Genomic DNA, 113,531 nt, shown 5'->3' with positions numbered 1-113,531 from the left:
TATAAAGCCAAGTTCAAGTTTCCCTTCATCATGGCGGTAAAAGGCAGCAACCGGCATCAGATACTGGCCGCGTTCGAAGAGCGCATCCACAACCCGGTGGACACCGAGTTCCAGTGTGCGCTGGCCGAGATCAACAAGATCGCCCTGTTCCGCCTACTGACCCTTTAGCGAGCCGCGCCTGAACCCGGCAAGCCTCCCCAACCACTCATTAAAAGGCAGACAAAAAGTATGAAAGCCTACGCCGCACCTTTCGAGAAGTTCGTCAATCTGGCCGACGCCCGCCTGGGCACCAAGATCCTCTCGGTCACCGATGACTGGTTCGCCGACGCCAACCGCCTGTTCCAGCCGACTCCGGCCGTATGGAAGGAAGGCGTGTTCGACGACAATGGCAAGTGGATGGACGGCTGGGAGTCGCGCCGCAAGCGTTTCGAAGGCTACGACAGCGCGGTGATCCGCCTCGGCGTGGCTGGCTCGATCAAGGGCGTGGACATCGATACCTCGTTCTTCACCGGCAACTATCCACCATCGGCCTCGCTGGAAGCCTGTTTCCTGAGCCAGGGCGAGCCGGACGAAAACACCCAGTGGATCGAAGTGCTGTCCGCCGTCGAGCTGCAAGGCAACAGCCATCACTACCACGAGATCAGCAACGACCAGGCCTTCAGTCACCTGCGTTTCAACATCTATCCAGACGGTGGCGTGGCACGCCTGCGGGTCTACGGCATTCCGTTCCGTGACTGGTCGGCGGTGGGCGACAACGAACAGGTCGACCTGGCTTCCGCGCTTAACGGTGGTCGTGCCCTGGCCTGCTCCGACGAGCACTTCGGGCGCATGAGCAACATCCTCAACCCGGGCCGTGGCGTCAATATGGGCGACGGTTGGGAAACCGCGCGCCGGCGTACCCCGGGCAATGACTGGGTGATCGTGGCCCTGGGTCATCCGGGCGAGATCGAGCAGATCATCGTCGACACCCTGCACTTCAAGGGCAACTACCCGGACAGTTGCTCGATCCAGGGCGCCTTCGTCAAGGGCGGCACCGACAGCCAGATCGAGACCCAGAGTCTGTTCTGGCGTGAACTGCTGCCCAGCCAGAAGCTGGAAATGCACCAGGAACATAGCTTCGCCGAACAGATCAAGGCGCTGGGGCCCATCACCCATATCCGCCTGAACGTATTCCCGGACGGCGGTGTCAGCCGGCTGCGGGTGTTGGGCAAGGTTGCAAAATAAAGGTAATGCACACCCTGCGGGAACAGATTTTGTGTGGAACTGAAACTGTGGCAGCGGAGCTTGCCTGCGAAGCTCTTGGCGATCTTGAGGGCCTCTTCGCGGGCAAGCTCCGCTCCCACCCAAGCACCGCTCGCACAAATCCGCGTCCACGGGATAGCGGCGTAGCCATTCATGAATTAGAGAATAGAAGAACCGCATGCGCACACTGACAATTGAACCGCTGAGCAAAGAAGCCTTCGCCCCTTTCGGTGACGTGATCGAAACCGACGGCAGCGACCACTTCATGATCAACAACGGTTCGACCCAGCGCTTCCATCGCCTGGCGACGGTGCAAACCGCCACGCCGGACGACCAGGCGATCATCAGCATCTTCCGCGCCGACGCGCTGGAGATGCCCTTGACCGTGCGCATGCTCGAGCGCCATCCGCTGGGCAGCCAGGCTTTTATCCCGCTGCTCGGCAACCCCTTTCTGATCGTGGTCGCGCCCCTTGGCGATGCACCGGTATCAGGCTTGGTCCGCGCCTTTGTCAGCAATGGCAGGCAGGGCATCAATTACCATCGCGGCGTCTGGCACCACCCGGTGCTGACGATCGAAAAGCGGGATGACTTCCTGGTGGTTGATCGCAGTGGTTCCGGCAACAACTGCGATGAGCATTTCTTCAAAGAGGATGAGTACCTGATCCTCGCCCCCCACCAATAAGAGAAGGTCTGATCACTCCCGAAAAAGAGTGACAGGCGAGAGGTAAAGACTGTGCAAGCACATCTGATGGAATGGCTGAACCTGAGCGTGCGCTGGATTCACATGATCACGGGCGTGGCCTGGATCGGTGCATCGTTCTACTTCGTCTGGCTGGAGAACAACCTCAACCGGGTCAACCCCAAGGACGGCCTGGCCGGCGACCTGTGGGCGATCCACGGCGGCGGTATCTACCACCTGGAAAAATACAAACTGGCCCCACCGACCATGCCGGATAACCTGCACTGGTTCAAATGGGAAGCCTATTTCACCTGGCTGTCGGGGATCGCACTGCTCTGCGTGGTGTTCTACTCCAACCCGCTGCTCTACCTCGTTGCCCCCGGCAGCGGCCTGAGCGGCCCCGAGGGCGTGGCCATCGGCATCGGCGCGCTGATCGCCGGCTGGTTCGTCTACGACTTTCTCTGTGACTCGGCCCTGGGCAAGCGCCCGGTCCTGCTCGGTTTCATTTTGTTCGTGCTGCTGATTGCCGCTGCCTACGGTTTCAGCAAGGTATTCAGCGGTCGCGGTGCGTACCTGCATGTCGGTGCGATCATCGGCACTATCATGGTCGGCAACGTGTTCCGCATCATCATGCCGGCCCAGCGCGCGCTGGTGGCGGCGATCGCCGAGAACCGCACGCCGGACCCGGCCCTGCCGGCCAAGGGCCTGCTGCGTTCGCGGCACAACAACTACTTCACCCTGCCGGTGCTGTTCATCATGATCAGCAACCACTTCCCGAGCACTTACGGCAGCCCGTACAACTGGCTGATCCTGGCCGGGATCGCGGTGCTGGCGGTATTGGTGCGGCACTACTTCAACACCCGCCACAACAGCCACAAGTTTGCCTGGACCTTGCCGGTCGCGGCTTTGGGGATGATCTGCCTGGCCTATGTCACCGGCCCGGCCCCGACCCCGAGCGCACCGCAGTTGGCCAAGGCCCCGGCGAAGATCGAATACCAGCCGCTGCCGGAAACCGCACTGGGCGGTAAGCCAGCCGAGGTGGCGCCAGCGGCGTCCGTAGCACCGGCGACGCCCGCTGTTGCCCCCGTAACGGCCGCTCCAGCGCCAGCTCCAAGCGCAACAGCGCCGACAGCCAATGTCGCCGACGTCAGCTTCGACAAGGTTCACAGCGTGATCCAGGAACGCTGCGCGGTGTGCCATTCGGCCCAGCCCAGCAGCCCGCTGTTCAGTTCGGCGCCGGCCGGGGTGATCTTCGATACCGCGCAACAGATCCAGCAACTGGCCCCGCGCATACAGGCCCAGGCCGTCACCACCCAGATCATGCCATTGGGCAACATTACCCAGATGACCCAGCAGGAACGTGACCTGATCGCGGCCTGGATCAACCAGGGGGCACGCACCAACTAAACATCGATGGCGAGTGGGCTTGCCCACGCTGGGGCGCGAAGCGCGCCCCACGTTATTCCAGTCAGAACGCAATGACCGTCACGGTGGGAGCGGTGCTTGTCGGATCGCCGCACCGCCGCGAACCTTTTAGCGGCCTCAAGGGCCTCTTCGCGAGCAAGCTCTGCTCCCACAGGGACCGTGTTCGGCCTTAACTGAACGGTATTAGGGCTTGCCCACTCGCCGCAAGAGGTCCGTTCGCCACATCGCTGCAACCGTTTCAAAAAACGCTGTCCGCAACCACACAGCGCTAAAACCACAAGAATAAAAAAGATCCGAGGTGTTGCATGTCCGAGTCATCCGAACCGCGCATCCCCGCCGCACCCGCTATCCAGCGTCTGCCCCTGTTGCAGTTGATCCTGGTGGGTCTGCAACACGTTCTGCTGATGTATGGCGGCGCCGTCGCCGTACCGCTGATCATCGGACAGGCCGCCGGCCTGGGTCGTGAGGAAATCGCCTTTCTGATCAACGCCGACCTGTTGGTGGCCGGTATCGCCACCGTGGTGCAATCCCTTGGCATCGGCCCCATGGGCATCCGCATGCCGGTAATGATGGGGGCCAGCTTCGCCGCCGTCGGCAGCATGGTGGCCATGGCCGGCATGCCCGGCATCGGCATGACCGGGATCTTCGGCGCCACCATCGCCGCCGGGTTCTTCGGCCTGCTGATCGCCCCGTTCATGTCCAGGATCGTGCGTTTCTTTCCGCCCCTGGTCACCGGCACCGTGATTACCGCCATCGGCCTCTCGCTGTTTCCGGTGGCGGTGAACTGGGCCGGCGGCGGCAGTGCCGCGCCACAATTCGGCGCGCCGATCTACCTCACGGTGGCCGCGTTGGTACTGGCCACCATTCTGCTGATCAACCGCTTCATGCGCGGTTTCTGGGTGAATATCTCGGTGCTGATCGGCATGCTCCTGGGTTATGTCCTGTCGGGTGTCATCGGCATGGTCGACCTCGGCGGCCTGGCCCAGGCGCCCTGGCTGAAAGTCGTCACGCCACTGCATTTCGGCCTGCCGCAGTTTCACCTGGCGCCGATCCTGTCCATGTGCCTGGTGGTGGTGATCATCTTCGTCGAGTCCACCGGGATGTTCCTCGCCCTGGGCAAGATCACCGGCCAGGACGTCACCCCTCGCATGCTCCGGCGCGGCTTGCTGTGCGACGCCGGCGCTTCGTTCCTCGCCGGTTTCTTCAACACCTTCACCCACTCCTCCTTCGCCCAGAACATCGGCCTGGTACAGATGACCGGCGTGCGCTGCCGCTCGGTGACCATCGTCGCCGGGATCTTCCTGATCATCCTCAGCCTGCTGCCCAAGGCCGCGTTCCTGGTGGCGTCGATTCCACCGGCGGTACTGGGCGGCGCGGCCATTGCCATGTTCGGCATGGTCGCGGCCACCGGGATCAAGATCCTCCAGGAGGCCGATATCTCCGACCGGCGCAACCAGTTGCTGGTGGCGGTGAGCATCGGCATGGGCCTGATCCCCGTGGTGCGGCCGGAGTTCTTCGCCCACCTGCCACTGTGGATGGGTCCGATCACCCACAGCGGTATCGCCATGGCGACCTTGAGCGCCGTGTCCCTGAACCTGCTGTTCAACGTGCTGGGGGGCGCCGAACGGGCGGCACTCAGCGGGCATGTGCAGCCGCACTGATGCCCTTGCCGACGGATCCGAGGGCTCTGGCACGGGGTGCTTGAGCCCTTGGGCGCGAGTCAGTATGCTGCGCGCCCGCTCGAATCCGCTAGAACAAGCCATCGCCACCGACACCTGACCCAAGCGCCAGCCTATCCCGGCGCGAGACAACCTCAAGGCCTATCGAAGCCCTCCTGATCGACTGTCTCGCGGACAGCCGGACGAGGCGTCTTTGACCTTTTTTTGCCTTGATCCAGCCCTTGCCAGGAGCAGGCAGGCTGGCGAGCCGGTGCTGGCACACAGAAAAAAAAGGCGCCAGACCCAGAGCGCCGAACGACGGATTCGTCGAACCACTGACCTTAGGGAGCACACCCATGAAGCGCACGTGTACGAGCCTGATATTGTCCACCGCCCTGCTGGCCGCGGGACCTTCCTGCGCGGGCGACCTGCTGCAATGGCAGAACAACAGCCTGACCTATCTGTACGGCAAGAATTTCACCGTCAACCCGCAGATTCAGCAGACCCTCACCTTCGAGCACGCCGACGCCTGGAAGTACGGCGACAACTTTTTCTTCCTCGACCGGATCTTCTACAACGGCAAGGCCGATACCAGGCTCGGCCCAAACACCTACTACGGCGAGTTCAGCCCACGGCTGTCCATGGGCAAGATCTTCGACCGCTCGTTCGCCTTCGGCCCGGTCAAGGACGTGCTGCTGGCCATGACCTACGAGTTCGGCGAAGGCGACACCAACGCCTACCTGTTCGGCCCCGGCTTCGACCTGGACGTACCGGGGTTCGACTACTTCCAGCTGAACTTCTACCAGCGCCATACCGACAGCAATCGTCCGGGCAGCAATATCTGGCAGATCACCCCGGTCTGGTCCTATACCTTGCCGCTAGGGAACTCCAACGTGCTGATCGACGGCTATATGGACTGGGTGGTGGACAACGACCGCAATGCCCAAGGGACCTACCACGCCAACCTGCACTTCAACCCGCAGATCAAGTACGACCTGGGCAAGGCCTTGCATTGGGGCGAGAAGCAGTTGTACGTGGGGGTCGAGTACGACTACTGGAAGAACAAGTATGGCCTCGAGAGCAGCGGGGAGTTCAAGACCAACCAGGACACCGCGAGCCTGTTGATCAAGTACCACTTCTGATGGCGTCGTAAGTCCTGCGGCGCCTGGTCGACCGCCATCGCCAGCAAGCTGGCTCCTACCGTTATGCGTATCACCACGAGCTATCGTCGTGCCCCAAAACCTGTAGGAGCCAGCTTGCTGGCGATAGCCGCCGATTAGACGGCGCAGGACTCAAGGACCTCACCGACCGCTTCCATACACCCGTGTGGAAGGGGCATTCTTGAGCCTTGCGCAAACCCGGTGCTACCATGCCCAACCGCCCGGGCCGGCAAGGAAAAACCTGGTTTATGAGCACCATCCGCGAACGCAACCGTGAACTGATCCTGCGCGCCGCCAGCGAAGAGTTCGCCGACAAGGGCTTCGCCGCCACCAAGACCAGCGATATCGCGGCCAAGGCCGGTCTGCCCAAGCCCAACGTCTACTACTACTTCAAGTCCAAGGACAACCTCTACCGCGAGGTACTGGAAAGCATCATCGAGCCGATCCTCCGGGCCTCGACGCCGTTCAACCCCGCGGGCGTGCCCGCCGAGGTGCTGGCCGGTTATATCCGTTCGAAGATCCGTATCTCCCGCGACCTGCCGTTTGCCTCCAAGGTCTTCGCCAGTGAAATCATGCACGGCGCGCCGCACCTGAGCCCCGAGCAGGTGGAACAGCTCAACGCCCAGGCCCGGCACAATATCGCCTGCATCCAGACCTGGATCGACCGCGGTCTGATCGCCCCGCTCGACCCCCATCACCTGATGTTCAGCATCTGGGCCGCAACCCAGACCTATGCCGATTTCGACTGGCAGATCTCCTCAATCACCGGCAAGGCCAAGCTGGAAGACGTCGACTATGAAGCGGCGGCGCAGACCATCGTGCGGCTGGTGCTCAAGGGTTGTGAGCCGGACCGATAGACCGCGGTGCGCCACTCGCGGCGGTGCGGCGACCCGACAAGCTCCGCTCCCACAATGTCCGTGCCCGCTCATACATCTTCGCTGTGACATAGAACTTGTGGGAGCGGAGCTTGCCCGCGAAGGCGTCCGCTCAGGCAGCAAAAATCAAACTGACACCCCGGCATCCGCCACCAACCCCAACGCCTCGACCGCACTGATCGCACACTGCTCATCGATATCCGAAGTATCCCCGGTAATCCCGATAGCCCCGATCACCTTCCCCTCCTGATCACGAATCAGCACCCCACCCGGAGCCGGCACCACACTGCCCTGCCCCAGGCTATTCAACGCCGCCACAAACGCCGGCCGCTGTTGCGCATCCAGCGCCAGCAAGCGCGAGCCCTTGCCCAGGGCGATCGCGCCCCAGGCCTTGCCGATGGCGATCTGCGGGCGCAACAGGCTCGCCCCGTCCTCGCGTTGCAGTGTCACCAGGTGCCCACCGCCATCCAGCACCGCAATGGTCAGCGGCGCCGCCGAAATGGCCCGGCCAGCGGAAATCGCCTGGCTGGCCAGGTTGACTGCGACGTTCAAGGTTAAAGCGCTCATGGTGCCGTCCTCATCGAGTGGGGGGAGAAGCGTTGACGCTCCGTGTCAGGAGCCGTTCGACAGAACAAATAGAACACAATAATAAATATTTTTGTATACAAAAATATGCTAACAATCACTCAACCAAGCTATAAACGGCCTCGGAACGAATCTACCAATCATTTTAGAAAAGGCATTGACCAGCGCCGTCCAGCGTGAATACACTCGCCACACAGCAACTTGTATACAATTACAAAACGCAAGAGGCACAAAACAATGAGCAAAATGAGAGCAATCGAAGCCGCCGTCCTGGTGATGCGTCGCGAAGGCGTGGACACCGCCTTCGGCATTCCCGGGGCCGCGATCAACCCGCTGTACAGCGCGTTGCAAAAGCTCGGCGGTATCGATCACGTCCTTGCTCGCCACGTCGAAGGCGCCTCGCACATGGCCGAGGGTTACACCCGCACCAAGGCCGGCAATATCGGCGTGTGCATCGGCACTTCGGGCCCGGCCGGTACCGATATGGTCACCGGTCTGTACAGCGCCAGCGCCGATTCGATCCCGATCCTCTGTATCACCGGCCAGGCGCCACGGGCACGACTGCACAAGGAAGACTTCCAGGCCGTGGACATCACCAGCATCGTCAAGCCGGTGACCAAGTGGGCGACCACCGTGCTCGAACCCGGCCAAGTGCCCTACTCCTTCCAGAAAGCCTTTTATGAAATGCGCTCCGGTCGTCCCGGTCCGGTGCTGATCGACCTGCCGTTCGATGTGCAGATGGCCCAGATCGAATTCGATATCGACGCCTACCAGCCGCTGCCACTGGCCAAACCAAGCGCCACCCGCATCCAGGTCGAGAAGGCCTTGGCCCTGCTCGATCAGGCCGAGCGCCCGTTGCTGGTGGCCGGCGGCGGCATCATCAATGCCGATGCCAGCGAATTGCTGGTGGAGTTCGCCGAACTGACCGGTATTCCGGTGATCCCGACCCTGATGGGCTGGGGCACGATTCCCGACGACCACCCGCTGATGGTCGGCATGGTCGGGTTGCAAACCTCACACCGCTACGGCAACGCCACGCTGCTCAAGTCCGATCTGGTACTGGGTATCGGCAACCGCTGGGCCAACCGCCATACCGGCTCCGTGGAGGTCTACACCGAAGGCCGCCAGTTTATTCACGTGGACATCGAGCCGACCCAGATCGGCCGCGTCTTCACCCCGGACCTGGGCATCGTTTCCGACGCCGCCGCGGCCCTGAGCGTTTTTATCGAAGTGGCCCGTGAATGGCAGGCCGCCGGCAAGCTGAAGGATCGCAGTGCCTGGCTCGGCGATTGCCAGCAGCGCAAGGCCAGCCTGCAACGCAAGACCCATTTCGACAACGTGCCGGTCAAACCCCAGCGCGTCTATGAAGAGATGAACCAGGTGTTCGGCAAGGACACCTGTTACGTCAGCACCATCGGCCTGTCGCAGATTGCCGGCGCGCAATTTCTCCACGTCTACAAACCACGGCACTGGATCAACTGCGGCCAGGCCGGCCCCCTGGGCTGGACCATTCCGGCGGCGCTGGGGGTGGTCAAGGCCGATCCGAACCGCAAGGTGGTGGCACTGTCCGGCGACTATGACTTCCAGTTCATGATCGAGGAACTGGCGGTGGGTGCGCAGTTCAAGCTGCCGTATATCCACGTGGTGGTGAACAACTCCTACCTGGGGCTGATCCGCCAGGCCCAACGCGGCTTCGACATGGACTACTGCGTGCAGCTGTCCTTCGACAACCTCAACGCACCGGAGCTCAACGGTTATGGCGTGGACCATGTGGCCGTCGCCGAGGGCCTGGGTTGCAAGGCCCTGCGGGTGTTCGAGCCGGATCAGATCCAGGGCGCGCTGCGTCAGGCCCAGGCGATGATCGAGGCGTTCAGGGTGCCGGTGATTGTCGAGATCATTCTCGAACGGGTAACCAATATTTCCATGGGCACCGAGATCAACGCCATCAACGAGTTCGAAGACCTCGCGCTGGTCGGCAACGATGCACCGACGGCGATTGCGCTGCTCGACTGATCCACCCGGGCACAAACACGACCCGCAGGCGCCGGCGATCTCAGATTCGCTCCCGCTATCGCCGCGCCTGCGGCCTGTTCAAACGCTTTGTATCGATTCGCCAGGAGACACCCATGCCACGCTTTGCCGCCAACCTGTCCATGCTGTTCACCGAACAGGACTTCCTGGCCCGTTTCAAGGCCGCCGCCGCTGCCGGCTTCAGCGGTGTGGAATACCTCTTCCCCTACGACTTCAGCTCGGCCGAGATCAAGGCACAACTCGACAGTCATGGCCTGACCCAGGTGCTGTTCAACCTGCCGGCCGGCGACTGGGCCAAGGGCGAACGCGGGATTGCCTGCCACCCGGACCGGGTCGAGGAGTTCCGTGCCGGGGTCGACCTGGCCATCGCCTATGCCCAGGTGCTGGGCAATACCCAGATCAACTGCCTGGCCGGCATCCGCCCCCTGGGCATCGACGAGGCCGTGCTGGAAAAGACCTTCGTCGACAACCTCAAGTACGCCGCCGGCAAGCTTGAAGCCGTCGGCATCCGCCTGGTGATGGAAGCGATCAACACCCGTGATATCCCCGGCTTCTACCTGAACACCACGGCCCAGGCCCTGTCGATCCGCCAGCAGGTGGGCAGCGCCAACCTGTTCCTGCAATACGACATCTATCACATGCAGATCATGGAAGGTGATCTGGCGCGGACCCTGTCCGAGCACCTGGCCGAGATCAACCATGTGCAACTGGCCGACAACCCAGGACGGCATGAGCCGGGAACCGGAGAGATCAACTACCGGTTCCTGTTCGAGCACCTGGAGCGCATCGGTTACCAGGGCTGGGTCGGCTGCGAGTACAAGCCGCTGACCAGCACCGAAGCCGGGCTGGGCTGGCTGAAAACCCATAACGCGATATAAGAAAAAGAGGACGTTGTCATGGCTAAAATCGGTTTTATCGGCACCGGCATCATGGGCCATCCCATGGCTATCAATCTGCAAAAGGCAGGTCACAGCCTGTTCCTGTCCAACCACCACGATGCCGCCCCGGTCGACCTGGTCAGTGCTGGCGCGGTGGCCCTGGCGACCCCGAAGGAAGTCGCCCAGGAAGCCGAGTTCATCATCGTCATGGTGCCGGACACACCGCAGGTCGAGGATGTGCTGTTTCGTGCCGACGGCATTGCCGCCGGCGTCGGCCCGGGCAAGATCGTTATCGACATGAGTTCGATCTCGCCCACTGCCACCAAGGCGTTCGCGGCCAGGATCAACGAAAAAGGCGCGCAGTACCTCGACGCCCCGGTGTCCGGCGGTGAAGTCGGCGCCAAGGCCGCGACCCTGAGCATCATGGTCGGCGGCGACGCCCAGGCCTTTGCCCGCGCCCTGCCGCTGTTCCAGCACATGGGCAAGAACATCACCCTGGTGGGTGGCAACGGTGACGGCCAGACCGCCAAGGTGGCGAACCAGATCATCGTCGCCCTGAATATCCAGGCGGTGGCCGAGGCGTTGTTGTTCGCCGCGAAAAACGGCGCCGACCCGGCCAAGGTCCGTGACGCGTTGATGGGCGGCTTTGCCTCGTCGAAAATCCTCGAAGTGCATGGCGAACGCATGATCAAGGGCACCTTCGACCCGGGCTTCCGCATCAGCCTGCACCAGAAGGACCTGAACCTGGCCCTGGCCGGTGCCCGCGAACTGAACATCAACCTGCCCAACACCGCCAATGCCCAACAGCTGTTCAACACCTGCGCGGCCATCGGCGGCAGCCAGTGGGACCATTCGGCGCTGATCAAGGGCCTGGAGCATATGGCGAATTTTTCGATTCGCGAGCGCTAGCCCTCCCTCCCGGCTGAACGCGATCAACTGTAGGAGCCGGCTTGCCGGCGATGAGGCCTGTGAGCCTTGCATCGTCTGATCGGCCGCCATCGCCAGCAAGCTGGCTCCTACAATGTGGCGTCAAGCACAGATCCTGTAGGAGCAGAGCTTGCTCGCGAAAGCGGTCTCGCGCCCCCAAAGAATCCCCCTGACACAGCACCATGCCGAAGACTCCCAACACGCCCCACTGCCCCGACTGGGCGACCGCCCTGCTCAACGGCTTCAGCCAGATCGTCCTCCAGCGCCATCCGCTCTGCGGCCTGTGCTGCCTGCTGGCGATACTCCTGAGCGCACCGGGCCTGCTCGGCGGCGCGTTACTCGGCGGTCTTGCCGGCCTGCTCACCGCTCAGCGACGCGGCTACCCCAAGGCCGAGCGCCAGGCCGGTCTCTACAGCTACAACGGCGTGCTGCTGGGGCTGCTGATCAGCCTGCAGTTTCCCTGGTCGATACTGATCCCACCGCTGATCATCGCCGCCTCTGGCCTGAGCGCGATCCTGGTCCGGCAATGGCTCAAATACGCCAGCGACGCCCAGAACCTGCCCGCCTACACCGCGCCCTTTGTCGGACTGAGCTGGCTCTTGCTGGCTTTCACACCCTCCGCCCAGAGCAGCGTGACACTGCCCCTTGACGACGCCCTCGCCTACGCCAGCACCGCCTTCATGGGCCTGAGCCAGATCATGTTTCTCGACCAGCCCGTGGCGGCCTTGTCGATCTTCATCGGGCTGCTGCTCGCCAATCGCCGCGCAGCCTTCTGGGCGGTCCTCGGCAGCACTGCCGGGCTGGCCTTCACCCTCCTGCACGATCCTTTGTCACCCAGTCAGCTCGGACTGGCCGGCTACAACCCGGCGCTGGTCGCGCTCGCCCTGAGCCAACGGCAGCGAAGCCCCTGGCCCGCGCTGATCGGCATCGCCCTGGCGAGCGTACTGACACCCGGCTTCTCCGCCCTCGGCCTGGCGCCGCTGACCGCGCCCTTTATCCTCGCCTGCTGGCTGGTCCGGGCCGGGGCCCGGGTATTGCACCAGACAAGCAACAGTAGACAGCAAGCCCAATGCTGGCCGGCAAAGGAAACGGGATCCTGAAAGCGCCGCAAAGCCCTGTGGGCCGGCTTGCCGGCGATGAGGCCCTCAAAGTCATGCATCGCCCCTGAGGACGCCATCGCCGGCAATCCGACTTCCTACAAGGGAGCGCACCCAATGCTCCCCCAAAGCCCGCCGGCTTGCGCATTGATCGGCAATCCCCCACGCTTCCCGCATCCATAAGCTTGGGCAACACCTCATGAACAGCAACAACGACTGGCGCCAGCGGCTCTACGTCATGGTTTTCCAATCCGACACCGTCGCCGGCAGGCGCTTCGACAAGACCCTGCTGCTGATCATCCTCGCCAGCCTGGTGATCGTGATCCTCGACAGCATCGAGAGTTTTCACCAGACCTTCGCCGACGCCCTGGCCTATATCGAATGGGGCTTCACGGTCATTTTCGCCATCGAGTACCTGCTGCGCCTGTACTGCTCGCCACGGCCGCTGCGCTACGCCTTCAGCTTCTACGGGCTGGTGGACCTGCTGGCCATCGTGCCGGGGATCCTCGCGCTCTACTACAGCGACGCCCAGTACCTGCTGATCATCCGCATCATCCGCATGCTGCGGATCTTCCGGGTACTCAAGCTCGGCCCGTACCTGAAACAGGCGCACTACCTGCTCGACGCCCTGCGCGGCAGCAAGCAGAAGATCCTGGTGTTCCTGCTCAGCGTCTGCACCCTGGTGATCGTGTTCGGCACCCTGATGTACGTGGTCGAAGGCCCGGAACACGGCTTTACCAGCATTCCCAAGGGGGTCTACTGGGCTATCGTGACCCTCACCACCGTGGGTTATGGCGACATCGTGCCCAAGACCGTGCTGGGCCAGGTGATTTCGTCCCTGGTGATGATCACCGGTTACTCGATCATCGCCGTGCCCACCGGGATCTTCACCGCCGAGCTGGCCAGCGCCATGCGTGGCGATTCGCATAAGCACGACTGCCCGACCTGCGGGAAAAACAGCCACGAGCCGGAAGCCTCTTTCTGCTCTCGCTGTGGGAATGCGCTATACAAGAAAATAGAATAAGCAAAGCATTTTTTAATCTTTAAGTGACTATGCCAGCGCCGTTATAGTTGCTGGCAAATTGCCCCTCTCTCAGCTGAAACAAGGACTGCGCAGTGAAAAAACTCTTTGGCGCCTCACTTATCGCCGCTGGCCTGGCCTTTGCCAGTCTGGCCCAGGCCGCACCGACCTTGCTGAACGTTTCCTACGACGTGATGCGTGACTTCTACAAAGACTACAACGCAGCATTTCAGAAACACTGGCAGGCCGAGCACAATGAGAACATCACTCTGCAGATGTCCTTCGGCGGCTCCAGCAAACAGGCGCGTTCGGTTATCGACGGCCTGCCAGCGGACGTGATCACCATGAACATGGCCACCGACATCAACGCCCTGGTGGACAACGGCAAGCTGGTGCCGGACAACTGGGTCACCCGGCTGCCGAACAACAGCGCGCCGTTCACCTCCGCCACCGTGTTTATTGTGCGCAAGGGCAACCCCAAGGCCCTGAAGGACTGGCCAGACCTGCTCAAGGACGGTGTCCAGGTGATCGTGCCGAACCCCAAGACCTCGGGTAACGGTCGCTACACCTACCTGTCGGCCTGGGGTTATGTGCTGAAGAACGGCGGCGACGAGAACAAGGCCAAGGAGTTTGTCGGCAAGTTGTTCAAGCAGGCGCCGGTGCTTGATACCGGCGGGCGGGCGGCCACCACCACCTTTATGACCAACCAGATCGGCGACGTGCTGGTGACCTTCGAGAACGAAGCGGAAATGATTGCCCGCGAATTTGGTCGCGATCAGTTCGAAGTGGTCTACCCGAGCGTGTCCGCCGAGGCCGAGCCGCCGGTGAGCGTGGTGGACAAGGTGGTCGACAAGAAAGGCAGCCGTGCGGTGGCCGAGGAATACCTGAAGTACCTGTGGTCGCCGGAAGGCCAGGAAATCGCCGCCAACAACTACCTGCGCCCGCGTGATCCGCAGGTGCTGGCCAAGTTCACCGACCGTTTCCCGAAAGTCGACTTCCTCTCGGTGGAGAAAACTTTTGGCGACTGGCGCACCGTGCAGAAGACCCACTTCAATGATGGTGGCGTGTTCGACCAGATCTACAACGGCAAGTAACTGATAGCACGCGTCATTGAAAACACCGAAAACCCTGTAGGAGCCAGCTTGCTGGCGATCAGCCGACAGGCTGAAGTTCTGGCGGTGCCCCCGCAGATCGCCATCGCCGGCAAGCCGGCTCCTACGAGGTCGATGGTGTTTTCGAGGTAATGGAACGGCCGCTACATCGGCGGCTTGACCCCATCCTTGCCCGCCGAAATCCCCGCCGCGGTCAGCTTGCCATCCGCGCCTTGCTGGGCAAACAACACCACCTTCACCCCCGGTTTGAGCAGGCTGCGATCACCTGGCACCAGGTTGACGACCGGCACGCCATCCGGCACCACGATCGTCTTCTCCCCGCCTTTGTAGCTCAGGGTCAAGGTCCGCCCATTGGCGACCTTCAACTCACCCACCCGGCCATTGGTCATGGTGCTGCCCTGGGCCAGATCGAAAGGACGGTGACCGTCCCCGGTACCGGCCATCTCCGGCGGGAACACATGCACTTCCATCGCCGTCAGCGTACCGTCCGGGCCCGGCATCGCCGCCGTGCCGATGTAACTGCCGGGCTTGATATCCGAGAGCTTCGCGAGGGTCACACCGCGGACCTGGGTGTCCTTGGTCAGGCCGACAGTGACATCTTCATTAGCGATGGTATGGACCTTGAGCGCATCACCCTCGAACGCCGTGATTTCACCGCGCACCGCCACCCGCTGGGCCGGGGCATCGGCGGCCTGGGCAACGCCAACAGACATCAATACCGCCAGACTCATCGCCGAGGCCAACGCGCTGCGGCGGGCCAACTTACCGAAAATCGAATTCATGGGACGTCAGGTTCCTTGGGTGGGAGATAAACGGTTCTCAATTCAACACGACTGTTATAGCGCTGATAAGAGGATTCGTGGATGAAAATATCGCCTTCCCGGTTTGAGTCTCCCAACGAAGGGCAAGTTTCCAGGCATTGCATTGTGCAAGGCATTTCGTTTATTGCGATTTTCGTTTATTTCGAATAAATTCTCATCATCGATTCTACATACCCCTGGAGCCAGCCATGACTCAATCTGCCCTCACCATCAACTTGCCCCTCGAACGCGAGGTCCAGGTCGCCATCGAAGGTCAACGCGTCCTGGCGGCCTTTCTGGCCACAAGGTTCGACACGCAGCACATTCAGATCTTCGACGAACGCAACGAGGCCCATAGCGTTGAACTACCGACCACGGCGCTGAGGTTGCTGGTGGAGATATTGGCCGAGCTTGCCGCCGGGAACGCTGTCCAGGTGGTCCCTGTCCACGCCGAACTGACCACGCAAGAAGCCGCCGACATGCTCAATGTCTCTCGTCCGCATCTGATCAAGCTTCTGGAGTCGGGTGAATTGCCGTTTCACAAAACCGGCAAGCACCGCCGCGTACGCTTTGCCGACCTCATGACCTATAAAACTCAACGCTCACTGGATAGCGAACAGGCCATGGCCGAACTCGCCGAGCAAGCGCAGCAACAGAGGATGGGCTACGAATGAGATATTCGCCCTTTACTGCTGTGTACGACGCCTGTGTGCTGTACCCCGCCCCTCTTCGTGATTTTTTGATGTGGCTGGCACTGTCTGGCAGATTTCGAGCGAGGTGGACTGCCGATATCCACAGGGAGTGGAAAAGAAACCTGCTGAAAAACCGCCCGGACCTGACGCTTGAACAACTGGATCGCACCTCCCTCCTGATGGATCGCGCAATCCCCGATGGCGAGGTCACCGGGTATGAAGTCGCTTCCAAAAAAAACGGCGACCTCTAAAGATCACCGTTTTCACTCACTGCCCGAACTGCTTGCCCAACCCCGGCGGCACGCCATGGATATCGGTGTCTTCCCAGGGTCCGTTGGGGCTGATGGCGCGGCTCCAACCGTTGTTCCAGCGGTAGTAGGTGCGCTGGCGATAGAAGGTGTTGGTCTGGTTGTCGAGGACATAGACGCCCATCTGCCCGTCCCAGTGGCTGTTACCACCCGGTGGCGGGGCAAACGTCGGCGAGAAGCTCGGACGTGGTTTGCTCGGTGGGATCGGTTTACCCGGCGTATACGGTGGATACGGCTGGGTCGTCGGACCGGAAGGCGGGATCGTCGGTCCCTCCGGCGGCGGGCGATGCACCGCACAAGCGCTCACCCCCAGGACCAGCGTTAACAGGGTGAGGCGAGCGATGGTGGTCATGGCGAATTCTCTATTTATCCGGGCTGTCGATGGTCAGGTTCTGTTGCGCGGCGGTGCTGCTGGCCATCGGCCGGCTGCGCCCGATCCACTCGCCCGCCGTCGGTTGGCCGGCGCGGGATACCCGTGCAACCAGTTGGACTTCAGGAAAGTTAGACAGTTTCAATTGCGGCATCATTGCGTCCGCGTCACCCAATTCAACGGTGGCCGGCAGGTCAGCGACCGTCAGGCGCTTGGCCGCCAACGGCGCAGGTGGACCCTGGGTGGCCCGGGCGAAGATAAAGACGCTGTCGCCCGGCTGGACCTTGGCCCTCAGGTCCGCGGCCAGATCAACCCGCACTTTCAACAGCGCGCCCTTGACCACAGGCACCTCGGCGACCTTGCCGCCATTCGCCAGCAGCTTCTCACTGGCGCGGTCGATACCGCCCTGCAACGCCGCACGGGAATTGTCGTCCGGCGGCAATTGCACCAACAGGCGTTTCCAGTAGTCGATGGCCTCCTGGTAACGCTGCCCTTCAAACGCCGCGATCCCCAACAGCCCCAGGCTGGTGACTTCTTTCGGATCGATCTTGAGGGCTTCGTCGGTCAGCGCCTGGACCTGCGGTGACCAACGCTTGCTGTCGGCAAAGTACTGCGCCTGGGCCCACTGCCCGAGCAACTCAGGCTGGCGCCCGGCCACCTTGACCGCCCGCTCGAAGGCCTTCGCCGCATCGGCCGCACGGTCCTGGGCCATATAAGCACGCCCAAGGAAATACAGGCCCTCGGCGGAATCCGGCTGGGCCGCCACCGCCCGTTCCAGACGCCGGGTCATCTCTTCCACGGACTGTGGCGCCTGGGCGAACTCACGGGTCAGCTCGACCTTGTCGCTGGCGCCAAAATGCAAATACAGCGCCAAGCCCAGCACCGGTACCAGCAACGCGGCCAGCAAGGGCAACGGCTTGCCCAAGCGCGAGACGCGAGTCGGTGCCACACCCTCGGTATCGGCCAGCAACTCACGGGCCGCTTCCGCCCGACCGCTGTCCATCTGCTCGGCGCTGAGCACGCCTTCGACCTGCTGCGCCTGCAACTCGGCGACACGCTCCTGGTAGAGGGCGACGTTCAGCGCGGTGCGATCTTCTTCGCGCTGCACGCGGCGTTCACGCAAAATCGGAATCAACAGGAAACTCAGGGCAATCAGTAACAACAGACCTGTAGCAAGCCAGAAATCAATCATTCGGTTTTCTTATCCAGCAGGTGGTCGAGGCGCTGGCGCTCCTCGGCGGAAAGCCCATCCGGGGCAGCGGCGCCCTCGGCACGACGACGGCGGACGATCACCGCGATCACGACAAGGCCGCCCAGCAGCAGGCCGGCCGGGCCGAACCAGAGCAAGGCGGTCTTGCCGCTCAGGGCCGGCTTGTAGCGCACGAAATCGCCATAGCGGTCGACCATGAAGTCGATGATCTGCTGATTGTCCTTGCCCTCGCCGAGCATGCGGAAAATCTCCCGGCGCAGGTCGGCGGCAATCGGCGCATTGGAATCGGCGATGTCCTGGTTCTGGCACTTGGGGCAGCGCAGTTCCTTGGTCAGGTCGCGAAAGCGGTCACGCTCGGCGTCGTTGGCGAACTCATAGGTGTCGATGGCGGCATGGGCTACGCCGACCAGGCTCAGGCCCAGGGCGACCGCGGCTAACCAGCGCTTCATGGGTGGGCCTCGTCAACCAGCGACTGATACACCGTCGCCAGTTGTTCACGCCAGACCGTCTCGTCGATCACGCCGACGTGCTTGTAGCGAATCACGCCCTTGGCGTCGATGAGGAAGGTCTCCGGCGCGCCATAGACCCCCAGGTCCAGGCCCAGGGTGCCCTGCTCGTCGCGGATATTCAGCTGGTAGGGGTTGTGGAAATCCTTCAACCACTTCAATGCCTCGGCATTGTCATCCTTGTAGTTGACGCCATAGATCAGCACGCCCTGCTGGGCCAGCTTGTTCAGCACCGGGTGCTCGACCCGGCAGGAAATGCACCAGGTGCCCCAGACATTCACCAGCGCCGGCTTGCCTTGCAGGTCGGCCACGCTCAGTTGCTTGTCGCCCTGCACGTTGGGCAACGCGAACGCCGGAAACGGCTTGCCGATCATCGCCGACGGTAGCTCGGACGGATCGAGGTACAAACCGCGATAGAGGAACACCGCCATCACCAGGAACGCCACCAGCGGCAATACCATCAACCAACGCTTCATGCCGTCGCTCCACTCAGTCCCAGTGCTTCACGCACGCGGCTTTTCACCTTGATTCGATAACGCCGGTCCAGCGCCGCCAGTGCGCCACCCAAGCCGGTCAGCAAACCACCGAACCAGATCCAGCGGACGAACGGTTTGACGTGCACCCGCACCGCCCAGGCGCCGTTTTCCAGTGGTTCGCCAAGGGCAACGTAGAGATCACGGGTGAAACCAGCGTCGATCCCGGCTTCGGTCATCATCGATTGCTGCACGGTGTACAAGCGTTTCTCCGGGTGCAGCAGCGCCACTTCCTTGCCGTTTTCAATCACCCGGATCGTGCCTCTGTCCGAGGTGAAATTCGGCCCTTCGACATGCTTGGCGCCTTCGAAGATAAAGTGGTAACCGCCCAGTTCCATGGACTCGCCCGGCGCCATGCGCAGGTCACGCTCGGCGCTTTCCTGGCTCGACAGCACCACGCCCAGGGCGCAGACCGCGATACCCAGGTGCGCCAGCTGCATGCCCCAATAGCTGCGGGTCAGGCTTGGCAGGCCCTTGATCAGGCCCTTGTTGCGGGTCTTGTCGAGGATGTCACGGACGCCGGCCAGCAGCACCCAGGCCGCCAGCAGGAAGGTCGCCAGCACCGCCCAGTTGAAATCGCCGTAAACCAGCCCGGCCACCACCGCCAGGGCGACGCTGCCCAGCAGCACCGGGGTCAGCATGCCCAGCAGCCATTTCACCGGGGTGTCTTTCCAGCGCACCAGCACGCCAACCGCCATCACCACCATCAGCAGCGCCATCAGCGGAATGAACAAGGCATTGAAGTACGGCGGCCCGACCGACAGCTTGGCGCCACTGAGGGCATCGAGCACCAGCGGATACAACGTGCCCAGCAGGATCATCGAGGCCGCCACCACCAGCACCAGGTTGTTGCCCAGCAGCAGGGTTTCCCGCGACCACAGGTTGAAGCCGACATGGCTTTTCACCACCGGCGCGCGCAGAGCGAACAGGGTCAGCGAACCACCGACCACGAACAGCAGGAAGATCAGGATGAACACCCCACGCGCCGGGTCGGAGGCAAAGGCATGCACCGAGGTCAACACGCCGGAACGCACCAGGAAGGTCCCCAGCAGGCTCAGGGAAAACGCCGCGATCGCCAGGAGCACGGTCCAGCTCTTGAACACCCCGCGTTTTTCCGTGACCGCCAGCGAGTGAATCAGCGCCGTACCCACCAACCAGGGCATGAACGAGGCGTTTTCCACCGGGTCCCAGAACCACCAGCCGCCCCAACCGAGCTCGTAGTAGGCCCACCAGGAGCCGAGGGTGATCCCAACACCCAGGAACGCCCAGGCGACGATGGTCCAGGGCCGCGACCAGCGCGCCCAGGCCGCGTCAAGACGGCCACCGAGCAAGGCGGCGATGGCGAAGGCAAAGGCCACCGAGAAACCGACATAGCCCATATAGAGCATCGGCGGGTGGACGATCAGGCCGACATCCTGCAACAACGGGTTGAGGTCACGACCGTCCGCCGGAATCTGCGGCAGGATCCGCGAGAACGGGTTGGAAGTCAGGATCAGGAACAACAAAAAGCCGGTGCTGATCATGCCCATCACCGCCAGCACCCGGGCCAGCATCACCTGTGGCAATTGCCGGGAAAAGACCGACACGGCAAAGGTCCAGCCGCCGAGGATCAGGGCCCAGAGCAGCAACGAACCTTCGTGGGCGCCCCATACGGCACTGAACTTGAAGTACCAGGGCAAGGCGCTGTTGGAGTTGTTGGCGACATAGCTGACGGAAAAATCGTCGGTCATGAAGGCGTAGGTCAGCACCCCGAAGGCGAACACCAGGAAAGAGAACTGCCCCCAGGCCGCCGGCCGCGCCAGACTCATCCACAGGCGGTCGCCGCGCCAGGCGCCGAACAGCGGGACGGTGGCCTGCACCAGGGCGAAACACAGTGCGAGGATCATGGCCAGATGGCCCAACTCAGGAATCATCAATCAACCCTCCTTGGCTTGCGTCGGGGCGGATTGACCGCTGTCTTTCAACGCCTTGGTGACTTCCGGCGGCATGTACTTCTCATCATGCTTGGCCAGCACTTCATCGGCCACCACCACGCCATCGGCGTTGAGCTTGCCCAGGGCAACGATGCCCTGCCCTTCGCGGAACAGGTCCGGGAGGATGCCGCGATAGGTAATGGTGACGGACTTGTTGAAATCGGTGACCACGAACTTCACGTCCAGCGAGTCGCCGGAACGTTGCAGCGAGCCCTTCTCCACCATACCGCCGGCGCGAATCCGCGTGCCATGGGGCGCGTCGCCGTTGGCGATCTGGGTCGGCGTGTAGAACAGGTTGATATTTTCCTGCAACGCACTCAAGGCCAGGCCTACGGCAGCGCCGACGCCGACCAGAATGGCGAGGATGATGATCAGGCGCTTTTTGCGTAGCGGGTTCACTTGGCATTCTCCCGGCGCAGACGACGCGCCTCTTGTTGCAGGTAACGCCGCCGGGCCAGGATCGGCGCCGCGACGTTCAAAGCCAGCACGGCCAGGCAGATGCCATAGGCCGACCAGACATACAGGCCGTGATGACCCATGGCGAGAAAATCGCCGAAGGTGGCAAAACTCATCGAGCCACCCCCAGTTCGTTCAGTACTTCGGCCTTGACCCAACTGGCCCGGGCCTCGCGTTTGAGCACTTCGAGGCGCATGCGCAGCAGCACCACGGCACCGAAGAAACAGTAGAAACCCAGGACCGTCAGCAACAGCGGCAGCCACATCTCAGCGGGCATGGCGGGTTTCTCGGTCAGGCTGAAGGTCGAGCCCTGGTGCAGAGTGCTCCACCACTCCACCGAGTATTTGATGATCGGGATATTGATCACCCCGACAATCGCCAGCACCGCGCAGGCCTTGGCGGCGCTGTCGCGATTGGTGATGGCATTGCCCAGGGCGATCAGGCCGAAATAGAGGAACAGCAGGATCAGCATCGAGGTCAGGCGCGCATCCCAGACCCACCACGCGCCCCAGGTCGGCTTGCCCCAGATGGCCCCGGTGATCAGCGCCACGGCAGTCATCCAGGCACCGATGGGCGCGGCGCATTGCAGCGCGACATCGGCCAGTTTCATCTTCCAGACCAGTCCCACCACACCGCAGACCGCCAGCATCACATAGCAGGACTGGGCCAGCATGGCCGCCGGCACGTGGATGTAGATGATGCGAAAGCTGTTGCCCTGCTGGTAGTCCGGCGGCGCGAAGGCCAGGCCCCAGACCACGCCGACGCCGATCAGCAGCACGGCGGCCACGCTCAGCCAGGGCAGCAGGCGTCCGCTGATGCCATAGAACCATTTGGGCGAGCCCAGCTTATGAAACCAAGTCCAGTTCATCACGGTACATCCAAGGGTCTTCGCTGGTCATCAACCGACCAGACCTCATTATTCGCCGACGCTGATCTTCAGGCCAGCCGCTATTGCAAAAGGTGTCAGGGTTACCGCCAGGGCGGCCAGGCTGCCCAGCCAGAGCAGGTAACCGCTGGCCGGCATGCCCTGCAACGCGGCCTGCAGGGCCCCGCTGCCGAGAATCAGTACCGGGATGTACAGCGGCAGGATCAGCAGCGCCAGTAACAGGCCACCACGCTTCAATCCCACCGTCAGGGCCGCCCCTACCGCCCCGAGCAGACTCAGTACCGGCGTACCCAAGAGTAGCGATAACAACAGCACCGGCAAGCAGGCACTCGGTAATCCGAGCATCAGCGCCAGCAAAGGCGCGAGCAGGACCAGGGCCAGGCCGGAAAAAACCCAGTGTGCCAGTACCTTGGCCAAAACCAGAAGAGCCAGGGGATGCGACGAAAGGACCCACTGTTCCAGGGATCCGTCCTCGAAATCACTGCGAAAAAGCCCGTCCAGCGAGAGCAGGACCGACAACAGGGCCGCCACCCAGACCAAGCCCGGAGACAAGGTTTGCAACATATTTGTCTCGGGACCGACCGCTAACGGGAACAACGCAATCACAATGGCGAAGAACACCAGCGGATTGGCCAGCTCCGCCGGACGACGAAACAGCAGGCGCGCTTCACGGGCGAACAACAGACCGAAAACATTCATGCGGCCCACCGCCCCAGGTCAAGATCACGGTAACCGGCGGGCATGCGGGCCAATGTGTGGTGGGTGGTCAGCACGACCATGCCACCGCGCTCGCAATGACCGGCCAGGTGTTCTTCGAGTTGGGCGACGCCCTGCTTGTCCAGAGCGGTGAAAGGTTCATCGAGAATCCACAGTGGCGGGCTGTCCAGATACAACCGGGCCAGGGCCACGCGGCGCTGCTGGCCGGCGGACAGGGTATGGCAGGAGACATCCTCGAAACCGCGTAGCCCGACCGCCGCCAGAGCCCGCCAGATCGCCTCGCGCCCGGCCGGCTGATGCAGGGCACACAACCAACTGAGGTTCTCTTCGGCGGTCAGCAGGTCCTTGATCCCGGCGGCATGACCGATCCACAACAGCGTGCGTGCCAGCTCGCTGCGCTGGGCATTCAGCGGCAGCCCGTTAAGCTGTACTTCCCCGGCGGTTGGCTGCATCAGCCCGGCCAGCAGGCGCAACAGGCTGGTCTTGCCGCTGCCATTGGGACCGCTGATCTGCAACAGGTCACCGGGACGCAGTTGCAATTCGAGGTGCTCGAAGAGCATCCGCCCGTCCCGTTCACAGGCGAGCGCCAAGGCTTCTAGAAGAGGGTTGGTCAAATAATCGAGGCCTTTTTACAGTTCAAGTCGGCACGGGCGCAGCCGTTAAAGTGAGGCAGAATAAATGCTTTTGCAGCTCGACCTACAGAGCTGCGTCAATTTTTGCGCTATTTTGGACACACTTTCGGAGATGGCGTTGCATTATACATGTGATGCCTTACTCCAAAGAGGGCTATTTCGACAGGCTGCGACCCGATGACAGGCGAACTCAACATCCTCCCCCTGCCCCAGTTGATCCCGGCCAACAGCCGTCCGATGTTGCTGGCCAGCGAACTGTTGCAACTGACACCGCCGCTGGAAGGCCTGATCGCCCCCGGACAGAGTGCCGAGGCCGAAGTTCTCTCCCTCAAGCAAACCGACCAGACTTTCCAGATGCTGCTCAAGGTCACCACCGACAGCGGTCGCCAGACCACCGTGCAGGTCAGCAGCAACCTGCCGCTGCCGCAAGGCACCAGTGTCGCCGTGACCCAACCGTCGGCCGGCAACCTGGCGATCACCGTGCAACAGGCACTGAGTGCCAGCGTCGCCGCGCTGACCCGCCTGGACACCGCGCAACTGCCGGTCGGCAGCCTGCTGCAAGGCAAGGTCATGACCGCCCAGCTCTTGCCCCAAGCCCCTGGGCAGCCGGCGGTCTATCGCTCGCTGGTGACCCTGCTCAACACGGCCCTGAGCGGCACCACCCTGACCCTCGACAGCCCGCAACCGCTGCGCATCGGCAGCCTGCTGAGCGCCCTGGTACAGGGTACGCAGAGCTTGAGCCTGGTGCCGCTGGCCGCACGCCAGGACCAATTGGCGGTGGCCCGACAACTGGTCACCCAACAAGGTCGGCAAGGCTCGCTCGACAACCTGGTCAGCACCCTGCAGAACCTGTCCCGGAACACCGACCTGCCCGACGACCTGCGGGCGGTCATCAACACCTTGCTGGCGGACCTGCCCGACATCAATCAGCTGAGCAACCCCAAAGGTCTGGCCCAGGCCCTGCAAAACAGCGGACTGTTCCTGGAGGCCAATCTGTTGCAAGGGCAGAACCCAGCCCTGACACCGGACCTCAAGAGCAACCTGCTGCGCCTGATCGCGCAGATCATGCCGCAGTTGCCCGGCAGCCCGAGCTTCGACCCCGGAGCCGCCGCCGCGCTGCTCGCCCGCACGCTCCCGGGCTTTGTCCGCAGCGCCCTGGGGACCCTCGGCCAGGTCGGCGAACCGACCCAGCCGATCAGCTTTCCCCTGCCCTCGCGACTGCTGCAAAGCCTCACCGACGATGGCGATCTGGAAGGCCTCCTGCGCCTGGCCGCGGCGGCCGTTTCGCGCCTGCAAAGCCATCAGCTTTCCAGCCTGGAACAGACCGGACGCACACCCGAGGGCAATCTGCAGACCACCTGGCAACTGGAAATTCCCATGCGCAACCTGCACGACATCGTGCCCTTGCAGATCAAGATCCAGCATGAGGAAAAGGAGCAGCCACCCGAGCAGGAAAAACGCGACAAACGTGAACAGAAGGAACAACTGTGGCGGGTGGAGCTGGCCTTCGATCTCGAACCGCTGGGCCCGCTGCAAGTCCAGGCACAGCTGATGCGCGGCAGCCTGTCCAGCCAGTTGTGGGCCGAACGCCCCTATACCGCCAGCCTGATCGCCAGTCAATTGGGCGACCTGCGCGAGCGCCTGCGGGCCTCGGGCCTGAATGTCAGCGACCTCGATTGCCACCAGGGCACCCCACCCCAGGGCAAGCAAACCCGACTGGACCAACGCTGGGTCGACGAAACCGCATGAAGAACCCCAACACCCCACGCCAGGCCATCGCCCTCAAGTACGATGGCCAACAAGCCCCGACCCTCACCGCCAAGGGCGACGAGGAGCTGGCCGAAGCCATCCTGAAGCTGGCCCGCGACTATGAAGTACCGATCTACGAGAATGCCGAACTGGTGAAACTGCTGGCCCGGATGGAGTTGGGCGACAGTATTCCGGAGGAGTTGTACCGGACCATCGCCGAGATCATCGCCTTTGCCTGGAACCTCAAGGGAAAATTTCCGCTTGGCCAGGATCCCAATGCGCGCCCTGTGGAGAAGGATATTACCGAGCGAGGGGAGGATTACTGATTCAGAATTGGATTGGGTAAAGGCGACAACCTGTTTTTTGTCGTTCACTGACAAACGGTTTGACTTATAAGAATATGGACACCCCCATCCTGCCAATGAGAAACACAAGTAAAATCAAAAAGAATATCCGAATAAAGCCACTTCCATAACGCAGCGCTAAAAAAACCCCAGTGATAGAGCCTGCAATATTGCAGGCGGCAACGACTCCACCCAGGGCCCATAAAACGTTACCAGATGGGATAAAAAATATTAGCGCCGCGCTAAATGTCCCTAAATTAACCAGCTTTGCTGAAGCGGATGCATTTAGAAAATCGAACCCAAAACACCTTACAAAAACAAAAAGCAGAAGGCTGCCGCTACCGGGTCCGAACACGCCGTCATAAAACCCGATTAACCCACCCCAAAAAACCCCTAGCAAAGCTTCTTTCTTTCCGATTTTAATATTGGAACTGACCCGACCCAAGTCCTTTTTTACAAAGGTATAAGTAGCCATCACGATCAAAACAAAGAAAGCAACATACTCCATAAGCCTTTTGGGAACGAGCGAAACAGAGAGGGCGCCAAAGAAGGAAAATATAAAAGCTGAAATCATAATTGGAAGCATAAGCTTCCATATGATTTTTATTTTTTTGAGATAGGTGAATATGGAAGAAAAATTACCCGCTAAAACCGCCAGCTTGTTGGTTCCAAAAACCGTAGCCAAACTGTATTGAGGTAAAGCGTGTAAAAGTGCGGGTAGCTGTACAAGTCCGCCTCCGCCAACGGCCGCATCAATCAAGCCACCGCAGAAAGCAAAAAAACCTAACGCAATTAAGGCGTGTTCAAAATCCATATAAAGTATCCTGCCAGGATTTGCGTTCTTAAACCAGGCATTATTAAATTCGACCCAGCGGATATTCAGAGGCTCCGACCAACCTACTAGTACGATCATAGAAGATCAATCGGAGTATATTATAACAACTAACATATAGCATGCTTAAAGCTGCCTGAGAAGGCCCTGGAGGCTTGGACATACGAGAATCCAAGATGAGTATCACTGACTTGTCGAGATCAAAGCCGCATGCAAAAAATTGAATGCTTTTCCGACACGCTGATTGTAATCGAGCATTATTTTTTTTAGGCGATCAACCTCAAATTTCAGGTCTACCGTTCGACCATAAGTTTGTGCTGCTGCCAAAGCATGTAGGCCGTGCTTGCTTTCTACTTCTCCAGCATGACCCAATACATATCCTTTTGCATTTCGCAGGCTTTGAACGTCGCGACTCAACAAGGGATTGAAAGAAATAAGTTTTTTCTCAATGTATTGAGCGATGAAATTATATTCTCGTCCGTTCCAAAGCTCTGAAGCGATGGAAACCATCATAGCATCCATGATGGATTGTTTATGCTCAATAGAATTCAGGGGGGATTTATGTTCCGCTACGCCAGTAGCGTAGAGGAATGCAGAGAACTCTTCACACTCATCAACTTTATACTGACTTTCTACCCAGCCAGGAGCTCCAAAGGCCTCCGTCATATAACCGTACATGCCATCATGCCCTTTGTGCCCAAGGCCGAAATCATCTTTCGCAACCTCATGCATGTGTGCCATAACGTTATGGTATCCAGCTCGATTTTCGGCAGATACGGATAGAGCATCCGCAGATAAACGCATGATAATTTTGGCAGAAACTAAGCTCGTTGTTTTGTGGGTTTCATTCCATCCATTGAAAAACTTCAAAACACCAGTGTCTGCCTTGTCTTTTCTGAGAAAGGCTTTAAATGTATTTTCGGCGTCGGTCTGAGCTTCTTGAGTCGTCGGATGGCAAAGTACTTCGTGCATTGCATTCTGAATCTCAGCTATTTGATCGACCTGCGCGAACAGGGGCTCCCTCCGAAAATTGTCGAATATAGCCCTACCTGGTATTTTTAAATTTCCGAGATGACGGGTTAACGCTTCAATAAAAATCTCACCAAACTGCTGCATCGACTTGTCTTGTTCAAATATCTCGAAGCGACTTTGCAATGATGTTGATCTCATGATTTCGCCTTTATTTTTGAGGTCTTAATCGGTAATCGGTCTGTTCCGAATAAAACGCCTCTATAATGCTTGTTATATCCGAGCGTGCACCGAACAATTTAAATCTAAATAGACACCCTCAATCATGTCAACACTTCGATATGAGGCAAGTGCGCCCCCAAGGAATTTAACCAACCTTGAAAATGCCGACACGTAAGACATTTCATACAACACGCGCAGCGCGCAGTTTAAAGCAACCGTTCTATATTGCGCCTTCCCTGTAGGACCGACTGTCATCCAGACCTATTTACTCCGAAACCAATTGAAACAATTGAATGGTCGTTTTTCCTCCCACCCAAAAATCACCCCATGTATCAAAACGGCAATAGATATGTTGAGCGGAAACCTGTTTTCACCTTTGCAGACCCGCCTTCCCGCAAAAACTTTTCCCTTATCCCTACATCCCCCTACAGCCCTTCAATACAAGAGCTTGTAGCCTGATTCTGATTTTGCTTTACAGCATTCAACACCACCACCGACGGGTCCACACTTCGTGCTTTCCCCTTGCAGGAGGCACAACGGATGTTCACCTCGGCACCTCGCTTTACCTTCACTCTTCCAGATTTCGAACAGGGATTGGAAGTCCTGGCGTTCAAGGGCACGGAAGCTATCAACCAACCCTATCGCTTCGAACTGGAGCTGGTCAGCCGGCAGCCGGACCTCAACCTCGACGAGCTGCTGCATCGGCAGGGTTTTCTCGCCTTCAACAACGACGGCGCGGGCATTCACGGCCAGATCTACGGCATCGGCCAGGGCGATACCGGCCAGCGCTGGACCCACTATCAGCTCACGCTGGTGCCGCAACTGGCCTATCTGGCCCATCGTTTCAACCAGCGAATTTTCCAGAACCGGAGCGTGCCGCAGATCATCGCCCAAGTGCTCAAGGACCATGGCATCCTCAGCAATGCCTTCAGCTTCAACCTCGCCCACCCCTTCCCCGCTCGCGAATACTGCGTGCAATACAACGAGTCCGACCTGGACTTCATCCAGCGGCTGTGTGAAGAGGACGGCCTGCACTATCACTTCCAGCACAGTGCACACGGCCATCACCTGGCCTTTGGCGACGACCAGACCTATTTCCGTCAACTGCCCGACAGCGTGCCATACCGACCGGACAGCGGGATGGTCGCGCAACGGCCCTGCATCCAGTCCTTCGACCTGCACCTGGAAACCCGCAGCACCCGGGCAACCTTGCGCGACTACAACTTCAAACAACCCGGTGCCCGGCTGGAAAACAGCGCCTGCGTGCTCCACTCCCTGCCGCAGCCGGACCTTGAAGATTACCGTTATCCCGGTCGCTACCACCGCGACGAACACGGCCGGCAGCTCAATCGTCGCCAGTTGGAAAGCCATCGAAGCGACAGCCGACGGGCGTCGGGCAAGAGCAATGAACCCCAACTGGCCAGTGGGCACTTCCTGCTCCTGGCCGAACATCCACAGCCGGACTGGAACACCCTCTGGCTGCTGACCCACCTGACCCACGAAGGTAAACAGCCGCAGGTGCTGGAGGAGTCAGCCGCAAATCCGAGCGGTGCCGAGAATGATTTCCGCCAGGGCTACCGCAACAGCTTTCTCGCCACCCCCTGGGAGCTGTTCTTCCGTTCGCCGCGGCAAGCGCACCAATCCCGGCGCCTCAATACCCAGACCGCCATCGTCACCGGCCCCCCCGGCGAAGAAATCCACTGCGACGAATATGGCCGGGTGAAGGTGAAGTTTCACTGGGACCGCTCGGCCGAAACCGGCGCCCAAAGCAGTTGCTGGTTACGAGTAGCATCCAGTTGGGCCGGTCCCGGCCATGGCGCGGTGACCTTGCCCCGCGTCGGCATGGAAGTGCTGGTGACTTTTCTCGAAGGTAATCCCGACCAGCCGCTGATTACCGGTTGCCTGCTCAATCAGCGCCATCCGCCGACCTATCCGTTGCCAGCACACAAGACCCGCAGCGTGTTCAAGAGCCGCAGTAGCCCGGGCGGTGGAGGCAGCAATGAACTGCGTATCGAAGACCGCAAGGGCGAAGAGCAGATCTACCTGCATGCCCAGCGTGATTGGCAACAGCACATCGGGCGCAACCTCTCGGTCACCGTCGGCCATGAACGCCATGAGTGCGTGGAAGCCAACAGCTATTGCGAGCTCAAGGCGCAGGAACACCACACCGTTCACCAGGACCGTCGCGTCGAGGTGAAAGGCGATGACAGCCTGCTGGTCGGCGAGAGCCAGCAGGTGAAGACCGGGTTGGGTTACTTCATCGAGGCCGGGCGGGAGATCCACCTGCGGGCCGGGGCCAAGGTGGTGATAGAGGCGGGAGAGCAACTCACCCTCAAGGTCGGCGAGCACTTTATCAAACTCGATGCCAACGGCATTACCTTGAACGGGCCCGAGGCGGACGAAGACGCGGGTGTAGGCTCGGGGCCGCGGATCAGGGGACCGCTGCTGCCGGGAGCAGTGGAGCAGGCACTGCCGCCATTGCGCCTTGAAACCGCTGTCACCGATGGGGTGCCGGAACAACGCCAGAAAGAACTGGCGCTCGATACGGGCTTTTCCGACTGAGCCACCTCAACCTGGACAGCAATTCGCTGACGAGTGTGCTGCGATGACCGAAATGTTCACGACTGAAAACTGGTCATTTCCCTTAAAGGGCGACCATCAAACCCTTCATGATCCCCACCGTGACTTGAAGGTCTTGGCAAAAGCCGAAGGCGGTTACTACCCATTGGGACGTCGAGGGCTTTGGCACGGTGGCATTCATTTTGATGAAGCCACGGGCCTGATCTCGGACAAACGCGAGGTCTTTTGTTTGGCCGATGGCGAGGTGATCGCCTATCGTATTGACGAACGCTATCCAACCTCAAGTTTCGAAGGGCGCTCGGCGGTGTTTTCCAGCGGTTTTGTGCTGGTCAGACATCGGTTGCAACCGCCGCCCCTGACGAACATCTCGTATGCACCTCCCGCACCGACATTGACTGTTTACAGCCTATACATGCACCTGCTGGATTGGGCGGGCTACCAGGCCAGCCCGGGATTGCGCCGTCCCACTTTCTGGGGTGGCGGTGTTTATCGGATCAAGGAGAGTGCGCAGGACAAGACACTCGGATTGAGAGTCCGGGCCGCCCCAAAAAATCATCCAGACCATGGAGTGATACTCGCGGTCCTACCGCGAGGCACTACCGTCATGACCAAGTCTGCGCCCGCGACAGACAAATGGTTGGAGATTGTCAGCGTCAACCCTGCAATAGAGGGACTCGCGCCGTCCACTGGCTGGGTGTTCAAGCCGGAAATGACGGCATTGGGTCCTGACCGCTACTTGATTGGCAATGCAGCCAAGGATGCACCTGCCGAGCAACTGACCGGTTTGAACGTTCGGGCAATGGCCAATGCCAACGGTAATCCCCTGGGGCTATTGCCTATTGGCACCTCACTCACGATCAGCAACGTGGGTGCAGTGGGTAAATTCCGCAAGCTGGTGAAGATCCTCAGCGGCGAGTGTGTACCGCCTCTGGCGGTCGATGAGAACGGACATCTACCGGGTTTTGTCTGGCTGGATGCACTGGAGGCCAACAGAGACCCCGAGGCAAAGAATCGTGTTGTCGTGCTGGATGAACCGATCAGGATCAAGACGGGAGAACTGATCGGCCATGTTGGCAAATATCAGGCGCTCAGCGAGGACACCGCCAGGAACCTGCTGCACCTGGAAGTTTTCAGCTGCGAGGACGTGCCCGGCTTTATCGCTCGAAGTCGTGAGTACGCCGCTTATCTTCCCGCAGACCAGCGCACCTTGTTGAAACTCTACAAAGGCAGCAGCCGGGTGGTCCCCCACCGTGAAGATATCAACGCCCATAACCCACCAAGTATCAACGATGCCGGAGCGTTGATCGGTGCACAAATGATCCTGCCGGTCGGGATGCTGGAGTCTTTGCCGCCCGAGTCTAAATTGAGCGTCACCGAATCAATCCCCGGAACCACCATCGCCTACACCCGTCGCTGGTGGCGCCTGGAGGATCCGTTGCCGAACGAGTCCGGCGAGACGGTCAGCGGTTGGGTACTGGAGCAAGACCTGCTGACAACTCGTCATAGTCCGTGGGAATGGGAAGGCTATGAGTGCATCACCGAGACCAGTCGAAATGCCGACAATCTGGCGCACCATCTTTCATGGCAGGCAGACCTGACCACTGAGCAGCGTCGTCACTACCAGACGTTGGCAAACACCGCAGGCAAAGGGCCGATCAGGTCACGGCTACACACGCTCCTGAATATTGGCGAAAACGAGCATGTGGGGCACGAAGCGATCCGTGTCGCACGGGGCAAACCTTGGCATGCGCAGGCGATAGGCAGGCTAATTACCCACTATGAAAGCGAGTGGTTCTGGAACGCAGGGAAGTGGGATGAGCTGGATGTGCTCTGGGCCCACACGGGACGTGTTGGACCTGAGCAATGGCAGATTTCAAAAGCACGGATAAAGAAACTGTCGTGGTGGGCGGAATTGACGGGGCGCCATGGGATCAGTTTGGAGGGTAAGGCGTGGCACTTTCAGCCAGCTGAACTTATCAGTGAACGCATAAACCCGTTCAACTTTAAAATAACACTGGAGATGCTGAAAAAGGTATTCACCAGCGCTGGCACAGAAAAACTTATACGTTTGGCAAACGAACTCAACAAAAACCTAAAAGAATACAAACTGGACACCCCGCTGAGACTCAGTCATTTTTTTGCGCAGGTCAGGGTTGAAACGGGAGACAGCTGTTCACTGGTAGAGTCACTTCGCTACAGACCCGAAAAGCTAATGGATTTTAGCTATTACTACCAACATCCCACCGAGGCACAACTTCATGGGTACATTCCCGAAATCCAGCAACAGGCCAACCAACCGGCCATTGCAAATAGAATTTATAATGGAGTTACGGGGGTAACAAGCCTGGGTAACGGAAATATTTCAAGCGGCGATGGTTGGAAATTTAGAGGTAGAGGTCTGAAACAGCTGACCGGCCGATACAACTATACAAAATTCAACCAATACCATTCTCAGATGTGGCCCTCAGACAACCTGAATTTCATCGAAAACCCTGAGTTTCTGGAACAAACAAAATACGCCGTCAGGTCCGCCGTATTTTTCTGGCTCAGACATAAGTTATACGATATAGCCGACAATGGCGACGACCCTTTATACGTCAACCTGATCACAGAAAAAATAAATTTCAACACCAATAGCAAAGAAAAAAGAGTCAATCAATTCACAAGGATATGGACCGATGAAAAAATATTTAAATAGCCTAATACTCGCCCCCCTCGCATTTTTTTTCGCACCTACTCAAGCCAATGGGCAAATATCTATTTTGGCAGATATTACAGGAGACAAAAAAATCGAACATATTGAAATAAAAAAATTTGACGCCTACTTTCATGAACTTATAATTTCCGCCCATGGAAAAACAATTTTAAAAAACTCCAAACTAATACCGACACACCAAAATATGACGGGCAGAGAGATCTTCCAAGGGATAGCCGTTTCAAACGGCAACCTAGTCATTTACTATCATTTTTGCGAACCTCCAAAGCTTGTGTGCACAGACAAAAAAATCATAACCAGATTTATAGATGGCCGATTCGAATACACCTTAGAGGATACCTTTGTATTCGACGGTGACAATGCAGTGAGAGCTCTCTTCTTCAACACGCCCTCACTACCACTATCGAAACTCACTTATCAACATATACTTCAAGATAACGGCAGATCCAAGCGTAAATTTTTCAGTAAATATCCAGATGAAGACTAGAAGCAGCTTTCCCCAGCCAAAAACCAATAATCGCGCCCCCAACAATGACCAGTATTGAAGAAATCTTGATTTTTCTATTCGCTACCACCCTTGGGCCGTTTGCAGGTAACGCCTACGCACTTGACTGCGAAAACATCACAGCCAGTGCACAGATTGATGTTTGTGCAAAAGCCGAGAAAGAAAGTGCAGACAAAAAACTTAACGAAAGCTACAAAAAGCTGATCACTCGAATCAAAGAGCAATACACCCCCGATCCTGAAATGGGAAAGCGTTATCTTTCAAAACTCAAAAACGCTCAACGCGCCTGGATAGCATTACGTGATACGAACTGTGAGCTTGAATCCTTTTTAGCCGACCCGTCTTATCCTGCCCATGAAACGCTCGCCAACAACTGCATCACAAAAATGAGTCAGGAGCGATCAGCCTACCTGGACAAAACACAACCTTGACCCCGGCGGAATCTGGCAAGAAGAAGCTTCTGCCATCCCCGATTGTGGCAATGCGCGGCTAACGCAAGCTCGCTCGCGATCCGCGCACCGCCCTTCATCTAGGTCGCCGGCCGAATCTCGCCGATCAAGGTCTGCAACGAATACCCCAGGCGCGGCGCCAGTTCATCGGCCCGCCCCTGCAACGCGCGCAGGTCCAGTACCTGATCGAGGTCCGACGGCACGATCAGGATGACATTGCCTTCCTTCACCGGCAGCTCCCAGTAGTGCCGGTGATAAAGCCCGCGCAACAACGCCGCACCCAGTGGTTTACCGTCATCGGTGGCCCATTGGTTGATCACCAGCCAGCCACCGGGATTGAGCTTCTTCTGGCAGTTCTCCAGGAAGCTCCAGGCCAGATGACCGACACCGGGGCCGACATCGGTATACAGGTCGACGAAGATCAGGTCCGCTGACTCCGCGCTCTCCAGCAATTCCAACGCATCGCCGACGCGGATGTACAGACGCGGATCGTCATCCAGCCCCAGGTACTCGATGGCCAGGCGCGGCACATCTGGACGCAGCTCGATGGCCTCGACATCCTCCAGCGGCAGGAACCGCAGGCAGGCCTGGGTCAGGGTACCGGCTCCCAGCCCCAGGAACAGCGCGCTCTCCGGCTCCTCGTGGCACAAGGCGCCGATCAGCATCGCCCGGGTGTAATCGTATTCCAACCAACTCGGATCGGCGGTGAACACGCAACTCTGCTCAATAGCATCGCCAAATTCGAGAAAACGGTAATCGTCCACTTCAAGGACTCGAATCATGCCGAAGGCATCGTGCACTTCGGCGAGCAGACGCTCCACGCGCTCCTCAGCCATTTCATATCCTTGCAAGCGGGAAAACGGCAATTGTCAGCCAAGCCGACAGAGCAGGTCACGCACTAATTGCTGCTAACATGAGCCTCCCCCCGTCAATCCTCGAGTTCATGATGAGCCAACCCTGGAGCCCCGACAGCTGGCGCGCCTTGCCGATCCAGCAACAACCCCAGTACCCGGACGCCGCGCACCTGCTGCGCGTCGAGCAAAGCCTGGCCAGTTATCCGCCGCTGGTGTTTGCCGGAGAAGCCCGTGAACTGCGTCGTCAGTTCGCCGAAGTCACCCAGGGCCGTGCCTTCCTGCTCCAGGGTGGCGATTGCGCCGAGAGTTTCGCCGAGTTCTCGGCAGCAAAGATTCGCGACACCTTCAAGGTGCTGCTGCAAATGGCCATTGTCATGACCTTCGCCGCCGGCTGCCCGGTGGTCAAGATCGGACGCATGGCCGGGCAGTTCGCCAAACCGCGTTCGGCCAACGACGAAACCATCAACGGTGTGACCCTGCCGGCCTACCGTGGCGATATCGTCAATGGTATCGGCTTCGATGAAAAAAGCCGCGTGCCTGACCCGGACCGCCTGTTGCAGTCCTACCATCAGGCCACGGCGACCCTGAACCTGCTGCGCGCCTTCGCCCAGGGCGGCTTTGCCGACCTGCACCAGGTGCACAAGTGGAACCTGGATTTCATCGCCAACTCGGCCCTGGCCGAGAAATACAGCCAACTGGCCGACCGCATCGATGAAACCCTGGCCTTTATGCGCGCCTGCGGCATGGACAGCTCGCCGCAATTGCGCGAAACCAGCTTCTTCACCGCCCACGAGGCGCTGCTGCTGAACTACGAAGAAGCCTTCGTGCGCCGCGACAGCCTGACCAACGACTATTACGATTGCTCGGCGCATATGCTCTGGATCGGCGACCGCACCCGTCAGCTCGATGGGGCCCACGTCGAATTCCTGCGCGGGGTGAACAACCCGATCGGGGTCAAGGTCGGCCCGAGCATGAACACCGACGATCTGATCCGCCTGATCGACATCCTCAACCCGGACAACGACCCCGGCCGCCTGAACCTGATCGTGCGCATGGGCGCGAACAAGGTCGGCGATCACCTGCCGCAACTGATCCGCGCCGTGGAGAGTGAAGGCAAGCAGGTGCTGTGGAGCTCCGACCCGATGCACGGCAACACCATCAAGGCCAGCAGCGGCTACAAGACCCGGGATTTCGCGCAGATCCTCAGCGAGGTGAAGCAGTTCTTCCAGGTGCATCAGGCCGAAGGCAGTTACGCCGGCGGGATTCATATCGAGATGACCGGGCAGAACGTCACCGAATGCATTGGCGGTGCGCGGCCGATTACCGAGGATGGCTTGTCGGATCGCTATCACACCCATTGCGACCCGCGGATGAACGCCGATCAGTCGCTGGAGCTGGCGTTTTTGATTGCTGAGACGTTGAAGCAGGTGCGGCGTTGACTCAGTAGGCTTTGTTGTTGTCTGGAAGGGTCTCTTCGCGGCGGTGCGGCGTCCCGACAAGCTCCGCTCCCACAGGTTTTGTGGCTGCCCACAAAACTCCGGAACGGCTCCAATACTGTGGGAGCGGAGCTTGCCCGCGAAGAGGCCCTTCCAGACACCGCCATACCAACGTTTACAGCAAACCCCGCAACCGCTGCGCACTGACCCGCTGGCAATTGAGCTGAATATCCGCCAACCCCAGCCAATCGGCCAACTGCCGCAAATTGACCGCCAACGCCGCCATCCCCGCCTCATCCAGCCCCTGCTCTTCCTCATGCAGCGCATGCACGGCCAAGCGCCCGAGGGCCCGCTCCGCGCGCAGGTCGACCCGTGCGGCAATCCGTTCGTTGTGCAAAAACGGCAACACGTAATAGCCATACACCCGCTTGTGCTGCGGCGTGTAAATCTCCAGCCGATAACGGAAATCGAACAGCCGCTCGGTGCGGCTGCGCTCCCAGATCAACGAATCGAACGGCGACAACAACGCACTGGCCTCGACCCGACGCGGTACCTTGATGTCCGGCAGGCAGTACACCGGTTGGCGCCAGCCCTGCACCTCGCCCAGCTGCAACTCACCCGCCTCGAGCAATTCCGCCAGGCGCGCACGACTGTCGCCAGGGTCCAGACGAAAGTAGTCGCGCAGGTCTTTCTCCGTCGCCACCCCCAGGGCCGCTGCGGCCTGGCGCAACAAGCCACGCTGGGCCTCGGCCTCGTCGACCAGCGGCTGTCCGAGCACCGCCGAAGGAATCACCCGCTCCGGCAGATCGTAGAGCCGCTCGAAGCCCCGGCGCCCGGCCACCGTCACCTCACCGGCGGCGAACAGCCACTCCAGCGCGTGCTTTTCAGCGCTCCAATCCCACCAGGGCCCGGCCTTTTCCTCACGACTCGACAGACTGCCCGCCCCCAACGCGCCCCGTTCCTCGACCAACGCCAGCACCCGGCGAATGGTCGCCTGTTGCTCGCGGCCGAAACGCGCCATCTGCTGGTAGATCCCTTCGCCACGGGAGGCCCGCGCCATGCGCCAGCGCATCAGCGGGTACAACGACATCGGCAGCAGCGACGCTTCATGCCCCCAGTATTCGAACAGGGTCCGCCGTCGCCCCTGGCTCCAGGCCGCCTGGTCGAGCAAGTCGGAGGCATAGTCGCCCAATCGCGAAAACAGCGGCAGGTAGTGCGAGCGCACCAGCGCGTTGACCGAATCGATCTGTACCACACCCAGGCGTTCGATCAGCCGATTGACCTGTGTCGGCTTGATCGACGCCGAGGCTCTGCGCCCCTGGAATCCCTGGGCCGCGAGCGCCAGGCGCCGGGCTTGCTTCAATGAAAACGACAGGTCTGCGGGCATGCACGCCTCCTTGTGAACCCGCAAACTACCGCAGTCGCCCCCTGCTTGTGTAGCACCATCAACGACCCTTGCTCATCGGATCGTTCCAGAAATGCCGATGGGTTTCCTGCTCGATATCGGCGCGACTGAGCCCCATATCCTTGAGCGCATCGTCATTCAATGTTGCCAGCACCTGGCGCTCGCGTGACACCTCATACCAACGGGCAATCCGCTGCCACAAAGCCCGCAGCGAAAACACCGAGTGCGCGGCACCACCGATCAGCACATAACCTTTTTGACCTTTCATCATCCTGCCCTCCTGTTGGGGATGACTAAAGTCTGTGCCTGGCGCTAAGATCAATCCAACGAATGTTTCTTATGCAATACATCTCAGAGATTGATGAATTGACCAACTACCCGAGCATCGACACCGACGTTCTGCGCACCTTTGTCGCGATCGCCGATCAAGGCGGCTTTACCAAGGCCGGTGAATTGGTCAATCGCACCCAATCGGCTGTCAGCATGCAGATGAAACGCCTGGAAGAAGACGTGCTCAAGCGCCAACTGTTCGAACGCGACGGACGCCAGGTCAGGTTGACGGTCGAGGGACAGGTCCTGCTCGGCTATGCCCGGCGAATTCTCAAGTTACACAGTGAAGTGTTCAACACCCTGCGCGATCCGCATATGGTCGGCATGGTCCGTATCGGGGTGCCGGACGACTACGTGATGCGTTTTTTGCCGGGCATCCTCTCGCATTTTGCGCAGTTCTACCCATTGATTCAGATCGAAGTGAATTGCGAGTCCTCCGCGCAATTGCTGCAACGCCAGGACCTGGACCTGACCATCGTCACCCGCAAGCCAGGCAACGAACTCGGCCAAATGCTGCGCCAGGAGCGTCTGGTCTGGGCCGAAGCCCGGTGTTTCAGCACCCATGAACAAGCAGTGATTCCCCTGGCCATGCCTGGCAACGACTGTTTCTGCACCGAGTGGGTCTGCAACGCGCTGGACGCCCGAGGCCGGGATTATCGCCTGGCCTACAACTGCTCCAGCCTGGCGGCGATCATGGCGGTGGTCAGCGCCGGGCTGGCGGTCACCGCGCAATTGGAAAGCCTGATCACTCAGGACTTGCGCATTCTCGGCGAGGCCGAAGGACTGCCCCAGTTACCGCTGGCCAATATCATGCTGGTGCGCAACCTGAACAAACCCTCGCCGATCACCGAATGCCTGGCCGAGCACATCGTCGACGGTTTCAAACTTTAAAGCTGAGCAGTAGCGCGCCGAGCACCAGATAAGCGCAAAACAGGCCGCGCAATACTTTCTCGGGCAAGGCGTAGGCCACTTTCACCCCCCAACTGATGCTCATCAAACCGCCAATGGCCATGGGGATGCCCATGCGCCAGTCCACCTCCTGATGCACCGCATAAGTCACCAGCGTAACGCTGGTGCTGGGCAACGCCAAGGCCAGCGACAGGCCCTGGGCCACCACCTGCGAAGTGCCGAAGACGCTGGTCAGAAACGGCGTGGCCACCACCGCCCCACCGACGCCGAACAAGCCGCCCATGGTGCCCGAGGCCGCGCCCAGCACGCCCAGCCAGGGCCAGGGGTGACGCATCTGCGCCGACACCGGGGACGGTGCCATGAACAGGCGTACCAGATAGAACAGCGCCAGCGCCAGGAGAAAACCGACAAAGCCCAGGCGCATGCTGCGCGGATCCAGTCCCACCGCCCACAGGGCGCCGAACCAGGCAAAGCAGAAACTCATCAGTACCAGCGGCAGCGCGTGACGCAGCTCGATGCGATTGCGCTGGTTATAACGATGCAGAGCCAGCACCACATTGGGTACCACCATCACCAGTGCCGTGCCCTGGGCCAACTGCTGGTCGAGGCCGAACAGGATGCCCAGCACCGGAATCGCGATCATCCCGCCGCCAATGCCGAATATCCCACCCACCCCGCCCATCACGACGCCCAGTACCAGGTACTCAATCAATTCGATCACAGCCGTCTCCCCACTCAATGGCCTTCATGCTACGCAGTCCGCGCTAGCGCGGAAACGCACAGCAACGCACAATGGCTATGCCAATCTCGCACAAGCGATTCTGTATGAATCCTACAACCCTGACCGATCAACTCGGCCTGTTTCTCGATGTACTGGAAACCGGCAGTTTTTCCGCCGCCTCCCGCCTGCATCCGCTGACCCCGTCCGCCGTGGCACGCCGGATCGACAGCCTGGAAAGCTCGCTCGGTAGCCGCCTGTTCATTCGCAGCACCCATGCGGTCCGGGCCACGCCCGCCGGTCTGGCGTTCGCCGAACGGGCCCGGCGGATCGTCGCCGAACTGCGTCTGGCCCGGGCCGAGGCCGTGTCCCTGAGCAACGCCCCCGAGGGGTTGATCCGGGTCGACGCGCCGGCGGCTTTCGGGCGCCGCCACCTGGCCCCGGCCATCGCCGACTTCCTCACCGACTACCCGGGCCTGGATGTGCAACTGCACCTGATCGACAGCTTCGTCGACATGCACGGTTCCAACCTGGGCAAGGTCGACCTGGTGCTGCGCGCCGGACAAATGGCCGATACCCGCCTGGTGGCCACACCCTTGGCGAGCATCGTACGGATCGCCTGTGCCAGTCCCACCTACCTGAACAATCGCGGTACGCCGACTGATCCGAGCGAGTTGAGCACACATGACGGCCTGGACTGGGACGCGCTGGCGCCGTTCATGGCCTGGCGCTTCATACAGAACGGACAGATGCAATTGCACCGCCCCGCGCGCATCCGCATGACCTCGAACAACGCCGAGGCCCTGCTGTCCGGGGCCCTGGCCGGCTTGGGCATCGCCCATCTGCCGACGTGGCTGGCCAGCGAATACCTGCTGCGCGGTGAATTACTGCCGCTATTCTGCGAAAACGGCCTGCCGGCGCCGGAAAGCTCCGGGGTCTATGCACTGCGCCTGGAACAACCGGCCAACTCCCGCAGCCGCTTGCTGCTGGAGTTCCTCAAGGGGCGTTTCAGCCCCGTACCGCCTTGGGACCTGGCCCTGCAAAGCGGCCTGGGATGACACTAGGCCGGGAAAATTCTCTGGCACATTAAAGATTCGACCGCTAGATTCATCGAACGTAACGCACAAGGCTTTAGTGATGACCAGCAACCGCGACAACTGTGATGACCTGCTCCTGGACAACCAGGTGTGCTTTGCCCTGCACTCCACCTCGTTGTTGATGACCAAGGTCTACAAACCCCTGCTCCAGGCCCTCAACCTCACCTACCCGCAATACCTGGCGATGATGGTGCTCTGGGAAAAGGACGGCCTGACCGTGGGCGAGATCAGCACGCGCCTGCTGACCGACCCGGGTTCCCTGACCCCCCTGCTCAAGCGCCTCGAAAGCGAGGGGCTGCTGAGTCGGACCCGGAGCAAGGAGGACGAGCGCGTGGTCATCGTCGAGTTGACCGAACAGGGCCGGGCCTTGCGCGAGCAGGCGCGGGGTATCCCGCAATGCATTCTCGCCGCCAGCGGCGACTCCCTGGAACGCCTGCGCACCCTCCAGGCCGACCTGGTGGCCCTGCGCGGGCATCTGCAAGACAGCCTCTGACCCTTCCCCGTTCAGCGCTTCGTGCTGATCACCCGTAATCGAGCGTCGAGCGGTCGTTCCTACAGAGGCCAGGCACGACCATTTCCTCGCGGTGAAACATCTTTCTGTGGGAGCCGGCTTGCCGGCGATGACCTCCGAATAGGCGACGCAGGCCTCATCGCTGGCAAGCCAGCGCCTACAGAAAAGCCGGACGGCTCCTAGCTGCAAGGGCGATCCGGCTCGCGGTAACCCCTTCGCGGTTACCGTTAATCTCCCTCCTCGATCCAGCGCAAAAAACCGAACCCTGTCTTTTTTGAAAATTTATCTTGCGCGCAAAATACTTGCGAGGTACATTTGCCTCGTACTTAGTTAACGCGCAAACAATTAGCGCAACACACACCAACTTGAAACGACGAGGCTCATCATGCAAACGCTCTATACCGCAATCGCAACCTCCACCGGTGGCCGTGACGGCCGTGCTGTTTCCAGCGACCAAATCCTCGACGTCAAGCTCGCCACCCCGAAAGAACTCGGCGGTGCCGGCGGCGCGGCGACCAACCCGGAACAACTGTTCGCCGCCGGTTACTCGGCCTGCTTCATCGGCGCGTTGAAATTTGTTGCCAGCCAGACCAAGCGCCAGATCCCGGCCGACGCCGCGATCACCGCCCATGTCGGCATCGGCCAGATCCCTGGTGGTTTCGGCCTGGATATCGACCTGCACATCAGCCTGCCGGGCCTGGAACAAGCCGACGCGCAGAGTCTGGTCGACGCGGCCCACCTGGTCTGCCCGTACTCCAACGCCACCCGTGGCAACGTCGACGTCCGCCTGCACGTCACCGTCTAACCCTTTCGCCACTTAAGGATCCGCACATGAACACTTTCAGCAAAGTCCTGACCGGTACCCTGCTCGCGCTGTCCGTCCAGGGCGCCTTCGCCGGTGATGTCGAACACAACACCCAGGCGTTTCTCAATGCCTTGAACAGCGGCGGCGGCAAGCCGATGGAACAGATGACGCCGACAGAAGCACGGGCCGTGCTGTCCGGTGCGCAGTCGGGGGTCAAGCTGAACCTGCCGCGCGCCGACGTCAGCCAGAAGACCATCCAGGTCGACGGCAAGCCGCTGGAGCTGACCATCGTCCGGCCGGCCGGGGTCAAGGGCACGCTGCCCGTGTTCATGTTCTTCCACGGTGGCGGCTGGGTCCTGGGGGACTTCCCCACCCACGAACGGCTGGTGCGTGATCTGGTGGTCGGGTCGGGGGCGGCTGCGGTGTTCGTCAACTACACGCCGTCCCCGGAAGCCCACTACCCGGTGGCGATCAACCAGGCCTACGCCGCGACGAAATGGGTCGCGGAACACGGCAAGGAGATCAATGTCGACGGCAAGCGCCTGGCCGTGGCCGGTAACAGCGTCGGCGGTAACATGGCCGCGGTGGTCAGCCTGATGGCCAAGGACAAGGGCACGCCGGCGATCAAGTTCCAGCTGCTGCTGTGGCCGGTGACCGATGCCAGCTTCGAGACCGCCTCCTACAACCAGTACGCCGAGGGGCACTTCCTCAGCAAGAACATGATGAAATGGTTCTGGGACAACTACACCACCGACGCCAAGCAACGCAGCGAGATCTATGCCTCGCCGCTACGCGCGACGACGGATCAGCTCAAGGGCCTGCCGCCGGCGCTGATCCAGACCGCCGGGTCCGATGTGCTGCGTGACGAGGGCGAGGCCTACGGGCGCAAGCTGGATGAAGCCGGCGTGCCGGTGACCAGCGTGCGCTACAACGGCATGATCCACGACTTCGGCTTGCTCAATGTGGTCAGCCAGGTACCGGAAGTGCGTTCGGCCATGCTGCAGGCGTCACAGGAACTGAAAGAACACCTGTAGGAGCGAGCTTGCTCGCGATGGGCGCCAACGATAACGAGGGCATCCTGATACCCCGCGGTGTTTGCAGCACAATCGCGAGCAAGCTCGCCCCTACAAGGGACCGTGGCACCATCTAGAAACAAGCAGATACAAAAAAGCCCGGAGCATATCCGGGCTTTTTTGTTCGTGCGGCGAAAAGCAGTGCTTATTTAGCACGGCCTTTGTAGGAACCGCCTTCACGGGTATCGATCTCGATCATGTCGCCGATTTCGATGAAGTCAGCAACCGACAGTTCGGTACCGTTCTTCAGTTTGGCAGGCTTCATCACCTTGCCGGAAGTGTCACCGCGAGCGGAACCTTCGGTGTAGTCAATCTGACGCACGATGGTGGTCGGCAGTTCTACCGAAACCAGGCGATCTTCGAAGAACACGGCTTCGCAGACGTCGGTCATGCCTTCTTCCACGAATGGCAGAACAGCCTCGATGTCTTCGGCGTTCAGCTCGTACATGGTGTAGTCGGAGGTGTCCATGAACGTGTAGGAGTCGCCGCTGATGAAGGACAGGGTCGCTTCTTTGCGGTCGAGGATTACGTCGTCCAGTTTGTCATCGGCGCTGTAGACGATCTCGGTCTTGTAACCGGTCAACAGGTTCTTCAGCTTGGTCTTCATGATTGCGCTGTTACGACCGGACTTGGTGAATTCAGCTTTCTGAACCAGCCAAGGATCGTTTTCGAGACGGATCACGGTCCCGGGTTTCAGTTCTTTACCAGTTTTCATTGCGAATATCCGAATTTGGATGGGATGTACATAAATCTAGGCCGCATATCATATCCAATTTAGGTAAAGCTTCACCAGCGCCGTGGCAAGATCAGTCCGCGAAGCCTGTTCCAGACACCAGCGTTCGGCATGTTCGGCCAGTTCCTGCTCGTTTTCCAGCAGTGCATTCCAGCTCGCGGCCATGTCCCCAGCGCTATTCCAGGCCCGCCACCAGTCTTCGAACGCCGCCAAGGCCGGCGCCGACAGGCCTTGGGTGTACAACCCGAGAAAGGCCTCCAGCTTGTCCAGGTGGACGTCGTCCTCCTGCCGATAGATGTGCCAGAGCAAGGGCCGCCCCGCCCATTGCGCGCGGACGAACGAGTCTTCGCCGCGCACCGCGTTGAAGTCGCAGCTCCACAGCAGACGGTCGTAATCCTCCTGGGCGACGAACGGCAACACCTGCACCGTCAGGCGGCCACGGACCTCACGGGCACCTGCCACCAGGCCTTCGATCCCCAGCCAGCGCTGGACATCGCCCAGGATCCGGCCCACGGGCACCAGCAACTGCGTTGGCCGGCTATCGGCCGCCAGGACATCGAGCCAACTGGCCAGCCCCGCATTCTCATAGGCGAACAACGAGATAAGCCGTGCACCGTCTGTCGGCTCGACGCCGAGTTCACGCAGGAAATCGCCACGCGCCCGCGGATCCTGGACAAAGGTCCGGCGCTGCTCCAGCAGCCCGGCTTCACGCAGCAGGCCGCCGGTCCCGGCTTGGAAACCGGGGAAAAAGAAGAATTTCTGCACCTGCTTGAACTTGACCGACGGCAACCCGTGGCAGCCGACGATCCAGTCCTCGGCGCTCAGGTAGTCGAGATTGAGCCATAACGGCGCCTTGTCCCGTGCCGCCATGGCCTCCATGTACTCATGGGGCAACGCGCAGGCAAAGGCGCCGATCACCACATCGGCCGCCGGCACGGGCGACCAGGGCGCCGACCAACGGCAGACCTCGACGCCACGCTGTAACTGCCGGTCGAGCCCGATATCGATCGCCGGGCACAGATGCTCGAAGGCCCGCAGATCATCGACCCACAGACGCACGGCACAGTCATGTTCGGCGGCCAGTTGCCGGGCCAGGCGCCAGGTCACGCCGATATCGCCGAAGTTATCCACAACCGTACAGAAAATATCCCAGGTGGCCTTCATTCCGGGCTCCGTTTGGCAAAAGCGCCGATTGTCCGCATAAATCCGTGCGCGCAGAAGAGCCGATGTCGATTAATCTTCATGCAACAATGCGGCTTTGCTCCGAATCGCCCTGCCAGGAGGTCACCATGCCTTACCGCCGACAAGTGCGTCGCGCCCTTTATATCACCCTCAATCCACTGCAATTGACCGCCAGTATTGCCCTCGGTATCTGGCTGGGGGTCATGGCCCTGGCCCTGACCGCCTGGGTGCTGGCACGAATCTTTGTCCCGCAGCCCCTGGCGCCGCTGGCCGAGGCCGCCCGCCAACTGAGCAACCCGGTCCCCGCCGTCAGCACACCGGCGCCGCAAAGCGGCGGCGATTCGACGCAGATGTTCGAGCAGTACAAGCAGAACCTCTCCAGGAACGAAGAACAGCAGCGTCTGGAACAGGCTCGCAGCAGCTATCGCAACCTGTCCAACCCCAAGTGCCAGTTCTGGCTGCAACAGGACCAGACCGCGCCCACTGACAAGAGCCGCGCCAACGTGCTGCAGTTCTGCAATTGAGCGACCTCAGCGTGATGGACAAGCACGCCGTGCATCAACGGCTTCTCGAACAGCTGGAGGTCGATCTCGGCGTCTTGCAGCGCGCGGCACAAACCGCCTACGAAACCGCGACCCACGAGGAAAACGTCGCCGAGAACAAGTACGACACCCTGGGCCTGGAGGCCTCGTACCTGGCCACCGGCCAAGCCCGGCGCATGGAGGAAATCCGCCAGGCCCTCAAGCGCTGCCGGGAGCTGCTCCTGCGTCCTTATGACGAACAGAGCGGTATCCAGTTGGGGGCCCTGCTGGCACTCGAAGCCGAGAACGGCAGCGAACAATGGCTATTCCTGGCGCCCGATGCCGCCGGGCTCAAGATCGAGGACGCGGGCCGGCTGATCACCGTCATCAGTCCGCGCTCGCCCCTGGGCGGTGCCCTGCTGGGCAAGCAGGATGGCGACGAGGTGGCGATCAAGGTCAGCGGTGTGGCCCAGCGCTATAACATCATCCGGGTGGAGTGAACCCCGCGCTTACTTGGCCGCCATCAGGCGATTGACCTCACTGCGCACCATGCTGGTATATTCCGGCGGCGACAGGGTGTCGAGCTCCGCGCGCACCCACTCGGCCCACTTGCCCTTGCGCTTGGCGCGCTCGCCGAACAGGCGCGCGGCCTCGCCCTTGGCCTTGCCCAGGTTGCTCTGCCAGAGGTCGAACAGCCGGGACTTCTCGTCCTCGAGGGCGGCACGCTCAGCCAGGGACTTGTTAGCCAGATTGAAACTCATTGGAAAATCCTGCGGTGTAAATAGAGGCATATCTTACACCGCCGATGGAAATATCCTGCCGAGGATTTTGGCTCGCCCCAGGGCCATGGCGGAAAAGTTTGCAACTTTCAACGACCCAGCCGACTCAGATTGTTCATCCCCTCATTCACTTGAAAGGAAGATCACCATGGCCCGTAAATCCGCCGTACAAGCCGCCGAAGACCAGATCAAGGACCAGGCCTTCAGCGAGCTGCAAGCGCTGATCCAGGACTCGGAAAAGCTGCTGAAGGAAAGCGCCTCGCAGGTGGGCGAGGCCGGCGAGAGCCTGCGCAGCCAGGTCAGCCAGAAGCTCAAGCAGGCGCGGGACTGCGTCACCCACGTGCGTGAAAGCACCCAGCCGATGGTCGAGGCGAGCGAAACCTATATCGGCGGGCATCCTTGGCAGACCGTGGCGATTTCCGCCGGTTTCGGCCTGGTGGTCGGCCTGCTGCTGGGCCGTCGCCACTGATCCAGCGCGATGCCAATAGTCCCTTGTCGCCCGGCAAGGGACACGATCTTGCGAAGGACTATCTACCACCCCACTGCCCCGCCACTCGATAGCGTTTTTGCCATCCCCCGCGAAGCCTGGCCTGCCAGCGCCCCGCGGTTCGTCAGTACGCACGAAGGCAAAAGCCATGACCCTCGATACCTATCCTTACGAGTTCTCCGAAGCCCTGGAACAGCGCGACGCCCCCAACGACCGGGAAAAAGCGCTGAAGATCACCCAGGCTGATCGCATCTGGTTGAGAAACGTCCAGCTCCCCAACCAGGACGCCCGCCAGGCGCTCAAGGATCCGATGCTTGTCGAAAAAATCATCATCAACGCAGATGGTCTGCCGCCCGTGGATCTGGCGGGTGCCTTCCTGATGAGTCCGAGTACCGGGGACTGTTCGTATCTCTACACACCGGCCTTGGGCCTTGAACACTTCGAAACACGAACACAGGCCACCGACACCGTACTCGAGCGCCTGCGCAGCGAGAGCCAGCGCGATGAATTGCTGCGCTTCGTCGCGCTCGATATCAAGAGCAGGATCAACCTCGACGTACACCTCACACTCAAGACAGAACCTATCGAGGGCGCGGTTTTCCTGGACCGGCGTCGCTCCATCGATCGCCATGAGCGATATAACCTGCAAGCCTTGAACGCGGAGTTGCTCAAGCTGCCCACGCTGGCAGCGCTGCTCAACAAGATGCTCGTCGACGAACTGGGCCGACGCTTTGCCAACGTCAACCTGGCGACCGTCAACATGCTCAGTTACGAGCGCGCCCCGCGAAACGGCAGTGATGGCGCTACCGACCTGAAACCTCGGCAAGTCGCGGCTCAGTCATTGGCCGAAGCGTTGCTCGGACACTATCGCGAAGGGGTCTGGTCCACCCACCAAACCCGCGAATTCGTGGCCCCCGGATACAACCCGGCGCCCGCCGATGTCGAGCAGTGGCAAGCCGCCCTGACGACGATCTCCAGCAGCCTGAAGACACGCTTGCAAAGCGAGCTGGAAAGCTACTGGAACGGCCAGATGGATAACGGCTACTCACGCCGTGTGTTTTTTACCGAGGTCATGGGCACCTGCTGGCGAACCGAACTGCTCAAGCAAATGCAATGGGACAGCATCGGCGCCAGGACACACTACTGGCTGTCCGCTCTCTACCCCCATAGACCCGAGCGACTGCCCGACACCCGGATCAAGAGCCTCGGCTACACCACCACAAAACCCTCCACGACCGCACTCGCCAATGCTTTCCTGGTGAGCGACGAGTCCGTCAGGCCGGGCTCGCTGTTTGTCTACACCTATGAGCGGCTGGTGGAGCTCAACGGCCAGGATGCCCTGAACAACTTTCTCCGGCAGGAACTGCATGATGTCGGACGCGGCGGGGAACTGCCGGAAACCCTGTCGCTGAGCGAACTCACCGAGCTGCGGCGGTTCCCCGCGCTGGCCATGCAACTGGACAGCCTCGCCCAGCCCGTGTTCAAGAACCGGCTGGAAGCGATCATCGCCAAGCAACTGGAAAACGTCGAATACATACTGGCCCGCTACAGCCGGAGCAATGGTCAGTTGGATCTCGCGGCCGCCCTGGAGGTTGCCCTCGACATCCGCACGATGATCAACGGCAAACTGCAGTCGATCGGTCCCCGGGAACGCTGGAGCCTCCGTCTCGACCTGTCGACGGACGAGCCGAGCCGGCCGGCAGCCAAGCCTCCCGAGCCGGTCGAAGCGCTGCAGACCCGTGCCAAAGAGCAGTGGCGCACGCTCGCGGCCCTGCAAGTGCGGCTCGGCAGCGAACTGGTCAAGCGCCCTGACCTCATGACCTTCGCGCACAACAGCCTGCGCAATGAATTGATCAATATGAAGCGGGCCGACCTGGACCCGACGACCGTTTACATCAACCAGTACGAAAGCGACTGGACCGAGCAGGAGGCCCCCCAGCCGATCAGGTCGCTGACCCTGGTCGAGCACCTTCTGGAACGCTTGGTCGGTCTGCTCCCGCCGCTGGCGAAACAGCCGGACAACGGTCTGTTCAGTCACGCCCGGGACGGCAGTTGGTCAAGGATCAGCCACCTGGACATGGCCACCGCCAATCAACTCGTCGACGCCGCGCTGGTGGATTTCCTGCCACGCTTTTTGCGTGAACAGCGCTCGATCTACTCGCCGCTCACCCCTCTGATCAGCGACGCCCTGAGCAAGGGATTGCGCTACGAAGCACAACAACGAGTACACGCCGGTACCCTGGAGGATTATGCCCGGGAGCTGCTCGAAAGCGTCCTCGACAATCCGGACAGTCCTCAGCGCAAAGGCTTGCGCGGTTTCATTCCGGACGCCTTCGGCCTCACGCTGATGACCGCTGAGCAATCGCTGCCGCGCCAGTTGTTCAATTGCTTCCTGATCACCGAACGGGGCGGGCTGGCCCCGCTCAATTCGGGGCGCGCGCTGCTGTGGACACCGGCCGTTGGCATCGAGGCATTCGCCTCACTGCACAGCGCCGAAAGCGAACTCAATCGACGTCTGCACAGCCCGAACCAGAGCCCCTTGCTCCTGGAAAACCTGCTCGAGAAGCAGCGTCCCGCAGCGTTCTCCACGGGCATCCCGTACAACGGCATGCGCATCGGCTTCGAGCGCATCCCGAACAATTTCCTGAGCGACCGCGTCTACTCCGTGGTCGAAAAGGCACTGGGCGACATTGCCCTGGCCACCACGACACAACTGCCGGCCGTTGGCCTGCAACGTCACCTCGAATCCTGCCTGCTCCAGCACGCCTCGCTGGCCCCCCTGGAAAAGGCCATCGAAGCCGCCCAGAACACTTGCTTCAGCGCAGCCTTGCCGGCCTGGCTGGCGAATGCCGACGCCGACGAACAACTGGCCCTGGCCGCCCTGCTGGACCGGCATCGGCAACAGGTCGACGACCCCATGGACTACCATCACGGTATCCCCGCCATCGGACACTTCGCCTGGAGCAAAATCCGCGGCCTGCTGGCCCGGGACTTTCCCACGCTGCACCTGGGTCGGGACACCTTGCAGCTGTCGCTGCTGAACCCGGATGCCGTGAGCGCCAGGCGGCTGTCACTGAGCGATTACGCGCTGTTGCATCGCGACCAGATCGACAACGCCGCGATAACACTCTCGGCGGCCAGCGCCCTCCCGGAAGGTTTGACGGTCACGCACCTGAACACCCTGATCAAGGAAGCGGACATCGGCACCCATTACGCGGCGCTGCTGGACTCGCATCTGTCCCACGCTGAAAAGCGGGTCCCCGAGCGTCAATCGCTGTTCAACCCACAGCTGATCTGGCAGAGCCTCGAACACGCGCTACGCCAGTACCTGTGCAAATCGCTGTCCGCCCAGGCCCACGCTTTTATCAAGCATGTATTGGGCATGCCCGACGGCCTTGCCCGGACCCTGCTCGGCGACAGCAAGATTATCGTGCGCCCGCTGGAGCTGCTGCGCCGGGCCCAGAAAGCCGCGGACACGGCCCTGGGCCTGTACCTGATCGGACGCCCCGACACGCGCGGTCCGCTGGTGCTCTACAGCCCCTACGACGAGCACAGCGCCTTGCGCGAATACCCGAACGAAGCGACCTTCATGGCCGAACTCGGCCAACCCGGGGCCTTGCAGCAGCTGGTCCTTGGCAGAATTTCCAGCGGCGTGCGCCCGTACTACAGCGCACAGCTGTTCAGTCTCCAGGCCGTCAACCTCACCTGGAACATCATCAAGGGCAACTTCCTGCACCGACTCTACAACGACATGACCCACCTGCTGAAAACACAGCTGGGCTTGCAGAACGTCAAAGGGCAACACCCGGCCTGGGACACCGTGGTGACCCTGCTTGGCGAGCAACTGCACCAGGGCGCCCGCTTCATGCTCGGTCGACTCCGCATGGCCAGGGTGATCTGGCAAACCCTGCCGCAGTTCAAAGACGCCGCGGACAATGCCTGGAAAGGTCACTGGAGCCTGGCGCTGAAGACGTTCACCGATGCCCTGGTGCAACTGGCGCTGGCGCGCAAGCCCTCGGCCGCCAGCCTCCTCGGCGACCGCCTGAAATCCGGCGAGAAGCCAACCGAACCAGCAGCCACTCCAGCAACCCCGGTCACCTCGCCCTTCCCGCAACCGCACGCCTGGGGAGACATGGCCCTGATCCCGGAGCAACAAAACCGTTTGCTCGGCTACGAAGTCCACGACATCGCCTTGAACGATCTGGACCACGACAGCTCTCGGGACATCTACACCGACTCGGCCAGCCAGAGCCAGTACGCCGCCGTGCGCGGACGAGTGTTCCAGGTTCAACGGGAGGATGGCCGCTGGCGGATCGTCACCGCTCGGGAAAAAGGGCCATGGCTCAGCAAGGATGCGCAAAACCAATGGGACCTGGACCTCAAGGGCCGCTTGTTGGGGGGTGGGCACGTGGGTCGGCTGGTGGATCGCATCACCACCCGGCAGACCGTGCGCTTCGAGGCGAAGGTGCTGGCCGCGGGCATGCGCGCGATCAAGCGATTCTATCCGGACAAGGCCCGGCAAATCGGGCAGGCCCACGCCTTGGCCGTAACCTATCTGAAAAACGCCCGGCAACGATTGGGCTCGCTGACGGCCAACACCCGGCTCGATAACCAGCGCCACCTTTATCTCAAGGAATTCTTTGGCCTCACGATCATCAGTCGAGCCCTGAACCAGCGAATCAACAGAATATTCGACAAACTGCTCCTGGAGCTGCTGTCCCCCGCCCGTTCACCTTACTTTTCGGATCTCTATGTCGTTGGCGCCTCGAGAAGGCCGGAGCGGATGTGCGCGGCTTTCGTGATCACCTGCGACCGCACCCAGAAAATCTATCTGAACGAGCTGTTCTTCGATCCCCAGCTGGAGGAGTACGAGCCCATCAAGCCGAGGACCTTCAACACCACGCTGCACAATATGGCCTGCATCCTGCTCCATGAGTTCAGCCACGTGGTCTTCAATACCGTGGATATCGCCTACCTCGATGCCTTCCGCCCCTTCTACGATCTGATCGACACGTCCACGCCCCATGGCCGTGAACTGCAAGAGTGGCTGAAAGAGATGCAAGAGAGCGCGCTGTCGCCACTCACCCCCCGCAAACAATTGTTCCGGGTTCAGGACGAGGTCACCGGCCACTGGGACGATATCGACGGCGCGGCACTCAAACGAGTCCTGACGCTGACCCACAGCACCAACCTGGACGATGCGCGCTGGGAGTTTCAATACAATGACGCGCGAAGAATCGATGTCATCCTGGACAACGCGGACTCGCTTGCCCTGCTCACCAGCTACCTGGGACGGCCCCTGGAGTTCTACCCGATTTTCAGCGGTCCGCCCGCCTGAACCCGATAGGGGTGAACAACCCTCCCCCTGCCGCTCACGGCGGGGGCTCACACACGCCAGCACTATCTAACGCCGCCCGTCGCAGCAGCTCCTGTAGCGTTTCTGTCCTTCACGAGCACGGCAAAAACCCGCCCCTCGTCAACATGAACGAAGGCACAGAACATGTCCGACCAACCTGCTGTCTATTACCTGTCCCAGGCCATGGAGCTGCGTGACACCCCCAGCCCGCTGGAAAAATCCCTGCGGATCGAAACCGCCGAACGCAACTGGTTGCGCAACCTGTTCCTGGCCAACCAGGACGCCCGCCAGGCACTCGATCCGCCGATGTCCGTGGATAAGCTCTTTATCGTCGCGCAAGGCTCTCCGGCGGCCGAGCTGGCCGGAACCTTCCTGGTCAGCGGCCCTCCGGGGCACCGAGTGTTCCTCTGTACCCCGGGGTTCGGCCTGGAGCCTTTCGACAACCGCGAGCTGGCGCGAAAAAAACTACTCGAACGCCTGGGCCAGCCCCCGCAACGCGACGAATTGCTGCGTTTCGTCGCCCTCAGGATCAGGTCCGCCATCCGCTATGAGCCGCCCCCCACCCTGGTCTCGGGACCTATCCTGGGGATCGTCCTGAGCGATCGACGCCAATCCATCGAAACCTACCTCGACTACAACCTGAAGCACCTGCATGACGAATTGCTCAAGTTGCCGACACTGAAGTCCCTGCTCAACCCACTGTTCGAGAACCAGTTGGGCAAGCGCTTCCCCCAGGTCAGCCTGACGGCCCTGAGGGTGATCAGCTATGAAAAACCGGTCTCGGACGGGGGCACGGCGACGCTCCCACTCCAGCAACTCTCAACCCGGTTACTCAGCGAAACCTTGCTGGAACTCTACAACCGGGGCGCCTGGCCCAAAGGGCAGAGCCGCGAGTTCATCGCGCCCGGCTACTCCTCCTCGGCGACGGATACCGTCATCTGGGAAAGGACGCTGGCGAATCTCTCCAGCCAGTTGTACAGCCATCTGGAAAGCGCACTGCGCGCCTTCTGGAAGGAACCCCTCGACAACGGGCTGTCACGCCAGGACCTGTTTGTCGACGCCATGGGCACGCGCTTTCGGGCCGAGCTGCTCCAACAGGAACAGGACTGGAACATCCTCGCTCCCGAGGACTTCTACCCGTTGTGCGGGCTCTGTCCGCTGGATACCTCAAGACTGCGCGAGCTGACGCTCTACGCCCTGAATGTAAAAACCGACGGGCTCACCGGCGTATTGGCCAATGCCTTCGTCGTGCGCAACGACCGCCAACAACACCCGGTTTTTTTCCTGTATGGCGTCGGTCGATTGCAGGCATTCGAAAGCGAGCGCTCAGTGCTGGCCTCGGTCAAGACCCAGCTTCAGGACCCGGATCAAGGCGATGATCTGCGCCATGGCCTGTCACTGCGCGAACGTGCCGATCTGAAGGACTCGCAGAGCCTCGAAATCACGCTGGCAGCGGGCAATCCAGCGATGTTCAAGGCGCTGTTCAATAACATCGTCGCCAAGCAACTGGATAACGTGGCCTACGTGCTCATGCGCTATCGCCGCAGCAACGGCGCACTGGCCCTGGCCGCGGCGTTCGAACGAGCACTGGATGTCCGCGCCCTGATCGACCCGCGATTGGTTGCGCTCGCACCACTGGGTCGATGGAGCCACCGCCTGGATCTATCGCCCAGCGAGAGGTCTGTGACACTGGGTTTGCAGCGAACACTGACACCGACCCTGGACACCGTCAGGTATCAGTTGAAAAGCCTGAACGAACTCAAGGGTAAAATCACCGAAGGCCTGCGCCAACGCCCGACCCTGAAGGCCTTCATCTGACCCAGCACACCGGCGCGCTGGCAGAGGCCAGCCACAGCGGTCTGTTCAGCAAGGACAGCGAGGGTCACTGGGCTCGGGTTTCCAACCTGGACATCACGCTGCTCAATACGCTCGTCGACAAGCTCCTGCCGGACTTTCTCGGGCACTACCTGCGCCGGCTGCGCGCGGTGTATGGCGAACTGTCCGAGCCGTTGAGCGAGGCCGTGAGCAACGGGTTGCGCCGCGAAGCCCAACTCAAGGTGCTGCAGGACACCTTGAGCGAAACCGACCTGGAGGTACTCGACAACCTGCTCGACAGCCATCGACGGGACCAGCGTCCGGGCTTGCGCGGCTTTATTCCGGATGCCTTCGCGCTGACGCTCAGGATCGACGCGGCGGCGCCGTCGATCAAACTGCGCAACTGCTACCTGCTGACTGAGCGCGGCGGCCTGGACAACGAGCATTGCGGCAGCGTGCAGCTATGGACCCCGGTCCAGGGGGCGGAAACCTTCCACTCGTTTCACGCCGCCGAAGTCGAACTGCAACGGCGCCTGCATGACCCCGTGGAGCGCCTGTCCCTGCTGGAAAATATCGCCAGAAGCGAACGCCCGGCGAATCTGCCCATCCCGCAGAACCACCCCAGCAACCACCGGGCTTATCCGGCCCTGGGCTTTGAACTGATTCACAACAGGTTCAGCGGCTATCAACAACATTCGCTGGTCGACAAGGTGATGGGCGACCTGGCCCATGCCACCACCCGCACGTACCCGGCCGAGCACTTCCACGAGCACCTGCAGTCCTGCCTGGACACTCACGCAACGGTACCCACGCTGGAAAAAGCCATCCAGGTCGCCGAGAACGCCGCCCTGCACCTGGCACTGCCGCCCTGGTTGGCCGGCACCAGCGACAGCCGGCAGTTGGCCCTGGCGAGCCTGTTCGATCGCTATCGCCAGGATGCCGCGACGACCGCTGACTATCACCACGACATTCCCGATATCCGCGACACCGCCCGGACCAAGGTCATGAGCCTGCTGTCACGGGACTTTCCGGCGGCCCGCCTCGACCCCGACAAGATCAGCCTGTCGCTGACGTCGCGCAATACGGCCGAGATCATCCGTGAATCACTGACCGACTTCGCCCTGCGGCACTTCGACGACATCGACCAAGGCTCGTTCGTCGTTCGCCTGCTGGAAGGCGTCCTGCCCAAGGCACTGACCCCTGATCGCCTCAAGACCCTGGTGCAGGAGGCCGCTGTTGGCAACCACTATGCCAACCTGCTCGATGCCTACCTGTCCAACCTGACGCAACGCCGACCGCTCTTTCGCCAACATTTTTTCTGGCAAAGCCTGCTGCAGGCCTTTACCCAGGTGATCCGCAAGACCCTGTCCGCCACCGCCCACAACTTTATCAAGCACCTGCTGACAATGCCGGACGGCCTCGCCCGGGAACCCTTGAACGGACAGCGCATCGACCTGCGTCCGCTGGAGTTGATCAGCGACGCCGAGTCGGCAGCCGATCCCGTGGCTGGCTTCTACCTGATCGGCCCGAAACCCGGTGAGCAGGGTCCGCGAATCCTGTTCACGCCACAGGGGCCAGAACCGATTTTCCGCGAATACACCGATGAAACGGCATTGCAGGCCGACCTCAAGGACTCGGACAGCTTGCAACAACAGGTCCTCGAAAGACTTGCCCCGGCGCGGCGCGAGCACTACGCACGGCAGGTGCTCAGCACGCAGCGGGCCAGCCTGGCGTTCAGTGACAATCCGCTGCACGGCAATCTCTTCCACCGGCTCTACCAGGATACCAACGCGCTGCTCAAGAACCTGCTCGGCCGGCAGAACGTGCAAAACCAGGGCCCAGCCTGGCACAACGTTCTGTCCTGGCTCAAGGGCGGTCTTTACCAGGGTGAGAGGTACATGCTCGGTCGATTACGCTTGCCGCTGCTCATCTGGCAGACCCTCCCGCAACTCAAGGATGCGGCGGAAAAGGCCTGGCAGGAGCGCTGGGGCGAGGCGCTCGAGGAATTCGCCAGCAGCCTGGCGCAACTGGCGGTGGCGCGCCGCGGATGGGTTCGTTCGAGCCTGGCCGACATCGCGCCAACGCCAACCGAGGAAGTCATCGAGTCGCCCTTTCCCGCGCCGCTCTGGGGAAGCAGCCGCCTGACGCCTGGACAGAAGACCCGGCTCCTCGACTATGAAGCCCATGAGGACATGCTGGAGGAAATGACCCTGGACCAGGCTACCGGCTTGCACAAGGAGCCGAGCAGCGGCAACACCTTCGCGGTGGTCGGCGGGAAAGTCTTCCGGGTCCAGGAAGACGACCGCCGTTGGCGCATCGTCAAGGGCGCCGCGCACGGACCCTGGCTGCAACAGGACCGCCACCAACGCTGGTCATTCAACCTGCAAGGCCACTGCGTCGAGGAAAGTCGCCATGAAACTGTTTGATCATTGCGCGAACCGCCAGACGATCCGCGAGGAAATACGCGTGCAGGCCATCGGGATGGAAAATATCCGCCGGTTCTACCCCAACCGTGCCCGCATGATCCGCCACGCCCATGAACAAGCGGTGGCCTACCTGGTCGAAGCCATAAAGAACACCGAGCGACTTTTTGCCGAAAAGCCCCTGGATAAAAAACGCCGCCTGTTCGTGGAAAAGTTCTTCGATATCGCCTCGGTGAGCCAAGGTACGCTGAGGAAAATCAGATTCCGCGCACATATGATGCTCGGGGAACTGCTCAAACCGTCGCTCAATCCCGAGACCTCGTCACGTTATGTCGTGGGTTCGGCCCTGTACCCGGAGCACGGCATTCAGGCATTTACCTTGCCTACCGAGGTCGCCAGGCGAATCTATTTCACCGAGCGCTTCTTCAATCCCGGCTTCCAGATCTACTTGCCCATACACCCCAGAACCTTCGACATGCAGGGGCACAGCATGGGCACGGTGCTGTTGCATGAAGTCAGCCATCTGGTGCTCGACACACTCGACCTCGTCTATCTGGATGCCTGCCGCCCCTTCCTCGACCTGCTCAATACCAGCACATCAGAGGGAAAAGATCGCCACAACGCCCTGGAGCGGGTCCAGCAACATTCCTTCTCCAGCAGTACCCCCGCCAACGAATTGTTCAGGGAACGCGACGCTTACGACCTGCACTGGTATGACGTGGTTGGAAAGCCCTTGCAGCGCGTGTTGCAACTGACCGGAGCGCAAGACCTGGATGACGCCCGGCGGATTTTCTTTGCCAATGAGGAGAAAAGAATCGATGTCATCCTGGACAACGCCGACTCCCTGGCGTTATTGCTCGCCCATTTGGGCAGGCCAGCCGAATACCATCCCGTGCAATAGGCAGGCATCAACCTACTCCCGGGATGCGCTACATCCAGGCGACACGCCCTACTGAGCGGCCAATGCGCGCAACTGTTGCAGATCGCCCGCGGCCAGGACGATCCCGTCGCGCAGCGACACGGCCCGCTGCTGGTGACGCCGGTCCCCCGGCAGCCGCTGCAGGCCGACCCCCTGCATCTGGCTGACCAGCGTCCGGGCACGCTCGGCGAAGTCCTGTCCCGCCGCTTTGGCAGGATCGATAAGAATGATCAACTGCCCGGTCCAGGGGGTCTTGGCGCCTGGATGTTTCGACCAGTCGAACTCGAATGAGAAGTTCCCGCCGGTCAGCGCCGCCGCCAGCAACTCGACCATCATCGACAACGCCGAGCCCTTGTGGCCACCGAACGGCAGGAGCGCGCCGCCGTCGAGGATCGCCTTGGGATCGCAGGTCGGCCGGCCGTCGCGGTCCACCCCCATGCCGGGCGGCAGGCTGCGTCCCTCGCGGGCGGCAATTTGCACATCGCCATGGGCCATCGCGCTGGTGGCCAGGTCGAACACGATCGGATCGCCACCGGCCCGCGGCGCGGCAAAGGCGATCGGGTTGGTCCCGAACAGCGGACGCTCGGCGCCATGGGGCACCACGCAGGTCATGCTGTTGACCACGCTCAGGGCCACCAGCCCCTGATAGGCAAAGGGCTCGACATCCGGCCAAAGCGCGGCGAAGTGATGGGAGTTACGGATCGCCAGCACGGCGATCCCGGCACTGCGGGCCTTTTCCAGCAACAACGCCCGGGCGGCGGCGAGGGCCGGCTGGGCGAAACCGTTGGCGGCATCGACCCGGACAAAGCCGGAAGCAACATCCTCGACCCGCGGAATGGCCTTGCCGTCCACCCAGCCGCTGGCGAGCGTGGAGACATACCCGGGAATGCGGAATACGCCGTGGCTGTGGGCGCCGTCGCGCTCGGCGCTGGCGCAGTTCTCGGCCAGGACCCGGGCGACTTCCGCCGAGGTGCCATGGTGCTGGAAGATCTGGGCAAGCAAGGCCACCAGATCGCTGTAGGAAATCGTTTGAGTAACCGTCTCGCTGGGTACAGACATCCGAAGCTCCGATTCCGATTTATTTATTTATTATTCGATGGATAAGAGAAAAGCAGTGCTTGGGCAGGCGTCCAGACTATCCGGCGGCGAGGGTCCGCTTGTCAAACAGGGCATCGAAGCGTTGGCCCAACTGCTGCTCGGCGAACTGCTCGCGGATGAAGTCGACAAAGGCCCGGGTCTTGCCCGGGAGCAATTTGTGCTCGGCGTAGTAGATCGAAATATGGCCGTCGTCGACGTACCAGTCGGGCAGGACCCGTTGCAAGGTCCCGGCCTGCAACCAGGGCACCGCGAACGGCATGCTCACCAGCGCCACGCCCAGGCCCTGCGCCGCCACCGCGCAGGCGGCTTCCGAGTCGCTCATGGTCATCCGCGCGCCGAGGCTCAGCGGTCGATGTTCGCCGTCGCGAGCGGTCAATTGCCAGGAGCGCACCCGGCCGGTCTGCGGTGAACGGATCAGGATGCCGTCGCAGCGGCGCAAATCCTCGGGTGTGCTCACGGCCGCCTGGCGCGCCAGATAATCCGCCGACGCCACCAGCACCCGATGGGCCACCGTCAGCTTGCGGGCCACCACCCCCTGGGGCAGTTCGAAACCGCCGCCAATGGCCGCATCGAAGCCCTGACCGATCAGGTCCACCTGGCGGTTATCGAAATGCCAGTCCGGGTGGATGTCCGGGAAGCGCCGCAGAAACTCACCGAGCAGCGGCACCACATAGAGACGCCCGAACACCGTGCCCACACTGACCTTGAGCGTGCCGGCCGGACGGCCCTCGACGCTGGCCAGGTTAGCGACGGCATTCTGGATGGTGTGCAGACTGGCACTGACTTCGCCGAGGAACAACTGTCCGGCTTCGGTCAGCCGCAGGCTGCGGGTGCTGCGCTGGAACAGGCGCACGCCGAGTCGCGCCTCCAGCTTGGCGACGCTCTTGCCGACCGCCGCCGGGGTCAGGCTCAGGCGCCGCGCCGCCTCGGCGAAGCTGCCGACTTCGGCACTGCGGACAAAACACTCGATACTGCTGAAGGTTTCCATGATCACCACTCTAAACTTTTGGTTTACACAGAGTGTAATGATTACCGTCTACACAGCCAGTAATCCGAGGTCGATACTCGGCTCCAACAACAAGGCCCGCTCCCCTTCCTTCCCCGGCCTTGAACTTTGGAGAATGACATGACCGAACAAAACCTTAACGGCAAAGTGGCCCTGATCCAGGGCGGCTCACGCGGCATCGGCGCGGCCATCGTCAGCCGTCTGGCGGCCCAGGGCGCCGCGGTGGCCTTCACCTACGTCAGTTCCGACGCCAAGGCCAAGGCACTGCAGGACAGCGTGATCGCCGGCGGCGGCAAGGCCCTGGCGATCAAGGCCGACAGCGCCGATGCCGCGGCCATTCGCCAGGCGGTCAACAGCACCGTCGAAACCTTTGGCCGACTCGATATCCTGGTCAACAATGCCGGCGTGCTGGCCATGGCGCCACTTGAAGACTTCAAGCTGGAAGACTTCGACCGGACCCTGGCGGTGAATGTGCGCAGCGTCTTTATCGCCACCCAGGAAGCGGCCCGGCACATGGGCGAAGGCGGTCGGGTGATCAACATCGGCAGCACCAACGCCGAACGCATGCCGTTCGCCGGGGGCGCCCCGTACGCCATGAGCAAATCCGCGCTGGTGGGCCTGACCAAAGGCCTGGCACGGGACCTCGGGCCACGGGGCATCACCGTCAACAACGTGCAGCCCGGCCCGGTGGACACCGATATGAACCCGGCCGACAGCGATTTCGCCGGGAGCCTGATCGACCTCATGGCCGGTGGCCGTTATGGCCGGGTCGAGGAAATCGCCAGCTTCGTGGCGTATCTGGCGGGGCCGGAAGCCGGCTACATCACCGGGGCCAGCCTGACCATCGACGGCGGGTTCAGCGCGTAAGACCGGGTGGTTGCGCCAACGCCTGCTCCAGCAACAGCAGAAATGCCGCGGCCGCAGGCGTCGGCGTATGCGACCACACCGCGTACAAATGACGCGAAGGCGCGTTGGACACGGGTAGCGTCACCACCCCTTCGAAACCTTCGGCGATCTTCTTCGGCACCAAGCCCAGCGCCAGTCCCCGGCGCACGAACTCCCCCACCAGCATCACATTGCCCGCCTCGAACTGCACCCGATGGCGCAAGCCCGCCGCGGCAAAGGCCTCATCGGTCTGTCGGCGTCCCGCGGTACCGGCCTGGAAATCCACCAGCGGCTGGTTTTCCAACTCCGCCAGCGGCAGGCGCTCGAAACGGGTCAGCGGATGCCCCGGCGGCAGCACCGCCACCAACTCCTCCTCCGCCAGCAAACGCTGGGCCAGGCCCTCGATCTTTTGTCCGGGCCACAACCCGATAAACGCCAGGTCCAGCCGCCGCTCGTGCACATCGAGCATCAGCGACTCGCTCTTGCTCATGTTCAGGTGAATATCCACCTGTGGATAAAGTCCGTGGAAACGCGCGAGCAAGCCCACCAGATCGACTTCGGTCAGGGACGAGATCTTGCCGATGGACAGGCTGCCGCGCACCTCCCCGGAAGCCGCCGCCACTTCGGCGACAATCCGTCGGGTCGCTTCCAGCGCCGGTCGCGCACTGCGGACAAAGGCCTCGCCGGCCGCGGTCAGGCGGACCTTGCGCGAACTGCGCTCGAACAGCGACGCGCCGAGATCCTCTTCCAGGCGAGCGATCTGATGACTGAGGGCCGACTGCACCACATGGCAGCGCTCGGCCGCGCGGGTGAAGCTGCCCTCGTCCGCCACCGCCAGGGCATATTCGATCTGCTTGAGATTCATCGCCAGTATCTCGTTTCAAGATGGATAGAATGAAAACAATGCATTGGCGTCATGCTAGGACATTCCAGATAATTCGCGCATCAAATTCCTACTCAGAGACAGTCAATGTCCGACACCAACGTTACACACAAACCTTTGAGTTCTGCCCTGATCCTGCTGATGTCGGTCGCCACCGGCCTGGCGGTTGCCAGTAACTATTACGCCCAGCCGCTACTGCACACCATCGCTCAGCACCTGGGCCTGAGCACCGGCACCGCCGGCACCATCGTCATCACCGCCCAGTTGAGCTACGGCGCCGGGCTGTTGTTGCTGGTGCCGCTGGGGGACCTGTTCGAACAACGCCGGCTGATTTTCATCATGACCCTGCTCAGTGCCTTCGGCCTGTTGATCAGTGCGTTCTCGCCGAGCCTGCCGTGGCTGCTGTTCGGCACCGCGCTGGCCGGCCTGTTCTCGGTGGTGGCCCAAGTGCTGGTGCCGATGGCCGCCAGCCTGACCGCGCCGGAACAACGCGGGCGGGTGGTCGGCACGCTGATGAGCGGCTTGTTGCTGGGCATTCTCCTGGCGCGCACGGCGGCGGGCCTGCTGTCCGATGTCGGCGACTGGCGCAGCATCTACCTGCTGGCCGCCGGCCTGATGTTTATCTGTGCCTTCGCCCTGCTGCGCGCCCTGCCGGAACATCGCCAACATGCCGGACTGAGTTACCCGGCCTTGCTCGGGTCGGTGTTCCGCCTGTTCGTCGAGGAGCCGGTGCTGCGCCTGCGCGCCGCCATGGGCCTGCTGACCTTCTGCCTGTTCGCGTTGTTCTGGACGCCCCTGGCCTTCCTGCTGGCGAGCCCGCCCTATGGCTATTCGGATGGCGTGATCGGCCTGTTTGGCCTGGCCGGCGCCGTCGGGGCCATGGCGGCCAACCTGGGAGGACGCATGGCCGATCGCGGCAAGGGTGAGTTCGCCACCACCCTGGGCCTGCTGGCGTTGTTGTTGTCATGGCTGCCGCTGGGCTTTGCCGGGCATTCGCTGGTGGCGTTGCTGATCGGCGTGCTGGTGCTGGATTTTGCCGTGCAACTGATTCACGTCAGCAATCAGAACGCGGTGTTCAAGGTCCGGCCACAGGCGCGTAACCGCCTGAATGCCGGTTATATCACCTGTTATTTCATCGGTGGTGCACTGGGCTCACTGCTGGGGGCACAGTTGTACGGGCCCTATGGCTGGAACGGCATCGTCACCGCCGGTGGTTTGATTTCCGCCCTGGCGCTGGGGATCTGGGCGGTGGTGCAGCGCAGGACCGGACTGCCAGTGTCGGCTGCCTGAAAGGCATCGCGAGCAAGCTCGCGCCTACAGTGTCCCATGTAGGAGCGAGCTTGCTCGCGATGAACGTCAACGATAACGCGGGCCCCCTGAAACACCGCGATCAAACACCGTCCCAGTCAATCGCCGGCAACCCCACCGGCCCCAGCGGGAAATGCTTGAGCGACTGCACGATCCGATCCGCATGGTGGTATTTCTCCGCCGCCATCGCCGGATCGGGCACCGCCACCGCATACATCCCCGCCGCCTTGGCCGCCGTCACGCCGAACGGCGAATCCTCGAACACCAGGCAATCCTCGGCCGCCACTCCCAAGCGCTTGGCCGCCAGCAGGAAAATATCCGGGGCCGGCTTGGCTTCGCCGACTTCCGGGTCGTCGGCGGTGACGATCGTGTCGAACAGCGCAAACCATTCCCGGTGCAGGGTGGTCTTCAACTCGAACGAACTGCGCGAAGAACTGGTGCCCACCGCAATCGGAATCCCGTGCGCCGACAGATGCCGGACCAGCGCCTCGGCGCCGGACATCGAACCGGCCTTGGGAAAACGCTCGCGCATCAGGGGTTCGCGCACCTCCAGGAACTCCTGCGGGCTCAACGGCAGTTCCATGGCCTCGACCACGTAGCGGGCCAGATCGCCGGCGCCACGGCCAATGATGTTCTGCTTGTGATCCCAGCCGAAGGTCCGCCCATAACGACCGACGATCAGTTGCGTCACTTCGGAGTAGATGCCCTCGGTGTCGAGCAGCAAACCGTCCATATCGAAAATCACGGCCTTTACCAGGCCCAGGCTAGAGAGTGCTGCGGTCATCGCATCCGATCCGTATACAGGGTTGAAAGTCAGGGCGGCGCAGGTGCGACCATCACGTAGGGGATACAGCATGCTTCTACCTTCAAGCATAAATCGCGCCTGTTACAGATGGCTTCCTGAGGCAAGATTTTCTCCAGTTTCGACCCGGACTCGTCACGGAACAGTCACCGGCGTATTGCAGACTCGTCTTGCTTGCGCACAGGCCCTTGAACGTTAAAAGTTTTCTTTTTTATCAAGGAATTAGCACGTAACATCAAGAGGCCATAGCCGCGGGCCGCGCAAAAGCGTAACCTTTGCGACACCCACTTTGTCAAGCCAAATACAATAAAATGACTTTCTCATAATTTAGGGTGATCCTTTTATGAAGACCCAGAACGGCTTCACCTTGATCGAACTCATGATTGCCGTGGCGATCGTTGCCATTCTGGCCGCCATCGCGATTCCATCGTATTCGAGTTACGTTAACCGCAGCAAGTTATCCGAAGGGGCTGACGCGTTGGCGGCCGTGCAAATCAAGATGGAGTCCTATTATCAAAATACCCAAACTTACGATAATGGCGGTGTCTGTGGGGTGCCCCCCGTCAATACGACCAACTTTACGATTACCTGCGCAACCAATAATAACGGACAAGGCTATACCTATACCGCCAGTGGAACAGGGGCGATAGCAGGAACGAATTACACGATTAACGAACAAGGCAACAAAAACACCACCGGATCCTCGAGTAAAGCCTGTTGGATCATTACCGGGTCGGAGTGCTGAGCATGAACCGCCAAGGAGGGGTGACGTTGTTGGAAACCATGGTTGCCCTCACCATCATGAGCATCGTGTTGGCCTGGGGCATTCCGTCCTTAAGCGATGTCATTTCCAACAATACCGTAAAGTCGACAACGGACGTCATTTTTTCCGCCCTCCAGGAAGCCCGATCCGAGGCGCTGAAACGTAATACATCTGTTTCTGCCACCCTCACCACTACGGCAATCAGTCTGGCGGGCAGCAATTATGCTAAAACCATCAGCTTGGCGGGAGCGGGCTCTGGGATAACGATCAGTCAAGATACCGCCGGTGCGATTACCTTCACCTCCACGGGGCAAATTGCAGCCTCCACCTCGTATGTCATCAAAATTAAAAACACTTCCTGCGCGGCCAATAATGCGTGTCTCAATGTAGAGGCTTATGGAGGCGGATTTATTAAAATCTGCAACCCTTCGCAAGGTGACAGTAATGCAACGAACTTTTGCACGCCGTCAACGCCGTCAACGTAGAGGCTTATGGAAGCGGATTTATTAAAATCTGCAACCCTTCGCAAGGTGGACAGTAATGCAACGATTTTTGGCTCGTAAGCAACGCGGATTTTCGCTGATTGAGTGTTTGATCGCGCTCCTGATCATGACCATTGGTCTATTGGGCAACGCCGCCCTGCAAGCGAACCTGTCGAAGGAATCGGCCAAATCGGATGATCGAGTAAAGGCCACCAATCTGGCCAAGGTCCTGTATGGTCAAATGGTAGCGGACTACTCGAACCTCGCCAGTTACGCTTATCCGGGCAGCGGCGCCAGCACGTCGGTCACCAGTTGGGCAACGGACGTCAAAAAGTTGCCGGGAGCCATTGACCCGACAGTGACCGTGGCAGCGGATGGTACTTGTCTGATTACGATTCAATGGAAAATGCCTCAAGACAATATCGTGAATATCTACAGCGTTCCTTTCAAGGTAGATAAAACGTTATGAATCAAAAGGGCTTCTCTCTCATTGAAGCAATGCTGGCGATGGTCATCGGTCTGATCATGTCTCTCGCCGCTGCCTCGCTGGCGATCTCCTATGACGCGGGAAGAATGAGTAATATTTCCGCCAACACGGCCAACACCAACGGGACCACGGCAGCGGAGACCATCAATACCGCCCTTGAAATGGCCGGCGCCGGACTGATCAGCAATCACAGTCAAATCTGTACACGCCTGTATTCCACGACAGCGACGAATACGAATTCAGGCATCACGCTGGATACGATAAAGCTGGATGTGACGACAGACCCCAACTCCAATCATGTCGTTTTTGCCTATGGCAATGGGGGTAGCGCGGCTTCATTGCTCAAGGTTTCAGTGTCATTGGCCAACCCCAATGACGATATCGCTGTGCCTCTTGTGGGGTCGGTGTCGAGCGGCGACGATATTCTACTGGCCTATAGTTCTGCCGGGAGTGGCGCTGACTGCACCTTACGCCGTGCGACAGCCCCCAACGCGGTGAACGGCAGTGCCGGGATGGTGAATATTGGTTTGTCCGCGACGGCGGAATATAACCACGCCATTACCGGAGTGCCCACCTATGCGGCTGATTTTTATATCATACCCGCACACGTTTTCAACTATCAGGAATGGTACACAGAGAACGCACTGTTGAAACTAAAGAATAAAATCACCGGTACGGTTAGTATCGTGGCCGATGGGGTGGTTTTCTTGAGGGCGCAATACGGTGTGAACAGTGGCCTCGGATTGACATGGCAAGACCAGCCGCCCAGCCAACTCAATAACCTGAAGGCCATACGAACCAGCCTGGTGATTCGCTCAGCGAATCGAGAAAAACAAGCCAGTGCCGCTAATTGCACAAGCACCACGAGTTCCACGATCAGTTTTAATAGCTGGCAGAATGCGGCAAACGGTTCAGGCTCGATCGATGTATCGACCCTGACCAATACAACAGGTACAGCCCTGATTCCCGATTGGCGCTGCTACTTCTACAAAACCTACACAACGGTAACACCACTCCGTAGTTTGGCCTGGGCCACGGCCCAATGAGGAGATGGCGATGAAAAACAACCAGCGCGGTGCGGTGCTTATCCTCACGCTTATTTTGCTGAGCATCTTCTTGATTGCCTCGGTTGGGTTGATCCGCTCCGTCAGCATGAATGTCACCACCGTCGGGAACTACTCCTACCGGGAAGGTGCTTTGACTGCCTCGGATAGCGTATTGCCGGCCGTCAAAGCCTATATCGCCGGCAAGGCGGATTTGACGGTGGCTGACGCGAATGTCTACTCCCCAACCATTCTGACCCGGGTGGATGCCAGCGGTTTACCCCTCCCTTGCGCCAGCGGAGATGGTTGGAGTTGCCTGACCGCGGTGGCGCTGTCCACCACCTATTCTTCTGTCTACTACATCGAGCGGCTTTGTACGGTCGCGGTAGTTACTAGCACAGGAACGCAGTGCCAAGTCGAAAAGCCGACAGCGGCTAACGGCGGTAGCTACAGCCTGCGGGGCGGGAATCAAGATGGCAAATCACTCATGACATACCCTATTTTGTACCGGGTAACGGTGAAGACTTCTGCCCCCAAGAGGACCGGGACCGTGGTAACGACCCAAACAACCATTTCAAGATAATCAACAACGTTAGCACGGCTAAAGAAAAATCAGGTTTTTTGGGGGGTACATGCATACGTTAGCGAAACTGCTCGTAATATTTTTTCTGGCCGAGCTAGCCGCTCCGGCCTTTGCAGCGACCACCGACATTGCTCAACTTCCATTGGGCATGCTGAATGTGGTCGAGCCCAATATGATACTGGCAATTGACGATTCAGGCTCGATGGACACCGAGGTGTTGATGGCGAGTAATGACGGTGCCCTTTGGTACAACTCGACTTCCGGCAAAGCGGGTTTTACCGGCTGGAACAGTTCCGATGTTTACAGTGCCACTTACTATGCCCCGAACTATAACTCTGTCGGGGCCACCAGCACGACCTGGCTAAAGTATGAATACCTGTTCCCCAACAGCTCCCGGAAATACATAGACACCGCAGCGGCCGGCGAAGGTTACGCCGCGCCCTTTATCCCGAGCTATGCCTACTTACGGGATTATGAATACAACCCCCTGTACTACAACCCCAATACAACGTATGTCCCATGGTCGTCAGACTATTATAATAGTACCACCACCACCTACAGCAATTCCCCCCCCAGTGCCGCTCGAATCCATCCTACAGAATCACCCACTGTAACCTATGACCTGACCAATACGCTAACCAACGGTACTAGCGGATGGACGTTCAGGTTCTATACCGGGATGGTGATTCCGGGGGCATCGATTGCCGGTATCCAGAATGGCAGTACCAGCATCACCAGCAATGTGACGGTGGGTACCAGCTCGGGTTACACGGGCTCGACCTACTACGATATTACGATTCCCTATTACCCCGCTACGTATTGGGTTCGGGATACGACATGTACGAATGGCGCGCCTGCGTGCGCAAGCGCTCCCGATGGAACCTTGCTTCGTCGATATGAAATCAAGTCAGGCAATACCTTCCCGTCGGGGCGCACCTATGCGGCGGAGATGCAAAATTTTGCCAATTGGTTCACCTATTACCGTAAGCGCAGACTGATGTTGTCCTCTGCAATGTCTGCGGTATTACCTCAATTAACCAATCTTCGCATGGGCGCTCGCTGGATGGACTCCAGCAACGTGGCCAGCATGGTTGACCTTAACTCAACGACCGCGGCGACGAATTACCAGTACCTGCTTGGATTGATCTATCGTGTGTTTGGCGCTGGCGGTACGCCGACCCGGACGCTGTTGAAAACGATCGGTGATCTTTATGTGAACGACAGCAGCAAGACATACATTCAGTACGCCTGCCAGCGCAATAGCATCATGATCGTGACTGATGGCTTTGCTGATGCCACAAGCACGACGACTGGGACTTACTCGTCTAGCCCATGGTTCAATTCAGCGCCGTATACCACGATCTACTCAGGTACGTTGGCGGATTTGGCAGCTTATTATTATAGCAAGACCGTGGGTAGTTCCACCTTCACAACCGGCCTGGTGCCTTACGATCCGAATGCGACCGCCCCAAACGCAGACAAGAACCCTAACCTGCACGTGAATATGTATGGGATGACATTGGGCGCGCAGGGGACGATCTTCGGGACGGGGTCCAATCAAGATAAAGACCCGTACACCTACTCCCCCACCTGGCCCAACCCCAGCGTGTCGCACAGCCCGACAGCCGTTGATGACCTGTACCATGCAACAATAAATGGCCGAGGTAAGATGCTGTTGGCAACCGACAGTGTGAGTGCCACAAGTTCAATTAAAAGCATCATTTCCGACCTGCTGAACAAATCAGGGGCGGGGGGCGCCATCACCGTGTCCAACATCAATATCCAACCAGGTGACAACACGGCCTACATTGCCAGCTTCAATGCGTCCGCCTGGTATGGCGACTTAGTCGCTTCGCCGATTGATATCACCACAGGGAATACGTCGGCTACCAACTCACTGTGGAGTTTTCAAGCGACGTTGGATGCGCTGGACTGGACCACCAGAAAATTTGCTTCTTACACGGGTAGCAGTGGCGCGATCTTTCCCAGCGGACTGAGTACCACCCAAACAGCCCTGCTTAATTCCCCGAACGCCACGGACAATGCCACGGTTGCCAGCTGGTTGACGGGGGATCGCTCCAACGAAGGGACATTGTACCGCACCCGAACCCATGTCCTGGGTGATCTGATAGATGCAGAGCCCGTGATGGTGAACGACAAACGGTCCTGGAGCATAACGACTGACAGCAGCTACACGACTTTTGGTCAGACGATCGCCGGCCGCAAGACTGTTGTCTATCAGGCAGGCAATGACGGCATGCTTCATGCCATTGACACCAGTAACGGTGGCGAGCTGTGGGCTTACATTCCAAGTCTGGTGCTTTCAAAGCTCAGCCAGTTAGCCCAAAAAACCTACAACCACATCTTCACCGTGGATGGCACCCCGACCGTTCGTGATGTCAATACCGGAAGTACGTGGAAGACTTTGCTGGTGGCCGGGCTTCGCGCAGGGGGCAACGGTTATTATGCCCTTGACGTCACGAATCCGGCAGCCACCAGTTCGGCTGATCTGGCGTCAAAGGTCAAATGGGAGTTTCCCAACGCCAGCACCTCGTCCAGCGTGACCAATAACGTGGGGCTTTCTTATGGTCAACCCTTGATTGCCAATACAGCCGCCGGCTATGTCGTCATGGTTTCATCCGGCTACAACAACAGTGGGGATTATGCCGGCCATCTGTTCGTTTTGAACCCTGACACCGGTGCGGTGATTCGTGATATATCCACTGGCTACGGATCCTCACTGACTCCGGCTGGACTGTCTCACCTTTCAGCGTTCGCCGCGGATGGGGTGACAGCATCGGCTGTCTATGCCGGCGATCTGAACGGCAATATCTTCAAGTTCAATATCTCGGACGCGAATCCAGCGAACTGGTCGGTTACCCGCATTGCGGTCTTGCAGGACAGCGGCGGCGCCACCCAACCGATTACTCAGAGTGTCGAGGTGGGGCAAGTTAACAGCCAGACCGCGATCTTTGTCGGCACAGGCCGGGCCCTGGCCACGTCGGACTTTAGCTCCACTCAAACCCAAAGCGTTTATGCGTTTCTTGATGACGGGACGATTTACACAGGTTCCAACTCGCCTCGTAGCGTGCTGGTTCAGCAGACAGTCACCGTGGTGACGGGTGGGTTCCGGACAATCAGTCACAACGCCGTTGACTACTCAACTCAAAAAGGTTGGTATTTCGATTTGCCCGCAGGGGAAGGCGTGACGACGGATATGCAGCTGGCTTTTGGTACGTTGGTCTTGAACTCCAACGCACCGTCCACTTCGGCTTGCAGTTCAAATAGTTATCAATATCAAGTGAGTGAAAGCACTGGCGGACAGCTGGATAACTCGTACTTCGCCACGGGAGTCACCCCTTGGGCAGGTCGGAATTTAGGAAGCAACCTCTCCTCTCGCCCAGTGGTCGCTGTTCTTTCCAACGGTACTGTGATTAGTTTTTCCCACGGCTCCGATAACAGCGTGATCAGTCTCGGCTTGCTCGGCAAGGGTGCGACAACCATACACAAGATTTTTTGGCGAGAAGTTCGGGGTTAGGGCACGATACGCACCTTAATGGCTACAGTATTTTCCGGGCCCGTGGGCCCGCCGACGGCTTGCCGCCCGGCCATCCAACAGAGACGCCAGCATGATCGCCAAAGAATCCCGAAACGAGGTCGCCCTCGCCAAGTTCCTCGACGCCAACCCGCACCTGCGCGAAGAAACCCGCGACCTGAGCCCGAAGGAACAACAGCAACAGTTCCAGTGGGCCTTCGAGGACGAAGCTGAAAACCAGGGCCTCGAACCCTGGGAGCTGACCCTGCAACTGGTAGCCGAGACACCCGGGGAACTCAAGGCCATGCGCCTGGAAGTCCACCGCGAAGTGGCCGAGGCCCTGGGCATGGACTGGGAGGAGTACTGCTCATTCAACGAAATCAGCGAAGACTGAGCCGTTCGTCGCGCCAACGGCACTTGAGCCCCTGATGGACGCCTAGAGCTTGGCGGGCATTGGCCTCGCCAGTTGTCCCCCGCCGCCAATGAAGAACACCTGGCTACTCGCTCAATTGCCCTTGTGATGGGTCATTTCCAGCTTCCTGGCCATGTCCAGGTGCATTTGCAGCTTGGGCAGGGTTTGTGTGGCAAAGGCTTTCAACTCCGGGGACGCGGAATGTTCGGCTTCATCCTTGAACAAACGAAGGGCGTCTTCGTGGACCTTGATCTGGTTGGCCACGTAGGCGATATCGAAGGATTCGCCTTCCTGCACTTGCAACATCAGCTTGCGCGCCCGGTCGAGGATTTCCGCCTCCGGCGCCATGACCAGGTTGTGATGGGCGGCGATGGCCTTCAAGTCGCGGTTGGCATCGGTGTGGTCCTTGATCATTTCCACGGCAAAGCTGTTGATGTCCGTGGATGTGGTTTTCTCGATCGCCAGGCGGCTGGTCTCGATCTCGGCAATCCCGGCCGCCGAGGCCGAATCGATGAACTCCGCGGGGCTGCCGGCACTGACCGGCCCCGCCAGGCTTGCGCCCAACAGCAGGACAAGGGAGGTGAGGCGTAACAGGGGGACCTTTCGGCTCATGGGCTTGCTCCAGCACTTTAAAAAAACAGCTTGGCTAAAGCGTTGGAAAGGAGCTGGCCGGCAAGGTTTAAAAAAACACCATGGGACCGACGAACGGTGATCGCCACAGCCGCTATCCTGCCGACTAGCGGCCATGCCACCGCGCCAATTGGCAGGCGAAAAAAAGCCCGCGGGAGGGCGGGCAAGGGAAGCTTTTTGAACGAGCGCGACGACTATAGACGCTGCGTGACAAGCGAATCGTGAAACAATTTTCATGTTTGGCCGGCGAGCGCTGGGCCTGTTCAACGAAACTCGATGCCCGGCAGATCCATTTCGGGTACATCGCTCAACAGAAAATCGCGAAAGGCCAGAATGCGTTCCTTGCGCAGGCTGCTTTTCAGCCAGACCAGGTAGTAGCTCTCTCCCGAGCCGACGGCACTCTTGAACGGCAGCCCGAGCAAACCGCCACGGACATCTTCGAGGATCAGGTACAGGTCGCCAATCGAAACGCCGTGCCCACGCATGGCGGCCGAGATCCCCTGGTCCAGGGTACTGAACAGCTTGCCACGCTCCACCCTCGCCTGCCCTTCCCAGCCCATTCCCGCCAACCAGCGCCGCCAGTCGCGCCGATCCGTGGACGAGTGAATCAGTTCGTGCTGCTCCAGGGTGTCGAGATTCCAGGGCTCGGCCCCCAGCAGCGGGCTCGAACAGATTGGAATCAGCCACTCGTCGAAGAGCTTGCAACACTCGACCTGGGCACCAAAACGCCCGTCGCCCAACAGAATCGCACAGTCATAGGGCTCGGTGTGGAGGTCCACGGTGTCGATATCCATCCACACACTGGACAGTTGCACCGGCAAGTCGGGATTGACCTGCTTGAGGTTTTCCAGCGACTGCAACAGCCAGCGCATGGTCAGGCTGGACGGCGCCTTCAACCGTAGTTGCTCGGCATTCGCACGAAAAGGCAGGCAGGCCTCCTCGATCACCTTGAACCCGGTTTTCAAGCCATGGGCCAGGCGTTGCCCAGCTTCGGTCAATTGCAGTTTCGGACCGTTCCTCTCGAACAGCTGACAGCCAAACAGCCCTTCCAGATTACGAATATGTCGACTGATTGCGCTCTGAGTCAGCGACAACTCCTCGGCGGCGCGCGTAAACGAAGAAGAGCGGGCCGCCACCTCGAAGGCACGCAGGGCATAGAGCGGTGGGATACGTTCGGCCATGGGCGCGCCTCACTATGATTAATAATCATAGTGAGGCACAGATTTATCCATTTTTCAAACACCCGGCGACACCTCAGGCTTAGCGGACCCGATTCTCCCGCGCAGGCACCTGTCGATGAACCTCTCGTTGCTACTGCTTTACCTGTTCAGCATTTCCCTGCTGATTGTCACGCCTGGCCCGGTGGTCGCGCTGCTGGTCAACACCAGCCTGGGGGCCGGCAGCGGTCGGGCGCTGCGCACAATGCTTGGCACCAATGGCGCATCGCTGGTACTGGCGCTGCTGGCAGCGCTGATCCTGAGCGGCGGCCTCTCGATCAGCCTGCAACTGATCAATCTGGTCAGCCTGGCCGGCTGCCTGTTCATCGGTTACCTGGGGGTACGGAGTCTCCAGGAAGCCCTCTCGACAGCTGTCGATGACAGCGTGCAAGCCACCAAGAGCGGACGCCGCCACGGGTTTATCAACGGTTTCCTGGTGGGGATTTCCAATCCCAAGGAGATCGTGTTTTTCGTTTCGTTCTTCCCCCAGTTCATCCAGATCACGCCGTCCTTCGGCCATAGCGTGGCCTTGCTCGCCGTGCTCTGGGCGGTGATCGACCTGGCGGCCATGACCGTCTACATCCTGCTCGCCCGCCAGGCCTTCGCGGTCCGGCACAAGGCGAAGATCACCTTCGCTTCCGGCATCCTTCTGCTGACGATGGCGATATTCGGGGTGCTGTACGCCGCCAGGGCCCTACTCGCGAGCCTGAGTTGAATCGTGTGTTTTAATCATGATTCGGTCAATGACAGCGACCTGAGGCGACGGGCGACTGGCAATCAGGATAAACAGCACTGACAGCAGCGCACAGAGCGCGCCCAGCAAAATCGAAGCCACGTAACTCTGATAAAGGTCGAACAGCAGCCCCGCGACACTCCCACCGATCAGGGCGGCAACCCCGACCGAAATATACAGGGCACCCAGGATCGCGCCCAGGTTCGCCGTGCCGAACCAGTTGGCCGCCACCGACGGGTAGAGGGAGATGCAGCCGCCATTGGCCAGGCCGAACCCCACGGCGAACAGCGCCAGCGTGATGAAGGTATGGGCGCCGAGCCACAGCAGATTGAGCAGCGCCAGCGCCAAGGTCAACAGCATCAGCAGGCGATGAGCCCCCATCCGGTCACCGAGCCTGCCCAGGAACAAGCGGCCGGCAACGTTACCGACGCCGATCAAACCGATCAGCAAGTTGGCTTGAGTGGCGGAAATACCCAACTGTCGCGCGTAGGGGTTGATGTGCACCAGCGCGAGAAACAGTCCGACCGAGCCCAAGAAAATTGCCCCGAAGTACCACCAGAATCGCCCCGTACTCGCGGCTTCGAGCAAGCGCATGCCGTTGGCGGCCACATGACGCTGGGGGCTCGAAGCAGAAGGCACGAGACCATCCGGAAAAAGCCCCAACTCCTGCGGATGGCTCCTGACCAGCGAGGCCACCAACAGACCTGCAACAAGAATGGCCGCAGCAAAAATCTGCAGGGTCGACTCCCACGAAAAATACTCCATCAGCAGCCCCGCCGCCGACGGTCCGACAAAGGTCCCGACCCCGGTGCCCGCCAGCGCAATGCCCGACGCCTGGCTGCGGTTCTTGACGAACCAGCGCTGCACCGCTGTCACCGTCGGCACATACACCAGACCGACGCCCAACCCGACCAGTAGGCAGAAACACACCAGAAACCACGGCAAGGAGCCCGCGGCCAGGCTGCTGAGGAAAAACCCCAACGCCAGCAAAATTATGCCCGCACCGATCACCACCCGGGCCGAGATGCGATCCGCCAGGGAGCCCGAGAAGACTCCGACTGAGTAATAGATCAGGGCGGTCAGTGAAAACACCGATGCCACGGAAAAACGCCCCACCGCGAAGTTGGACTGGATCTGCGAAAAAAACGCCCCGAAGGAGTAGGCGCCACCGAAGATCAGTGCCAGCAGCACATGCGCCGCGAACACGACATACCATCCTGGGAATACCTTGGTGCTCATCACAGTCTGCTCTCGGATCCTGCTTAGGGTTGAGGGGCAACAGCCACTTCAGGTTCGGTCATGGCCGCCGCACACACTTGTATATACAGGAGCAAGCAACTTTGCGGCCAACCTGCATCCGAACGCATAAAAAACACCATAAAAAAACGTAACACGTTGAATTAGCTGTAAAAATATGAGCGCGCAGAGCCGCTCGGGTTTTCTCGGCCATTGCGTTCGAAGTTCTTTAGCCGCACGACGATACATTCAGTAACAGGCTGTCTAGGCTTGGGGCAACGGAGCCCGATGGGCGCAACTTCTTCCGTGGGACAAGTTGCCGCGCTACCAGGTTTAATCCAGACTGCCTCATCAATGGCTGATCCACTTATCGGGAAGGCAAACGTGGCCTATAAGTTCTCGCTCACATCCCGTATGACGCTGCTCATTTTCATCATGTGCGCCGTGCTCGTCGGTTCCGATATCTGGCGCAGTTTCACCGCGCGCACGGTTCAACTGAACGAGGTGACGATCGCCACCGCGAACCTTGCACGGGCGATGGCTCAACACGCCGACGACACGATCAGGGAAGTCGACCTGGTACTGAGCGGGGTTGTTGAGCGCGTCCAATACAACGGTACCACCCCACTAGTACTGGAGCGCTTGCACCAGCTCTTCAGCTTGCGGCTCAGCGAGCTCCCGCAACTCGATGGCCTCTATCTGTTCGACCGCAACGGCGAATTGATCGCCAGTTCATCACCAGGGCCTTTGCGCAGCTATAACAACTCTGATCGTGAATATTTCATCTTTCATCAAACGCATCCTGATCTAGGCCTGCATATAGCATCTCCGCTACGCAGTCGTTCTACTGGGAAGTGGACTATTCCCGTGTCCCGGCGCATTAACAATCCAGACGGCAGCTTTGCCGGGGTCGCCAGCGCCACGATCGATATCGATTTTTTCTCGCAGTTTTATAATCGCCTCGAGATCGGGCAAGAAGGGGCCGTTGCCCTGGAATTTGACTCAGGCGTCATGGCCGTCCGACGTCCATTCGAAGAGCGCCTGATCGGCGCAAACGTGACCAGCACCCGGCTTTTCCAGGAGCACAAACTACAACCGGAGGGCGGTACCTTTTCCATTGCCTCGGCTCAGGACGGCGTGGTTCGCCTCAACAGTTTCCGCAGCCTGCATGACTATCCACTGTTCGTCGCGGCAGCGCTCTCCAAGGATGAAAACCTCGCCGCCTGGTGGTCGGATACGCTCTGGCATGCCGCGGGTGTGGGTTTGCTGGTCTGCGTGCTGGTCATTTTCGGCCTGCGCCTGATTCGTCAGGTGAATCTGCAAAGCAAAACGGAAAAAGAGCTTGCCGCGAGCCTGGAGACCACGCGGGCGATTCTGGAGACAGCGGCCAACCCCATTATCACGGTCGATGGCAGCGGCAAAGTACGATCGATCAATCGTGCCGGCCAACGGGAGTTCGGCTACGACCCACAAGAGCTGATCGGACGCAATGTCAGGACGCTTGTCCCGGAGTCTCACCTCGCGGCGTACAACGATTACAGCGCACAGTTCTCGCAGCAGGGCTTCAATGAAACCGGTAGCAGCGTGGAGTTGGTGGGCTTGCGCAAGGATGGGTCGAGCTTTCCGCTCTACGCCTCCACCAGCTCAATGAAAGGCACCGACGAACGCTGCTTCGTTTGCGTCATGACCGATATCACCGAACAGAAGAAACACCGTAGCGATCTTGCCGCGACCCGTGACCATCTCCTGTTGGCGGCCGATATCGCCGAGCTCGGCATTTGGTCGTGGAACCTTTGCGACGGTACGTTGCATTGGAATGATCGTATGTGCGAGATCTATGGGTACTCACAGGCGTTGGCCGAGCAGGGTCTGAACTTCGAGCATTGGCGCTCGCGGTTTCACCCGGATGACCGGGATATCGTCATCGCGGCGCTCGACGCGGTGATCGCTGATCGCGAACAGCGCCTGCCATCGTTCCGGGTCGTACTGCCCGACGGGCGCGTACGTCACCTGGAAACACGAGTCCGTGTCGAACGCGATGCCAACGGTACACCGGCCCTCATGACGGGAATCAATCATGACGTGACAGCCCAGCATGAGATGGAAGTGAGCCTGCGCCATGCCAAGGAGCAGGCCGACGCGGCGAGTGCAGCCAAATCATCCTTCCTGGCGAACATGAGCCATGAAATCCGCACGCCCATGAACGCGGTATTGGGGATGCTGCACCTGGTGCAGTTCACGCCGCTGAACTTGCGTCAACGTGACTACGTGAGCAAGGCCCAAACAGCCGCCCAGTCGTTGCTCGGCCTGCTCAATGACATTCTCGACTATTCAAAAATCGAGGCGGGCAAACTGCAGCTGGACCTGCATCCCTTCGACTTCGAACCCTTGATGCAAGACCTGGGTGTCGTATTGGCCGGCAACCAGGGCCAGAAGGATATCGAAGTATTGTTCGATCTGGATCCGGACCTCCCCAATGGCCTGATCGGCGACAGCCTGCGCTTGCAGCAGGTCTTGATCAATCTCGCCGGCAATGCACTCAAATTCACCTTGAAGGGACAGGTCATCGTCAGTCTTGAACGCCTCGAGCGCAAGGATTCGGCGGTCCACGTTCGAATTGCCGTAACGGACAGCGGCATCGGCATGAGCGCCGAGCAGATAGAGCATATCTTCGAAGGCTTCAATCAGGCCGAAGCCTCGACCTCACGTCGCTTCGGCGGCTCGGGTCTGGGACTGGTCATCTGCAAGCGCCTGGTCAAGCTGATGGGCGGCGACCTACAGGTGCAAAGCCGTCCGGATGTGGGAAGCCGGTTCTGGTTCGATGTCTGGCTGAAGGTGGACACAGGCGCAACGGAAAGGACCGTGCCTCTGCCCGTCGACCATTCGATGCGGGTGCTGGTGGTCGACGACAACCCGATTGCCGCTGAGTTGCTGATGCGCACGGTGGCCGCCCTGGGCTGGCAGGCCGACCTCGTGTCCTCGGGTGTCGACGCCGTGAGCAGGATAAGTGAAGCCCTCCATGAGGGAGAGCGCTACGACGTGGTCCTGATGGATTGGCGCATGCCGGACTTGAATGGCATGAGCGCGGCCAAGTTGATTCGCGAGCTGAAAGGACGGGTACCGCCTCCCGTGGTCGTCATGATCACCGCCTACGGGCGCGAAGTACTCGCCGAGAGCCATGATCGAGGCGATGCACCTTTCGCCGGATTCATTACCAAGCCCGTGACGCCCAGGCAGTTGACCGAGGTCATTTTACGGGCGTTGCAAGGCAGCACCACACCGACTGAAACTCCGGCGTTCGAGCACAAGCCCTCAAGGCGCCTTGCGGGTCTCAGCTTCCTGGTGGTTGAAGACAACGCCTTGAACCGTCAGGTCATCGACGAACTGCTGAAATCGGAAGGGGCCAGCGTGCAATTGGCCGAAGGCGGTTTTGAGGGGGTCAGCTGCGTGACAACGGGAGGCAAGTCCTTCGATGCCGTGCTGATGGATGTGCAGATGCCTGATATCGATGGCTACGAAGCGACCCGCAGAATTCGAATCGACCCCCGCTTTGCCACGCTGCCCATCATTGCGATTACCGCCAATGCGTCCTCCGCCGATCGGCAAGCCTGCTTGCAAGCGGGCATGAACGGGCATGTCGGCAAACCGATCGACATCGAGAATCTGGTTTCGGTGTTGCGGGCACAACTGGAGGGAAAAGAGCCTGCGGCAACGGTCGCCGATTATCCGCTCACGGAACAAGACGAGCTCATTGAAGCGCGCGCTTCGATCATCGAGCGAATGGACGGAAACCTGAATTTGATCCGCAGTGTCCTGAAGATCTTTGGCGCGGAGACGGAAAAACAACTCGCGAACCTGGACGAGCAAATAGCGCAGAAAAACCGTGCGGGCGTTGCCAGTGTACTGCATGCCCTCAAAGGCAGTGCAGGAACCATAGGCGCCCTTGCGCTTTCAAGAAAAGCCGACCAGCTTGAGCAAGCGCTGGACGCTGGCGATGCCTCGACGTTCACTACCCCTCTCTACAATGGCTGTACGGTTGAGCTGCGGCAATTGCTGCAGGACTGCCTTGAGCAATTGACCCATGCCTTCGCCGAGCCCGCGGGTCCGATTGACCCGGCTGGAGACGCTTTACCCCTGACAGAATGGCGACAGCACTTGAACGAAATACTAACACTGCTGAATACTTCCAACTTGCAAGCCATCGCGGCGGCTGAAACATTATTGGCGCAAACGCCAGCGGAACGACTGGCCAGATTCAATCCATTCCTCAAACAGGTCAGGGCATTGGACTTTACGGCCGCGGCACTGAGTGCGTATGAAATGCTGGAGCAAGCCTGACCATGGAGCGAATTCTCGAGGATTGGCTACTGCATACCAACCGACGCCCCAAGATTCTGATTGCGGACGATCAGCCGACCAATATCCGGGTGCTGTACGAGTTGTTTTCCGAGCAGTGCGACATCTTCATGGCCACCAACGGCGAGCAGGCACTCAAGGTATGCCAGGCCGAATTGCCGGACCTGATTCTGCTCGACGTGGTGATGGAGGATATCGATGGTCATGAGGTGTGCCGTCGGCTCAAGGCCGACCCCTTGACCAGCACGATACCGATTATCTTCATTACCGCGCAGAACCAGGCCGCGGATGAGGTTATTGCGCTGGGGCTCGGGGCGGTCGACTTTATTATAAAACCCATCAACTCCGTTATCGTCCGCGCCCGGGTCCAAACGCACCTGACCTTGAAGTTGCAGGGTGATCTGTTGCGAGCGCATGCCTTGCTCGATGGTTTGACCGGCGTGGGCAATCGACGCAAGTTCGATGACGATTTGCTCACCAATTGGCGCCAATGCTTGCGCGACCAGACCCCCATCTCCCTCATTTTGCTGGATATCGATTACTTCAAGCACTACAACGACCGTTATGGCCATCAGAACGGCGATAGTTGCCTGAAGTTGGTCGCCAAAACGCTTTCCGAGTCGCTCAGACGGCCCCATGACAAGGTCGCGAGGTATGGCGGTGAGGAGTTCGCCTGCATTTTGCCGAAAACCAAACGGGAAGACGCGGTCAAGATCGCCGAGAGCATGCTCGCGCGTATTCGGGCGTTGGCTATCGAGCATCTCGGATCGGACGTGGATCGCGTAGTCACGACCTCCCTGGGTGTCGCGACGCTGCTACCCACCTTCAGTAACGCTCCCGAAGCCCTGTTGGCGGCCGCGGACATACAGCTTTATGAAGCCAAACGTGGCGGGCGGGCACGGGTTTGTAGCGCCGCTGAGGAGTGATGGACAATTGACGGGCCATCGTCGAACACGCCTTCGGCCATCCTGTTTCAGCAAATAAATGCCCCGACTTGTCGGGGCATTTGTTTTTTTACATGGCGTTTTGCTTTGATTGAACTACCTTCAGATCAAGAGCAATCCATATCGGCTTGAGTTTTCCACGTTTTGTTCAACGATCAAGTAGCGGCTTAGTCAGAGCAGCGCCTGATGCTTGATCGTGCGCGGTACCCAGGAGTATTGCTGGAACCCTTAGTAGTTTGGCGGCCGACTTGGAACAACCCAGTCAGCTCACAGACAGCCCGTTCGGCGAGGATGTACCTATGATGACTGATCGTACCGTGCCCACTCTCAAAACTATTATGCAGGGTCTGTTGTGGATGGGCCTTGGAATGGACGTCGCGCAGGCCGCCACGGGCAATTGCTCGCAATTGGCCGGTTTGCCCAGCGTGTTCGAGGTCGGCCAGGGACTTCAGGATGAACTGCGCATGCCGGTTCCGATTACCCAACTGGCCGTCGGCGACCCCAAAATTGCCGACGTGCAAACCAGCGGCAGTAGTGCCTTTATCCTCACCGGCGTCGCTCCGGGAACCACCAGCCTGATGGTCTGGACCGGCTGCTCGCCGACACCGCGCCAAAGTATGGTGTTCGTCAGGGGCAAGGCCACGTCGGCACTGACCAACCTGTCGGCAGTGCCTTCCGAAGACCCGTTGCTGCCAAGCCAGGTGCAAACCGATATTCGCTTTGTCGAAGTCAGCCGGACCAAATTGAAAGAAGCCAGCACGTCGATCTTCGGCAAAAGCGGCAATTTCCTGTTCGGCTCGCCGGGCACTGTGCCCGGAGTGACCGTGACTCCCGGTCGCATTGGTAGTCTGGCGCCAGCCATCCCGCTGAATAACGGTAGTTTCAATATCGGCTTTGGCGGTGGCAACGTGCTGGGGATGATCAATGCCCTGGAAGGCAGTGGCTTTGCCTACACCCTGGCACGGCCAAGCCTGGTGGCCCTCAGCGGCCAGAGCGCGAGCTTCCTGGCCGGTGGTGAAGTACCGATTCCGGTGCCCAGCTCAGGCAGCAACAGCATTTCCATCGAGTACAAGGAATTCGGTGTCCGCCTGACCCTGACCCCGACCATCGTTGGGAAAAATCGCATTGCCCTGAAGGTGGCCCCCGAGGTCAGCGAACTGGACTTCACCAATGCCGTGCAGATCGCTGGCACCGTTGTCCCGGCGCTGACCGTGCGACGTACTGACACCAGCATTTCCCTGGCCGATGGCGAAAGCTTCGTCATCAGTGGCCTGATCAGCACCAACAACAGCTCCCAGGTGAACAAGTTTCCGGGGTTGGGCGATATCCCGGTGCTAGGCGCGTTCTTTCGCAATAACACCATCAACCGTGAAGAACGCGAACTGCTGATGATCGTTACCCCGCACCTGGTTCAGCCACTGGCCGTCAACGCCCAACTGCCGTCATTGCCTGGCGAGCAGCTGCGCAATTACGACCCGAACTTCTACCGCATGTACTTCCTCGATGGCGGCGACTTCGACAATCGCACGGGACTCTCGCAATAAGTCCGAGCCCGAACCCAGAGGACACGCAATGAAAGCGCTCATAGCAATAGCGGCGACAGTACTGCTCGCAGGTTGTGCCAGTAATGGCCTGTCCTCGCGACCGGGTAGCTGCCCAAGTCCCAGTTCGGATCAGCAGTTGAGCCTGAACCTGGCCGACGACATGACCAACGATGGCCGTTTGTATGCCAGCCTGGCGAACCTGGAAGGGCTACCCGACAACCTGGTCCAGGTTCGCCTGCGCAAGGCGCGGATACTGCGCCTGCTCGGGCGTAACGACGCCGAACCCTTGTACCAAGGCCTGCTCGGCACTTGTCTGGCCGCTGAAGGCGAACATGGCCTGGGCCAGTTGGCCGCGGCCAGGAATGATAACGCGACCGCCATGAATCACCTTGAGCGGGCAAAGCAGATGGCTCCCACCGACGAAAAAATTCGTAATGACCTGGGGGTTGTCTATCTCAATCAGCAGCGGATCAATGAAGCGCGTTTCGAGTTTCTGACCGCCATGGAACTCAAGCAGTCCGATTCACTGGCTGCCCTGAATATGGTGACCCTGCTGATCTATCAAGATAACTGGAAGCAGGCTGCCGAACTGGCGAACCGCGCCGGCCTGAGTCCAAGACAAGTCACAGACGCGCAATCGCGCGCGGCAAAACTCAAGGCCCCAGGCAAAAACGTGGTGGCGACCAAGGGCAGTCGCGCGGCGGAGGTAGTCGATGCCTCCCCCAGCGCAACCAAGTAAACAATACGAGGTGTCGATATGAATACCAAGAGGCTGTTGATAGTGTCCATGGCTTGCCTGTCCACGACCGCCTGGGCGATTGAGCCGGGGCCCTCCTCGGCACCGCAGCAAGGTACGGAACAGTGGTTGCAGCTACAGATTCGTGGCGTGGTGGCCTCGCCCAGACTGCAAAGCGTTTCGGCCACCGAACGCGATCTGGCTATGCAGCGCTGGCTGAATAGCTTCACCTACCCGATTCCCGAGCATTTTGATCAAAAGGCATCGGGAAACATGAGCAGCAAATGAGCCACCTCAGTGGCTGACTTGCGCTTGGCTCACGGTGTCCCGAAGACTTTGAGCACCCCAATCATGGCCGGGCCGATTGCGATCAAAAAGAAGCTCGGCCACAGACAGAAAATCAGTGGGAAGATCAGCTTGGTACCGATTTTCGCACCCATTTCTTCGGCTGCCTGCGTACGCCGGTCACGGAACTCATCGGCATAGATGCGCAGGGTATCGGCCACGCTGGTGCCGAAGCGGATGCTCTGCCCCAACAGACTGACCAAGCCTTGCACATCTTCCAGCCCGGTGCGCACGGCCAGTTGCTTCAGCGCCTCGGTACTGCTGATGCCGGCACGGATTTGCGCATTGACCAGTGCCAGCTCCTCAGCCAGCTCGACCTGACTGACCGACATCTCTTCAGCCACCCGCTCGATGGTCGTCGGCAAGGCCAGACCCGACTCCACGCAGACCACCATCAGGTCCAGCGCATCCGGAAAGGCCGCCCGCAGCCGACCTTGTCGCAGCTGCTTGCGCTTGCTGACATACAGTCCGGGCGTCAACCAACCGATACCCGCTACCAGGATCAACAGCAGCATGCCCGGGGCCAGGGAAAGCCTGGGAATCAGTGGTAACACCAGCAACGCAAGTCCGACCAATATCAGCGGCAGCAGCAAGCGCACCGCCCAGTACATCTGCACCGCCGAAGACGAACGGTACCCCGCGTGTATCAACAGGAGCTGGGTTGCGGACGCCTGAGCGGCTTCGGTTGAACCGAACCGCTGACCGACCCGCTCCAGCAACAGTTGCAAATTACCTGGCGCATCCGGTCCCGCCGCGCTGCCAAAATGCCCCCGCTTGATCAGCGCAAGACGCCGCCGCATCGGATCCTGAAGGCCCAGCAGCAATAGCATCAGGGTAACCACCGCCAGCACCGCACTCAAACCGATCACACTGACGAACAACAGGCGTGCCAGCGCCTCATTACTCGTCACCCGACTGAACAACCCGAGTATATAGTCCATGACCTGCACCTCCGCGTAGCGAAAACTGCTTAAACCTGAATCCGGATGATTTTGCGGATCCAGAGAATCCCGACCAACATGGCGCAAAAAGCCCCGATGATCAGCTTATGGCCGAGCGGATCATTGGTCAGTACCGGCAGGTAGCTAGGGGTCGTGACCAGGATCGCTATTGCCAGTACAAAAGGAATGGACACCAGCACCCAGGCCGACATGCGTCCTTCAGCCGACAAGGTCTTGACCTTGCGCTGAAAGCGGAAGCGCCCGCGGATCAACCGACTCAAGCGCTCCAGCACCTCGGTCAGATTACCGCCGGTCTCGCGATGAATGAGGATCGACGTCACCAGCATCATCACCGTCATGCTCGGCATACGTTCCAACAGACCAAGCATGGCCCGGCGGACATCATTGCCATAGTTGATATCGGCGAAGGTCAGGCCAAACTCATAAGCCACCGGCCCCTTGTGCTCTTCGGCTACCAAACGCAGGGTTTCGTTGAAGGGATGCCCGGCGCGCAGCGCCCGGCAAATGGCATCCAGCGCATCCGGCAAGTCCTCTTCGAACGCGGCAAACCGTTTGTTACGGTCACGGAGGATTTTCAGCAGCGGCAGCCAGGCCACCACAAATCCCACCGCCAGTGCTATCCACCAGGGTGACGAAAACAACCAGACCAGGGTGGCGGTCCCTCCGCCCATGGCGATTCCGAGAAACAGCACCCGATAGGCCCGATACTCATGGCCGGACTGCTCGATCAGCTGGGTCAGATTCGCCATGAATGGCAGTTGCTCAAGCCTGGCCTCCAGTGGCGACAAGCGTGTCAGGTATTTCTGCCGCAGCACGGTCTGCATATTCGGCAGATTGTTGGCTTTCTCCAGCACGTGCAGGCGGCCGCGAATGCGCTTGCGCATCTTGCCCGCCTCACCGAACACCGGCACCGTCACGCCCTGGGCCAAGAGGAAGACGGCGATAAACACCATACCGAGAAAGATCAGAATGAATTCACCCGATACAGCGTTCATGACTGCCGTCCCTCCATCCATTCAGGCCTGAACAGGTCGAGCGGCAACTCGATGCCCCGCTTGGCCAGCACATCGCGAAAGGCCGGGATCATGCCGCTGGGCCGATAATCGCCGAGGACTTCGCCCTGTTCGCCCATGCCACTGCGGGCAAAGGAAAATATTTCGGTCATGGTAATGATCTCGCCTTCCATACCGTTGATCTCCTGCACGCTGACCAGGCGCCGCTTGCCATCCTCCTGACGCTCCAGCTGGATCACCACATCAATGGCCGAAGCAATCTGCTGACGCATGGCCTTGATCGGGAAGGTGGCGCCAGTCATCGACACCATGTTCTCGATTCGTCCCAACGCATCGCGCGCGGTATTGGCGTGGATCGTGGTCAACGAGCCATCGTGGCCGGTATTCATGGCCGTCAGCATGTCCAGCGCCTCGGCACCACGCACTTCGCCGATCACAATGCGGTCCGGGCGCATCCGCAGACTGTTGCGCACCAATTCGCGCTGGCTTACCTCGCCACGCCCCTCGATATTCGAAGGCCGGGTTTCCAGACGCACCACATGGGGTTGCTGCAGTTGCAGTTCGGCCGAATCTTCAATGGTGACGATCCGCTCGTTTTGCGGAATAAAACTGGACAGCACATTGAGCATGGTGGTCTTGCCGCTGCCGGTACCACCGGAGATCAATACGTTCAAGCGGCCACGCACAATCGCCTTGAGCAGCAACGCAATGGCCGGGGTCAAGGTCCCCACCTGGATCAGGCTGTCAGTGTTGAGCAGGTCCACGGCAAAGCGGCGAATCGACATGCTCGGGCCGTCGATGGCCAGCGGCGGGATAATCGCGTTGACCCGCGAACCATCCTTGAGCCGGGCATCCACCAATGGCGAGGACTCGTCGATACGCCGCCCCAGGCTGGAAACAATGCGGTCGATGATGTTCAGCAAATGCTGATCGTCGCGAAAGCGCACATCGGTCCGCTGCAACTTGCCGAAGCGCTCGACATAGACCGAGGCATGGCCGTTGACCAGGATATCGGACACGCTGTGATCCGCCAGCAGCGGCTCCAGCGGGCCAAGACCAAGCACCTCGTCGGTAATCTGCTTGATGATCAACTGGCGACTGACCGAACTCACCGGTGCTGAATGCTCATCCAGCAGACGCTGGCAAATATCACGAATCTGCCGTGTCGCTTCGGCCTGCTCAAGCGAGTCGAGCAAGGACAGGTCCATGACTTTAAGCAATTGCTGATAGATCTTTTCTCGCCACTCGGCCTCCACCGGGGTGACCTGACTCTTGGTCTCATAAAGAATATCCGGCGCTGCACGCTCCCACGCCATCAACTCCTCAGCGGGATCCAGCGGGTCGTCGCCCTGCTGTCCCACCAACGATACGGTGGGTTTGCCGGACTGTTTGCGCAAGCGGTTACGAAAGTCGCTGATCATGGCTTATCCCCTGAAAAAACGGTTGAAGGCGCGTTTGAGCAGGCCGTTGTTCCCGGTCATCCGGTTACCGGCCAACTGCTCGGTCATCTCGCGCACGGCGACGGTGATCGACGCCCGCGGTGCTTGTAGCCCCAAGGGCACGCCAGAGTTCTGGCTCTGGCTGACCAGGTTGAAGTCGTTGGGCAAATGCAACAGGTTCGCGCAGCGCAGCGCCTCGCCGATATCCTTGAGACTGATAGCTGCCGCCTTGTCGTAGCGATTGACCACCACCTGCAATTGATCGCCACGCACACCCAGGTCTTCGCGAAGAATCCGCATCAGGGAACTGGCATCACGAAGATGGCTGACACTCTGTTGCACCACGACATAGACCCGATCCGCCTGCTCCAGCACGGAGCTGGTCAGGTGGTCGATCTGACGCGGCAGGTCGACCACCACCCAGTCATAGCTTGAGCGGGCCAACTGCAACAAGGTATCGAGTTGTTCGGACTGGGCATCCTGCGGCAGGTACAGCTCGCCGGCCCGGCCACCGAGTACATGCAAGGTCGGGCTGAAGTGGCTGCAAAATCCGCGTAATGCGACCCCGTCCATCTCCTCGACCTGCTGCAACACCTCCAGATGGCTATGCGACTGCGCCACATCCAGGTAATGCGTCACGCTGCCAAATTGCAGGTCCATATCCAGCAACAGGGTATTGCCGCCCTTGACGCTGAGCTGGTGGGCCAGGTTGCAAGCCAGCAAGGTAGCGCCGGAGCCGCCCTTGGCGCTCATCACGGCGACCAGTTTGCCTTCTACCCCACTGCTGACCCGGACCTCCATGACCAGACGATTCAAGGCGGCCATCAATTCCGTCTCGACGATCGGCTCCGGCAAGACATCACGAGCGCCGGCCTGCATCGCCAGGCGCATGCCTTCCTGATCACTCAGCTGGCCGCACACCAACAGCGGTGGACGCTCATGGGGCGGACGCTGTAACAGTGCCGCCAGTTCCTCGCGCCACAGGTGGCTGACGCGCACCAGCAACAGATCGGGCATCCGCTCCAGACCATAGAGTGGGTCGACATGCCCATTGCTCACCAGGCGAGTGCTCACTTCCACACTCGGTACGCGTTGGCAAACGCTTTGCAGATTACCTAACGCCGTGGCATCACGGCTGCTGATCAGCAATCGCAACCCGGGTTTGCCGGTCGCAATGGTTAACGGAGTTTCCTTTATATTCAGCATGGAGTGACCTCCCCTGATTCGGAATGATGCCCAAGGGCTTCGCGTGGCAAGGTCGCCCTGAAGGTGGGCAAGGTAATCGGTACGCCAAACCCGGGAATGAATAAATTGAACACGTAGCCATGCAGACTCAGCTGGACATAACGGATGGCACGAAATCCAGTAGTGCTGGTGGTGTCGGTGGGATTGGCCACCAGCGCACCGTTAGTGTCCAGATAGATCAGCGTCAGGTTGCCGGTGCCCAGATTGCTGATCAACTGGCTGGTGCCCGTATTGCCCGCAGCATTGAAGATCGCCCGCTGCAACACGATCGGATCGCTGATATTGCACACCGCCGCCAGGCGTGCGCCGCGCCGCACGGATTCATCCAGGGTATTCACCGTGAAGTACAGGCGGCCCATTTCCAGCACGCCGAACAGCAGAATGAACACCAGCAAGCCGATGAAGGCGAACTCCACCGCATACACCCCGCGCATCTGTTTGCGATTCATCACAGCACCCTCATGACAGTCGTGGCGACCAGCGGAATACTCAGCGCAATCGGAGTGGGGAACAGTCCTCTAATCGAGCCGGTACAATTGCCTGCGCCGATCACCGGGCAGAAGGTATAGGTAATGGTGACCTGCACATGGTCGGTGCCCAACGCGGAGACCGTCACATTTGCGGTCGTCAACCCCGACACCACGGCGGTCCCGGTGTTGGCCGGCACGCCATAGACCGCCACGTTTTTCGTATTGGTCTGCAACGTACTGCTCAGGGCGACAGTGCCGAGCGTCGAGTTCCAGGCCTGGCTGGCCACGTAGCGGCCGGCATCGCGGCTGGCCTGTAACAGGGTGTTGTACTGAAACAGCATTCGGCCAAACTCACCGAGGGCCAGCAACAGCAGCAACAGCAACGGCAGCACCAGAGTGAATTCCACCAAGGCCACTCCTTGTTGGCCCCTTGGTTGTTTAAACGCATGAAGTCCCATGACGCCCCCTACGAGTCGTTGCTCGGAGTACCGCTGCCATTGATATAGGTTTTGTAGAGCTGAATGATCTGCGGGCCGGAATCACCGGAAGGGTTGGGTCCCGGCACATTGTCGCCTTCACACTCCCGCACGAACTGCCCGAAGATCTCCGAGGTACTCCCCGTGCCACCGGCCGGCTGCACCACGAAATAGCAGCCAAAACCCAGAACCGGAATCGAGGTGGCACCATTGTTCTGCCCAGTGCAGTCGCCAATCACGACTTTCAGCATCCGTCGTTCGAAGACCCCACCGCTCTGGCAACCCGTGCCTGAGCCGGCAACACACCCGGCGGAACTCGCCAGCCAGTCGTTGTAGCCCAGGAGTGCCGTACCGCCAGCGGAGAGATTGCCGTTACTCGACGTGACCGGCTGGCCGTTGTACTCCGCCCGATTGCTTGAACTGTTCCAGGTGATCGCGGGCGTGCTGTAGCTAACGACCAGGTCTGGCGGATACTGCGCGGCACTGACCCCTCCGGAGTACTGGCCGAAGCGGGTATTCAAACCCTGGTCCGTCGGGCCGACTTTGTTGCCCGGCGAGGTCGTGACACTTTTCCCGACACTGGGACACTCCAAGCCGCCTCCGGCCAGGTCAGTCCTGACCGAACTGCCGCCCGAACCAAAATCGAGCAGTTGAAAGTTGCCTGGGCCAATCGCGGACGTGCTGCCCGAGCCCGTTTTCAAATCCTGCAGATCGCCAAAGTGATAGCCCCAGAACAAACCGGTACTCGGGTTGTATTGAGTCGGGTTGCCACAGACCATCAGCGGCGCGAGATCGCAGGGGCTGGTGGGGCTGGGTCCAGCGGTGGCCATCGCCGCCACCGCCTTGTTGCCCAGACCGCCAGCGCCCAATAACTGGGCGAAGTTCCAGAAAAAACCGCTCAGGCGATAGTTCGGTACCGTTACCCGAACATAAGTGGCATTCGCCGGCCCTGGATAGGAGAACGGCCCGTAGACGCTGTTGGCCAGTTCCACCACCGCGAAGGTGCCCGCGCTGCCGCCGATGGCCGTAGCCAATTCGCTGTTGCCGGTGGCACTGGCATTCAGCGTCAACGTATTCAGCGCGGCAGTGCGCGTGGTGCTGGCAATGCCAATACCGCCGGTGATCTGACTCAGGGTTTTGGCGCCACTCAGGGCTGCGGCGTCCACCGCATTTTGCAGACGGGTCTTGTTCAGCAGCAGGTGGCCGCCGTCCAGCGCCAATGCCGCCATAATGCCGATCGCCGCCAACGCGATCACCATCAGTACGGTCACCGATCCCCGCTGGCGCCTTGGCATTACCGAAAACGGCGGTTGAATTCGAGGACACATCATCAATCCCTCACTTGCCGATACTATCGCCTGGGTGTCAGGCACCTATTACGTTCTGTCAGTGCACATTGACTACATGAGCTTCAAGGCCACGGATAATGGTGATAGCACCGCCGCCAACACTGCTACGGTGCACCACGCGTCTTGGCGTCGTTTCGGTAGCCATCGCGATGGCCTGTGCAACAGGCGCGACGGTCGCCGGCTTTTTCTCGGTGTTCAGTGGATTGCGCAGGGCCAGTTGCAACTTCCCTTCGGTCTGCGCCGTGACCAGGGCCTCCGCCTCGGCGGCGGTCATTTCCAGTGTCACAGCACGCACCACCACCGGCTGCGTCTTGTCGGTGCCTGCGGTCTGATCCACCGCCAACACGCGCAAGTTTTCGAGGATGGTCCTGGACACGGCATTGTTGCCGTTGCCATCCGCGTGCTTGGTTGCCAGCACATCGACCCGGTTACCTGGCAACAGGAACCCGCCGACACCAACCACATCGTCCACCCGTACCGAAATGGCGCGTTTGTCGGGTGCAATCAGCGAGGCCAAGGTGCTGCCCCCCAGGTGTTCGCTCAGTCGTGCACCGCGCACGATGTCACCACGCAGAATGTCGAACGTGGCGATCTTGCCCACGGCTTTGTCGCTGGAATCGAAGGCATCGTCCGGGATCGTATCCATGGGCATGCGTATGGTCGTGACCTGTTGGGCCTCGACCATCTGCCCGAAAGGAATCTCGACCGTGGCGACGACCACGCTGCGAAGGTGATCATCCGGGCTGGCATTGAGCCGTGCGCTCAGCCAGGAGTTGGCCATCCAGGCGGCACCCAGGCCCATGACCAGGGAAATGCTAATCAGGGTGACAGTACGAGAGCTCATATCTGTATCTCCTACTCAAAGAAAGTCGAGCTGGACGAAGTAGTTGCGCCAGGCCCATTCCAGTTCCTGCGGCGACAGTGGCCCGAAACCGCCCTGGTAACGCTGGCGATCAAGCGCCATGCTGAGGAGATCACGGGGATGGCAAGGCACCAGGGGCATGCCTTCAATGGCGTAAAGTTTCTGCAGCGCATAGCGCACCAGCGTCGGGTCATAGCGAATGCCCAGGCGCTCGGACTCCTGTTGCCAGATCCGTTCGTACTCATCGGGCCTCAGGTAACCGAATTGCAGCTTGTAACCAATCCGCCGCAGGAACGCCTCATCAGCCAACTCCAGGGGATTGAGGTTGGTGGAGAACACCAGAATCAGATCGAACGGCAGTTCGCAATGGCGCCCACCGCCCAGGTTGAGGAAGTCGCGCTTCTCCTCCATCGGGACGATCCAGCGATTCAACAACTCGGCGGGTGCCATGCGCTGGCGGCCCATGTCGTCGATGATGAACAGACCATTGCTGGCCTTGAGCTGCAAGGCGGCCTGGTACTGACGGGTGAAGGGGTCATAACGTACGTCCAGCTGCTCCATGCTCAACTCACCGCCGGTGATGACGATCGGGCGTTTGCAGCGAAGCAGGCGACGATCGATCCCTTCGTTGAGCATCAGATTGTTCGGTTGACTGTCGTCATCCAGACGCTGATGCACCTGGGGGTCATAGATCTCGATCACCGACTCATTGATCACGATGGCCTGGGGCACCCAGATGGCCTCGGCAAACAGGCGAATCAAGCGACTGCTGACATAGGTCTTGCCGGTACCCGCGGGGCCATAAATCATGATCGCGCGCCCGGAGTTCAGCGCCACGCCCAGTTGATCAAGCATCCCCTCAGAGAGCACCACGCCGGTCAGCGCCGTGCGCATATCGTGAGCATTGATGTGTCCGTGGTGAATGGTCTGCACCTTGAGCAGGGAACGGTAGGTACTCACCGGGAACGGTGCCGCACCGATATAGCCGCTGCGCGACAGGGCATCGCGGGCGGCACCGCGACCACGTTCAGTCAGGCCATAACGCAGCGCTTGCCCGCCCGTTTGCGCGCCCAACTGGCCCAGTACCTCGACCCGGCCATCCTTGCGTAGAAACGCCAGGACCTCTTCCATGACGGCACCGGTCAGCGCCAGGCGTTCTACCAGCCGCGACATGTCCAGCACGCCAGCGTCGTACAAGTGCTTGCACACCAACTCGCCGAGAAAACTATCCGTCAAACCCGTCTCGCTGATAGTGCACGGCTGGGGGGCCAGTCGCTGCACCGCTTCTCGCTCACTGTGGTAGGCATCACTCTCGACGACGTGCATGACTAACCTCCCAACCCATTGGCAAAGAGTTGCCAATGAACGGTGTTTAAAGTACCGAGCAAAATGGCAATCGAATAAGGGAACGGCTTGCCGGCCACTTCATCCGAAGTCGGCGCCAGGTAGGCCTGCGCCCTCAGAATCAGCCAATAGCGCCCCAGGGTCTTAAACAATTGACCGCGGACCAGCACTATCAGAAAACCGCACATGCCACCGGCGATCAGGCTGAATAACGCAGCCCATATCGCGTAATGGAACGGTAAAAAACTACCAACCACTGCCATCAGTTTGACATCACCGGCAGCCATGCCACCGAGAGCGTACATGGGCACAAACAGGGCAAAACAGATCAAGATGCCTAACAGGCCGTCTCCCAATCCGCTGACCCCCCCTGAATACATCTGACCGACCAATCCCAAGGCAAGTCCCAACAGGACCAACGTGTTGGGAATACGGTGGTGCAGCAGATCGCTCACCACCGCCACGCCCAGCAGTCCTATCAGCAAAACAGTCGAAACCAGCATTTCCATGGACATGGGGCTTCTCCCTACGGGGGATTAATCGTCAGCACGCAACGTTGTTATTAACGATTTGGCACAGTGCCGTGATCTTGGTATTCACGTTGCCGCCAAGTAGTGTGAACGCGACTGCAACAGCGACGGTAATCAACCCACCCGCCACCGCGTACTCCACAATGGTCAGGCCATCTTCATCTTTGGCGAACTTGCGTAACGAAGTTCTCATTGTTTGCAGCGTCATTTTACTCACCCTCAACAGCGGTCAATCCGCGCAGAACATAGGTTGATAAAGACAACGCGAAGCCCATTAAGAAAGTTTCCCGGCAGCCTCATCGGCAAAGATAAAAGCAACCACCTGCTCCATGGGCATCGCCATGTCACCCAGCGGGAATGGCCTATCAGCAGGCAGCACCTTTGACCGCGGCACACAGCGCTGTGATTTGGGTATTCACCGCGCCGCCCAGCTTCACGAATATTGCGGCGACAGCCACCGTAATTAACCCACCCGCCACCGCGTATTCCACAATGGTCAGGCCATCTTCATCTTTGGCGAACTTCAGGACCGAAGTTTTGATTGTTTGCAGAGTCATTTTGTACACCTCATTTTCGCTAGTTGTTCTTTCGGGGGAAGCAGTTCTTTTTGCACTGCTTGTGGCTACCTTAGTCAGGGCACCGCCAACAGGGTTAGGAGGATTTTGCGTATCGCTAGGACTTTTTTGCAGGCATGGCCAACGAGTGGGTTATTGGCTTCTGCAGAAAGGAAAGGAAAGATTAAAAACAAGAAATGATTCGCAAATAGCGCTTCGTTGATTCACAAGCGACGAACGGTAAATCCCGAGTACAGCGCCAACACGCCAATAAACAACTGCCCGGCCCCGGCCTCCGAGCAAAACATAGAGCATATAGAACTAAATTCAGACTTTATTATCATGATTTAGTCTGAAAAGTGATATCAAATTGGCAATACTCCTCAGTGGATGGCGGCACGCACCTCAGAGACCCGCACATGACGTCTAACGTGACCAGGAAACCATCACTACTCTGGTTCGATCGGACCCACGATCGCTCCACAAGCGAACTCATCACGCAGTTTGAGCACGCCTGCGACTGCAAACTGGCAAAAGAATCGGTGTTCTCCAGCCAAGTGCAAGCCGACATGATCTGCATTCATTTCGATCGCCCTGACACACCGGGCCTGAGGATGTTGCTGGAGATCAAACGCACCGCGCCCACGATCCCGATCACCATGTTCACCGTGCAGCACTCCGAAGAACTGGCTGTATGGGCGATGCGTTCCAGCGTCTGGGAATACCTGGTGCTGCCCCTTTCAGCCGCCGAGAAGGGTCGCTACCTGGCGGCTGTAGCCCAGCTCCACACGCTGCGCCGGCATGTCAAAGACCAGCGCAAGACCGCGCAGATCGACCATTCCCCAACGCTGCCGGGCAGTATCCGGATGACGCCGGACCACCAGAAACACCAGGCGCTCAGCAATGTACTGCTGTATATCGACCAGCATTTTCAGGACAGCATCGACCAGAAAGAACTGGCCAAGCGCTGCGGCATGACCACCTTTCGCTTCAGCCGCCTGTTCAAGGAAGCCTACGGATTCGGCTTCACCGACTACATTTTGAACAAGCGCATGAACTTCGCCAAGGAACTGCTCGACAACAGCCAGATGCCCATTACCAGCATCGGCTATGAGGCCGGCTTCAAGGATCCGTCCTACTTCGCCCGCGCCTTCAAGCAGTTCGCCAACTGCACCCCCAGCGAATACCGTCTGACGCACCAGCACCGAGTGCCTGTAGTCGCAGAACCGATGCAAGACAATGCGACCATTGAAATGCTCGAGAACCTGGTTCAGAGTCTCGGCGGCTGAGACGTTTGCGATTCCTGGACACCGGCGAGGCCTTAGCCAACGGATAACCTCACGGCTGGGTCAGAACCCGCCGCGGTTCACTACACTGGGCAGGTCATTCAGTCAGTCGGCTGCATGAGCTGAACGAGGCGTGGATCAGGTGGCGGGATATGCCGGTCACCCATTCCACCTTGCTCCGTCAAACCTTGAAATGGCTGACCATCATCTGCAACTGGTTGCCCAAGCGTGCCAGCTCGACGCTGGAGGCGGCGGTTTCGTCGCTGGCGGCAGCGGTCTGCTCGGAAATGTCGCGCACGTTGATGATGCTGCGGCTGATCTCGTCGGCGACGGTGCTTTGTTGCTCGGCGGCGGCGGCGATCTGCTGATTCATCGACTGGATGTCAGACACCGTGCGGGTGATATTCCCCAGTGATACACCGGCCTTGCGCGTCAGCGCGACGCTGTTATCGGTCAGGCTACGGCTGTTGCTCATGACGTTGGCCACCTGTTGGGTACCACTCTGCAAGCCGGCGACCAGCCCTTCGATTTCCTCGGTGGACTTCTGGGTGCGCTGGGCCAGGCTGCGCACTTCGTCGGCGACCACGGCGAAACCACGACCGGCCTCACCGGCGCGGGCAGCTTCGATGGCGGCATTGAGCGCCAACAGGTTGGTCTGCTCGGCCACGGCCTTGATCACGTCCATGACGCTACCGATCTTGTTGCTTTCCTGCTGCAAGAGGGTCATGGCCTCGGTGGAACGCAGTACTTCCGCCGCCAGGCGCTCGATCTGCGTGATGGCCTCGGCCACCACCTGGTCACCTTCACGGGCTTGGCCGTCAGCTTCTGCAGCGGCTTGCGAGGCCTGTTCGGCGTTGCGCGCGACGGCCTGCACGGTGGTGCTCATTTCGTGCATGGCGGTGGCGACCTGATCGGTCTCGACCTTCTGACTGTTAACCCCGATGCTGGTCTGTTCGGTCACGGCCGACAGTTCCTCGGCGGCACTGGCGATCTGCGTGACACCATCGCGAATACCACTGATCAGGTTGCGCAGGGTCTCGCCCATGAGCTGGATGCCTTGTTGCAGCGTGCCCAGTTCATCACGGCGAGTGACCACCTGGTTGTGCGTGAGGTCGCCACCGGCAATGCGTTCGACGACGCCGAGGGTTTCGCGAATCGGTCCGGTAATCTGGCGAGTGATGATGACGGCGGCCAGAATGCCGAACAGCAAGCTCAACAGGGTGCTGCCCAATTGCAGCATGCGCGTCTGGGTCACTTCGCTATTACGGCTGTCCACCTGCCCCTGGTAAAGGGCGTCACTGCGAGCCGATATCTCGGCCACTTGATCGGCCAGCTCCTTGCCCGTCAGGGTGACGACATCGCTGGCCGTTTTGTAGGCCAGAAAGGCGGTTCGGTAGTTGCCCAGGGCGGTTGCCAGCTGACGCAAAGCATCCGGTTGGGGCGAGCCGAAATGTTCGCCAAGCTGTTTCAGGCTATCCATGGTTTCATTTAATTGGTTGATGGCCTTGTGCTCGGCATCCGGGGTGCCATCGGCAATGTAACCGCGAACTTCGAAACGGCTCAGCAGGAACTGCTCCTTGGTTTGGGTGATGGCCTGGAAGCGTTCGATACGGTCCGCGTCGCCTGGGGGCATTTGCAGCACGCCACTACGGACCGCCTCGATCAACTTCAAGGCCGTCGCACCACTGTCGCTGAAGGTTTGTCGGGCACTATTGCGAGCACGATAGGCGTCATGCATTTTATTCAGCGACTGCTGGAATTTGCCGATGATGACCGCCTGCTCTGCGAGCAGCTTTACAAACTCCGGGTTCTTGAACGTCTGGGTCAGTTTTTGATCCTGGGCGCTGAAGGCGTCCAGGGCGACCTGCACGTTCTGTGCAACCGTTTCATCGCCATTGCTCAGCATGTACTGCAGGCGAGCCGCGCGTACTTTGGTCAACAACGAATCTAACAAGGTGACGTCGCCCATCCGATCACTGCGCCAAATCAACTTGTCCAGGCTGGTCCAGCCGGTCAGGGCAAGGACCGTGGTCAGTGCCAATACCAGGCCGAAGCCCAGAGCCAGCTTGAGGTTGACGCTAATATTGCCGAACCATTTATTCATTCAATCCCCCACAAAGCATTCTGTTTTTGGTTTTCGGGTAACAGGGAAGCTGTTCCCGGGGACCACTGGTGTTTTTTCCATGGCAGGTACAGGCGCGATATTGCTTCGCAGAAACCTTTCTGTTGGTTTTTTTGATGTTATCCACATCTGTTTGGTGGCGATAAGAGCAGCCGTTACTTTTCCAAACAGATCCGTACGGACGGAATTGTCGAAGCGCGTTATTCGGGGTTCTCAGAAACCACTCTTAGATAGATCGAGAGGGAGGAAAGCCCTGATGGATAAGGGCTTTTGGTCAGGATACTCAGAATTTGAGCTGGATGATAGCGCTAAGCCATCACTGCCAGAGAGATTTCGGAGGAGTACAACGCGGGCCAGGAATCCCGGAGTCAGTGGGTGGGTCGACTGGACCTGCATCTGCACCTGTTGACCCGTACCCACCATTAAAAGCAACTCCTTGTCTTACAAAATCCAGCTCCATTTCCCCTTTCCCAGCTGCCCGTCAGGCGTTAAGGTTCAATCATCATTGCACATTCAGAGATACAGGATTGGCGTCCTGTGAATACGAGGCGGCCCCAGGGCCGTCTCGCACCTAAATACCGTTCAGACCTGAATTCCACAGTCAGTTGACATCATCATTACGATGCCAAAAAAATAACAAAGTAGCGGTGACTGCTGCAAGGAAATGCCAATGGCAATCAACAGCGACACGTTCAGCCGCGTTGAGCTGAGTGATAACGACGCTGTGCGTTTTGTTCAGCACATGCGTGAAGACAAGCCCAACTCACTCTGACCTGCAGCGAAATTGAGCTGCATGACACCTATGCCTTGGATGACAGCGAGCACGCAAATCGCTATTCGTCCATGCCAGCACTGAAGGTCGCTCGGCTTGCAAGCCATGCTGAATATGCGGGTAAAAAAATAGGCACTGTACTGATGGAGTTTGCCATTGCCATGGCGGCAGATTTTATCGCCCAGCATGTCGGTTGCAGATTCCTGGTCACTGACTCCAAGGCAACATCAGTTCCGTTCTACGAAAAAGTAGGCCTGAGGCTTCTGGACACCGAGGAAAATCGAGCTCGCAAAGAGCCGGTTATGTTTCTGGACCTGAATAAGCTTGTACTGGATCAAGACCCCAGACCAGATGAGCCCTCGAAGGAACGATTACCTACCGCCGAATGAGTCACGAATGTGAATATGTTCCCATATCGCCCTTTTTCAGACGCCAAAAACCACAAACCCCCGACTTTCTCTAGGAAAATCAGGGGTTTGTGTTTGCAGAATGTGGCGGTGAAGGAGAGATTCGAACTCTCGATACAGTTTCCTGTATACACACTTTCCAGGCGTGCTCCTTAAGCCACTCGGACACTTCACCGTATCTCGTCAAACCTATTCAGTCTGTCGAGGCGCGCTAATGTAGTCGAAAGCTTTTCCGATGGCAAAGGTTTTTTTCAGAATTTTCATGCGCTTAAGTCAATCAGCCGGCCTCCCCCACGCCCCCGGCCCACGGATCAGGGCAAAACCGCCAATCTCCGGCCCGGTGCGCAGCCCTCTATCCCCTCCCCAACAGGCCCGCCGCAAGCTGCCAGCCCGGCCCGAACACGGAAAAGCCTGACTCACCAGTCAGTCACGGCGCTTTACCTGACCCCAGCGGCTGGGTAACGTCTGCTCCACTTCTATATAAGGAATTGCGTCATGAGTGAATTGATCTCTTACCACCTCGACGACGGTATCGCGACCCTGACCTTGAGCAATGGCAAGGTCAATGCCATTTCCCCAGACGTGATTGCCGCCTTCAACGCCGCCCTGGACCAGGCCACCGCCGACCGCGCCATCGTCATCATCACCGGCCAACCCGGCATCCTGTCCGGCGGCTACGACCTGAAAGTCATGACCGCCGGCCCCAAGCAAGCCGTGAGCCTGGTGACCGCCGGTTCCACCCTCGCCCGCCGCCTGCTGTCCCACCCTTTCCCGGTGATCGTCGCCTGCCCGGGGCACGCCGTTGCCAAAGGCGCGTTCCTGCTGCTCTCGGCCGATTACCGGATCGGCGTCGAGGGGCCGTTCAGCATCGGTCTGAATGAAGTGCAGATCGGCATGACCATGCACCACGCCGGGATCGAACTGGCCCGCGATCGCCTGCGCCGTTCGGCGTTCCACCGCTCGGTGATCAATGGCGAAATGTTCAATCCACAGGACGCCGTGGACGCCGGGTTCCTCGACAAGGTGGTGGCCGCCGATGCCCTGAAAGACGCCGCGCTGGCCGCCGCCCAGGCGCTGAAGAAGATCAATATGAACGCCCACAAGAACACCAAGCTGAAGGTGCGCAAGGCGCTGCTGGAAACCCTGGATAACGCGATTCTTCTCGATCAGGAACATTTGGGCTGAACCCCGCGCCTGCCTTTACCGTCGGAGAAGGATTTATGCCTGTCTCCGTCGGCCAGGCGAACGAAAAACTGTGTGAGCCGGCTTGCCGGCGATGAGGCCCTTGAGTCTTGTATCGTTCTTACGGCCGTCATCGCCGGCAAGCCAGCTCCCCACAGGGACTGTGTGCTCCTGTAGGCCCGCGTTATCGTTGATCTCCATTGTCGGAACGCGGCCCGGCGCAAACTTGCTCCTACGGCGCCCCCAACCTCGCAACCGCTCTAATCCGCACCTGCCGCCATCAAGCGGAAACATGCGCTAAAACATCGCCATCTCCCGGCTACAGACGGCAATTGCCGAAAACAGTGCACATCCGTACACTGCGCCACCTTTTGTCCCGGCGGACCCTATAGATGCTGTTTTTGGTACGTATGTTGTTGATGGCACTGCATTTTGTGCTGGCCGGTGTGCTCGGTGTGTTGCTCGGGCTGTGTCGGCCCTTCAATCCGGACAACAGTCGGCTGTGCGCCCGCCTCTATGCTTTGCCTGCGATGTGCATCCTGCGCCTGCGGGTCAAGGCCGAGGTCGAACAGTTGATGAACAAGCCGCACGGCTGCGTGATCGTCGCCAATCATCAATCCAACTATGACCTGTTCGTCTTCGGCAACGTGGTGCCCCGCCGCACCGTGTGCATCGGCAAGAAAAGCCTGAAGTGGGTACCGCTGTTCGGCCAGTTGTTCTGGCTGGCCGGCAATGTGCTGATCGACCGCGGCAATGCCCACAAGGCCCGGCGGTCCATGCTGACCACCACCGAAACCTTGCAGCACAAGAACACCTCGATCTGGGTCTTTCCAGAGGGCACGCGCAATCTGGGTGAAGCACTGCTGCCATTCAAGAAAGGCGCGTTCCAGATGGCCATTACCGCCGGGGTACCGATCGTGCCGGTGTGTGTCAGCAGCTATATCAAGCACATGCGCCTGAACCGCTGGCGCAGCGGCAAGATCCTGATTCGCTCGCTGCCGGCGATTCCGACCGCCGGGCTGACACTGGACGACCTGCCGATGCTGATCGCCGAATGCCGCGAGCAGATGCGCGCCTGCATCGCGACCATGGATCAACAACTGTTCCCCGAACTCCCGCGCGTTTGCTGACTCTGATCAGGCAGGGCAGGATAAGCTGCACCCCCCCTCAAAAAAAGAAGAAGTGATCAGCACTATGGGTAGAGTCGTTGCCTCGGCGGTTTACAGTGCCGGCAGGAAAGTCCGGGATATCACACTCGATGAGGGCAGCGCCTGGGCGGCCAAGCCGGACCATTTTGTCTGGATCGGCCTGGAAGAACCCAACGCCGAGGAACTGGCCAATCTGCAAAAGCAGTTCAACCTCCACGAACTGGCCATTGAAGACGCCCTGGAAAAGCACAGCCGGCCCAAGCTGGAAAGCTTCGGCGATGCGCTGTTTATCGTCACTTATTCGCCGATACGCAACGACGGCAAACTGCAGTTCATCGAAACCCACATCTTTGCCGGCAACGGCTACATCATCACCTGCCGTAACGGCCACTCAAAGTCCTACGCCCACGTCCGACAACGCTGCGAAGCCCGACCGCTGTTGCTGGAGCACGGCGAGGACTTTGTGCTGTATGCCCTGCTGGACTTCGTCACCGAGAGCTATCAGCCCGTCAGCGAAGCCATCCACGCCGAGATCGACGAACTGGAAAAGAACGTGCTCACCCATTCCCTGAACGAGGGCGATATCCAACGTATCCATTACCTGCGCCGTGATGTGCTGCGTCTGCGCCGCTACGTGGCGCCGATGGTGGAGATCAGCGAGGAGGTGTCGCGCCTGGACTTCCCGTTTATCGACAAGAACATGCGCCCGTATTTCCGCGACGTGCAGATCCATGTCACCCGCCAGATGGAAGACCTGGCGACCCTGCGCGATATCGCCAGCCAGACCATCGAGATCGGTGTGCTGCTGGAGGCCGCGCGCCAGAGCGTGGTGCAACGCAAGTTCGCCGCCTGGGCGGCGATCCTGGCGTTCCCGACGGCGGTGGCCGGGATCTATGGGATGAACTTCCAGAACATGCCAGAACTGAACTGGCACTACGGTTATTTCACCGTGCTGGGATTTATTGCGGTGGGCTGCACGGGGTTGTGGGCCAGCTTCAAGAAATCCGGCTGGCTATAAACCAGCCCCCTGGAAACCCCTCTCGCCCATTCAGGCCGATGCCGCCTCTGGCTTATGCGCCACGAAACGCATCATCCATTCCGCAACCGTGGTGCCGTGGTGCTCGTGCACCAGGCTGGCCACGCCACTGGAATAGATCTGCTCGCCGAGAAACTCCTGGCGAATCTCCAGCAGCGCCCGGGAGTAGTCGTGGATAAATTCCGGATGCCCCTGGAAGCACAGCACCTGGTCGTTGATGTGGTACGCCGCATACGGGCAGAAATCGCTGGAGGCGATCACCGTGGCATTTTCCGGCAGCGCAGTGACCTGGTCCTGGTGGCTGATCAACAGGGTCAGTTCTTCGCGCACCGGGCTCATCCACGGTGCCTTGGCGGCCATCTTGTATTGGTGAGTGCCCACGCCCCAGCCCTGGGTCGCACGCTCGGTCTTGCCGCCCAGCAGCAGCGCCAGCAACTGATGGCCGAAGCAGATGCCGAGTAACTTGTCACCACGCTGGTAGCGATCCAGCAGATAGACCTTGAGGGTCTGGATCCACGGATCGCTGCCAAAGGAGTCGGCCTTGCTGCCGGTCACCAGGTAGGCGTCGAAGCTCAGTTCGTCACTCGGGTAGTTGCCCTGCATCACGTTGTACACGCAGAAGGAGGCCGCGATCGGTTGACGGGAGAACAGGCGCTCGAACATCTGCCCGTAGCCCTGATATTGATCGACCAGTTCCGGGCGCAGGACATCGGTTTCCAGAATGCAGATGCGTAACGACATAAAAATACCTGACACAAAAAGACAAAGAATGAAACCCGAGCCTGCCTTGAAACCCGCGCTCAAGGCAAGCACAGAACGCACTGTCGCAAGCTGCGGTTCAGCTAGCCGGTAAACCGGCGAACGGGCGGTTGAACGGCGCTGATCCTCACACTCGGACGAACGGTAGTCGGCTAAGGGACAAGCGCTTTTCACCCTTGCACGCGTCTAGCAAAAGGCCCGCTAGGCGGCTGGCGATATGCCTCATGCCTTTTTAAAAAGATATTTTGATCAGTTGATACGAAATGGTTCTAAGTCAAGTGTGACGCGGGCTCTAAGGTTAAGCCTGTAGTGATGGCCGTCGGGTTTTGCCGAGGCATCTCTCCAGCAGCATTGTTGTCAGTAGTCGTCGTCAGGAATAACAACAAAAGGCAGTCCGCCATGTTCAAACATTCGAAAATCCGTCAAGCCGGTCTCATCGTCATCGCCACCACATTATTGTTGATCCTGCCGAACCTCACCAAAGTGATCGGCTAGACGCGCTGTGGCGTGTTTCCCGGCAACCCCAGCGCGACCTTCATCGGTTCACTACCGAAGTGCGGTTTTGTGTGCCAATCTTGAGCCATGACTCAATGGAGAGAGACTCATGCGCCACTGGATTGTCATTCCCGCGCCGCTCATCAGTTGTTCCGCCCAGGCGGGCATCATCGATGTGAATCGCGCGGTGGAGGAGATCCGCGACCGCGCGCTGATTCTCGATTTGCGCAATAACGCCGATGAGGCCGCCCCGACAGGTCCCCCTACCGAATGAAGCCGCTGATACTGCTCACGACCCTGCTGCTCTGCCCTACCCTTTATGCCGCGCAACTGGAACTGCCCCAGGGCAGCGGTATCCGGACCTGGCAAACCGAGGAGCTGCTGGGCCAGGCCCAGACCATCACCGTCAAGGATGATGTCTCCTACAAGCGCGACATGACCTATCGCGCGGTGCCAATAGCGGCCTTGCTGGAAGGGATCAAGGCCGACGACCACCTGCAGGCGGTGGCGCTGGATGGTTTTGCCGCCGAGATGGGTGCCGCCCCACTATTGAGTCGCCAAGGTGCCCAAGCCTGGCTGGCGGTGGAGGATCCGGGCAAGCCCTGGCCGCCACTGGCTGAAGGCAAACCCAGTGCTGGCCCCTTTTACCTGGTCTGGACAGACCCGCAGGCGGGCCATATCAGCCCTGAACAATGGCCCTATCAGATGGCGAGCATCAAGCGCCTGGCGCCTGTGGCCGAACGTTTCCCGGCCCTGCGGCCGGACCCGAAGCTGGCGGCCAATGATCCAGTGAACAAGGGCTTTGCGCTGTTTCAGAAAAACTGCCTGGCCTGCCATCGGCTCAATGGCGCCGGGGATGCCCAGGTCGGACCGGACCTGAACGTACCCTACAACCCCACCGAATACTTCGCCGCCGGCTATCTCAAGCGCTATATCCGTGACCCGCAGAACCTGCGGCACTGGCCACAGGCGAAGATGCCCGCGTTCGCGCCGGCGGTGCTGCCGGATGGCGAACTGGATCAGTTGGTGGCGTACTTGAAGCACATGGCCAAACGCAAACAGCCGATCTAGGACCTGTACGAGAACTCGCCGAGCGGCGATCAGGCAAGGCAAAAACAGGCGAGGAAGCGGAGTTTAGTCCACTAAATGAGCATCCGAGCCTGTTTTTAACGCAGCATGATCGTCGCGCAGGCAGTTATCGTACAGAGCCTAGGACCTTACTGCTGCTGCACCGACAGGATCGGCGTCGGCGATACCAGCACCTTGGCGTGCATCTGCTCACAACCGCCACCCCGGCGCATGCCGCGCACCGGGCAAGCGTCGAGGTAATCCAGGCCCACCGCCAGTTTCAGATGGCGCTCCGGCCGGGACAACTGGTTGGTCACATCGAAACTGTACCAGGCGTCGTCCAGCCAGGCTTCGGCCCAGGCATGGCTGGCCAGATGCTCGCTGTTCTCGCTGTACAGATACCCCGACACATAACGCGCCGGAATCCCCAGGCTGCGCGCGCAGGCCAGGAACGCATGGGTATGGTCCTGGCACACCCCGGCCCGCCGGGCAAAGGCCTGGGCGGCGCTGGTGTCGACTTCGGTGGCGCCTGGCGTGTAGGCCATGTGCTGGTTCAGCGCGTGCATCAGGTCAATCAAGGCACTACGGTCACGTCGCTTGCGGCATTGCTTGTCGGCGAAGCCGCGCAAGGCATCGTCCGGCTCGGTCAGGCGGGTCATGCGCAAGAACGGCAAGGCCGACTGGCTCTCGTGCTCGGCCTCGCGCTGCTCATCGATATCCACCTGACCCCGGGCGCCGATGATGATGGCTTCGTGGGGCTCGTCCAGCGTCAGCACATGCAGGATATTGCCGAACGGGTCGAGCTGCGCCCGCACCGGACGCGGCAGGTTCAGTTGCCAGCTGAGCACGTGCTGGCGCTCGCTGTCGTGGGGGGTCAGACGCAAATACTGGATGCTCGCCCGCACCTGATCCTCGTAGTGATAGGTGGTCTCGTGGCTAATGGAAAGTCTCATGCAGCCTCCAGGTAAGAACTGTGTATGGCGTTGCCCAGTTCGGCAACCAGGGGAATAAACTCGATCAGCCAGGTGTGCAGGCCTTCATCGAGGATCTCATCGATACCGGTGTAGCGCAGTCGCGCATCCATCTCGGCGGCCAGGCGCTGGGCCGGCCGGCCGTTGATACCCGGCAGGCTGGCGAGGATCTGGTCGATTTCTTCGGTGCAGGCGCGCAATGAGCGCGGCACATCGGCACGCAACAACAGCAGTTCGGCGACCTGCCGGGCGCCCGGGGCGTCACGGTAGATCTCGGTGTAGGCCTCGAACGACGACAAGGCCCGCAACAACGCACTCCACTGGTAATAGGCGTGGGCCGTGCCGTCGCTGACCGCGTCGGCCTGGTCGCCGGCCATGTCGTAGCGGGCATCGAGCAAGCGCAGGGTGTTGTCGGCCCGTTCGATAAAGGTGCCCAGGCGAATGAAACGAAAGGCATCGTTACGCATGATGGTGCCGTAGGACGCCCCACGGAACAGATGGGAACGTTCCTTGATCCACTCGCAGAAACGGCTCATGCCATAGCGCCCCAAGCCCTGGTCGGCAATGCCGCGAATTTCCAGCCAGGTGGCGTTGATGTTTTCCCACATGTCTGCGGTAATCCGCCCACGCACCGCATGGGCACTGGCCCGCGCCGCCCGCAGGCAACTGAAGATACTCGCCGGGTTGGCCGCGTCCAGGGCGAAAAAATGCAGCAGCCGGTCAGCGTGCAGCTCGCCATGGCGTTCCAGGTAATCGTCCAGGGTGCCGGTGATCAACAACGGCATGGCCATTTCATGCAGACCGTCGCCACGACCATCCTGCGGCATCAACGACAACGAATAACTCACGTCGAGCATCCGCGCGAGGTTTTCCACGCGCTCCAGATAACGCGACATCCAATACAAATCCGAGGCAGTTCTACTTAGCATGTCAGGCTTCCTTAATCCTCGACCACCCAGGTGTCCTTGGTGCCGCCGCCCTGGGACGAGTTCACCACCAGGGAGCCTTCGCGCAGTGCGACACGGGTCAACCCGCCCGGCACCACGCGGGTCTCACGACCGGAGAGGACAAATGGACGCAGATCGATATGGCGCGGGGCAATGCCGCTCTCGACAAAGGTCGGGCAGGTCGACAGGGACAACGTCGGCTGGGCGATATAAGCGTGGGGCTTGGCCTTGAGCCGAGCGCGGAAATTCTCGATTTCCGCGGCGCTCGCCGCCGGCCCCACGAGCATGCCGTAGCCGCCCGAGCCCTGGGTTTCCTTGACCACCAATTCCGGTAGGTGCGCCAGCACGTGGGAGAGCTCCTCGGGCTTGCGACATTGCCAGGTGGGTACGTTCTGCAGAATCGGCTCTTCGTCCAGGTAAAAACGGATCATGTCGGTAACGAATGGGTACACCGACTTGTCGTCCGCCACCCCGGTGCCGATGGCATTGGCCAATACCACATTGCCGGACCGGTAGGACGACAACAGGCCAGGCACGCCGAGCATCGAGTCGGGGTTGAAGGCCAGCGGATCGAGGAACGCATCGTCGAGGCGGCGGTAGATCACATCCACCTGTTTCGGGCCGTCGGTGGTACGCATGAAGACCTTGTCGTCACGCACGAACAGGTCGGCGCCCTCCACCAGCTCCACACCCATTTCCCGAGCCAGGAACGCGTGCTCGAAGAACGCACTGTTGAAGCGCCCGGGCGTCAGTACCACCACGCTCGGGTTGTCCAGCGGACTGGAGCTTTTCAGGGTGTCGAGCAGCAGGTTGGGGTAATGGTCAATGGGCGCGATGCGCTGGGCAGCGAACAGTTCGGGGAACAGGCGCATCATCATCTTGCGGTCTTCGAGCATGTAGCTCACGCCGCTGGGGGTACGCAGGTTGTCTTCCAGGACGTAGTAGGTGCCGTCGCCATCACGGACCAGGTCGACCCCGGAAATATGCGAGTAGATATCACGGTGCAGGTTCAGGCCCTGCATCGCCAATTGGTACTGCTCGTTGGCCAGGACCTGTTCGGCGGGAATGATCCCGGCCTTGATGATGCGTTGTTCGTGGTAGAGGTCGGCGAGAAACATGTTCAGCGCCTTGACCCGCTGGATACAACCGCGCTCCACGACGCGCCATTCACTGGCGGGAATACTGCGGGGAATGGTATCGAACGGAATCAGGCGTTCGGTGCCTTGTTCGTCTCCATAGAGGGTGAAAGTAATCCCGGCGCGATGAAACAGCAGATCGGCCTCACGTCGCCGTTGTGCCAATAACTCCTCGGGAGTATCGGCCAGCCAACGAGCAAACTCCCGGTAATGCGGGCGGACCTGGCCGCCGGCATCGTACATCTCGTCAAAATAGGTGCGGATCATGCCGTGCTCCTTGTCACCCGGTCACAAGGGCCTTCGCAAGGCCCGTGCCATCGGCATAAACGCTTTAATATCAACACGTTGGATAATCATCCAACCTGCGCCGCACCATCACTGTGCAGTAAACGCCCCAATACAAACAGCAGCGCCTCATTGCGAAGCAGGCTTTGCCTATCCACCAGCATAGCCAGAGTTTACCCACCTGCCCGGGCGGCCCTTTTTTGTGCGCAACAAACAAAAACGGCCGACCCTTGGGTCAGCCGCTGCTGGTGGAAGGAAGTCTCTCAATTAAGCGCCCGTACCGGGTGCTTGACGCCCCAACCTTCGATGGTGCCGCCCAGAGGCTCGACCACCGCCCCGAAGTTCTGTTCGAAGTCACCGATACCGCCATAGGTGGCGTACATCACCTTGCTCAACTCCAGGTACCAGGCACCGTCGTCACGAACACTGACCTGGGCATTCAAGGATTCACCGCGAAACTTGCCTGCCGCCCTGCGCGCCCGCTCCTCGTCCGGGAAAACGGCATAGAACTCGATGGGATGGATGCGTGCGAAATCAAAACCGCCTTCTTTCATGCGGCGCAGCACGTTGCTGCTGATGTCTTCTTGATAGGCTGTGCTCATGAAACGTCCTCCTCAGCAAGCGTTGGATAGACTTTCCGTACTCCCGAACCAGGCACCGAACGGCGCTGGCGATACGACAACCGGGAAACAAGCATGTAGCTGACAAGACCAGACCTATAGCGAATCATTCGCTGATCTCCCTTGCAGAGTAGCGCGATGACATCACCTCTGCCAGAGGGAGTGCAGAGGAAAAAGCGCGGTCAGGGTAAAGGCGTGATACTGAGGATCTGGATGCTGTTCTGATCCTTCAGGCTTTTGACCGTCGGGTCCGGGGTACGGCCTTCCAGATCATTGAGGTCAAGCGCGGCGGGAACCGGCAACAGCTTGGCGCGAATCAAGCGCGCCGCCTGCTCCAGGTCCGGTTGGCTGGCACATTCGAAGTGCTCCGTGTCCTGCACGCCATGATCGTCGACGAAGGTAACTGCCCACTTGCTCATCGGTGCCTCCTCGGTAAAGCCCATCAAGGGGCTTACAGTATCTGGACTGTAGAGCATGGGAGATCGTTCAACCGGATGTGAAAGGTATGGGCCCCGGAGAACGCCCAATAACCTGATGTGGGAGCGGTGCTTGCCCGCGAAGCTTTTGGCGACCTCAAGGGCCTCTTCGCGGATAAGTCCGGCTCCCACAATGTCCGACAAGCCGAGTTGATCAGCCTCTCACTTCTCGGCGCGTTCCTTCAGGGCCTTGAGGGTATTGAACGGTGCATCGACCACGAACTTGTTGGCCAGCCACGAAGGCACGCTGCCGCCCGGCTCGGTGTGCACCTGGTAAGTCACTTCGGTCAGGCCACCGTCCTTGGGCACCAGCTTCCAGAAGCCCTCCACCTGGGCGACACGGACATAACCTTTCTCTTCCGGCAGGTAGGTCGGCACTTCCTTGAGCGTGCGAGTCAGGCTGCCATCAGCGCCCTTGGTGGTGGTGATCTGCAAGATGGAATCGCGATCAGTGACCGGGAACGGCGCCTTGAACTGGGTGTAGGTCCAGCTCAGATCACCGTCTTTTTTCAGCAGCTTCTGCGACTTGCACTCGTGAATCCAGGCACAGGCCCCGACCACGTCTTCCTGCAGCGCCTGGATCTTCGCCACGGGCGCCTTGATCAGGGTCACGCCACGGTAGGCCTTGTACTGGGAGTTGGCCACTTCACTCAGGGAGACCTTGATACCGTCCTGATCCTTGGCCGTTTCCCAGTTCTGCGCATACGCGGTACCGCTCAACAGGACAGTCAAACCACAAACCACAGCCATTCGATGCAGCGAACTCATTGTTTTATTCCTTATTGTCGAAGTTCCGTTCATTGAACACACCTCACGCCGCTGTCATTTGCTCCCACCAGCCGATCAGGCGGATCGCCTCTTCCCGGCTGCTGCCGCAGACCTCGGGATCGGCCTGGAAAGCCCCACACACAGAGGGCCGTTCAGGTTTGCCAAACAAGCCGCACAGACCTTCGACCGAGAGTTGCACGCAACGTTCTCCCGCCGGCTTACCGTTAGGCATGCCAGGAATCGGCGTACTGATGGAAGGGGCAATGCAACAAGCGCCACAGCCCTCACGGCACTTCATGACGACACGCTCCTGGCAGGGAAAAAGGTGTGTGGAGGACAGAGTAACCGCTAAAACGGCTGTTTAAAATTGGTCGCACAATTGTTTTTCACGGATAAGGCCCATGACCGGGCAGTCACCGACGAAGCGTCGTGCCGGGTGGGCCGTTTTACTGTTTGAATTCAAAATCCAGGGCCGCGCCGTCGACTTCCTTGCGCCCCTCGTTACGCAACTGTAGATCCATCTCATTCTTGAGCAAGCGCCCATTGAGCTGGAAAGGTGTCTGTTCAGGGTTTTTTTCGAATAGTTGTGGCAACAGCGGCCGACTTTTCGACAAGGGTACCGTGCCTGGCGGCTCAAGGCGCTTGACCATGTCCTGGGGCAGGCTCAGATCCAGCTGGGGCGGTGGCAGCGTGGTGTTCAGCGCGTCACTGGCCGGCACGGCTTTGGCGGCAATCGGTGCACGCCGCTTGGCCTTGCCCGGCGCAACCTTCTGGGTAGTTGCCCGTTTACTCGGTGGGTGTTTTTTCTTCACCAGCTTGACGCTGCTGGCCGGGCTCCCGAGCGGCTTTTTCGCCGTCGTCGCGGTCGCGGGTACGCTTGTGTCCTGGGCCTGCGCCGTCACAACAACTCCCGCGCCCAAGCCTGCCAGCACGAAAATCAACAGCAAACGAATGGAAAGAGTCACTTTCATAGGCTCTACGGCACGGACGACAGGGGGGGCATATGCTCGCCTGTTGAGCGTCTCCTGACAAGCGGGCGATCATCCAGGACCGCCCAGGCTTGTCCCCGGCCCGTCACAAAAGCCCGGCCGCCGTTTCCTGGCACAGCTGGCTGGCCAGCATGCCGAGGGTCATCAACGCCCGTTCGGCCTCGCGATTCCAGGGGATTCCGCAGTTGAGCCGGATACAGTGGTTGAACTGCTCGGTGTTACTGAAGATCAACCCCGGGGCGATGCTGATGCCCTGCTGCAGTGCCCGCACGTGCAACTCCTGGGTGTTGACCCGCCCCGGCAGGCTGACCCACAGGATGAAACCGCCGGTAGGCCGGGTCATCTGCGTCCCCTCCGGGAAGAACTGCTGCACCGCCAGTTGGAAGGCACTCAGGTTCTTGCGGTACTCCTGGCGGATAAAACGCAGGTGCCGATCATAGCCGCCGTTTTCCAGATAGGCCGCCACCGCCATCTGCGTCACGCTGCACGCCGAGTGGGTACTGAAGGTCTGCAAGCGCTGGATTTCCTGCTGGAACTTGCCGGCGATCATCCAACCGATGCGCACGCCGGGCGACAGGGTCTTGGAAAAGCTCGAGCAGTAAATTACCCGGTCCAGGCGGTCATAGGCCTTGAGGGCCTTGGTCCGACCGACTTCGAACATCAGCTCGCCGTAGATGTCGTCTTCGACGATCTGGATATCGAAGTCCGAAGCCAGACGCAGCAACTGCTTCTGCCGTTCTTCCGGCATGGTCCCGCCCAGCGGATTGCTCAGCCGGGTGGTCAATACCAGGGCCTTGATCGACCATTGGTTGGCCGCCAGTTGCAGGGCCTCCAGGCTCATGCCGGTGGACGGGTCGCTGGGGATCTCGATGACTTTCAGGCCCAGCAGGTCGGCCAGTTGCAGCAGGCCGTAATAGGTCGGCGATTCGGCGGCGATCAGGTCGCCCGGCCGGGTCAGCACCCGCAACGACATTTGCAGGGCATCCACGCAACCGTGGGTGATCACCACTTCCGAGGGGTCGATCACCACCCCGGCATCGCGCATGCGAATCGCCACCTGGCGGCGCAACGGTTCGAAACCGGGACTGAACATGTAGCTGAAGGCCCGCGGGCTGTGAAAGCGCGTGACCTTGGCCAATTGCTGGTGCAACGCGCGCACCGGCAGGTAATCCACCGACGGCACCGCCGCGCCGAAGGGAAACACACCTTCACGGCGGGACTCGACCAGCACCTGTTGGATGATGCTGCTGCGGGTGACCAGCCCCGGCCGTTCGACCCGGGCGATGTCCGGGGTGGGCGCGGTCAGGGCCGGGGTCTGGTGCACGTAGTAGCCCGATTGCGGACGCGCGCGGATTAGCCCCTGGTCTTCCAGGTTGGCATAGGCCTGCAGCACCGTGGCGTGGCTGACATTGAGCTGCGAGCTCATCTTGCGCACCGACGGCACGCGCTCACCCGGCTGATAGACACCCCGCCGGATATCCTCGGCGAGCTGCTGAGCAATACGTTGGTAGAGCAATAGGTTGGTCATGAAGCGGCACTCGGTTTCAACGGCATTTTTATTCTTGGACGCAACAATACCGGAACAGTTTAAAAGTGTACTGGCACAGTTTCTACAATAGTCGACAATACAGTGACAAGAGAAGTAAAACTGTACGGGCACCCACCATCGCGCAAACACCGCATCCTCTTGTAGGCGCTGGCTCGCCAGCGATGAGGCCCTTGAGCCTTGCGGTGCCTACCTGGACGCCATCGCCGGCAAGCCGGACTCCTACAGGGTTGCACGGTGTTTTCGAGGATGTAGCAGGCACAAAAAACCCGGCGCCTTGAGAGGGCCGGGTCTTCGTTGTAAACCGATAGCCGTCAGCGTGCCGCGCCCAGCCGGCCCTTCTCGTCGGAAAAAACGATCTCGACCCGACGGTTCTGCGCCCGCCCGCGCTCGCTGGCATTCACGTCCACCGGGTACTGGTCGCCATAACCCATGACCTCGATGCGCTTCTCATCGATACCCAGGTCCACCAGCATATCGGCCACCGACTGCGCGCGGTCACGGGACAGCTGCAGATTGTTGTCCGGATCGCCGGTGTTGTCGGTATACCCTTCGATACGCACCACGCGCCGCGGGTTGAGCTGGAGAAACTGCACCAACTTGAGCACCGTGCGATTGGCCGAATTCTTCAATTCCGCCTCACCGGTGTCGAACAACACATCGCCGAGGGTCATCACCAGGCCGCGATCTTTCTGGTTACTGGTCAGGCTGGCGATCTGCTCTTCTACCCACTTGCCCTGCTGCTGCACGCTAAGCAATTTGCTTTCGCGCAAGGCCAGTTGCAGGCGCTGGCGCTCCAGTTCCAGCTTGGCCGCCCGCTCCTGGTTCAGTGCGGTTTCGCTGTGCTCGCGGGCAATGTCGGCGTAGCGCTCGCTCAGGTAGGCGTAGTGTTCGACGTCAGCGGCGCTGCCCAGATAGCCGGACAGGCGCTCGGCCCGGGCCAGGGACTCACCGGCACGGATCACATCCTTGGGCGCGTAGCGCAACACATTGGTGTCTTCCTTGACCTTCTGAAAACTCGCCGACGCCGCCTGCAAGGCCGCCTCGCTGTCGTTCTGGCCGGCGCAACCGTACAAACCGACACAGGCCAGCAGCAACAGGCCGCCCGCCCTTGCGCTCGAATAGATCATTGAGCCGTCTCCAGTTGCTTATGCAGGCGCGTGATGCGGGTGTTGAGCAGCGTGACCTGCTCCTGGCTCTTCTCGGTCAGCACCCGGGCTTCGGCCAGGCGGGCATCCAGCTCGGCCTGTTCAGACTTGCGCCGGGCGCCACGGTAAGCCTGCTCGGTCATATTGGCCTTGGCCCGGCGGAACTTGTCCTCGGCCTGTTTCAGCTCTGGGACATCATTGGCGTTGGCCCCGACGGCATGGGCCTGCGCGATGGCGCGCTCGGTCAGGCGCATCTGCTCGTTCGGCGCCGGATCGGTGGCGCAGCCCGCCAGCGCCAGCACGGCCAGGGCAGCAAATAGAGGTCGAATACTCACAAAAAAATCCCTACGGTTTTGGGGCGCTGACGGGCTGCAATTGCGCCGCCCAACGCTCCAGATTGCGCTGCAGCGCGGCTTCGGTCAGGCCGGAGGCGGGCAATTCTGTCATCTTTTTCGCCAACTGTCCGCGCAACCAGGGGTCATTGCAGGCCGAGTTGTGGGAAATCGCGAGAAACAGCCCCGGCTGGTCGATCGGTTGCGGATGGGCCTTGAGGTCGTTGGCCATGCCCAGGGCCTGGCTCGTGACCATGCCGGCATAACGCCCGGCCAGCACATAGTCGACCTCGCCCAGCAGCAGCTTGTGGAGGGCCGGGGTCAAGGTCGGTGTGCGTTGAAGGGTCAGGCGCTCCTTGATAAAGGCGCTGAACGGCTGGGTCATCCGGGCCTTTTCCGAGACCGCCCCGGTATAGCCGTGCAGATCCTCGGCGCTGTTGTAGACCAGTGGTGAATCCTTGCGGGTCCAGACCAGGAAATCGTTTTGCACCAGCGCCGGGTGGATGTAGTCCAGCGAGTCCAGTTCGTCGAGGGCGATGGGCGCATCCACCAGCAGGTCCATGCGCCCGCTGCGCACCTCTTCCTGGGCCTGGGCGCGTTTACCGCCGTAGAGCACCTCGACCTTGAGCCCCAGCTCCCCCGCCACCTGGCGTAGCAGGTCGGCACTGGCACCGATCAGGTGCCCCGGGTCCTGAGGATCACGCCACAGGTACGGCGGTGCATCCGGGCTGCCGGTGACGATCAGGCGCTCGCATTTGCCCAGCGCCAGGGCCTGCGGGGCCAATACGGGCAAGCCCAGCAGCAGTGACAGCGCCGCGGCGCGAAGCCTGTCCATGAGGTGAATCTCCTTCTCAAAAATCATCCGACGCCGGGATACACCGCGGTGATGACGGCTGGCACCGCCCTACTGTAGGAGCCGGCTTGCCGGCGATGAGGCCCGTGAGACCTGCATCGCCTATCCAGCCGCCATCGCCAGCAAGCCGGCTCCCACAGGTTTGGTGCTTCACCGCAAAATACCGTGTTGCCACAACCCTTGTAGGAGCCGGCTTGCCGGCGATGAGGCCCGTGAGCCCTGCATCGCCTATTCAGCCGCCATCGCCAGCAAGCCGGCTCATACAGGGGATACGAAGTGTTCGATAAATAACTCAAAAAAAACCCGGCCAAACGGCCGGGTTCTTTTATAAGCCAAGCCGCTGAATCAGACCAGCTTCTCGAACTCAGGGATAGCTTCGAACAAGTCCGCCACCAGGCCGTAATCGGCCACCTGGAAGATC

109 protein-coding genes, 1 tRNA gene and 2 pseudogenes (1 of these 112 running past the window's edge) are annotated in these 113,531 nt (G+C 60.0%); 56 read left to right on the top strand and 56 right to left on the bottom strand.

The annotated features are described in order from the left end of the window. From uraD to AC07T0_RS12900, 7 genes are all read left to right on the top strand, one after another. On the top strand, nucleotides 1-168 hold the end of the coding sequence (gene uraD / locus AC07T0_RS12930) for a 2-oxo-4-hydroxy-4-carboxy-5-ureidoimidazoline decarboxylase (RefSeq protein ID WP_495001539.1). The gene continues 348 nt to the left of window position 1, outside the view; 168 of the gene's 516 nt are visible here — the last part of the coding sequence; its start codon lies beyond the left edge, outside the window; its stop codon occupies nucleotides 166-168. 60 nt (nucleotides 169-228) lie between these two features. After that, the gene (gene alc / locus AC07T0_RS12925; protein WP_495001538.1) at nucleotides 229-1,224 is read left to right on the top strand and encodes an allantoicase; all 996 of its coding nucleotides are present in this window, start codon (nucleotides 229-231) and stop codon (nucleotides 1,222-1,224) included. A gap of 196 nt (nucleotides 1,225-1,420) precedes the next feature. Next, nucleotides 1,421-1,924: an ureidoglycolate lyase gene (locus tag AC07T0_RS12920; RefSeq protein WP_177105590.1), complete on the top strand. Its 504-nt coding sequence runs from the start codon at nucleotides 1,421-1,423 to the stop codon at nucleotides 1,922-1,924. 51 nt (nucleotides 1,925-1,975) lie between these two features. Further along, a complete protein-coding gene (locus AC07T0_RS12915) occupies nucleotides 1,976-3,328 on the top strand; it encodes a urate hydroxylase PuuD (protein WP_495001537.1) in 1,353 nt (450 codons plus the stop codon). Between the two features lie 323 nt (nucleotides 3,329-3,651). Next, nucleotides 3,652-5,007, top strand: a complete 1,356-nt coding sequence (locus AC07T0_RS12910; protein WP_495001536.1) for a nucleobase:cation symporter-2 family protein — start codon at nucleotides 3,652-3,654, stop codon at nucleotides 5,005-5,007. Between the two features lie 353 nt (nucleotides 5,008-5,360). Then, nucleotides 5,361-6,146 carry an outer membrane protein OmpK gene (locus tag AC07T0_RS12905; RefSeq protein WP_495001535.1) on the top strand — a complete coding sequence of 262 codons (786 nt, stop codon included), beginning with the start codon at nucleotides 5,361-5,363 and terminating at the stop codon, nucleotides 6,144-6,146. A 266-nt stretch (nucleotides 6,147-6,412) separates the two neighbouring features. After that, a complete protein-coding gene (locus AC07T0_RS12900) occupies nucleotides 6,413-7,021 on the top strand; it encodes a TetR/AcrR family transcriptional regulator (RefSeq protein WP_495001534.1) in 609 nt (202 codons plus the stop codon). A gap of 144 nt (nucleotides 7,022-7,165) precedes the next feature. Here the strand turns inward: AC07T0_RS12900 and AC07T0_RS12895 are convergent, their stop codons facing one another. Beyond that, complete coding sequence (locus AC07T0_RS12895; RefSeq protein WP_495001533.1) at nucleotides 7,166-7,606, bottom strand: GlcG/HbpS family heme-binding protein; 441 nt, start codon at nucleotides 7,604-7,606, stop codon at nucleotides 7,166-7,168. A 255-nt stretch (nucleotides 7,607-7,861) separates the two neighbouring features. On the opposite strand from AC07T0_RS12895, the gene gcl reads away from it, so the two are divergent. The 6 genes from gcl (at nucleotide 7,862) to AC07T0_RS12865 (ending at nucleotide 14,672) form a co-directional block, all read left to right on the top strand. Next, entirely contained in the window at nucleotides 7,862-9,637 is a 1,776-nt protein-coding gene (gene gcl / locus AC07T0_RS12890; protein WP_495001532.1) for a glyoxylate carboligase, read from the top strand. A 113-nt stretch (nucleotides 9,638-9,750) separates the two neighbouring features. Continuing rightward, complete coding sequence (hyi, locus tag AC07T0_RS12885) at nucleotides 9,751-10,533, top strand: hydroxypyruvate isomerase (protein ID WP_495001531.1); 783 nt, start codon at nucleotides 9,751-9,753, stop codon at nucleotides 10,531-10,533. A gap of 18 nt (nucleotides 10,534-10,551) precedes the next feature. Beyond that, nucleotides 10,552-11,442 (top strand): 2-hydroxy-3-oxopropionate reductase, encoded by an 891-nt coding sequence (locus AC07T0_RS12880; RefSeq protein WP_495001530.1) that lies wholly within the window; start codon nucleotides 10,552-10,554, stop codon nucleotides 11,440-11,442. 200 nt (nucleotides 11,443-11,642) lie between these two features. Further along, the gene (locus tag AC07T0_RS12875; RefSeq protein ID WP_495001529.1) at nucleotides 11,643-12,560 is read left to right on the top strand and encodes an urea transporter; all 918 of its coding nucleotides are present in this window, start codon (nucleotides 11,643-11,645) and stop codon (nucleotides 12,558-12,560) included. Nucleotides 12,561-12,756: 196 nt separating this feature from the next. Beyond that, a complete protein-coding gene (locus tag AC07T0_RS12870; protein WP_495001528.1) occupies nucleotides 12,757-13,581 on the top strand; it encodes an ion transporter in 825 nt (274 codons plus the stop codon). A 92-nt stretch (nucleotides 13,582-13,673) separates the two neighbouring features. Then, the gene (locus AC07T0_RS12865; RefSeq protein ID WP_495001527.1) at nucleotides 13,674-14,672 is read left to right on the top strand and encodes a sulfate ABC transporter substrate-binding protein; all 999 of its coding nucleotides are present in this window, start codon (nucleotides 13,674-13,676) and stop codon (nucleotides 14,670-14,672) included. A 161-nt stretch (nucleotides 14,673-14,833) separates the two neighbouring features. On the opposite strand, the gene AC07T0_RS12860 is transcribed toward AC07T0_RS12865, so the two are convergent. Beyond that, the gene (locus tag AC07T0_RS12860) at nucleotides 14,834-15,472 is read right to left on the bottom strand and encodes a hypothetical protein (protein ID WP_495001526.1); all 639 of its coding nucleotides are present in this window, start codon (nucleotides 15,470-15,472) and stop codon (nucleotides 14,834-14,836) included. A 227-nt stretch (nucleotides 15,473-15,699) separates the two neighbouring features. Here AC07T0_RS12860 and AC07T0_RS12855 point away from each other — a divergent pair, with 227 nt between their 5' ends. Further along, a complete protein-coding gene (locus AC07T0_RS12855; RefSeq protein ID WP_495001525.1) occupies nucleotides 15,700-16,164 on the top strand; it encodes a helix-turn-helix domain-containing protein in 465 nt (154 codons plus the stop codon). Next, nucleotides 16,161-16,403: pseudogene (locus AC07T0_RS12850) on the top strand (PIN domain-containing protein); the annotation flags it as partial. The gene AC07T0_RS12855 and the pseudogene AC07T0_RS12850, both read left to right, overlap by 4 nt. Before the next feature lie 46 nt (nucleotides 16,404-16,449). On the opposite strand, the gene AC07T0_RS12845 reads toward AC07T0_RS12850, so the two are convergent. From AC07T0_RS12845 to ccmA, 10 genes are read right to left on the bottom strand one after another with little or no spacing between them, the layout of a single operon-like run. Next, entirely contained in the window at nucleotides 16,450-16,842 is a 393-nt protein-coding gene (locus tag AC07T0_RS12845; RefSeq protein ID WP_495001524.1) for a hypothetical protein, read from the bottom strand. A gap of 10 nt (nucleotides 16,843-16,852) precedes the next feature. Then, entirely contained in the window at nucleotides 16,853-18,052 is a 1,200-nt protein-coding gene (ccmI, locus tag AC07T0_RS12840; protein WP_495001523.1) for a c-type cytochrome biogenesis protein CcmI, read from the bottom strand. Further along, nucleotides 18,049-18,519 (bottom strand): cytochrome c-type biogenesis protein, encoded by a 471-nt coding sequence (locus AC07T0_RS12835; RefSeq protein WP_495001522.1) that lies wholly within the window; start codon nucleotides 18,517-18,519, stop codon nucleotides 18,049-18,051. Before AC07T0_RS12835 ends, ccmI begins: the two co-directional genes overlap by 4 nt. Beyond that, nucleotides 18,516-19,052: a DsbE family thiol:disulfide interchange protein gene (locus AC07T0_RS12830; RefSeq protein ID WP_495001521.1), complete on the bottom strand. Its 537-nt coding sequence runs from the start codon at nucleotides 19,050-19,052 to the stop codon at nucleotides 18,516-18,518. The genes AC07T0_RS12835 and AC07T0_RS12830 overlap by 4 nt, the downstream gene beginning before the upstream one ends. Beyond that, the gene (locus AC07T0_RS12825) at nucleotides 19,049-21,022 is read right to left on the bottom strand and encodes a heme lyase CcmF/NrfE family subunit (RefSeq protein ID WP_495001520.1); all 1,974 of its coding nucleotides are present in this window, start codon (nucleotides 21,020-21,022) and stop codon (nucleotides 19,049-19,051) included. Before AC07T0_RS12825 ends, AC07T0_RS12830 begins: the two co-directional genes overlap by 4 nt. A gap of 3 nt (nucleotides 21,023-21,025) precedes the next feature. After that, complete coding sequence (ccmE, locus tag AC07T0_RS12820) at nucleotides 21,026-21,481, bottom strand: cytochrome c maturation protein CcmE (protein WP_100940651.1); 456 nt, start codon at nucleotides 21,479-21,481, stop codon at nucleotides 21,026-21,028. Beyond that, complete coding sequence (gene ccmD, locus AC07T0_RS12815; RefSeq protein ID WP_103499454.1) at nucleotides 21,478-21,654, bottom strand: heme exporter protein CcmD; 177 nt, start codon at nucleotides 21,652-21,654, stop codon at nucleotides 21,478-21,480. The genes ccmE and ccmD overlap by 4 nt, the downstream gene beginning before the upstream one ends. Continuing rightward, the gene (locus AC07T0_RS12810) at nucleotides 21,651-22,409 is read right to left on the bottom strand and encodes a heme ABC transporter permease (protein WP_495001519.1); all 759 of its coding nucleotides are present in this window, start codon (nucleotides 22,407-22,409) and stop codon (nucleotides 21,651-21,653) included. Before AC07T0_RS12810 ends, ccmD begins: the two co-directional genes overlap by 4 nt. Before the next feature lie 45 nt (nucleotides 22,410-22,454). Next, nucleotides 22,455-23,123 carry a heme exporter protein CcmB gene (gene ccmB / locus AC07T0_RS12805; protein ID WP_495001518.1) on the bottom strand — a complete coding sequence of 223 codons (669 nt, stop codon included), beginning with the start codon at nucleotides 23,121-23,123 and terminating at the stop codon, nucleotides 22,455-22,457. Continuing rightward, nucleotides 23,120-23,701, bottom strand: a complete 582-nt coding sequence (gene ccmA, locus AC07T0_RS12800) for a cytochrome c biogenesis heme-transporting ATPase CcmA (protein WP_495001517.1) — start codon at nucleotides 23,699-23,701, stop codon at nucleotides 23,120-23,122. The genes ccmB and ccmA overlap by 4 nt, the downstream gene beginning before the upstream one ends. A gap of 249 nt (nucleotides 23,702-23,950) precedes the next feature. On the opposite strand from ccmA, the gene fliK reads away from it, so the two are divergent. Both fliK and AC07T0_RS12790 read left to right on the top strand, forming a co-directional pair. Next, the gene (gene fliK / locus AC07T0_RS12795) at nucleotides 23,951-25,522 is read left to right on the top strand and encodes a flagellar hook-length control protein FliK (RefSeq protein WP_495001516.1); all 1,572 of its coding nucleotides are present in this window, start codon (nucleotides 23,951-23,953) and stop codon (nucleotides 25,520-25,522) included. Next, a complete protein-coding gene (locus tag AC07T0_RS12790) occupies nucleotides 25,519-25,848 on the top strand; it encodes an EscU/YscU/HrcU family type III secretion system export apparatus switch protein (RefSeq protein WP_495001515.1) in 330 nt (109 codons plus the stop codon). The genes fliK and AC07T0_RS12790 overlap by 4 nt, the downstream gene beginning before the upstream one ends. 64 nt (nucleotides 25,849-25,912) lie before the next feature. Here the strand turns inward: AC07T0_RS12790 and AC07T0_RS12785 are convergent, their stop codons facing one another. After that, on the bottom strand, nucleotides 25,913-26,680 hold the full coding sequence (locus AC07T0_RS12785; RefSeq protein WP_495001514.1) for a sulfite exporter TauE/SafE family protein: 768 nt from the start codon (nucleotides 26,678-26,680) through the stop codon (nucleotides 25,913-25,915). Between the two features lie 201 nt (nucleotides 26,681-26,881). Beyond that, complete coding sequence (locus AC07T0_RS12780; protein ID WP_495001513.1) at nucleotides 26,882-27,868, bottom strand: hypothetical protein; 987 nt, start codon at nucleotides 27,866-27,868, stop codon at nucleotides 26,882-26,884. 561 nt (nucleotides 27,869-28,429) lie between these two features. On the opposite strand from AC07T0_RS12780, the gene AC07T0_RS12775 reads away from it, so the two are divergent. Genes AC07T0_RS12775 through AC07T0_RS12760 form a run of 4 tightly spaced genes read left to right on the top strand, consistent with a single transcriptional unit; the run spans nucleotide 28,430 to nucleotide 34,121 of the window. Next, entirely contained in the window at nucleotides 28,430-30,451 is a 2,022-nt protein-coding gene (locus AC07T0_RS12775; protein ID WP_495001512.1) for a type VI secretion system Vgr family protein, read from the top strand. Between the two features lie 43 nt (nucleotides 30,452-30,494). After that, a complete protein-coding gene (locus AC07T0_RS12770; RefSeq protein WP_495001511.1) occupies nucleotides 30,495-33,167 on the top strand; it encodes a hypothetical protein in 2,673 nt (890 codons plus the stop codon). Beyond that, complete coding sequence (locus AC07T0_RS12765; RefSeq protein ID WP_495001510.1) at nucleotides 33,148-33,672, top strand: hypothetical protein; 525 nt, start codon at nucleotides 33,148-33,150, stop codon at nucleotides 33,670-33,672. Before AC07T0_RS12770 ends, AC07T0_RS12765 begins: the two co-directional genes overlap by 20 nt. A 44-nt stretch (nucleotides 33,673-33,716) precedes the next feature. Beyond that, entirely contained in the window at nucleotides 33,717-34,121 is a 405-nt protein-coding gene (locus AC07T0_RS12760; protein WP_495001509.1) for a lysozyme inhibitor LprI family protein, read from the top strand. 98 nt (nucleotides 34,122-34,219) lie between these two features. Here the strand turns inward: AC07T0_RS12760 and AC07T0_RS12755 are convergent, their stop codons facing one another. Continuing rightward, nucleotides 34,220-34,975, bottom strand: coding sequence for a spermidine synthase (locus tag AC07T0_RS12755; protein ID WP_495001508.1), 756 nt, complete (start codon nucleotides 34,973-34,975; stop codon nucleotides 34,220-34,222). 110 nt (nucleotides 34,976-35,085) lie between these two features. Here AC07T0_RS12755 and AC07T0_RS12750 point away from each other — a divergent pair, with 110 nt between their 5' ends. Further along, nucleotides 35,086-36,432, top strand: a complete 1,347-nt coding sequence (locus AC07T0_RS12750; RefSeq protein ID WP_495001507.1) for a class II 3-deoxy-7-phosphoheptulonate synthase — start codon at nucleotides 35,086-35,088, stop codon at nucleotides 36,430-36,432. Between the two features lie 172 nt (nucleotides 36,433-36,604). On the opposite strand, the gene AC07T0_RS12745 is transcribed toward AC07T0_RS12750, so the two are convergent. After that, on the bottom strand, nucleotides 36,605-37,816 hold the full coding sequence (locus AC07T0_RS12745; protein ID WP_495001506.1) for a winged helix-turn-helix domain-containing protein: 1,212 nt from the start codon (nucleotides 37,814-37,816) through the stop codon (nucleotides 36,605-36,607). Nucleotides 37,817-37,874: 58 nt separating this feature from the next. Then, complete coding sequence (locus AC07T0_RS12740; RefSeq protein WP_495001609.1) at nucleotides 37,875-38,102, bottom strand: DUF1127 domain-containing protein; 228 nt, start codon at nucleotides 38,100-38,102, stop codon at nucleotides 37,875-37,877. A 98-nt stretch (nucleotides 38,103-38,200) separates the two neighbouring features. On the opposite strand from AC07T0_RS12740, the gene AC07T0_RS12735 reads away from it, so the two are divergent. Continuing rightward, nucleotides 38,201-39,055 (top strand): LysR family transcriptional regulator, encoded by an 855-nt coding sequence (locus tag AC07T0_RS12735; RefSeq protein ID WP_495001608.1) that lies wholly within the window; start codon nucleotides 38,201-38,203, stop codon nucleotides 39,053-39,055. On the opposite strand, the gene AC07T0_RS12730 is transcribed toward AC07T0_RS12735, so the two are convergent. Beyond that, nucleotides 39,045-39,794, bottom strand: a complete 750-nt coding sequence (locus AC07T0_RS12730; protein ID WP_495001505.1) for a sulfite exporter TauE/SafE family protein — start codon at nucleotides 39,792-39,794, stop codon at nucleotides 39,045-39,047. The two genes, AC07T0_RS12735 and AC07T0_RS12730, sit on opposite strands and share 11 nt — an antisense overlap. A 104-nt stretch (nucleotides 39,795-39,898) precedes the next feature. Here AC07T0_RS12730 and AC07T0_RS12725 point away from each other — a divergent pair, with 104 nt between their 5' ends. The 4 genes from AC07T0_RS12725 (at nucleotide 39,899) to AC07T0_RS12710 (ending at nucleotide 43,238) form a co-directional block, all read left to right on the top strand. Beyond that, nucleotides 39,899-40,849, top strand: coding sequence for a LysR family transcriptional regulator (locus tag AC07T0_RS12725; protein WP_495001504.1), 951 nt, complete (start codon nucleotides 39,899-39,901; stop codon nucleotides 40,847-40,849). A gap of 79 nt (nucleotides 40,850-40,928) precedes the next feature. Beyond that, nucleotides 40,929-41,381: a MarR family winged helix-turn-helix transcriptional regulator gene (locus AC07T0_RS12720; protein WP_495001503.1), complete on the top strand. Its 453-nt coding sequence runs from the start codon at nucleotides 40,929-40,931 to the stop codon at nucleotides 41,379-41,381. Nucleotides 41,382-41,784: 403 nt separating this feature from the next. Further along, entirely contained in the window at nucleotides 41,785-42,204 is a 420-nt protein-coding gene (locus tag AC07T0_RS12715) for an organic hydroperoxide resistance protein (RefSeq protein WP_495001502.1), read from the top strand. A 26-nt stretch (nucleotides 42,205-42,230) separates the two neighbouring features. Further along, nucleotides 42,231-43,238, top strand: a complete 1,008-nt coding sequence (locus AC07T0_RS12710) for an alpha/beta hydrolase (protein WP_495001501.1) — start codon at nucleotides 42,231-42,233, stop codon at nucleotides 43,236-43,238. A 184-nt stretch (nucleotides 43,239-43,422) separates the two neighbouring features. On the opposite strand, the gene AC07T0_RS12705 is transcribed toward AC07T0_RS12710, so the two are convergent. Both AC07T0_RS12705 and earP read right to left on the bottom strand, forming a co-directional pair. Next, the gene (locus tag AC07T0_RS12705) at nucleotides 43,423-43,992 is read right to left on the bottom strand and encodes an elongation factor P (protein ID WP_177094868.1); all 570 of its coding nucleotides are present in this window, start codon (nucleotides 43,990-43,992) and stop codon (nucleotides 43,423-43,425) included. Between the two features lie 48 nt (nucleotides 43,993-44,040). Beyond that, nucleotides 44,041-45,174: an elongation factor P maturation arginine rhamnosyltransferase EarP gene (earP, locus tag AC07T0_RS12700; protein ID WP_495001500.1), complete on the bottom strand. Its 1,134-nt coding sequence runs from the start codon at nucleotides 45,172-45,174 to the stop codon at nucleotides 44,041-44,043. A gap of 125 nt (nucleotides 45,175-45,299) precedes the next feature. On the opposite strand from earP, the gene AC07T0_RS12695 reads away from it, so the two are divergent. Continuing rightward, nucleotides 45,300-45,716, top strand: a complete 417-nt coding sequence (locus AC07T0_RS12695; protein ID WP_495001499.1) for a hypothetical protein — start codon at nucleotides 45,300-45,302, stop codon at nucleotides 45,714-45,716. 14 nt (nucleotides 45,717-45,730) lie between these two features. After that, nucleotides 45,731-46,213: a GreA/GreB family elongation factor gene (locus AC07T0_RS12690; RefSeq protein ID WP_495001607.1), complete on the top strand. Its 483-nt coding sequence runs from the start codon at nucleotides 45,731-45,733 to the stop codon at nucleotides 46,211-46,213. Between the two features lie 9 nt (nucleotides 46,214-46,222). On the opposite strand, the gene AC07T0_RS12685 is transcribed toward AC07T0_RS12690, so the two are convergent. Then, the gene (locus tag AC07T0_RS12685) at nucleotides 46,223-46,474 is read right to left on the bottom strand and encodes a hypothetical protein (protein WP_495001498.1); all 252 of its coding nucleotides are present in this window, start codon (nucleotides 46,472-46,474) and stop codon (nucleotides 46,223-46,225) included. A 166-nt stretch (nucleotides 46,475-46,640) separates the two neighbouring features. Here AC07T0_RS12685 and AC07T0_RS12680 point away from each other — a divergent pair, with 166 nt between their 5' ends. The 5 genes from AC07T0_RS12680 (at nucleotide 46,641) to AC07T0_RS12660 (ending at nucleotide 57,474) form a co-directional block, all read left to right on the top strand. Next, entirely contained in the window at nucleotides 46,641-46,961 is a 321-nt protein-coding gene (locus tag AC07T0_RS12680) for an ElaB/YgaM/YqjD family protein (RefSeq protein WP_495001497.1), read from the top strand. Nucleotides 46,962-47,127: 166 nt separating this feature from the next. Then, nucleotides 47,128-52,317: a dermonecrotic toxin domain-containing protein gene (locus AC07T0_RS12675; RefSeq protein WP_495001496.1), complete on the top strand. Its 5,190-nt coding sequence runs from the start codon at nucleotides 47,128-47,130 to the stop codon at nucleotides 52,315-52,317. 162 nt (nucleotides 52,318-52,479) lie between these two features. Then, nucleotides 52,480-54,153: a hypothetical protein gene (locus AC07T0_RS12670; protein WP_495001495.1), complete on the top strand. Its 1,674-nt coding sequence runs from the start codon at nucleotides 52,480-52,482 to the stop codon at nucleotides 54,151-54,153. Between the two features lie 203 nt (nucleotides 54,154-54,356). Further along, complete coding sequence (locus AC07T0_RS12665; RefSeq protein ID WP_495001494.1) at nucleotides 54,357-56,576, top strand: dermonecrotic toxin domain-containing protein; 2,220 nt, start codon at nucleotides 54,357-54,359, stop codon at nucleotides 56,574-56,576. Then, the gene (locus AC07T0_RS12660) at nucleotides 56,563-57,474 is read left to right on the top strand and encodes a hypothetical protein (RefSeq protein ID WP_495001493.1); all 912 of its coding nucleotides are present in this window, start codon (nucleotides 56,563-56,565) and stop codon (nucleotides 57,472-57,474) included. The genes AC07T0_RS12665 and AC07T0_RS12660 overlap by 14 nt, the downstream gene beginning before the upstream one ends. A gap of 48 nt (nucleotides 57,475-57,522) precedes the next feature. Here the strand turns inward: AC07T0_RS12660 and AC07T0_RS12655 are convergent, their stop codons facing one another. Further along, nucleotides 57,523-58,551, bottom strand: coding sequence for an Ldh family oxidoreductase (locus tag AC07T0_RS12655; protein WP_495001492.1), 1,029 nt, complete (start codon nucleotides 58,549-58,551; stop codon nucleotides 57,523-57,525). Between the two features lie 76 nt (nucleotides 58,552-58,627). Continuing rightward, on the bottom strand, nucleotides 58,628-59,578 hold the full coding sequence (locus AC07T0_RS12650) for a LysR family transcriptional regulator (protein WP_495001491.1): 951 nt from the start codon (nucleotides 59,576-59,578) through the stop codon (nucleotides 58,628-58,630). Between the two features lie 138 nt (nucleotides 59,579-59,716). Between AC07T0_RS12650 and AC07T0_RS12645 the strand changes: the two genes are divergently transcribed. Then, on the top strand, nucleotides 59,717-60,463 hold the full coding sequence (locus AC07T0_RS12645; protein ID WP_495001490.1) for a 3-oxoacyl-ACP reductase family protein: 747 nt from the start codon (nucleotides 59,717-59,719) through the stop codon (nucleotides 60,461-60,463). On the opposite strand, the gene AC07T0_RS12640 is transcribed toward AC07T0_RS12645, so the two are convergent. Beyond that, nucleotides 60,453-61,346 carry a LysR family transcriptional regulator gene (locus tag AC07T0_RS12640; RefSeq protein WP_495001489.1) on the bottom strand — a complete coding sequence of 298 codons (894 nt, stop codon included), beginning with the start codon at nucleotides 61,344-61,346 and terminating at the stop codon, nucleotides 60,453-60,455. The genes AC07T0_RS12645 and AC07T0_RS12640 overlap by 11 nt on opposite strands. A 105-nt stretch (nucleotides 61,347-61,451) precedes the next feature. On the opposite strand from AC07T0_RS12640, the gene AC07T0_RS12635 reads away from it, so the two are divergent. Beyond that, nucleotides 61,452-62,654, top strand: a complete 1,203-nt coding sequence (locus AC07T0_RS12635) for an MFS transporter (RefSeq protein WP_495001488.1) — start codon at nucleotides 61,452-61,454, stop codon at nucleotides 62,652-62,654. Nucleotides 62,655-62,754: 100 nt separating this feature from the next. On the opposite strand, the gene AC07T0_RS12630 is transcribed toward AC07T0_RS12635, so the two are convergent. Next, nucleotides 62,755-63,456: an HAD-IA family hydrolase gene (locus AC07T0_RS12630; protein ID WP_495001487.1), complete on the bottom strand. Its 702-nt coding sequence runs from the start codon at nucleotides 63,454-63,456 to the stop codon at nucleotides 62,755-62,757. 361 nt (nucleotides 63,457-63,817) lie between these two features. On the opposite strand from AC07T0_RS12630, the gene AC07T0_RS12625 reads away from it, so the two are divergent. The 7 genes from AC07T0_RS12625 (at nucleotide 63,818) to AC07T0_RS12595 (ending at nucleotide 70,761) form a co-directional block, all read left to right on the top strand. After that, the gene (locus tag AC07T0_RS12625) at nucleotides 63,818-64,219 is read left to right on the top strand and encodes a type IV pilin protein (RefSeq protein WP_495001486.1); all 402 of its coding nucleotides are present in this window, start codon (nucleotides 63,818-63,820) and stop codon (nucleotides 64,217-64,219) included. A gap of 2 nt (nucleotides 64,220-64,221) precedes the next feature. Further along, complete coding sequence (locus AC07T0_RS12620) at nucleotides 64,222-64,722, top strand: pilus assembly FimT family protein (RefSeq protein ID WP_495001485.1); 501 nt, start codon at nucleotides 64,222-64,224, stop codon at nucleotides 64,720-64,722. Between the two features lie 55 nt (nucleotides 64,723-64,777). Further along, nucleotides 64,778-65,188 (top strand): type IV pilus modification protein PilV, encoded by a 411-nt coding sequence (gene pilV / locus AC07T0_RS12615; protein ID WP_495001484.1) that lies wholly within the window; start codon nucleotides 64,778-64,780, stop codon nucleotides 65,186-65,188. Next, nucleotides 65,185-66,252, top strand: coding sequence for a PilW family protein (locus AC07T0_RS12610; protein WP_495001483.1), 1,068 nt, complete (start codon nucleotides 65,185-65,187; stop codon nucleotides 66,250-66,252). The genes pilV and AC07T0_RS12610 overlap by 4 nt, the downstream gene beginning before the upstream one ends. Nucleotides 66,253-66,262: 10 nt before the next feature. Beyond that, nucleotides 66,263-66,832, top strand: coding sequence for a hypothetical protein (locus AC07T0_RS12605; protein WP_495001482.1), 570 nt, complete (start codon nucleotides 66,263-66,265; stop codon nucleotides 66,830-66,832). Between the two features lie 49 nt (nucleotides 66,833-66,881). After that, nucleotides 66,882-70,370, top strand: a complete 3,489-nt coding sequence (locus AC07T0_RS12600) for a pilus assembly protein (protein WP_495001481.1) — start codon at nucleotides 66,882-66,884, stop codon at nucleotides 70,368-70,370. A 91-nt stretch (nucleotides 70,371-70,461) separates the two neighbouring features. Then, nucleotides 70,462-70,761: a DUF6388 family protein gene (locus AC07T0_RS12595; RefSeq protein WP_495001480.1), complete on the top strand. Its 300-nt coding sequence runs from the start codon at nucleotides 70,462-70,464 to the stop codon at nucleotides 70,759-70,761. A 111-nt stretch (nucleotides 70,762-70,872) separates the two neighbouring features. On the opposite strand, the gene AC07T0_RS12590 is transcribed toward AC07T0_RS12595, so the two are convergent. Together AC07T0_RS12590 and AC07T0_RS12585 are read right to left on the bottom strand one after the other, a co-directional pair. Next, entirely contained in the window at nucleotides 70,873-71,391 is a 519-nt protein-coding gene (locus AC07T0_RS12590) for a DUF4142 domain-containing protein (RefSeq protein ID WP_495001479.1), read from the bottom strand. 281 nt (nucleotides 71,392-71,672) lie between these two features. Then, nucleotides 71,673-72,590, bottom strand: coding sequence for a LysR substrate-binding domain-containing protein (locus AC07T0_RS12585; RefSeq protein ID WP_495001478.1), 918 nt, complete (start codon nucleotides 72,588-72,590; stop codon nucleotides 71,673-71,675). A gap of 115 nt (nucleotides 72,591-72,705) precedes the next feature. On the opposite strand from AC07T0_RS12585, the gene AC07T0_RS12580 reads away from it, so the two are divergent. After that, nucleotides 72,706-73,341, top strand: a complete 636-nt coding sequence (locus AC07T0_RS12580) for a LysE family translocator (protein ID WP_495001477.1) — start codon at nucleotides 72,706-72,708, stop codon at nucleotides 73,339-73,341. Here the strand turns inward: AC07T0_RS12580 and AC07T0_RS12575 are convergent. Then, entirely contained in the window at nucleotides 73,321-74,598 is a 1,278-nt protein-coding gene (locus AC07T0_RS12575) for an MFS transporter (RefSeq protein WP_495001476.1), read from the bottom strand. The two genes, AC07T0_RS12580 and AC07T0_RS12575, sit on opposite strands and share 21 nt — an antisense overlap. 381 nt (nucleotides 74,599-74,979) lie before the next feature. On the opposite strand from AC07T0_RS12575, the gene AC07T0_RS12570 reads away from it, so the two are divergent. From AC07T0_RS12570 to AC07T0_RS12550, 5 genes are all read left to right on the top strand, one after another. Next, a complete protein-coding gene (locus tag AC07T0_RS12570; RefSeq protein ID WP_495001475.1) occupies nucleotides 74,980-78,933 on the top strand; it encodes a response regulator in 3,954 nt (1,317 codons plus the stop codon). Nucleotides 78,934-78,935: 2 nt separating this feature from the next. Next, the gene (locus tag AC07T0_RS12565) at nucleotides 78,936-79,877 is read left to right on the top strand and encodes a diguanylate cyclase domain-containing protein (RefSeq protein ID WP_495001474.1); all 942 of its coding nucleotides are present in this window, start codon (nucleotides 78,936-78,938) and stop codon (nucleotides 79,875-79,877) included. Between the two features lie 320 nt (nucleotides 79,878-80,197). Further along, nucleotides 80,198-81,439 (top strand): type II and III secretion system protein family protein, encoded by a 1,242-nt coding sequence (locus AC07T0_RS12560; RefSeq protein WP_495001606.1) that lies wholly within the window; start codon nucleotides 80,198-80,200, stop codon nucleotides 81,437-81,439. A gap of 28 nt (nucleotides 81,440-81,467) precedes the next feature. Next, nucleotides 81,468-82,178, top strand: coding sequence for a tetratricopeptide repeat protein (locus AC07T0_RS12555; protein ID WP_495001473.1), 711 nt, complete (start codon nucleotides 81,468-81,470; stop codon nucleotides 82,176-82,178). Nucleotides 82,179-82,196: 18 nt separating this feature from the next. After that, a complete protein-coding gene (locus AC07T0_RS12550) occupies nucleotides 82,197-82,463 on the top strand; it encodes a DUF3613 domain-containing protein (RefSeq protein ID WP_495001472.1) in 267 nt (88 codons plus the stop codon). Nucleotides 82,464-82,492: 29 nt separating this feature from the next. On the opposite strand, the gene AC07T0_RS12545 is transcribed toward AC07T0_RS12550, so the two are convergent. The 12 genes from AC07T0_RS12545 to AC07T0_RS12490 form a co-directional block, all read right to left on the bottom strand. Continuing rightward, complete coding sequence (locus AC07T0_RS12545) at nucleotides 82,493-83,461, bottom strand: type II secretion system F family protein (RefSeq protein ID WP_495001471.1); 969 nt, start codon at nucleotides 83,459-83,461, stop codon at nucleotides 82,493-82,495. 29 nt (nucleotides 83,462-83,490) lie between these two features. Next, nucleotides 83,491-84,477 (bottom strand): type II secretion system F family protein, encoded by a 987-nt coding sequence (locus AC07T0_RS12540; RefSeq protein ID WP_495001470.1) that lies wholly within the window; start codon nucleotides 84,475-84,477, stop codon nucleotides 83,491-83,493. Further along, a complete protein-coding gene (locus AC07T0_RS12535) occupies nucleotides 84,474-85,916 on the bottom strand; it encodes a TadA family conjugal transfer-associated ATPase (RefSeq protein WP_495001469.1) in 1,443 nt (480 codons plus the stop codon). Before AC07T0_RS12535 ends, AC07T0_RS12540 begins: the two co-directional genes overlap by 4 nt. A gap of 3 nt (nucleotides 85,917-85,919) precedes the next feature. Next, the gene (locus AC07T0_RS12530) at nucleotides 85,920-87,140 is read right to left on the bottom strand and encodes an AAA family ATPase (RefSeq protein WP_495001468.1); all 1,221 of its coding nucleotides are present in this window, start codon (nucleotides 87,138-87,140) and stop codon (nucleotides 85,920-85,922) included. After that, entirely contained in the window at nucleotides 87,134-87,628 is a 495-nt protein-coding gene (locus tag AC07T0_RS12525; protein WP_495001467.1) for a TadE/TadG family type IV pilus assembly protein, read from the bottom strand. Before AC07T0_RS12525 ends, AC07T0_RS12530 begins: the two co-directional genes overlap by 7 nt. Continuing rightward, nucleotides 87,628-88,107, bottom strand: coding sequence for a TadE/TadG family type IV pilus assembly protein (locus tag AC07T0_RS12520; RefSeq protein WP_495001466.1), 480 nt, complete (start codon nucleotides 88,105-88,107; stop codon nucleotides 87,628-87,630). Before AC07T0_RS12520 ends, AC07T0_RS12525 begins: the two co-directional genes overlap by 1 nt. Nucleotides 88,108-88,115: 8 nt before the next feature. Continuing rightward, on the bottom strand, nucleotides 88,116-89,456 hold the full coding sequence (locus AC07T0_RS12515; RefSeq protein ID WP_495001465.1) for a pilus assembly protein TadG-related protein: 1,341 nt from the start codon (nucleotides 89,454-89,456) through the stop codon (nucleotides 88,116-88,118). A 55-nt stretch (nucleotides 89,457-89,511) separates the two neighbouring features. Beyond that, the gene (gene cpaB / locus AC07T0_RS12510; RefSeq protein ID WP_495001464.1) at nucleotides 89,512-90,318 is read right to left on the bottom strand and encodes a Flp pilus assembly protein CpaB; all 807 of its coding nucleotides are present in this window, start codon (nucleotides 90,316-90,318) and stop codon (nucleotides 89,512-89,514) included. A gap of 15 nt (nucleotides 90,319-90,333) precedes the next feature. Next, complete coding sequence (locus AC07T0_RS12505; protein WP_495001463.1) at nucleotides 90,334-91,662, bottom strand: DUF8689 domain-containing protein; 1,329 nt, start codon at nucleotides 91,660-91,662, stop codon at nucleotides 90,334-90,336. Nucleotides 91,663-91,664: 2 nt separating this feature from the next. Then, nucleotides 91,665-92,195, bottom strand: coding sequence for an A24 family peptidase (locus AC07T0_RS12500; protein WP_495001462.1), 531 nt, complete (start codon nucleotides 92,193-92,195; stop codon nucleotides 91,665-91,667). A 28-nt stretch (nucleotides 92,196-92,223) separates the two neighbouring features. Beyond that, nucleotides 92,224-92,418: a Flp family type IVb pilin gene (locus AC07T0_RS12495; RefSeq protein ID WP_495001461.1), complete on the bottom strand. Its 195-nt coding sequence runs from the start codon at nucleotides 92,416-92,418 to the stop codon at nucleotides 92,224-92,226. Between the two features lie 157 nt (nucleotides 92,419-92,575). Next, nucleotides 92,576-92,767, bottom strand: coding sequence for a Flp family type IVb pilin (locus AC07T0_RS12490; protein WP_495001460.1), 192 nt, complete (start codon nucleotides 92,765-92,767; stop codon nucleotides 92,576-92,578). A 416-nt stretch (nucleotides 92,768-93,183) separates the two neighbouring features. Between AC07T0_RS12490 and AC07T0_RS12485 the strand changes: the two genes are divergently transcribed. Then, on the top strand, nucleotides 93,184-94,053 hold the full coding sequence (locus AC07T0_RS12485) for an AraC family transcriptional regulator (protein WP_495001605.1): 870 nt from the start codon (nucleotides 93,184-93,186) through the stop codon (nucleotides 94,051-94,053). 178 nt (nucleotides 94,054-94,231) lie between these two features. Here AC07T0_RS12485 and AC07T0_RS12480 read toward each other — a convergent pair whose 3' ends face one another. Beyond that, nucleotides 94,232-96,154, bottom strand: coding sequence for a HAMP domain-containing methyl-accepting chemotaxis protein (locus AC07T0_RS12480; RefSeq protein ID WP_495001459.1), 1,923 nt, complete (start codon nucleotides 96,152-96,154; stop codon nucleotides 94,232-94,234). Nucleotides 96,155-96,979: 825 nt separating this feature from the next. Here AC07T0_RS12480 and AC07T0_RS12475 point away from each other — a divergent pair. Then, complete coding sequence (locus AC07T0_RS12475) at nucleotides 96,980-97,333, top strand: GNAT family N-acetyltransferase (RefSeq protein ID WP_495001458.1); 354 nt, start codon at nucleotides 96,980-96,982, stop codon at nucleotides 97,331-97,333. A gap of 103 nt (nucleotides 97,334-97,436) precedes the next feature. Here AC07T0_RS12475 and AC07T0_RS12470 read toward each other — a convergent pair. Then, nucleotides 97,437-97,526, bottom strand: a tRNA-Ser gene (locus tag AC07T0_RS12470). 320 nt (nucleotides 97,527-97,846) lie between these two features. Between AC07T0_RS12470 and AC07T0_RS12465 the strand changes: the two genes are divergently transcribed. From AC07T0_RS12465 to AC07T0_RS12455, 3 genes are all read left to right on the top strand, one after another. After that, nucleotides 97,847-98,536 carry a crotonase/enoyl-CoA hydratase family protein gene (locus AC07T0_RS12465; RefSeq protein ID WP_495001457.1) on the top strand — a complete coding sequence of 230 codons (690 nt, stop codon included), beginning with the start codon at nucleotides 97,847-97,849 and terminating at the stop codon, nucleotides 98,534-98,536. 389 nt (nucleotides 98,537-98,925) lie between these two features. Beyond that, a complete protein-coding gene (locus tag AC07T0_RS12460; protein WP_495001456.1) occupies nucleotides 98,926-99,663 on the top strand; it encodes a lysophospholipid acyltransferase family protein in 738 nt (245 codons plus the stop codon). A gap of 64 nt (nucleotides 99,664-99,727) precedes the next feature. Then, a complete protein-coding gene (locus AC07T0_RS12455; protein ID WP_495001455.1) occupies nucleotides 99,728-100,699 on the top strand; it encodes a magnesium and cobalt transport protein CorA in 972 nt (323 codons plus the stop codon). 30 nt (nucleotides 100,700-100,729) lie between these two features. On the opposite strand, the gene AC07T0_RS12450 is transcribed toward AC07T0_RS12455, so the two are convergent. After that, nucleotides 100,730-101,458: an amidotransferase gene (locus AC07T0_RS12450; RefSeq protein WP_495001454.1), complete on the bottom strand. Its 729-nt coding sequence runs from the start codon at nucleotides 101,456-101,458 to the stop codon at nucleotides 100,730-100,732. 622 nt (nucleotides 101,459-102,080) lie between these two features. Between AC07T0_RS12450 and AC07T0_RS12445 the strand changes: the two genes are divergently transcribed. Both AC07T0_RS12445 and AC07T0_RS12440 read left to right on the top strand, forming a co-directional pair. Then, complete coding sequence (locus AC07T0_RS12445; RefSeq protein WP_495001453.1) at nucleotides 102,081-102,245, top strand: hypothetical protein; 165 nt, start codon at nucleotides 102,081-102,083, stop codon at nucleotides 102,243-102,245. After that, entirely contained in the window at nucleotides 102,242-103,042 is an 801-nt protein-coding gene (locus AC07T0_RS12440) for a cytochrome c (protein ID WP_495001452.1), read from the top strand. Before AC07T0_RS12445 ends, AC07T0_RS12440 begins: the two co-directional genes overlap by 4 nt. Before the next feature lie 146 nt (nucleotides 103,043-103,188). On the opposite strand, the gene AC07T0_RS12435 is transcribed toward AC07T0_RS12440, so the two are convergent. The 13 genes and pseudogenes from AC07T0_RS12435 to AC07T0_RS12375 all read right to left on the bottom strand — a co-directional run. After that, nucleotides 103,189-103,992 carry a transglutaminase family protein gene (locus AC07T0_RS12435; RefSeq protein ID WP_495001451.1) on the bottom strand — a complete coding sequence of 268 codons (804 nt, stop codon included), beginning with the start codon at nucleotides 103,990-103,992 and terminating at the stop codon, nucleotides 103,189-103,191. Beyond that, a complete protein-coding gene (locus AC07T0_RS12430; protein ID WP_100940699.1) occupies nucleotides 103,989-104,939 on the bottom strand; it encodes an alpha-E domain-containing protein in 951 nt (316 codons plus the stop codon). Before AC07T0_RS12430 ends, AC07T0_RS12435 begins: the two co-directional genes overlap by 4 nt. An 11-nt stretch (nucleotides 104,940-104,950) precedes the next feature. Next, nucleotides 104,951-106,360, bottom strand: a complete 1,410-nt coding sequence (locus tag AC07T0_RS12425; RefSeq protein WP_248796806.1) for a circularly permuted type 2 ATP-grasp protein — start codon at nucleotides 106,358-106,360, stop codon at nucleotides 104,951-104,953. 281 nt (nucleotides 106,361-106,641) lie between these two features. Then, nucleotides 106,642-106,980 (bottom strand): ribonuclease E inhibitor RraB, encoded by a 339-nt coding sequence (locus AC07T0_RS12420; protein ID WP_100940701.1) that lies wholly within the window; start codon nucleotides 106,978-106,980, stop codon nucleotides 106,642-106,644. A 200-nt stretch (nucleotides 106,981-107,180) separates the two neighbouring features. Continuing rightward, on the bottom strand, nucleotides 107,181-107,417 hold the full coding sequence (locus AC07T0_RS12415) for a hypothetical protein (RefSeq protein WP_495001450.1): 237 nt from the start codon (nucleotides 107,415-107,417) through the stop codon (nucleotides 107,181-107,183). 219 nt (nucleotides 107,418-107,636) lie between these two features. After that, a complete protein-coding gene (locus AC07T0_RS12410) occupies nucleotides 107,637-108,242 on the bottom strand; it encodes an START domain-containing protein (protein WP_495001449.1) in 606 nt (201 codons plus the stop codon). 43 nt (nucleotides 108,243-108,285) lie between these two features. Further along, entirely contained in the window at nucleotides 108,286-108,540 is a 255-nt protein-coding gene (locus AC07T0_RS12405; RefSeq protein WP_495001448.1) for a YkgJ family cysteine cluster protein, read from the bottom strand. 148 nt (nucleotides 108,541-108,688) lie between these two features. Beyond that, on the bottom strand, nucleotides 108,689-109,213 hold the full coding sequence (locus tag AC07T0_RS12400) for a hypothetical protein (protein WP_495001447.1): 525 nt from the start codon (nucleotides 109,211-109,213) through the stop codon (nucleotides 108,689-108,691). Nucleotides 109,214-109,316: 103 nt separating this feature from the next. Further along, entirely contained in the window at nucleotides 109,317-110,759 is a 1,443-nt protein-coding gene (locus AC07T0_RS12395; RefSeq protein WP_495001446.1) for an aminotransferase-like domain-containing protein, read from the bottom strand. Nucleotides 110,760-111,091: 332 nt separating this feature from the next. Then, nucleotides 111,092-111,907 carry an OmpA family protein gene (locus AC07T0_RS12390; RefSeq protein WP_495001445.1) on the bottom strand — a complete coding sequence of 272 codons (816 nt, stop codon included), beginning with the start codon at nucleotides 111,905-111,907 and terminating at the stop codon, nucleotides 111,092-111,094. Continuing rightward, a complete protein-coding gene (locus tag AC07T0_RS12385; protein WP_495001444.1) occupies nucleotides 111,904-112,260 on the bottom strand; it encodes a DUF4398 domain-containing protein in 357 nt (118 codons plus the stop codon). The genes AC07T0_RS12390 and AC07T0_RS12385 overlap by 4 nt, the downstream gene beginning before the upstream one ends. 10 nt (nucleotides 112,261-112,270) lie before the next feature. Further along, the gene (locus tag AC07T0_RS12380) at nucleotides 112,271-113,092 is read right to left on the bottom strand and encodes a substrate-binding periplasmic protein (protein WP_495001443.1); all 822 of its coding nucleotides are present in this window, start codon (nucleotides 113,090-113,092) and stop codon (nucleotides 112,271-112,273) included. Between the two features lie 363 nt (nucleotides 113,093-113,455). Then, nucleotides 113,456-113,531, bottom strand: a pseudogene (locus AC07T0_RS12375) (electron transfer flavoprotein subunit alpha/FixB family protein); the annotation flags it as partial.

Source organism: Pseudomonas sp. GW821-FHT04D07 (assembly GCF_059420225.1).
The sequence above is the reverse complement of the archived record's forward strand: the minus strand, read 5'-3'. Positions and strand labels throughout refer to the sequence as shown.

Bases quoted from the DNA above. Each gene is read 5' to 3' on its own strand.
- alc (WP_495001538.1), top strand. From the start codon at position 229: ATGAAAGCCTACGCCGCACCTTTCGAGAAGTTCGTCAATCTGGCCGAC.
- AC07T0_RS12920 (WP_177105590.1), top strand. From the start codon at position 1,421: ATGCGCACACTGACAATTGAACCGCTGAGCAAAGAAGCCTTCGCCCCT.
- AC07T0_RS12910 (WP_495001536.1), top strand. From the start codon at position 3,652: ATGTCCGAGTCATCCGAACCGCGCATCCCCGCCGCACCCGCTATCCAG.
- AC07T0_RS12905 (WP_495001535.1), top strand. From the start codon at position 5,361: ATGAAGCGCACGTGTACGAGCCTGATATTGTCCACCGCCCTGCTGGCC.
- AC07T0_RS12900 (WP_495001534.1), top strand. From the start codon at position 6,413: ATGAGCACCATCCGCGAACGCAACCGTGAACTGATCCTGCGCGCCGCC.
- AC07T0_RS12895 (WP_495001533.1), bottom strand. From the start codon at position 7,606: ATGAGCGCTTTAACCTTGAACGTCGCAGTCAACCTGGCCAGCCAGGCG.
- gcl (WP_495001532.1), top strand. From the start codon at position 7,862: ATGAGCAAAATGAGAGCAATCGAAGCCGCCGTCCTGGTGATGCGTCGC.
- hyi (WP_495001531.1), top strand. From the start codon at position 9,751: ATGCCACGCTTTGCCGCCAACCTGTCCATGCTGTTCACCGAACAGGAC.
- AC07T0_RS12880 (WP_495001530.1), top strand. From the start codon at position 10,552: ATGGCTAAAATCGGTTTTATCGGCACCGGCATCATGGGCCATCCCATG.
- AC07T0_RS12875 (WP_495001529.1), top strand. From the start codon at position 11,643: ATGCCGAAGACTCCCAACACGCCCCACTGCCCCGACTGGGCGACCGCC.
- AC07T0_RS12870 (WP_495001528.1), top strand. From the start codon at position 12,757: ATGAACAGCAACAACGACTGGCGCCAGCGGCTCTACGTCATGGTTTTC.
- AC07T0_RS12860 (WP_495001526.1), bottom strand. From the start codon at position 15,472: ATGAATTCGATTTTCGGTAAGTTGGCCCGCCGCAGCGCGTTGGCCTCG.
- AC07T0_RS12855 (WP_495001525.1), top strand. From the start codon at position 15,700: ATGACTCAATCTGCCCTCACCATCAACTTGCCCCTCGAACGCGAGGTC.
- AC07T0_RS12845 (WP_495001524.1), bottom strand. From the start codon at position 16,842: ATGACCACCATCGCTCGCCTCACCCTGTTAACGCTGGTCCTGGGGGTG.
- ccmI (WP_495001523.1), bottom strand. From the start codon at position 18,052: ATGATTGATTTCTGGCTTGCTACAGGTCTGTTGTTACTGATTGCCCTG.
- AC07T0_RS12835 (WP_495001522.1), bottom strand. From the start codon at position 18,519: ATGAAGCGCTGGTTAGCCGCGGTCGCCCTGGGCCTGAGCCTGGTCGGC.
- AC07T0_RS12830 (WP_495001521.1), bottom strand. From the start codon at position 19,052: ATGAAGCGTTGGTTGATGGTATTGCCGCTGGTGGCGTTCCTGGTGATG.
- AC07T0_RS12825 (WP_495001520.1), bottom strand. From the start codon at position 21,022: ATGATTCCTGAGTTGGGCCATCTGGCCATGATCCTCGCACTGTGTTTC.
- ccmD (WP_103499454.1), bottom strand. From the start codon at position 21,654: ATGAGTTTTGCCACCTTCGGCGATTTTCTCGCCATGGGTCATCACGGC.
- ccmB (WP_495001518.1), bottom strand. From the start codon at position 23,123: ATGAATGTTTTCGGTCTGTTGTTCGCCCGTGAAGCGCGCCTGCTGTTT.
- ccmA (WP_495001517.1), bottom strand. From the start codon at position 23,701: ATGCTCTTCGAGCACCTCGAATTGCAACTGCGTCCCGGTGACCTGTTG.
- fliK (WP_495001516.1), top strand. From the start codon at position 23,951: ATGACAGGCGAACTCAACATCCTCCCCCTGCCCCAGTTGATCCCGGCC.
- AC07T0_RS12790 (WP_495001515.1), top strand. From the start codon at position 25,519: ATGAAGAACCCCAACACCCCACGCCAGGCCATCGCCCTCAAGTACGAT.
- AC07T0_RS12785 (WP_495001514.1), bottom strand. From the start codon at position 26,680: ATGGATTTTGAACACGCCTTAATTGCGTTAGGTTTTTTTGCTTTCTGC.
- AC07T0_RS12780 (WP_495001513.1), bottom strand. From the start codon at position 27,868: ATGAGATCAACATCATTGCAAAGTCGCTTCGAGATATTTGAACAAGAC.
- AC07T0_RS12775 (WP_495001512.1), top strand. From the start codon at position 28,430: ATGTTCACCTCGGCACCTCGCTTTACCTTCACTCTTCCAGATTTCGAA.
- AC07T0_RS12770 (WP_495001511.1), top strand. From the start codon at position 30,495: ATGACCGAAATGTTCACGACTGAAAACTGGTCATTTCCCTTAAAGGGC.
- AC07T0_RS12765 (WP_495001510.1), top strand. From the start codon at position 33,148: ATGAAAAAATATTTAAATAGCCTAATACTCGCCCCCCTCGCATTTTTT.
- AC07T0_RS12760 (WP_495001509.1), top strand. From the start codon at position 33,717: ATGACCAGTATTGAAGAAATCTTGATTTTTCTATTCGCTACCACCCTT.
- AC07T0_RS12755 (WP_495001508.1), bottom strand. From the start codon at position 34,975: ATGGCTGAGGAGCGCGTGGAGCGTCTGCTCGCCGAAGTGCACGATGCC.
- AC07T0_RS12750 (WP_495001507.1), top strand. From the start codon at position 35,086: ATGAGCCAACCCTGGAGCCCCGACAGCTGGCGCGCCTTGCCGATCCAG.
- AC07T0_RS12745 (WP_495001506.1), bottom strand. From the start codon at position 37,816: ATGCCCGCAGACCTGTCGTTTTCATTGAAGCAAGCCCGGCGCCTGGCG.
- AC07T0_RS12740 (WP_495001609.1), bottom strand. From the start codon at position 38,102: ATGAAAGGTCAAAAAGGTTATGTGCTGATCGGTGGTGCCGCGCACTCG.
- AC07T0_RS12725 (WP_495001504.1), top strand. From the start codon at position 39,899: ATGAATCCTACAACCCTGACCGATCAACTCGGCCTGTTTCTCGATGTA.
- AC07T0_RS12720 (WP_495001503.1), top strand. From the start codon at position 40,929: ATGACCAGCAACCGCGACAACTGTGATGACCTGCTCCTGGACAACCAG.
- AC07T0_RS12715 (WP_495001502.1), top strand. From the start codon at position 41,785: ATGCAAACGCTCTATACCGCAATCGCAACCTCCACCGGTGGCCGTGAC.
- AC07T0_RS12710 (WP_495001501.1), top strand. From the start codon at position 42,231: ATGAACACTTTCAGCAAAGTCCTGACCGGTACCCTGCTCGCGCTGTCC.
- AC07T0_RS12705 (WP_177094868.1), bottom strand. From the start codon at position 43,992: ATGAAAACTGGTAAAGAACTGAAACCCGGGACCGTGATCCGTCTCGAA.
- earP (WP_495001500.1), bottom strand. From the start codon at position 45,174: ATGAAGGCCACCTGGGATATTTTCTGTACGGTTGTGGATAACTTCGGC.
- AC07T0_RS12695 (WP_495001499.1), top strand. From the start codon at position 45,300: ATGCCTTACCGCCGACAAGTGCGTCGCGCCCTTTATATCACCCTCAAT.
- AC07T0_RS12690 (WP_495001607.1), top strand. From the start codon at position 45,731: ATGGACAAGCACGCCGTGCATCAACGGCTTCTCGAACAGCTGGAGGTC.
- AC07T0_RS12685 (WP_495001498.1), bottom strand. From the start codon at position 46,474: ATGAGTTTCAATCTGGCTAACAAGTCCCTGGCTGAGCGTGCCGCCCTC.
- AC07T0_RS12680 (WP_495001497.1), top strand. From the start codon at position 46,641: ATGGCCCGTAAATCCGCCGTACAAGCCGCCGAAGACCAGATCAAGGAC.
- AC07T0_RS12675 (WP_495001496.1), top strand. From the start codon at position 47,128: ATGACCCTCGATACCTATCCTTACGAGTTCTCCGAAGCCCTGGAACAG.
- AC07T0_RS12670 (WP_495001495.1), top strand. From the start codon at position 52,480: ATGTCCGACCAACCTGCTGTCTATTACCTGTCCCAGGCCATGGAGCTG.
- AC07T0_RS12660 (WP_495001493.1), top strand. From the start codon at position 56,563: ATGAAACTGTTTGATCATTGCGCGAACCGCCAGACGATCCGCGAGGAA.
- AC07T0_RS12655 (WP_495001492.1), bottom strand. From the start codon at position 58,551: ATGTCTGTACCCAGCGAGACGGTTACTCAAACGATTTCCTACAGCGAT.
- AC07T0_RS12650 (WP_495001491.1), bottom strand. From the start codon at position 59,578: ATGGAAACCTTCAGCAGTATCGAGTGTTTTGTCCGCAGTGCCGAAGTC.
- AC07T0_RS12645 (WP_495001490.1), top strand. From the start codon at position 59,717: ATGACCGAACAAAACCTTAACGGCAAAGTGGCCCTGATCCAGGGCGGC.
- AC07T0_RS12640 (WP_495001489.1), bottom strand. From the start codon at position 61,346: ATGAATCTCAAGCAGATCGAATATGCCCTGGCGGTGGCGGACGAGGGC.
- AC07T0_RS12635 (WP_495001488.1), top strand. From the start codon at position 61,452: ATGTCCGACACCAACGTTACACACAAACCTTTGAGTTCTGCCCTGATC.
- AC07T0_RS12630 (WP_495001487.1), bottom strand. From the start codon at position 63,456: ATGACCGCAGCACTCTCTAGCCTGGGCCTGGTAAAGGCCGTGATTTTC.
- AC07T0_RS12625 (WP_495001486.1), top strand. From the start codon at position 63,818: ATGAAGACCCAGAACGGCTTCACCTTGATCGAACTCATGATTGCCGTG.
- AC07T0_RS12620 (WP_495001485.1), top strand. From the start codon at position 64,222: ATGAACCGCCAAGGAGGGGTGACGTTGTTGGAAACCATGGTTGCCCTC.
- pilV (WP_495001484.1), top strand. From the start codon at position 64,778: ATGCAACGATTTTTGGCTCGTAAGCAACGCGGATTTTCGCTGATTGAG.
- AC07T0_RS12610 (WP_495001483.1), top strand. From the start codon at position 65,185: ATGAATCAAAAGGGCTTCTCTCTCATTGAAGCAATGCTGGCGATGGTC.
- AC07T0_RS12605 (WP_495001482.1), top strand. From the start codon at position 66,263: ATGAAAAACAACCAGCGCGGTGCGGTGCTTATCCTCACGCTTATTTTG.
- AC07T0_RS12600 (WP_495001481.1), top strand. From the start codon at position 66,882: ATGCATACGTTAGCGAAACTGCTCGTAATATTTTTTCTGGCCGAGCTA.
- AC07T0_RS12595 (WP_495001480.1), top strand. From the start codon at position 70,462: ATGATCGCCAAAGAATCCCGAAACGAGGTCGCCCTCGCCAAGTTCCTC.
- AC07T0_RS12590 (WP_495001479.1), bottom strand. From the start codon at position 71,391: ATGAGCCGAAAGGTCCCCCTGTTACGCCTCACCTCCCTTGTCCTGCTG.
- AC07T0_RS12585 (WP_495001478.1), bottom strand. From the start codon at position 72,590: ATGGCCGAACGTATCCCACCGCTCTATGCCCTGCGTGCCTTCGAGGTG.
- AC07T0_RS12580 (WP_495001477.1), top strand. From the start codon at position 72,706: ATGAACCTCTCGTTGCTACTGCTTTACCTGTTCAGCATTTCCCTGCTG.
- AC07T0_RS12575 (WP_495001476.1), bottom strand. From the start codon at position 74,598: ATGAGCACCAAGGTATTCCCAGGATGGTATGTCGTGTTCGCGGCGCAT.
- AC07T0_RS12565 (WP_495001474.1), top strand. From the start codon at position 78,936: ATGGAGCGAATTCTCGAGGATTGGCTACTGCATACCAACCGACGCCCC.
- AC07T0_RS12560 (WP_495001606.1), top strand. From the start codon at position 80,198: ATGACTGATCGTACCGTGCCCACTCTCAAAACTATTATGCAGGGTCTG.
- AC07T0_RS12555 (WP_495001473.1), top strand. From the start codon at position 81,468: ATGAAAGCGCTCATAGCAATAGCGGCGACAGTACTGCTCGCAGGTTGT.
- AC07T0_RS12550 (WP_495001472.1), top strand. From the start codon at position 82,197: ATGAATACCAAGAGGCTGTTGATAGTGTCCATGGCTTGCCTGTCCACG.
- AC07T0_RS12545 (WP_495001471.1), bottom strand. From the start codon at position 83,461: ATGGACTATATACTCGGGTTGTTCAGTCGGGTGACGAGTAATGAGGCG.
- AC07T0_RS12540 (WP_495001470.1), bottom strand. From the start codon at position 84,477: ATGAACGCTGTATCGGGTGAATTCATTCTGATCTTTCTCGGTATGGTG.
- AC07T0_RS12535 (WP_495001469.1), bottom strand. From the start codon at position 85,916: ATGATCAGCGACTTTCGTAACCGCTTGCGCAAACAGTCCGGCAAACCC.
- AC07T0_RS12530 (WP_495001468.1), bottom strand. From the start codon at position 87,140: ATGCTGAATATAAAGGAAACTCCGTTAACCATTGCGACCGGCAAACCC.
- AC07T0_RS12525 (WP_495001467.1), bottom strand. From the start codon at position 87,628: ATGAATCGCAAACAGATGCGCGGGGTGTATGCGGTGGAGTTCGCCTTC.
- AC07T0_RS12520 (WP_495001466.1), bottom strand. From the start codon at position 88,107: ATGGGACTTCATGCGTTTAAACAACCAAGGGGCCAACAAGGAGTGGCC.
- AC07T0_RS12515 (WP_495001465.1), bottom strand. From the start codon at position 89,456: ATGATGTGTCCTCGAATTCAACCGCCGTTTTCGGTAATGCCAAGGCGC.
- cpaB (WP_495001464.1), bottom strand. From the start codon at position 90,318: ATGAGCTCTCGTACTGTCACCCTGATTAGCATTTCCCTGGTCATGGGC.
- AC07T0_RS12505 (WP_495001463.1), bottom strand. From the start codon at position 91,662: ATGCACGTCGTCGAGAGTGATGCCTACCACAGTGAGCGAGAAGCGGTG.
- AC07T0_RS12500 (WP_495001462.1), bottom strand. From the start codon at position 92,195: ATGTCCATGGAAATGCTGGTTTCGACTGTTTTGCTGATAGGACTGCTG.
- AC07T0_RS12495 (WP_495001461.1), bottom strand. From the start codon at position 92,418: ATGACGCTGCAAACAATGAGAACTTCGTTACGCAAGTTCGCCAAAGAT.
- AC07T0_RS12490 (WP_495001460.1), bottom strand. From the start codon at position 92,767: ATGACTCTGCAAACAATCAAAACTTCGGTCCTGAAGTTCGCCAAAGAT.
- AC07T0_RS12485 (WP_495001605.1), top strand. From the start codon at position 93,184: ATGACGTCTAACGTGACCAGGAAACCATCACTACTCTGGTTCGATCGG.
- AC07T0_RS12480 (WP_495001459.1), bottom strand. From the start codon at position 96,154: ATGAATAAATGGTTCGGCAATATTAGCGTCAACCTCAAGCTGGCTCTG.
- AC07T0_RS12465 (WP_495001457.1), top strand. From the start codon at position 97,847: ATGAGTGAATTGATCTCTTACCACCTCGACGACGGTATCGCGACCCTG.
- AC07T0_RS12460 (WP_495001456.1), top strand. From the start codon at position 98,926: ATGCTGTTTTTGGTACGTATGTTGTTGATGGCACTGCATTTTGTGCTG.
- AC07T0_RS12455 (WP_495001455.1), top strand. From the start codon at position 99,728: ATGGGTAGAGTCGTTGCCTCGGCGGTTTACAGTGCCGGCAGGAAAGTC.
- AC07T0_RS12450 (WP_495001454.1), bottom strand. From the start codon at position 101,458: ATGTCGTTACGCATCTGCATTCTGGAAACCGATGTCCTGCGCCCGGAA.
- AC07T0_RS12445 (WP_495001453.1), top strand. From the start codon at position 102,081: ATGCGCCACTGGATTGTCATTCCCGCGCCGCTCATCAGTTGTTCCGCC.
- AC07T0_RS12440 (WP_495001452.1), top strand. From the start codon at position 102,242: ATGAAGCCGCTGATACTGCTCACGACCCTGCTGCTCTGCCCTACCCTT.
- AC07T0_RS12435 (WP_495001451.1), bottom strand. From the start codon at position 103,992: ATGAGACTTTCCATTAGCCACGAGACCACCTATCACTACGAGGATCAG.
- AC07T0_RS12430 (WP_100940699.1), bottom strand. From the start codon at position 104,939: ATGCTAAGTAGAACTGCCTCGGATTTGTATTGGATGTCGCGTTATCTG.
- AC07T0_RS12425 (WP_248796806.1), bottom strand. From the start codon at position 106,360: ATGATCCGCACCTATTTTGACGAGATGTACGATGCCGGCGGCCAGGTC.
- AC07T0_RS12420 (WP_100940701.1), bottom strand. From the start codon at position 106,980: ATGAGCACAGCCTATCAAGAAGACATCAGCAGCAACGTGCTGCGCCGC.
- AC07T0_RS12415 (WP_495001450.1), bottom strand. From the start codon at position 107,417: ATGAGCAAGTGGGCAGTTACCTTCGTCGACGATCATGGCGTGCAGGAC.
- AC07T0_RS12410 (WP_495001449.1), bottom strand. From the start codon at position 108,242: ATGAGTTCGCTGCATCGAATGGCTGTGGTTTGTGGTTTGACTGTCCTG.
- AC07T0_RS12405 (WP_495001448.1), bottom strand. From the start codon at position 108,540: ATGAAGTGCCGTGAGGGCTGTGGCGCTTGTTGCATTGCCCCTTCCATC.
- AC07T0_RS12400 (WP_495001447.1), bottom strand. From the start codon at position 109,213: ATGAAAGTGACTCTTTCCATTCGTTTGCTGTTGATTTTCGTGCTGGCA.
- AC07T0_RS12395 (WP_495001446.1), bottom strand. From the start codon at position 110,759: ATGACCAACCTATTGCTCTACCAACGTATTGCTCAGCAGCTCGCCGAG.
- AC07T0_RS12390 (WP_495001445.1), bottom strand. From the start codon at position 111,907: ATGATCTATTCGAGCGCAAGGGCGGGCGGCCTGTTGCTGCTGGCCTGT.
- AC07T0_RS12380 (WP_495001443.1), bottom strand. From the start codon at position 113,092: ATGGACAGGCTTCGCGCCGCGGCGCTGTCACTGCTGCTGGGCTTGCCC.